Annotated in this window: 96 protein-coding genes, 1 tRNA gene and 1 riboswitch (1 of these 98 only partly in view); of the genes, 36 read left to right on the top strand and 61 right to left on the bottom strand. The window is 48.0% G+C overall.

The window, feature by feature from the left end; genetic code table 11:
* The 6 genes from BM607_RS22225 to BM607_RS19150 all read right to left on the bottom strand — a co-directional run.
* On the bottom strand, positions 1–4,349 hold a 4,349-nt coding region (locus tag BM607_RS22225; protein ID WP_249269616.1), incomplete at its 3' end, for a fibronectin type III domain-containing protein.
* Positions 4,350–4,443: 94 nt separating this feature from the next.
* Positions 4,444–5,043, bottom strand: a complete 600-nt coding sequence (locus tag BM607_RS19130) for a tail fiber protein (protein WP_071940516.1) — start codon at positions 5,041–5,043, stop codon at positions 4,444–4,446.
* Positions 5,044–5,286: 243 nt separating this feature from the next.
* Positions 5,287–5,775: a GNAT family N-acetyltransferase gene (locus BM607_RS19135; protein ID WP_071940517.1), complete on the bottom strand. Its 489-nt coding sequence runs from the start codon at positions 5,773–5,775 to the stop codon at positions 5,287–5,289.
* Positions 5,772–6,932 (bottom strand): hypothetical protein, encoded by a 1,161-nt coding sequence (locus tag BM607_RS19140; RefSeq protein ID WP_071940518.1) that lies wholly within the window; start codon positions 6,930–6,932, stop codon positions 5,772–5,774. The genes BM607_RS19135 and BM607_RS19140 overlap by 4 nt, the downstream gene beginning before the upstream one ends.
* A complete protein-coding gene (locus BM607_RS19145) occupies positions 6,932–8,977 on the bottom strand; it encodes a phytanoyl-CoA dioxygenase family protein (RefSeq protein ID WP_071940519.1) in 2,046 nt (681 codons plus the stop codon). The genes BM607_RS19140 and BM607_RS19145 overlap by 1 nt, the downstream gene beginning before the upstream one ends.
* Positions 8,955–9,554 (bottom strand): aspartyl/asparaginyl beta-hydroxylase domain-containing protein, encoded by a 600-nt coding sequence (locus tag BM607_RS19150; RefSeq protein ID WP_071940520.1) that lies wholly within the window; start codon positions 9,552–9,554, stop codon positions 8,955–8,957. Before BM607_RS19150 ends, BM607_RS19145 begins: the two co-directional genes overlap by 23 nt.
* Positions 9,555–9,721: 167 nt before the next feature.
* On the opposite strand from BM607_RS19150, the gene yrfG reads away from it, so the two are divergent.
* The gene (gene yrfG / locus BM607_RS19155) at positions 9,722–10,384 is read left to right on the top strand and encodes a GMP/IMP nucleotidase (protein WP_071940521.1); all 663 of its coding nucleotides are present in this window, start codon (positions 9,722–9,724) and stop codon (positions 10,382–10,384) included.
* Positions 10,385–10,462: 78 nt separating this feature from the next.
* Here yrfG and BM607_RS19160 read toward each other — a convergent pair whose 3' ends face one another.
* From BM607_RS19160 to gspC, 12 genes are all read right to left on the bottom strand, one after another.
* Positions 10,463–11,224: a type II secretion system protein N gene (locus tag BM607_RS19160; protein ID WP_071940522.1), complete on the bottom strand. Its 762-nt coding sequence runs from the start codon at positions 11,222–11,224 to the stop codon at positions 10,463–10,465.
* Between the two features lie 14 nt (positions 11,225–11,238).
* Complete coding sequence (locus tag BM607_RS19165) at positions 11,239–11,715, bottom strand: type II secretion system protein M (RefSeq protein ID WP_071940523.1); 477 nt, start codon at positions 11,713–11,715, stop codon at positions 11,239–11,241.
* Position 11,716: 1 nt separating this feature from the next.
* Positions 11,717–12,907 carry a type II secretion system protein GspL gene (gene gspL, locus BM607_RS19170; protein WP_012586434.1) on the bottom strand — a complete coding sequence of 397 codons (1,191 nt, stop codon included), beginning with the start codon at positions 12,905–12,907 and terminating at the stop codon, positions 11,717–11,719.
* 137 nt (positions 12,908–13,044) lie between these two features.
* A complete protein-coding gene (gene gspK, locus BM607_RS19175; protein WP_071940524.1) occupies positions 13,045–14,043 on the bottom strand; it encodes a type II secretion system minor pseudopilin GspK in 999 nt (332 codons plus the stop codon).
* A complete protein-coding gene (gspJ, locus tag BM607_RS19180) occupies positions 14,040–14,825 on the bottom strand; it encodes a type II secretion system minor pseudopilin GspJ (RefSeq protein WP_071940525.1) in 786 nt (261 codons plus the stop codon). Before gspJ ends, gspK begins: the two co-directional genes overlap by 4 nt.
* The gene (gene gspI, locus BM607_RS19185; RefSeq protein WP_006083643.1) at positions 14,806–15,174 is read right to left on the bottom strand and encodes a type II secretion system minor pseudopilin GspI; all 369 of its coding nucleotides are present in this window, start codon (positions 15,172–15,174) and stop codon (positions 14,806–14,808) included. The genes gspJ and gspI overlap by 20 nt, the downstream gene beginning before the upstream one ends.
* The gene (gspH, locus tag BM607_RS19190; protein ID WP_083548655.1) at positions 15,161–15,736 is read right to left on the bottom strand and encodes a type II secretion system minor pseudopilin GspH; all 576 of its coding nucleotides are present in this window, start codon (positions 15,734–15,736) and stop codon (positions 15,161–15,163) included. Before gspH ends, gspI begins: the two co-directional genes overlap by 14 nt.
* A 1-nt stretch (position 15,737) precedes the next feature.
* Positions 15,738–16,172 (bottom strand): type II secretion system major pseudopilin GspG, encoded by a 435-nt coding sequence (gene gspG, locus BM607_RS19195; protein WP_006083645.1) that lies wholly within the window; start codon positions 16,170–16,172, stop codon positions 15,738–15,740.
* 62 nt (positions 16,173–16,234) lie between these two features.
* Positions 16,235–17,458, bottom strand: coding sequence for a type II secretion system inner membrane protein GspF (gene gspF / locus BM607_RS19200; RefSeq protein WP_006084929.1), 1,224 nt, complete (start codon positions 17,456–17,458; stop codon positions 16,235–16,237).
* A 3-nt stretch (positions 17,459–17,461) separates the two neighbouring features.
* Positions 17,462–19,027 (bottom strand): type II secretion system ATPase GspE, encoded by a 1,566-nt coding sequence (gene gspE / locus BM607_RS19205; RefSeq protein WP_071940527.1) that lies wholly within the window; start codon positions 19,025–19,027, stop codon positions 17,462–17,464.
* Positions 19,020–21,137 (bottom strand): type II secretion system secretin GspD, encoded by a 2,118-nt coding sequence (gene gspD / locus BM607_RS19210; RefSeq protein WP_071940528.1) that lies wholly within the window; start codon positions 21,135–21,137, stop codon positions 19,020–19,022. The genes gspE and gspD overlap by 8 nt, the downstream gene beginning before the upstream one ends.
* Positions 21,138–21,161: 24 nt before the next feature.
* On the bottom strand, positions 21,162–22,091 hold the full coding sequence (gene gspC / locus BM607_RS19215; protein WP_006084927.1) for a type II secretion system protein GspC: 930 nt from the start codon (positions 22,089–22,091) through the stop codon (positions 21,162–21,164).
* A gap of 253 nt (positions 22,092–22,344) precedes the next feature.
* Between gspC and hslR the strand changes: the two genes are divergently transcribed.
* The 6 genes from hslR to BM607_RS19245 all read left to right on the top strand — a co-directional run bounded on the left by hslR (position 22,345) and on the right by BM607_RS19245 (position 30,859).
* Positions 22,345–22,743, top strand: coding sequence for a ribosome-associated heat shock protein Hsp15 (hslR, locus tag BM607_RS19220; RefSeq protein ID WP_006083650.1), 399 nt, complete (start codon positions 22,345–22,347; stop codon positions 22,741–22,743).
* 14 nt (positions 22,744–22,757) lie between these two features.
* On the top strand, positions 22,758–23,618 hold the full coding sequence (gene hslO / locus BM607_RS19225; protein ID WP_006084926.1) for an Hsp33 family molecular chaperone HslO: 861 nt from the start codon (positions 22,758–22,760) through the stop codon (positions 23,616–23,618).
* Between the two features lie 210 nt (positions 23,619–23,828).
* Positions 23,829–25,370, top strand: coding sequence for a phosphoenolpyruvate carboxykinase (locus BM607_RS19230; RefSeq protein WP_071940529.1), 1,542 nt, complete (start codon positions 23,829–23,831; stop codon positions 25,368–25,370).
* A gap of 579 nt (positions 25,371–25,949) precedes the next feature.
* A complete protein-coding gene (locus BM607_RS19235; RefSeq protein ID WP_071940530.1) occupies positions 25,950–27,200 on the top strand; it encodes a dicarboxylate/amino acid:cation symporter in 1,251 nt (416 codons plus the stop codon).
* Positions 27,201–27,493: 293 nt separating this feature from the next.
* On the top strand, positions 27,494–28,663 hold the full coding sequence (locus BM607_RS19240) for an FUSC family protein (protein WP_071940531.1): 1,170 nt from the start codon (positions 27,494–27,496) through the stop codon (positions 28,661–28,663).
* Between the two features lie 144 nt (positions 28,664–28,807).
* Positions 28,808–30,859: a M14 family metallopeptidase gene (locus BM607_RS19245; RefSeq protein WP_071940532.1), complete on the top strand. Its 2,052-nt coding sequence runs from the start codon at positions 28,808–28,810 to the stop codon at positions 30,857–30,859.
* Between the two features lie 25 nt (positions 30,860–30,884).
* Here the strand turns inward: BM607_RS19245 and BM607_RS19250 are convergent, their stop codons facing one another.
* Positions 30,885–31,652 (bottom strand): class I SAM-dependent methyltransferase, encoded by a 768-nt coding sequence (locus BM607_RS19250; protein WP_071940533.1) that lies wholly within the window; start codon positions 31,650–31,652, stop codon positions 30,885–30,887.
* Positions 31,653–31,937: 285 nt separating this feature from the next.
* Here BM607_RS19250 and BM607_RS19255 point away from each other — a divergent pair, with 285 nt between their 5' ends.
* Positions 31,938–32,723 carry a hypothetical protein gene (locus BM607_RS19255; RefSeq protein ID WP_071940534.1) on the top strand — a complete coding sequence of 262 codons (786 nt, stop codon included), beginning with the start codon at positions 31,938–31,940 and terminating at the stop codon, positions 32,721–32,723.
* 301 nt (positions 32,724–33,024) lie between these two features.
* Here BM607_RS19255 and BM607_RS19260 read toward each other — a convergent pair whose 3' ends face one another.
* From BM607_RS19260 to BM607_RS19275, 4 genes are all read right to left on the bottom strand, one after another.
* Positions 33,025–33,546: a phenylacetic acid degradation protein gene (locus BM607_RS19260; protein WP_071940535.1), complete on the bottom strand. Its 522-nt coding sequence runs from the start codon at positions 33,544–33,546 to the stop codon at positions 33,025–33,027.
* 234 nt (positions 33,547–33,780) lie between these two features.
* On the bottom strand, positions 33,781–34,296 hold the full coding sequence (locus BM607_RS19265; protein ID WP_249269617.1) for an SIMPL domain-containing protein: 516 nt from the start codon (positions 34,294–34,296) through the stop codon (positions 33,781–33,783).
* Between the two features lie 283 nt (positions 34,297–34,579).
* Complete coding sequence (locus BM607_RS19270; protein ID WP_071940536.1) at positions 34,580–35,023, bottom strand: GIY-YIG nuclease family protein; 444 nt, start codon at positions 35,021–35,023, stop codon at positions 34,580–34,582.
* 10 nt (positions 35,024–35,033) lie between these two features.
* Positions 35,034–37,169: a S9 family peptidase gene (locus BM607_RS19275; protein WP_071940537.1), complete on the bottom strand. Its 2,136-nt coding sequence runs from the start codon at positions 37,167–37,169 to the stop codon at positions 35,034–35,036.
* 167 nt (positions 37,170–37,336) lie between these two features.
* Positions 37,337–37,566, top strand: a riboswitch (FMN riboswitch).
* A 192-nt stretch (positions 37,567–37,758) separates the two neighbouring features.
* Here BM607_RS19275 and ribB point away from each other — a divergent pair.
* Positions 37,759–38,412: a 3,4-dihydroxy-2-butanone-4-phosphate synthase gene (ribB, locus tag BM607_RS19280; protein ID WP_071940538.1), complete on the top strand. Its 654-nt coding sequence runs from the start codon at positions 37,759–37,761 to the stop codon at positions 38,410–38,412.
* 442 nt (positions 38,413–38,854) lie between these two features.
* Positions 38,855–42,079 carry an EAL domain-containing protein gene (locus BM607_RS19285; protein WP_071940539.1) on the top strand — a complete coding sequence of 1,075 codons (3,225 nt, stop codon included), beginning with the start codon at positions 38,855–38,857 and terminating at the stop codon, positions 42,077–42,079.
* 94 nt (positions 42,080–42,173) lie between these two features.
* On the opposite strand, the gene ftnA is transcribed toward BM607_RS19285, so the two are convergent.
* Positions 42,174–42,710 (bottom strand): non-heme ferritin, encoded by a 537-nt coding sequence (ftnA, locus tag BM607_RS19290; protein ID WP_006083664.1) that lies wholly within the window; start codon positions 42,708–42,710, stop codon positions 42,174–42,176.
* 349 nt (positions 42,711–43,059) lie between these two features.
* Between ftnA and moeA the strand changes: the two genes are divergently transcribed.
* The 4 genes from moeA (at position 43,060) to BM607_RS19310 (ending at position 46,128) form a co-directional block, all read left to right on the top strand.
* The gene (moeA, locus tag BM607_RS19295; protein WP_071940540.1) at positions 43,060–44,313 is read left to right on the top strand and encodes a molybdopterin molybdotransferase MoeA; all 1,254 of its coding nucleotides are present in this window, start codon (positions 43,060–43,062) and stop codon (positions 44,311–44,313) included.
* Between the two features lie 10 nt (positions 44,314–44,323).
* Positions 44,324–45,091: a molybdopterin-synthase adenylyltransferase MoeB gene (moeB, locus tag BM607_RS19300; protein WP_071940541.1), complete on the top strand. Its 768-nt coding sequence runs from the start codon at positions 44,324–44,326 to the stop codon at positions 45,089–45,091.
* 99 nt (positions 45,092–45,190) lie between these two features.
* Entirely contained in the window at positions 45,191–45,853 is a 663-nt protein-coding gene (locus BM607_RS19305) for a Bax inhibitor-1 family protein (protein WP_006084906.1), read from the top strand.
* A gap of 17 nt (positions 45,854–45,870) precedes the next feature.
* Positions 45,871–46,128, top strand: coding sequence for a DUF333 domain-containing protein (locus tag BM607_RS19310; RefSeq protein WP_071940542.1), 258 nt, complete (start codon positions 45,871–45,873; stop codon positions 46,126–46,128).
* 74 nt (positions 46,129–46,202) lie between these two features.
* Here BM607_RS19310 and rlmF read toward each other — a convergent pair whose 3' ends face one another.
* Both rlmF and BM607_RS19320 read right to left on the bottom strand, forming a co-directional pair.
* The gene (gene rlmF / locus BM607_RS19315) at positions 46,203–47,300 is read right to left on the bottom strand and encodes a 23S rRNA (adenine(1618)-N(6))-methyltransferase RlmF (RefSeq protein ID WP_071940543.1); all 1,098 of its coding nucleotides are present in this window, start codon (positions 47,298–47,300) and stop codon (positions 46,203–46,205) included.
* Between the two features lie 58 nt (positions 47,301–47,358).
* Entirely contained in the window at positions 47,359–47,781 is a 423-nt protein-coding gene (locus BM607_RS19320; protein WP_011982074.1) for a flagellar basal body-associated protein FliL, read from the bottom strand.
* Positions 47,782–47,898: 117 nt separating this feature from the next.
* On the opposite strand from BM607_RS19320, the gene BM607_RS19325 reads away from it, so the two are divergent.
* Positions 47,899–48,462, top strand: a complete 564-nt coding sequence (locus BM607_RS19325) for a chorismate lyase (RefSeq protein WP_006084902.1) — start codon at positions 47,899–47,901, stop codon at positions 48,460–48,462.
* Between the two features lie 83 nt (positions 48,463–48,545).
* On the opposite strand, the gene BM607_RS19330 is transcribed toward BM607_RS19325, so the two are convergent.
* Entirely contained in the window at positions 48,546–51,143 is a 2,598-nt protein-coding gene (locus tag BM607_RS19330; protein ID WP_071940544.1) for an immune inhibitor A domain-containing protein, read from the bottom strand.
* A 315-nt stretch (positions 51,144–51,458) separates the two neighbouring features.
* The gene (locus tag BM607_RS19335; RefSeq protein WP_011848195.1) at positions 51,459–52,052 is read right to left on the bottom strand and encodes a YhgN family NAAT transporter; all 594 of its coding nucleotides are present in this window, start codon (positions 52,050–52,052) and stop codon (positions 51,459–51,461) included.
* Positions 52,053–52,272: 220 nt separating this feature from the next.
* On the opposite strand from BM607_RS19335, the gene BM607_RS19340 reads away from it, so the two are divergent.
* A complete protein-coding gene (locus BM607_RS19340) occupies positions 52,273–53,949 on the top strand; it encodes a metal transporter (protein WP_071940545.1) in 1,677 nt (558 codons plus the stop codon).
* Between the two features lie 61 nt (positions 53,950–54,010).
* The gene (locus BM607_RS19345) at positions 54,011–54,814 is read left to right on the top strand and encodes an NRDE family protein (protein ID WP_071940546.1); all 804 of its coding nucleotides are present in this window, start codon (positions 54,011–54,013) and stop codon (positions 54,812–54,814) included.
* A gap of 73 nt (positions 54,815–54,887) precedes the next feature.
* On the opposite strand, the gene BM607_RS19350 is transcribed toward BM607_RS19345, so the two are convergent.
* Entirely contained in the window at positions 54,888–55,340 is a 453-nt protein-coding gene (locus tag BM607_RS19350; RefSeq protein ID WP_006083706.1) for a nuclear transport factor 2 family protein, read from the bottom strand.
* Between the two features lie 455 nt (positions 55,341–55,795).
* On the opposite strand from BM607_RS19350, the gene BM607_RS19360 reads away from it, so the two are divergent.
* Positions 55,796–56,359: a lysophospholipid acyltransferase family protein gene (locus tag BM607_RS19360; protein ID WP_071940547.1), complete on the top strand. Its 564-nt coding sequence runs from the start codon at positions 55,796–55,798 to the stop codon at positions 56,357–56,359.
* A 26-nt stretch (positions 56,360–56,385) separates the two neighbouring features.
* Positions 56,386–57,009, top strand: a complete 624-nt coding sequence (locus BM607_RS19365) for a LysE family translocator (protein WP_071940548.1) — start codon at positions 56,386–56,388, stop codon at positions 57,007–57,009.
* A gap of 27 nt (positions 57,010–57,036) precedes the next feature.
* On the opposite strand, the gene BM607_RS19370 is transcribed toward BM607_RS19365, so the two are convergent.
* Positions 57,037–58,302: a mechanosensitive ion channel domain-containing protein gene (locus BM607_RS19370; RefSeq protein ID WP_006083709.1), complete on the bottom strand. Its 1,266-nt coding sequence runs from the start codon at positions 58,300–58,302 to the stop codon at positions 57,037–57,039.
* A gap of 208 nt (positions 58,303–58,510) precedes the next feature.
* Between BM607_RS19370 and BM607_RS19375 the strand changes: the two genes are divergently transcribed.
* Positions 58,511–59,089: a hypothetical protein gene (locus BM607_RS19375; protein ID WP_071940549.1), complete on the top strand. Its 579-nt coding sequence runs from the start codon at positions 58,511–58,513 to the stop codon at positions 59,087–59,089.
* 26 nt (positions 59,090–59,115) lie between these two features.
* On the opposite strand, the gene BM607_RS19380 is transcribed toward BM607_RS19375, so the two are convergent.
* On the bottom strand, positions 59,116–59,508 hold the full coding sequence (locus BM607_RS19380) for a DUF1090 domain-containing protein (RefSeq protein WP_071940550.1): 393 nt from the start codon (positions 59,506–59,508) through the stop codon (positions 59,116–59,118).
* A 233-nt stretch (positions 59,509–59,741) separates the two neighbouring features.
* Between BM607_RS19380 and BM607_RS19385 the strand changes: the two genes are divergently transcribed.
* On the top strand, positions 59,742–60,368 hold the full coding sequence (locus BM607_RS19385) for a DUF3157 family protein (protein ID WP_071940551.1): 627 nt from the start codon (positions 59,742–59,744) through the stop codon (positions 60,366–60,368).
* Positions 60,369–60,506: 138 nt separating this feature from the next.
* Positions 60,507–61,502: a DUF481 domain-containing protein gene (locus tag BM607_RS19390; protein ID WP_071940552.1), complete on the top strand. Its 996-nt coding sequence runs from the start codon at positions 60,507–60,509 to the stop codon at positions 61,500–61,502.
* A gap of 3 nt (positions 61,503–61,505) precedes the next feature.
* Here the strand turns inward: BM607_RS19390 and BM607_RS19395 are convergent, their stop codons facing one another.
* Both BM607_RS19395 and BM607_RS19400 read right to left on the bottom strand, forming a co-directional pair.
* Positions 61,506–61,937, bottom strand: coding sequence for a VOC family protein (locus BM607_RS19395; protein WP_011982063.1), 432 nt, complete (start codon positions 61,935–61,937; stop codon positions 61,506–61,508).
* Positions 61,938–61,955: 18 nt separating this feature from the next.
* On the bottom strand, positions 61,956–62,594 hold the full coding sequence (locus BM607_RS19400; protein WP_011982062.1) for an MliC family protein: 639 nt from the start codon (positions 62,592–62,594) through the stop codon (positions 61,956–61,958).
* 402 nt (positions 62,595–62,996) lie between these two features.
* Between BM607_RS19400 and BM607_RS19405 the strand changes: the two genes are divergently transcribed.
* Both BM607_RS19405 and BM607_RS19410 read left to right on the top strand, forming a co-directional pair.
* Positions 62,997–63,632, top strand: a complete 636-nt coding sequence (locus BM607_RS19405; protein ID WP_071940553.1) for a hypothetical protein — start codon at positions 62,997–62,999, stop codon at positions 63,630–63,632.
* Between the two features lie 207 nt (positions 63,633–63,839).
* A complete protein-coding gene (locus BM607_RS19410) occupies positions 63,840–65,174 on the top strand; it encodes a M48 family metallopeptidase (RefSeq protein WP_071940554.1) in 1,335 nt (444 codons plus the stop codon).
* Between the two features lie 139 nt (positions 65,175–65,313).
* Here BM607_RS19410 and yedF read toward each other — a convergent pair whose 3' ends face one another.
* The 3 genes from yedF to fdhD form a co-directional block, all read right to left on the bottom strand.
* Entirely contained in the window at positions 65,314–65,547 is a 234-nt protein-coding gene (yedF, locus tag BM607_RS19415) for a sulfurtransferase-like selenium metabolism protein YedF (RefSeq protein ID WP_006084883.1), read from the bottom strand.
* A complete protein-coding gene (yedE, locus tag BM607_RS19420; protein WP_011982059.1) occupies positions 65,547–66,761 on the bottom strand; it encodes a selenium metabolism membrane protein YedE/FdhT in 1,215 nt (404 codons plus the stop codon). The genes yedF and yedE overlap by 1 nt, the downstream gene beginning before the upstream one ends.
* Before the next feature lie 113 nt (positions 66,762–66,874).
* Positions 66,875–67,711 carry a formate dehydrogenase accessory sulfurtransferase FdhD gene (gene fdhD, locus BM607_RS19425; protein ID WP_006084880.1) on the bottom strand — a complete coding sequence of 279 codons (837 nt, stop codon included), beginning with the start codon at positions 67,709–67,711 and terminating at the stop codon, positions 66,875–66,877.
* A 141-nt stretch (positions 67,712–67,852) separates the two neighbouring features.
* Between fdhD and BM607_RS21955 the strand changes: the two genes are divergently transcribed.
* Positions 67,853–67,947 (top strand) — tRNA-Sec (locus tag BM607_RS21955).
* 1,913 nt (positions 67,948–69,860) lie between these two features.
* On the opposite strand, the gene selA is transcribed toward BM607_RS21955, so the two are convergent.
* The 8 genes from selA to hutC all read right to left on the bottom strand — a co-directional run bounded on the left by selA (position 69,861) and on the right by hutC (position 81,657).
* Positions 69,861–71,282: an L-seryl-tRNA(Sec) selenium transferase gene (gene selA / locus BM607_RS19435; RefSeq protein ID WP_071940556.1), complete on the bottom strand. Its 1,422-nt coding sequence runs from the start codon at positions 71,280–71,282 to the stop codon at positions 69,861–69,863.
* 97 nt (positions 71,283–71,379) lie between these two features.
* Positions 71,380–72,285, bottom strand: coding sequence for a formate dehydrogenase accessory protein FdhE (fdhE, locus tag BM607_RS19440; protein ID WP_071940557.1), 906 nt, complete (start codon positions 72,283–72,285; stop codon positions 71,380–71,382).
* Positions 72,285–72,926 (bottom strand): formate dehydrogenase subunit gamma, encoded by a 642-nt coding sequence (locus tag BM607_RS19445; protein WP_006084873.1) that lies wholly within the window; start codon positions 72,924–72,926, stop codon positions 72,285–72,287. Before BM607_RS19445 ends, fdhE begins: the two co-directional genes overlap by 1 nt.
* On the bottom strand, positions 72,923–73,834 hold the full coding sequence (gene fdxH, locus BM607_RS19450) for a formate dehydrogenase subunit beta (protein WP_011982053.1): 912 nt from the start codon (positions 73,832–73,834) through the stop codon (positions 72,923–72,925). Before fdxH ends, BM607_RS19445 begins: the two co-directional genes overlap by 4 nt.
* Positions 73,835–73,836: 2 nt before the next feature.
* Positions 73,837–76,851, bottom strand: a complete 3,015-nt coding sequence (gene fdnG, locus BM607_RS19455) for a formate dehydrogenase-N subunit alpha (RefSeq protein WP_087486586.1) — start codon at positions 76,849–76,851, stop codon at positions 73,837–73,839.
* 682 nt (positions 76,852–77,533) lie between these two features.
* The gene (gene hutH / locus BM607_RS19460; protein ID WP_083548662.1) at positions 77,534–79,075 is read right to left on the bottom strand and encodes a histidine ammonia-lyase; all 1,542 of its coding nucleotides are present in this window, start codon (positions 79,073–79,075) and stop codon (positions 77,534–77,536) included.
* Positions 79,076–79,127: 52 nt separating this feature from the next.
* The gene (gene hutU, locus BM607_RS19465) at positions 79,128–80,795 is read right to left on the bottom strand and encodes a urocanate hydratase (RefSeq protein WP_071940558.1); all 1,668 of its coding nucleotides are present in this window, start codon (positions 80,793–80,795) and stop codon (positions 79,128–79,130) included.
* Positions 80,796–80,949: 154 nt separating this feature from the next.
* Positions 80,950–81,657 (bottom strand): histidine utilization repressor, encoded by a 708-nt coding sequence (gene hutC, locus BM607_RS19470; RefSeq protein WP_071940559.1) that lies wholly within the window; start codon positions 81,655–81,657, stop codon positions 80,950–80,952.
* A 233-nt stretch (positions 81,658–81,890) separates the two neighbouring features.
* Here hutC and hutI point away from each other — a divergent pair, with 233 nt between their 5' ends.
* Positions 81,891–83,117: an imidazolonepropionase gene (gene hutI, locus BM607_RS19475; RefSeq protein WP_071940560.1), complete on the top strand. Its 1,227-nt coding sequence runs from the start codon at positions 81,891–81,893 to the stop codon at positions 83,115–83,117.
* 90 nt (positions 83,118–83,207) lie between these two features.
* Here the strand turns inward: hutI and BM607_RS19480 are convergent, their stop codons facing one another.
* Entirely contained in the window at positions 83,208–83,960 is a 753-nt protein-coding gene (locus BM607_RS19480; RefSeq protein WP_071940561.1) for a siderophore-interacting protein, read from the bottom strand.
* The gene (locus tag BM607_RS19485; RefSeq protein ID WP_071940562.1) at positions 83,953–84,513 is read right to left on the bottom strand and encodes a MarR family winged helix-turn-helix transcriptional regulator; all 561 of its coding nucleotides are present in this window, start codon (positions 84,511–84,513) and stop codon (positions 83,953–83,955) included. Before BM607_RS19485 ends, BM607_RS19480 begins: the two co-directional genes overlap by 8 nt.
* Before the next feature lie 673 nt (positions 84,514–85,186).
* Here BM607_RS19485 and BM607_RS19490 point away from each other — a divergent pair.
* The 3 genes from BM607_RS19490 (at position 85,187) to BM607_RS19500 (ending at position 89,861) form a co-directional block, all read left to right on the top strand.
* Positions 85,187–86,845, top strand: a complete 1,659-nt coding sequence (locus BM607_RS19490) for an endonuclease (protein WP_071940597.1) — start codon at positions 85,187–85,189, stop codon at positions 86,843–86,845.
* A 356-nt stretch (positions 86,846–87,201) separates the two neighbouring features.
* Positions 87,202–87,819 (top strand): FMN-binding negative transcriptional regulator, encoded by a 618-nt coding sequence (locus tag BM607_RS19495; protein ID WP_071940563.1) that lies wholly within the window; start codon positions 87,202–87,204, stop codon positions 87,817–87,819.
* Between the two features lie 218 nt (positions 87,820–88,037).
* Positions 88,038–89,861, top strand: coding sequence for a glycerophosphodiester phosphodiesterase (locus tag BM607_RS19500; RefSeq protein ID WP_071940564.1), 1,824 nt, complete (start codon positions 88,038–88,040; stop codon positions 89,859–89,861).
* A gap of 12 nt (positions 89,862–89,873) precedes the next feature.
* On the opposite strand, the gene BM607_RS19505 is transcribed toward BM607_RS19500, so the two are convergent.
* On the bottom strand, positions 89,874–90,302 hold the full coding sequence (locus BM607_RS19505; protein ID WP_071940565.1) for a hypothetical protein: 429 nt from the start codon (positions 90,300–90,302) through the stop codon (positions 89,874–89,876).
* 202 nt (positions 90,303–90,504) lie between these two features.
* Entirely contained in the window at positions 90,505–91,662 is a 1,158-nt protein-coding gene (locus tag BM607_RS19510; protein WP_071940566.1) for an alpha/beta hydrolase-fold protein, read from the bottom strand.
* A gap of 242 nt (positions 91,663–91,904) precedes the next feature.
* Between BM607_RS19510 and mtnC the strand changes: the two genes are divergently transcribed.
* Complete coding sequence (mtnC, locus tag BM607_RS19515) at positions 91,905–92,585, top strand: acireductone synthase (protein ID WP_071940598.1); 681 nt, start codon at positions 91,905–91,907, stop codon at positions 92,583–92,585.
* 95 nt (positions 92,586–92,680) lie between these two features.
* On the opposite strand, the gene BM607_RS19520 is transcribed toward mtnC, so the two are convergent.
* From BM607_RS19520 to BM607_RS19535, 4 genes are all read right to left on the bottom strand, one after another.
* Entirely contained in the window at positions 92,681–93,763 is a 1,083-nt protein-coding gene (locus tag BM607_RS19520; protein WP_071940567.1) for a hypothetical protein, read from the bottom strand.
* 295 nt (positions 93,764–94,058) lie between these two features.
* Positions 94,059–94,445, bottom strand: a complete 387-nt coding sequence (locus BM607_RS19525) for a carboxymuconolactone decarboxylase family protein (protein ID WP_071940568.1) — start codon at positions 94,443–94,445, stop codon at positions 94,059–94,061.
* A 193-nt stretch (positions 94,446–94,638) separates the two neighbouring features.
* Entirely contained in the window at positions 94,639–94,995 is a 357-nt protein-coding gene (locus BM607_RS19530) for a MerR family transcriptional regulator (protein WP_071940569.1), read from the bottom strand.
* Between the two features lie 3 nt (positions 94,996–94,998).
* Positions 94,999–95,394 carry a GFA family protein gene (locus BM607_RS19535; protein ID WP_071940570.1) on the bottom strand — a complete coding sequence of 132 codons (396 nt, stop codon included), beginning with the start codon at positions 95,392–95,394 and terminating at the stop codon, positions 94,999–95,001.
* Positions 95,395–95,550: 156 nt separating this feature from the next.
* Here BM607_RS19535 and BM607_RS19540 point away from each other — a divergent pair, with 156 nt between their 5' ends.
* Positions 95,551–95,979: a thioesterase family protein gene (locus BM607_RS19540; RefSeq protein WP_012586384.1), complete on the top strand. Its 429-nt coding sequence runs from the start codon at positions 95,551–95,553 to the stop codon at positions 95,977–95,979.
* A 62-nt stretch (positions 95,980–96,041) separates the two neighbouring features.
* Positions 96,042–96,305: a GNAT family N-acetyltransferase gene (locus BM607_RS19545; RefSeq protein WP_012586383.1), complete on the top strand. Its 264-nt coding sequence runs from the start codon at positions 96,042–96,044 to the stop codon at positions 96,303–96,305.
* Positions 96,306–96,325: 20 nt separating this feature from the next.
* On the opposite strand, the gene BM607_RS19550 is transcribed toward BM607_RS19545, so the two are convergent.
* From BM607_RS19550 to BM607_RS19580, 7 genes are all read right to left on the bottom strand, one after another.
* A complete protein-coding gene (locus tag BM607_RS19550; protein ID WP_071940571.1) occupies positions 96,326–96,874 on the bottom strand; it encodes an HPP family protein in 549 nt (182 codons plus the stop codon).
* A 123-nt stretch (positions 96,875–96,997) separates the two neighbouring features.
* Positions 96,998–97,408, bottom strand: a complete 411-nt coding sequence (locus tag BM607_RS19555) for a thioesterase family protein (RefSeq protein WP_012586381.1) — start codon at positions 97,406–97,408, stop codon at positions 96,998–97,000.
* Between the two features lie 128 nt (positions 97,409–97,536).
* Complete coding sequence (locus BM607_RS19560; protein ID WP_071940572.1) at positions 97,537–99,987, bottom strand: hypothetical protein; 2,451 nt, start codon at positions 99,985–99,987, stop codon at positions 97,537–97,539.
* A gap of 143 nt (positions 99,988–100,130) precedes the next feature.
* Complete coding sequence (locus tag BM607_RS19565; protein WP_071940573.1) at positions 100,131–101,936, bottom strand: long-chain fatty acid--CoA ligase; 1,806 nt, start codon at positions 101,934–101,936, stop codon at positions 100,131–100,133.
* Positions 101,937–102,064: 128 nt separating this feature from the next.
* Positions 102,065–103,375, bottom strand: coding sequence for an ABC transporter permease (locus BM607_RS19570; RefSeq protein ID WP_071940574.1), 1,311 nt, complete (start codon positions 103,373–103,375; stop codon positions 102,065–102,067).
* Positions 103,372–104,235, bottom strand: coding sequence for an ABC transporter ATP-binding protein (locus BM607_RS19575; protein WP_071940575.1), 864 nt, complete (start codon positions 104,233–104,235; stop codon positions 103,372–103,374). Before BM607_RS19575 ends, BM607_RS19570 begins: the two co-directional genes overlap by 4 nt.
* A 53-nt stretch (positions 104,236–104,288) precedes the next feature.
* Positions 104,289–104,660: a GntR family transcriptional regulator gene (locus BM607_RS19580; protein WP_071940576.1), complete on the bottom strand. Its 372-nt coding sequence runs from the start codon at positions 104,658–104,660 to the stop codon at positions 104,289–104,291.
* A 93-nt stretch (positions 104,661–104,753) separates the two neighbouring features.
* Between BM607_RS19580 and BM607_RS19585 the strand changes: the two genes are divergently transcribed.
* From BM607_RS19585 to BM607_RS19600, 4 genes are all read left to right on the top strand, one after another.
* A complete protein-coding gene (locus BM607_RS19585) occupies positions 104,754–106,415 on the top strand; it encodes an alpha/beta fold hydrolase (RefSeq protein ID WP_071940577.1) in 1,662 nt (553 codons plus the stop codon).
* A 3-nt stretch (positions 106,416–106,418) separates the two neighbouring features.
* Positions 106,419–107,153 carry an ATP-binding cassette domain-containing protein gene (locus BM607_RS19590; protein ID WP_071940578.1) on the top strand — a complete coding sequence of 245 codons (735 nt, stop codon included), beginning with the start codon at positions 106,419–106,421 and terminating at the stop codon, positions 107,151–107,153.
* Positions 107,154–107,247: 94 nt separating this feature from the next.
* On the top strand, positions 107,248–108,387 hold the full coding sequence (locus tag BM607_RS19595) for an ABC transporter permease (protein ID WP_071940579.1): 1,140 nt from the start codon (positions 107,248–107,250) through the stop codon (positions 108,385–108,387).
* Between the two features lie 107 nt (positions 108,388–108,494).
* Positions 108,495–108,746 carry a hypothetical protein gene (locus tag BM607_RS19600; RefSeq protein WP_006083751.1) on the top strand — a complete coding sequence of 84 codons (252 nt, stop codon included), beginning with the start codon at positions 108,495–108,497 and terminating at the stop codon, positions 108,744–108,746.
* A gap of 24 nt (positions 108,747–108,770) precedes the next feature.
* On the opposite strand, the gene pbpC is transcribed toward BM607_RS19600, so the two are convergent.
* Both pbpC and BM607_RS19610 read right to left on the bottom strand, forming a co-directional pair.
* On the bottom strand, positions 108,771–111,053 hold the full coding sequence (pbpC, locus tag BM607_RS19605) for a penicillin-binding protein 1C (protein WP_071940580.1): 2,283 nt from the start codon (positions 111,051–111,053) through the stop codon (positions 108,771–108,773).
* Positions 111,050–115,343, bottom strand: the 3' portion of a protein-coding gene (locus tag BM607_RS19610; RefSeq protein WP_071940581.1) for an alpha-2-macroglobulin. 1,325 nt of this gene lie beyond the right edge of the window; 4,294 of the gene's 5,619 nt are visible here — the last part of the coding sequence; its start codon lies beyond the right edge, outside the window; it ends in the stop codon at positions 111,050–111,052. The genes pbpC and BM607_RS19610 overlap by 4 nt, the downstream gene beginning before the upstream one ends.

Consider the following 115,343-nt stretch of genomic DNA (forward strand, 5'->3'; position numbering starts at 1 on the left):
CCCACATCGGTATCACTCGCCGCGAAGGTGTAGCTATAAGCCGCATCTTGAGTGGCGGCAGTGATGGCCGTTGAACTGATGGTCGGTGCGTCGTTGACGTTAGTGACCGTAATGCTGAAACTTTGGTCTGCCGTTAAGCCATCTGTATCCGTCACCCGCAGTAACACAGGGTGCGCGCCCACATCGGCATTGCCTGGCGTGCCACTTAACACGCCTGAAGTCATATTGAAGTTCAACCAGCTTGGTTTAGTCACCGCGCTGAATGTCAGTACATCGCCCACATCGGTATCCGCAGCCGCGAAGGTGTAGCTGTACGCCGCATCTTGAGTGGCGGCAGTGATGGCGGTTGAACTGATGGTCGGTGCATCGTTGATGTTCACTACACTTAAATTAAATGCGGGTAAACTCGCAGACAAAGCACCATCAGAAACACTGATAATAATCCCGTTAGTTACACCAACATCTTGATTAGAGGGAGTACCTGACAGCGTTCCTGTTGTTGTGTTAAATGTCGCCCATGCAGGTTTATTGGCAATACTAAAGCTAAGTACATCTCCCACAGAGTCAGACGCTGTAGGCGTAAACTGATACGACGCATCTTGATTAACACTTAAGGTCGGCGTACCACTTATGACTGGGGCGCCATTTGGCGTTACCGAGTTGCTCAAACCCGATGCACTACTGCTGCCAATCGCGTTCGTTGCTACGACACTGAAGGTATAAGGACTACCGTTTGCAAGCCCAGTTACTGTAATAGGGGAAGCTGCCCCCGAAGCGTGGAAACCACCTGGGCTTGAGGTCACTGTGTACCCCGTGATTGACGAACCACCATTGAATATCGGAGCGGTAAAACTCACACTCGCTTGGCTGTCACCTGCACTAGCCGCTCCTATGGTTGGCACGCCAGGAACGACAGCATTAACAGTGAATGAGCGACTCACCTGAGCCGCAGCTAAGTAACTGCCATCTCCCGCTTGATTCGCATCAATGTTACACGTGCCAGTGCTACCGAACGTTAAGGCACCACCAGCGGTAATAGTACAAACTCCTGTAGTAGATGATGTAAAAGTCACTGTTAAGCCTGAGCTTGCTGACGCAATGAGCGTCGGTGCGGTACCAAAACTTTGAGCACCAGGGTCTGCAAAAGTGATGGTTTGTATCGCTTTAGGCGTGGTAGAGCTCGTTGCAGCAGAAGCGGCTCCCGTCCCCACCGAGTTAGTAGCCGTGACGGTAAATGTATATGCTACACCATTAGTAAGACCAGTTACTGTCAGCGGTGAGCTAGCACTCGTCCCAGTAAAGCCACCGGGATTTGACGTTGCTGTATAACCAGTAATAGCTGCACCACCGGTAAAGATTGGCGCACTAAAGGTCACACTGGCTTGAGTATCGCCAGCAGTCGCACTCGCTGCAGTTGGCGCACCCGGTACAACCGCACTGATACTAAATGAGCGGCTGACAGTCGTCGCTGCCAAATAGCTGCTATCGCCCGCTTGATCGGCATTGATAGTGCAAGTACCCACAGAAACGAAGTTTAATAACCCGCCAGAAGAAATAGTACACACTCCTGTGGTTGATGAAGTAAAGGTCGGGGTTAATCCTGAGTCTGATGTCGCCGTCAAGGTTGGCGAGGTACCAAAATTCTGCGCCCCTGGGTCGGCGAAGGTAATTGTCTGCGGTGATGCCGGTGTGACGGAATTAGATGCTGCTGATGCAGCACCTGTACCCGTCGAGTTAGTCGCGGTAACAGTGAAGGTATAAGCCACTCCATTGGTTAATCCTATCACCGAAATGGGTGAACCCACGCCCGTACCGGTAAAACCACTGGGGTTGGACGTAACTGTATAGCTAGTAACTGTAGCACCACCATTACTTGCGGACGCAGTAAAGTTAACCGATGCCTGGGCATTCCCTGCCGTTGCGGTGCCAATCGTTGGGGCACTTGGCACTACGGCATTCACCATAAAGGTTTGACTTACAGTGCTTGCAGCATTGGTACTCGCGTTACCACTCTGATCTGTATCGATAGTACAGGAGCCCGTTGACAAAAAGGTCAGGGTTCCACTGCTCGTAATCGTACAAACTGCTGGTGTCGATGAACTGAAACTGACAATTAACGATGAATCTGATGTTGCAGTTAACGTCGGACTAGTGCCGAAATTTTGCGCCCCCGGATTAGTAAAAGTAATTGTCTGGTTAACTTTGGGTATCACTGAATTTGAAACACCTGATGCAGGGCTTGTTCCAATGGCGTTAGTTGCCGTCACAGTAAAGGTGTAAGCCGTACCATTTGTTAGGCCAGTTACGGTTATCGGAGAAGTTGTAAATCCATTACCACCAGCACTAATGCCATCAGGGTTAGATGTTACTGTATAACCCGTTATGGCAGCGCCACCATTATTTGCAGGTGCGCTAAAAGCCACAGAGGCTTGCCCAATACCTGCCGTTGCAGCGCCAATAGTAGGAGCATATGGGGCTGTCGGGATAGCCACAGTATGAGTTGAGCCGCTGGTATAGGCTGCAGGGCCAGCGTTACCCGCTGCATCGCTGATATTGGTCGATGCATTCAGGTTGAGTTTGATGGTGCCATTACCCGTAATACCGCTCACTATCACACTCACGCTGGAGCCTGAACTCGCGGAGACGCTGACTATAGTGCCAGTCGCGCCACCGGTTGTACCCAAGGCAAAATCATCGGTAGAAATGTTGCTGACTGATTCGCTGAAGTTAACGGTGAAATCAACACTGGTATCTGTTGATACTGCACCACCCGAAGGTGCGGTGCTCGTCACAGAGGGCACAATGCCGTCCACTACCAGCGCTTTATTATTGCCCAGTGAATTAGCTGCGCCAGGGGACGCCAATGTGAGGGTCGCATTGTTAGTAGCGGCATCGCGGATGGTTCCGCTATTCAATGCCAAGGAGTTAGTGGCGACATAATCTAGGTCACTGGACGTATCGCCGGACTGAATGGTGTAGTTGAATGTCAGCGCACTGGAACCACTACCACTTGCGTAGTCAATCGTTCTATCCGTTGTACCCGTATCCAGCGTTAGTTGAGGGGTACCAGTGACGCTCACCACTTCGCTAAAGTTAACTTGGATACTAATGATATCGCCCAGTTTGTAAGTGCCGTCCGCGGTGCTGGCATTAACAGATGAAACCGTCGGGGCGACGCCATCGATAATGATATTTCTATTCGCACCCAAAGAGTTTGCTGTACCGGGTGAAGGCAAGGTCAAGGTGGCGTTGTTACTTGCCGCGTCGCGAATAGTGCCACTATTTAGCATCAATGAATTGGTAGCAACATAATCTAAATCGGCCGAAGTATCGCCAGACTGAACGGTGTAATTGAATGTTAACGTACTGGAGTTACTACCGCTGGCGTAGTTAATGGTGCGATCAGTGGTGCCTGTTTCAAGTGTGAGTTGAGGTGTACCAGTCACCAATACTGCTTCATCAAAATTAACCTCTACACTAATAACATCCCCGACTTTGTAAGTACCGTTTGCAGTGCTGGCTGTGATAGAGCTTACTGTAGGGGCGACAGAATCGGTAACAAATGCACCCGTTGCGTTATACCCGATACCGCTGCTAGTACCTGTTAACATGGAGGAATTAGTCTGGCTATCGTTGACTGTCGTACCGCTGGCTTCATTCAGCTTCCAATACCCCAGCAGGCCGGATTCATTGCCTACCAACTCGATACTGCGGTTATTTTGAATCTGCACTTGCGTGCGCGCACTACTCCACATACGTATATCATCGATACTACCGACGAAATCATCTACCGCTCCGTGGTTCTGCAACCCAAACACAAGATTGGTCACTCCAAATCCCGTATAATTAGGAACGCTACTACGGGCGCCTTGATCTAAAACGTTTATTCCCTGTGCGACGCCATCAACATAAAAATCCCAAGTTCCATTATCAAATACAACTGCAATGTGATACCAGGTTCCTGTGCTTAACGACAACACATTACTTTCTGTCAGGCAACCAAAATCACACTCAAGATCGACAGTTAGTTTACTTGAGTTAAATATGAGGCCACCGGCATCGGCACCGCCACCGCCAGTGAAATCCACTAAATTGATGGTCCCACTGACGTTAGTAAATTTGGCCCAAAACTCCAGTGTAAATGTTGTTCGATTAGATAGCGCAGAGCCCGCATTTGTCAGCGTTACGGTATCACCAGTTGTAAAGTCAAAAGAACGGTTTTGTGCGCTAGCATAGAGGGAGGTCATCGCAAAAAAACTGCCTACAATGAACATTTTCAAATAAGAATGACAGAATCTAGTCATAATATGCTTAAAAGCATGAATCATTTTGTAAGCATGTTGCAGCATGACACATCCCCTAAATTAGCTTGTTTTAAATACAAGTAGCGCACAATCCTTGCGCGCATTTGCACTTACAGATTTAAACCATATTGTTTCAGATTTAATTACGAGAAGGGAAAAGCCCCTCAAGAGCAATAATGAAATTAACAACTTGGTAAGGTTGTACGATATGCACTGGCATATTATTACCGGCAATACCAGTATTTCCATTTACGTTAACCGTTGTGGTGGCAGTCGCAGGCGACAGTGTGGTGTCTGGTGCAGTAGTGCTAAAAGCATTAAGAGCAGTTAGCCCACTAACCACTTTGGCGGCTACCGTGGTTGGCCCTGGAATCGCGGTATTACCGTTAGCGGTGGAAGCTCCAAATGCAACGCTCGTATTTCCTGTTCCATTTAGTGCCACGGAATGAACATGCGCGGGTAATTCATTGGCAGTCAATGTCACATTTTCAGTCCCACCCGTTTGTCCTAGGTTATATTGACTCATGCCAGGGCTTTGGCCTTGATGCACAGGCACACGCCCTTGCAGGTTAGGCAGTGCAAAAGTCGTTTGGCCATTGCCACCATATGTGGTGCCTAGAATTGCAAAAAGCGCAGAGTTTTGCGAGACGGACAATAATTGCCCATCACAAAAGGCCCAACCACGAGGAGCGAAATTACCAGCGAACATAGAGATTTGACCGATAAATGGATCAGACATTGTTTTTCTCCTTAAAATCACGATTTTGTCTATTTAACGTTTTTCAACGAAATGATTACTCACGACATTTAATCGACAGCGAGTTCCTTTTGCTGATTACAACATCATCCACATCACACGATGAGAGGACTATCTAGATAACTTAAATCAAAAACAAAACAAATTGATTACAATTAAACATACATTAAAAATCAATAAACACAATTGTACAAAAATAAATCAGTGTAAATTATCACTCTCCACTTAACGCCATAGCATCGATTCATAGGCGCCAGAGTAACTTTCGGGCTTAAACCCATGCTGTAGATAAAGCTTTTTAGCTTGAGTATTTTCACTCTCCACAGATAAACCGACTGGTAACTGGCGTTTCATCGCTTCTTGCTTAATGGCCGCTAAAATGGCCGAACCAAAACCGCGTCCCCGCATACTTGGTATGATAATAAAATCAACAAGATGAATCCTATACTCACTGATATCGAGCATCACCTTCCCTACGGCTTGCCGGTGATAAAACAAGATATAAGTGTTGGCATTTGGATATTGTTCCCGATAAGAGGCTTGCTGTAGTCGGTATTGTTGCTCCAGCATGATTTCAACGACTTCACTGGGTAAACCAAGTTCATAAAAAAGCGTTTTTGTAGAATAAAAAAGCTGTGCCATAAATGGGTCGTCATTTGTAGTAGCTGCTTTAACACTCAAGCCTATTGGTAGATTTAACTCACCTCGCATCATGCCTTTTTATCCCAATATAAACGCTGCAAAAGTTGGTTATAGGTGATTAATAATTGCTGCCACGATGGGTTTTGACATTCACGGATTGGGACGGGCTCATTTGGCACAACAGGTGTAAATAGTTGCCCTTGCTGCTTCGCATCAAAACGCCAATGGTGTTGCCAGCGCTCAATCTCACCTTCAGATAGTGGCCATCCTAAGATGGTAGAGAATGTTGTGGGTTTAAAATCTTTTAATTGAAGATAATCCAGTAGAATAGCTCGAGAAGATTGATGTAAAGCGACAGATAATTGCGCTAAATACTGTAAAACGGTGGTACGAAATTCATCTAAGCTAGGCTCAGTATCCGTATTTTCCATCTGTTGAGTATGCAGTTCAGTTGGAAGTAAACTTTGCCCTCCAGCCATATGTCTCCCAGCAACTCTTTGATGAGACGCAATAATATCCTTAGGATTGCGTATCAAGCATAACACTCGGCTCTTAGGGTAAAGTTCGAGCAACATCGGCCAGCAGGCCAGATCCCATGCATTCCACTTGATCACTAACTTGCCCTCGCCTAACCTCAATCGCCCCTGTAGTCTTAAGCATAAATCGACGAGCTGAGGTTTTAGTGCGAAAGGCCAATGGTCATCATGCATAACATCGCTGCATAGCATTGATTCAGAGAGCACTCGACAAGTTTCGAGCAGGGCAAAGCTGCTCGACACTAGCGTCGAACCACAACGGGACCAGTGAAAAATCATCAAACTTGGATTTACGATAGGCAAACTTTCCCGTTGGGATAAAAGGGGTTCGAGCAAGGTTTTAGGTTGAATAAAACTGGCGAGTAAACAATGACGAGCATCACTGATATCGTCCTCTAGGAAAGGCTTAGATAACTTATGAAGTGCGGGAACCCAACTCACCGTTTTATGTTGTGACTGATAACGACAAGGGAACCAAGCTTGGCTGAAGCGATCTAAATCTGGAATAAAGGTTTCTTGCTGCAAAGCAATGAATGCGAGCATGTGTTCCAAACTAAGCTCAGGCCAAGCAAGAAAATCAGCCATCAGCGCGATAAAATGCTCCACATCATTCGCTCGATGAAGTAAAAACAATGACTCTGGTTGATGTAACAATTGCCAATAGCGTTGCTCCTGCTCTTTAAAATCAACCATTAGCAAGCCATAGGATAAAAGTTAATGTATTGCACCATTCGCGGTAACGTCCCACGATTAGGACTCGCACAATGGGGCAAAGCATGGTGCCAAATAATTAAATCACCTGCATTTGCGGCTATGGATTTAACAGGCCACTTGTTCCAATCCTGTTGCTGCAGCTCGATATCAGGCTTTTTTGAGCTACGGAGCCACTCCTCTATCTTGAGATGAAATCCTGGGACACAAGAAAATGCGCCTTGGTCAACACTGGTATCGGTTAAGTAAATTAACCCTTGAGTGCCAAACTCAACGGGTAGCCGTAGCGGCATATCCCAGTGCATATCCGGACCGGGGAAATGCCAAGTGGGTGTTTCAGGTGGATTAAAGCTGACTCTGTCGGTTGTCATGACTAAATCCGTTCGCTGCCACAACTGTTCAAACACTTGACGGATTTTGGGTGCTTGTCGATTTGCGTCCAGTTGCGGATGGCGAAACAGTTGCAGCATTATTTTCTGCATAAACTCATAAGCTCGATACCAAGTGGCGGGATCTTGTTCATTTGCCCCTAACTGCTGCCAAATAAAATCTCGAGTTGCGGCGCATTGCTCTGCCGTAAGCACATGCGGGATCACTAAGTAGCCTTCACTACGCCAAAAATTGAGTTGTGACTCGCTGAGTAATGCAGCCGGATTTAAGTCTTCAACCTCTATTGAATTTAAATCATCGACTTCTGGCATTGTGACCGATGACGTTAATCCATGGGAAATAGCGCTTAATTGCTGATTAATCCCAGCAATATCCGCGGCTGTCAGCTTGGCTATTTGCTGAATAAAAGCGACAAAAGCTGACTGATGATCGTTTTGATATAAAGCTCTTAGACCCGGCTCTAGCCCTATTCCACAAAGATCCAGCAAGGTTTTATCTAAGTGCCATTCATTTGCCCGTTCAGTGAATGGCACTCCCCGCTTACGTAGCTGTATTTTTTGCCAGAGTCGCTGCAAGTGATAAATGCCTAAGCAGCTCAGATCGTCACTCGACACCAGCACAGGTTTATGCTCTATAACATCAAATACAAAATCAGGATGAGCTCCCTGCTCATACCGAAAACTGAGAGTTGAAAGAGGCTTAAGCCAATGCTCGCGTCGATATCGAGGTAAGGCGAGTTGAGATTGGTTTTCGCTCAGCGTGGAATTACCATAGACTTGAATGGAAGTCGTGAACTTAAGCGTTACCGCACTCGGGCTGAAATCGGGGAGCAGTAAACTACCAGCCAAGAAGCTACGATCTCCATCGGCAAGTAAGCGCGCAGTTTGCAGGTTGAGTGCAAACAAAGGCCCTAAATAATGCGTCTCAGCTAAATCCTGCACAGTACGACACTCAAGCCAAGCGTCTAACTCAATATTTTGCGGAATCAGCACGCCATCATCCGCAAGATAGGCCTGTAAGTGGCTGAATATCTGGACTTGAGGCTCCTGTTGCAGCAGATGCTTCATGGTTTCAGAGACTATCATATCGAACTTTACTGCAGCTTCTGGTTGCCAAACTGTGGCATCGGCGCAGACATACGTTGCCACACGATCTGCTAAATCAAAGTGTTCAATAAGCTTGGTGACTTTATCTAACGAGACAGGGTGAATGTCGAGCAAGGTGACTTGAATCTGACTTGCAGAAAACAGCGGCAGTAATGGTAATAACAACCAGGCAAAAGGTCCTGTACCCGCATACAAAATCTGTATTGGCCGTTGCGGATTTAGCGCCAACTTATCCTGTATGGTCTGATAAATGCCCTGAATAAACACTCGCCCACGCTCAGGATCTTCAGCACACTGCGCCGCAGTAGTGAGCGAAACAGCCTTACCAAAAGGCGTAATACTCGCCTCAGTATCCAAAAAATACTCAGGGTGCAATTCCACCGCGGTTATTTGGCATAACTGCTCCAATATGGGATCGATTAACCGTTTAGACTCCCCTGCCGAGGTTGACAGCAATAGCACGTTAGCAAACTGAGTTAACGCGACGACATCCAAACTCTGTTCTAATTCACGTTCTGAACTTTGCAGCATCGATTAACTCCCTTAACCAAGTATTCACTTCGCAATCAATCACTAAGTTGATCCGCGCATCCTGCCCTTTATTTTCAACCCAATGGACTTGGTCGGCATTGATATACCAAAGATCGCCAGCCTGCATAGGTACACGTTTATCGTCCACGTAAAAATTGAGTTGTTCATTCGTTTGCAGTGGCAAATGCAGTCTGGCCTCACCTTGCTCTAGGCAGAGTCCTTGATCTCTATGGGGTTTGATTTCAGCACCCGCATGTAAGCGCATCAAACGCACGGATTTCACTGGGCAGCATAGGGATTGCAGAAAACGGCATAATGCAGGGCTCGATTTGAGACTAGGCAGATCATGCCAGTGATCCGGTGTAGCGATGGAGAAGGCTTGCAAGATAGGATGTGCTGTTTGATACTCAGCGGCGCAGCGCAAAGGCAACACATCCCAACCGCCCTGATCCCCTTGACGATAATCACGCTGATTTACGTGGGGTAGCCAGTCTTGCAGCAGCAAAGCATTCAGCTCTTGCTGTAAACTAAGGGAGTTTGGAACTTGAGCTAATAGGGCAAAAGAACAGATATCCATATCCAACAGCTTAATTTTCAGACTAAAAATAATTAGTCATCCAAGACTAGCACAAAGATGTAAGCATACAAGTTACGGGAATAATCATCATAGCGACCACTGAGAATTACCCTGCTCATGCGTCAATCGCAGGCGTTGTTCACCATGCAAAGAATAGGAATTACCCAATGTTTAACTGGAAGACTATCGATACGGTTCTGCTCGACATGGACGGCACACTATTGGATTTGCACTTCGATAATCAATTTTGGCTGAGTTTAGTGCCACAGGAGTTAAGCAAGCAACGGGGTCTGAGCACGGACGAAGCGCAGCAGTTAGTTGTCAACGCCTATGAGAAAGTCGTCGGCACACTCGATTGGTACTGCCTCGATTATTGGCAGGAGCAGTTACAACTCGACATTATGGGTTTGCATCGCACTTTGGTGGATCGCATTCAGCTGCGCCAAGACAGTATGCCGTTTTTAGCGGCCTTAGCCTCTGCGGGTAAACAGCGGATTTTGGTGACCAATGCCCACCCTAAGAGTCTCGCCCTAAAGCTTGAACATACCGAACTAGCAACAGGGCTCGATGCCATGATTTCCAGCCACGAGACAGGTTACCCCAAGGAGCATCCGCAATTTTGGCTCACCTTATTTGAAAAGTTTCAACTTGAGCCAAGTCGCTGTCTCTTTATCGACGATAGCGAAGCCATACTCAAGGCCGCTAAACTTGCCGGCGTAGGCCATCAATTGGGGATTGCTAACCCAGACAGTAAAAAGCCAGTCAAAGTCTTTCAAGATTTCCCCGCGATTACCGACTATCACTCGCTACTCAATGATCTAACACGATAAAAAGACAATAAAAAAGGCACCTAAGGTGCCTTCGTTTTCATTCATAATACAGATCTATCATCGCACGCTGAAACAGCACTATAACCCAGGAATACGCCCCTGATATACCACAGGGAAATAACCGTCGCTGCCGCGTTTGCCTAGCATACCCAGTGACTTACGCATATCTTCTGGTTGCTCAGCCGTTTCTTTAATCTTAGCTGCTACTTTCACCATATTGCCTTCGTCTAACTGCAAAGTGCCGACGATGCCGAGCTGATTTTTAGCTTCATCTGTGGCTAATTGCGCTTTGCCATCAACGCAACTCAGGCCAAGTTCAATATTGCCTAGTGGATAGTTGCCAAACTGGTTTTTAACATTGGTTTGATTCAAAAACAGCTTACCAGACAACTGCTCGCACCAAGGTTTACCTTGCTCTAACGTCTCGACTAATAGGCTGACTTCACCGGAGATTTCGGTTTTAAAGGGCAGTTTTACATTGCCGAGTAAAAAGCTATCTGGCGCTTCGAAACGCAAACCCTGCGCACTTAAGCCGCCCATAGACCAAGAGATTAATCCCTTAGCACTGACAGGCGTTGCACGGCTGCCCACTTGAAAATCAACTTTCACTTTACCTAACAACAAGGCCCAAGGGCTGAGATCCCAACGCACTTGTTCTAACTGGCGTTGCGGCATACTTAAGGTTTCTATACTGCCAGACCAAATACTGCCGCTCACACCCGAAACACTGATATTTGCAGGTAATGGCGCTAACGCTATCGCTATCTTAGCGGGAAATAGAACGACTAAAAATACTAAATAAATCAGTACGCCTATGATGACTTTTTTTATCAAACTCACAGCTACACCTTAATTTATTGCGACAGTTGGATACGTCTAACTTTGACATAGCCAGGGGTATCGGCCTCTGCCAAATCAACACTTTCGAGTGAAAGTCCTTTTTTCTGCACTAACTCACTCAAATAACCTAACAAGGCATCAAAAGGAACATCGTCCATCCACACTTGGATCTTATCGCCTTGGGGCTGCATACGAGTAATCACTAACCCATAACTGCCCGCAGTTTGGTTAACCACTGAGCTTAAACTGCCCGACATAGTCGGTTTAGCACCGTTCTGCTTCAAACCCGCAATTTTATTCGCCGTTTGTTTTACATGGTTCAACGTCTGTTGCTGCACAGTGAAGTTACGTAATGCATCGGCTTCGGCAGTGGCGATTGGCGTCCAAACACCCCAATAAAAAATACCTATGACTAAGAATACCGAACAAAAACCGACTAACTGCTGCTCGCGCGATGCGAGCCCTTGCCACCAAGTCCGCAAATTATCCATCTTATTTGCTCCTCAAGGTTAAGGTACTGGTGACTTGATCTTCACCGCTATTCATAGTGCCGCCGTCGAGTTGGAAACGACGACCAACGATCTCTTTAAACTTCTCGATTTGCGCGTAGTTTTTCGCACTTACTTGCATGCGGATCTCATTACGCGCGCTTTCGAATCTTAAGCTATTAGGTTTAAGTTCAGGTACTTGCTTAAAGGCATCCTGCAAACCATCGAGCATGGCAAAAAACTCGGCACCACTGCCCTGTCCCTGCAAAGATCGCAGTTCTATATCTATTTGCTGTCGTAAAATGCCACTTTGCGGCGTACTGCCTGGTATCACTTGCTTATAAATATCTGCACTCTGTGCCGTCAATTCCGCAGTTTGCGCATTGACTTGATGTATGGTCAGCCCTTTATTCACTAAAGCCAGCACACAAGCGATGGCGATAACGATGGCAGCACTCTTCCACATCATCAACTGTTTGCTGTATTCACGCTTAGGCGTGTAAACGCCGCCCAGTAAGTTCACTGGCGCATGCAGAATACCGCGGGCTAACACTAACATAGGCAGCTCGAGTGATTGTGGCTTAAGCTCAACCCCTTCGAGTTGCATGTCGGTATAACTGGCGACAGACACTTCGCCCTGTGCGGGCCTAAGTTGTTCCAGCGCAATCGGTAACCAAGGCAAAGGTAAACTCTGGCCCGTGGCTAATCCGGTACGCAGTAATAGTTCATTACCAAAATTCATTGCCGCCCATTGGCACTCTTGCAATGGTAAGGCTAAGCAGTCGGGTACGATGCGCTTCACTTTTAAACCCGCCTCGGTCAAACAACTCAGCCAAGTCTGCATTTGCTCATGGGCCACCGCGACCACGCTTAAGGCATCACCATCACGCGGGCCGACGGTAAAATGCATGGCATCTACATCATCAGCTAGAGCTTCTTCGAGCATAAAGGGCAAGGCTTTCAAGGCTTGGCGTTGGCCTTTTTCGGGCAAATGTACGCTAGTGAGTGTCATTGCCGCGGCGGGCACTAACACATCGACGGGACGATTACCCGCACGCTCAGTTAAGGTCGACAAACCTTGGGCATTGGCGAGCTCGCCAGAGGCGATAATTTCCTGTTCTTGCTCAGACCAAACGAGCCAAGAGCATGCTTGCTCTGCTGTTCTGCCTAAGCGAATAAATAGCCGTTCACTCACAGTTTTTCTCCACCAGTCCCAGTCAAGAAAGCGTGACTGAGCTCGTTGCTATTATTTTTGTCCACCAGATTCTGCCGGGTGAGCACTGCCATTATTTTTGGCCACCAACATCAAACCCTGACGGGTGAGCACTGCCATTATTTTTGGCCACCAAACTGACGGGTGAGCACTTCCATTTTGTTGCCGCCGCCCTTTTTGAGCACGCTTTCCATTCTAAACACGGCGTTATCGACTTTCGCCCCCGAGGCCAACAGAAAATATTGGCTATCGATGACAAAACTCGACTTCATGGCACCTTCCCACTTGATCGAGCCCATAGATGAGCTTTCATAAAAATCTTCGATTTTGGCAAAGCCATCGCCGGGGCGTTGGTTGATAATGCTTTCTGCTTCGCCGACCGAAATCTGATTATCGAGCATGCCAGCTAACAGCGCCGCTTGCTCAACTTCCACAGTATTCACGTTAAGCAATTGCGTGTCATTGCCAGGGATCACACAAACATAGGGCAAGAGTTTCAAATAGATATCTTGGGTGTATCCCATCACCGCACGTAACTCACTGCGATGATTCATCAGCGTATTGGCCGCACGGTAAGGCACATTACGCGATTCATATTCTGCATCTTCGGCGCCGTAGGGGCTGGCCGTCATGTCTTCGTCGATATAATCCTTTAAGGTCTGAGTCAGGCGATCCGCACTAAAGTCGTCCATCCCTAAACTCACCAACAAGGCCTTATATTGCTTCGCCGCCAAGGGCAGCTTAGGTTGACCGTTTTCCACCTCTTTCGTGGTCGCGGATAAGGCATTTAAGTTAAAACAGGCACGCATATCGGTGATCTTGCCCGCGATTTCACCGTATTCAGCAGGAAACACCACATCGGCCATGGCCCAATATTGTTGCCTGTGGACTCGACCTTCAGAGTCATCTAAATCTTGTTTTAAAATCTTCTTCGCCAATTCTTCGGCGGAAATCGCATACCAATAAGCTTGATCGTACTGGGCCAAGTTTAAGGTTCGGCGCATAGATAACTGATTACGGCCAGTGATGTTTGTCGCGATGATCACCACCATAGCCACAATCAAGAGCACGACGATCAGTGCAACACCGCGCTGTTTAGACCGAGATTGGGTTCTCATTCGCGGCCCTCTGCGTCTGGATCACCGTCTCCGGAATCGCCAGAATCTGGGTCACCGGAACCATTGCCGGTTCCATTGCCATTGCCTGAGCCTGAGCCGTTTTTATCTTTGTTGGCATCGTCTGGATTTTCGTCTTTATTGTCTTCATCCTTGGACTTGTCAGGTGCGGCAGCACCTAGCGGCAGCAAGAACTTACGTTGGATCTTGCCTAAGCCTTCAATCTCAATTTCCATGGCGATCGCTTTAGGCAACTTAGTCGCCTCGACTTTGCGCTCCCATTTGTCATCCATAAAGAAGGAATATTCCACCGACAATACTTTATCTATGACCACTGTCTTAATCGGCTCGGCACCAAATTCAGGCTCAGGATAAGGAAAATACCAACGCTCCAGGCGCCCTTCGTGCACCACATACGCCACAGACTGTAAGCTGCCCCGCGGTAATAAACCGTCGGGATTTAACCAACCTAAACGGTAAAACACTAAGGCTTCTGATTCCGAGTCTAAGATATCATTGCCCGTTTGGAAGACGGTCGAACCTCGGCCACCTTCGAGTAATCTGGGTGTACGCGCCACAATTTGGGCGAGATCACGCTCAATCGCACCAAAGCCTTGCTGCAGGGCCTTAAGCCGAGTAGAAAAAGCGCGCGTCACTTCATCGTTAGTCAGCACAGTGCTGAGCACGGCATTAGAAGCCAAACCTATCATGGCGAAAATCGCGATGGCGATCAGCATTTCTAGCAGGGTAAATCCCCGCTGCACACTAGTCAGTTTTAAGGACATAACTGCTCACTTGTGCTGCAATACGCTGATATCGTTCGTCTTCACTCACGCTTATGCGGATCATACGAAAATTATCGTCCGTAGTTTTCACCACTTCCTTACGCCAATACCAGTCCTTTCCTGCAAGTTCGACTTGGCCTTCTTTTTTACCGATTTCAGGAAACTGCGGCTCGAGTCTGGCATCGACCATCTGATTGTCGGCTACCCACTGTGCCAAAGTACGCGATTCCAGAATTGGCATGTTGGCCATCTGCTCGCCCAAACTTTTAGTGATCGACACGGCCGCAATCGAAAACACGGCGAGGGCCACAATCACTTCGAGTAACGTCATGCCCTTAGCGCGTTTCATCGGGACGCCCTATGGTTAATCTGCCCAGCGCATCGCCGACCACTAACGCTTCGGCCTGCTGACCTTTGTCAGTTTTGGTGATAAACGTCAGCTCAAAAGCGCTCATTTCACCGCTCGGGAATAGCATGACCTGTGGCTCAGGATGTTTCTTCTTGTCATCGGCAGAAGGCTCAATCAGTGGTTCTTCAAACCAAGAGTCGTCTTCTTCATCGTCTTGTACCAAAGGCAAACCATCAAGCACTAAGTTCATCACGACACCCGGCTCCATCTGCTTTTCAGACAAGAGTCTGTCTTTATCCAAAGGATCCCACTTACCGTCTTTATAAAAAACAAACTGATAACTAGTTTTCTCGATCACAATACCAATAAATTGGCCACTCAAAACGGTCTCATCGAGCACCATTTCAGTGGCAGCGATAAACTGCCGCGCCGTTCTATCTAAGGCCTGTTGTGGGCCAGAATTGCCGATAGACATAGTCACGGCCGCTGCCGTGAGTCCCATCAACAAGATCACTAGCATCACCTCCATTAAGGTGAAACCAGCGTGGCGCAGCTTTAGCATCTTATTGGAAATTCTGTAAATTCCAGTTACCGATGTCATCTTCGGTACCTGGTTGACCATCTGGGCCTGCAGTGAATATATCTAGCTTGCCGTTTTCGCCAGGGCTGAGCAGCAAGTACTTATTGCGCCATGGATCTTCTGGAAGACGTTTTACATAACCATCTTCACGGTAGTTACGTGGCTCAGGCGAAATCGTTGGCTTTTGCACTAAGGCTTCTAAACCTTGCTCGGTCGTTGGGTAGATGCCGTTATCTAACTTGTACATATCTAAGGCATTTTCGAGTGCGACTATGTCAGATACCGCTTTTTGTTGGTCAGCTTTATCTTTGTTACCCATTAAGTTAGGCACCACCATAGAGGCTAAAATCCCTAAAATAACAATAACTACCATCACTTCGAGTAAGGTAAAACCTTGATGTTTCTTGTTCATTTGCATCGACTACTTCTCCTAAAAAATCCTATGCCAATCGACTTGGTCATAATCCATAAATTCAAAAATTAACCGCTAATCAAGTTATTCAAGGCTAAGATTGGCTGCAGAATCGCCATCACGATAAACAGCACCACACACGCCATACTCACCACAAGCATAGGCTCAAACACCCCTAATGCTATGTTGACGTTACCCTCGAATTCCCTGTCTTGGTTATCGGCGGCGCGTTCTAACATTTGCTCAAGCTGACCACTCTTTTCGCCCGAGGCAATCATGTATAACATCATTGCCGGAAACAACTTAGTGTTAGTCAATGCCGCACCTAAGCTAGTTCCTTCGCGCACCCGCGCTGTCGCATCATCCACTGCGGCCCGCACACGCACATTCTGCAATACTTCACTGGCGATACGCATACCGTCGAGCAAAGGCACAGAGCTTGCGGATAAGATACTTAAGGTTCGCGCAAAACGTGCCGTATTTAAGCCCTTACTCACGCGGCCCACAACCGGCATGCTCAATAAAAAATTGTCGTACTTCATTCGAAACGCAGGCGACTTTAACATGCGGCGAAAGAGTGCGAATAGCATCACTAGGGCGATAACGACAAACACACCGTAGTTTTGTACAAAGTCAGAGGCCGAAATCAAGAAGCGTGTAGAAGCCGGTAACTCGGCGCCCATGTGTTCAAACTGTCCAACCACTTTTGGCACCACCGCCGCCAGCAGGATGGAAATCACCCCAATCGCCACTGTGGTCAATACCGCAGGATAAATCATGGCTTGAGTCAACTTAGATTTAAGCTGTTGGCGTCGCTCTGTGTAATCCGCCAGCCGATTAAGCACCACTTCTAAGTGACCGGATTTTTCACCCGAGGCCACCATGGCACGATATAAATCATCGAAAATGTGTGGAAATTCGGCCAAGGAGTCGGCCAGACTGTAACCTTCAACCACCCGCGAACGTACCGCCATGATCATACTCGCAAGGCGATCTTTTTCGCATTGCTGACCAACGGCTTTAAGGGATTCTTCAATCGGTAAACCCGCGGCCACTAAGGTCGCGATTTGACGGGTGATCAAGGCTAATTCAGCGACCGAGATACCCCGTTTGAAAAACGAAAAGCTGCTGCTCTTAGCTTTGGCTTCTTTTTCGGAAACAGGCAGAATTTCCAAGGGCATCATGCGCTGATCGCGCAACTGGCTGCGGGCGTGTCTGGCGGTATCCGCCTCGATTACGCCCTTAAGCTGCTTTCCCTTGGCATCCAGTGCCTTATATTCAAATGCTGGCATAAATTACTCCTCGCGAGTCACACGTAGCACTTCTTCGAGAGTGGTGATGCCCGCAAGCACTTTGCTCATGCCATCGTGACGAATGCTCGGCACAAACTGACGGATATACTTTTCGATAGCTAACTCACCGCGGCCGCCATGGATCAATTCGCGGACATTGTCGTCAACCAGCAATAACTCATGAATACCCGTTCGACCACGGTAGCCATTGTTACCACAGGATTTACAGCCATTGGCACGGAAAATATGTCTGTCGTCATCGGCTGCTATGCCCAGTAACTCACGCTCACGTGCATCGGGCACGTGCTCGATTTTACATTTCGGACAAAGGGTACGGATCAAACGTTGCGCCAACACACCGAGCAAACTCGATGATACGAGGAATGGCTCAACGCCCATATCTTGCAGACGCGTTATCGCGCCAGAGGCTGTGTTGGTATGTAGGGTTGAAATTACCATGTGACCAGTGAGTGATGCTTGCACCGCAATTTGCGCGGTTTCGAGGTCACGGATCTCACCTATCATCACCACATCGGGATCTTGACGCAAAATCGCGCGCAGACCTCGGGCGAAGGTCATGTCAGCCTTAGTGTTAACTTGAGTTTGACCGATACCGTCTAGCTCGTATTCGATTGGGTCTTCCACGGTAAGAATGTTGGTGTCTTTTGAGTTGATCTCAGTCAGACCCGCATACAAGGTGGTACTTTTACCCGAACCCGTTGGGCCAGTGACCAGAATGATGCCGTGGGGGCGACGAATAAGATCTTCAAACTTAACCCGAATTCCGTCGGTCATCCCTAATTGTTCTAAATCGAGGTTACCAGTATTTTTATCCAGCAGACGCAGCACGACGCGCTCGCCATGGCTAGATGGCATGGTCGATACCCGCACATCCACCGCACGACCTGCGATACGCAGTGAAATACGACCATCCTGTGGCACACGTTTTTCAGCGATATCGAGGCGCGCCATCACCTTAATCCGCGACACTAACAGCGACGACAGCTTACGGTTTGGCTTGAGGACTTCCTTGAGCACACCATCGATGCGGAAACGCACCACGAGCTGTTTCTCGTAGGTTTCGATGTGGATATCCGACGCTTCTTCTTTAATCGCTTCAGATAACAAGGCATTAATCAGTTTGATGATAGGCGCATCATCATCACCTTCGAGCAAGTCTTCGGTCTGCGGCAGCTCTTCAGCAAGGGTGAATAAATCCATCTCGTTGCCGATATCTTCCATCAACTGCTGCGCTTCAGACGAGTTCGCCTGATAGGCTTGAGTAAGTTTAGCCTCAAATTTCGCGACTTCGAGCTTAACCAAAGGCAAATCGACACCCGAATAACGCCGTGCTTCGAGCATGGCCGTTAACGGTGTTTTACTGGTATAAAACAAGCTCAACTCGCCCGTTTCACCCGGCGCAAGCACCACATCGTGGCGATGGGCAAAGGCAAAGGGTAAACGCTCTTTACTGCTCGAACGAAACACCTCATCACCTTCAGCTTCCAGACCTAGCTCATTGGAGACTTGGCTGAGGTCATCGACTTGGGATAATTGTATTTCACTCATTGGTTTTATCTTTATTCTTGTTTTCTTCCAGTGACTTTAAGGTCGGATCCGTTTTGCGCATCTGGGTATCTAAACCTTTACCTTCTTTATAACGCTCTAAAATCGCGTTAACTTCTGGCGGTAAATACTCTGATTGATTCCATTCCTCCAACACAGGCACTTTAGTATTTGGCATTAAGTTCACGCCACGCTCTTGTTGCTCAAGTTGTAATGCTCTGAAATAGTTATATTTGCGCCCAGCAATCCCTTCCATTGTGATGCCATCACGGATAATGGTTGGTTTGATGAAGATCATCAGGTTTTTCTTGGTTTTTTTGCTCGAAGAAGATTTAAATAAGTGGCCAATGATGGGGATATCACCCAAGAAAGGTACTTTTTGTATGCTTTCTTGCACTTCTTCGTTGATCAAGCCACCCAGAACCACGATTTGACCTGAGTCAGCCATAACTGTGGTCGTTAAACGGCGAGTAGCAAAGGAAATATCCACACCTGTGTTACCGTTAACCCCTGACACTTCCTGTTCAATCGTCAGCTTAACCGCATTACCTTCGTTGATCTGCGGCACCACTTTCAGCTTAACCCCAACCTCTTTACGTTCAACGGTTTGGAATGGGTTACTGTTGCTCGAACTGGCGGTAGAGCCCGTCAGAATAGGCACTTCATCACCGACGATGAAAGACGCTTCTTGGTTATCTAAAGTGGTAATTGACGGAGTCGCCAGTACATTTGAGTTTGTGTCACTCGACACGGCTTGAATTAAGGCACCAAAGTCGCCCATGGCCACGCCCCAAGCCATACCGTTCACTTTGCCTAAAGCTTGGGCAAGTAGTGTCACATCACCCCGCTTATCTGGGTTATCTGTACAGGTCTTATTATCACCTGAACCTGTACAGGTTTGAGAAGCTTTCTCAGTCTGAGCCGCCCAAACACCCGCACCAACTTCACCAATGGTTGGGCCTAAGTTATTAAACTGAGTCCCACCACCCGCTTTAGACGCCCATTGCACGCCGAAGCCAACGTTATCGCCTTCAGCAACTTCGACAATGATCGCTTCGACTAACACTTGAGCACGGCGAATATCGAGCTGATTAATCACGCTCTCGATAGTCCGCATTTGATCGGGCTCGGCACTGATCACTAAAGCGTTAGTCTCAGCATGGGCCATAATATTGATTTCATTACGGCGTTTACCACCTGCAGCTTGAGCGCTTGGATCTTTTTCGCCCTCTAATTTCTGGGCAAAACCTGTCAGCACTTCAACTAAATCTTCTGCTTTGGCATAACGTAAGTAACGCACCTTAGTGTTGCCTGTACTGGCTTGCTCGGCATCGAGACGATGAATAAGCTCGACCACACGTTGGCGGCTCTTTTCGTCGCCGCTAACAACCACAGCGTTGATACGTTCGTCAGCAACCACTTTCGGCGCTTGGCCTGGCATTTGAGATTGGTTAGCCGTGGCGCGATAAAGGGTATCGATAATTCGTACCATTTCACCGGCGGAAGCGAACTCTAACGGCACCACTTGTACTGAGGTGTCGCCCTGTTTATCTACGCGGCGGACAATTTCCACTAACTTGTTCACCACAGCAGCACGACCAGACAACATCAAGACGTTGGAGGGATCGTAGTTCACTACGTTACCGCCACCCGCGTTATCATTTAATTGGCGTAACAGCGGAGCTAATTGCTTGGCCTCAGTGTTATACAGCGCCACGATACGCGTGACCATCTCATCGCCTATCCCAGGTTCTGCATCGTTAGCCACTCGGATTGCTGCAGTTTTGGCGTCTTTGTCTTTGATGACTTTGATGACGTTATTTTCCATCTCGACGATGGCATAACCGTAGACTTGTAAGACGTTGAGGAAAAACTGGTAATACTGTTCATCGTTCAGCAGATCATAACTGCGAACGTTGATTTTGCCGCGGATCGTCGGGTCGACTATGATGGTCTTGTTCAAGTTTTTACCAACTATGTTGATAAACTCTTGAATATCCGTGCCCTTAAAGTTGGCCGCATACTGTTCAGACCAAGCGAATTGGGAGGAGAACATAGCTGCACCCGCAACAATCCCTGCAATCAGCTTGCGTCGAATCCTTTTGTTATTCATTCTTTTTCTTTCCTCTAACGCGTGTTATTGCGGCAAACTAAACATGATTTCAACCAATTGTCCTTCCCGTTCAACCATAATTGATACTTCGGTCAACTCGGATAATTGGCTCATCATTTCTAACGCCTGACTCATTACGGTCAAGTCGTATCCATTAATCGATTTAGCTAAATCATTGGCTTTAAAACCCGCCTGCTTGAACAAATTGGCGTCTTTACCCGGATTCAGACGATAACCCGCCACAGAATCACCCTGTCTCACGGGTGAAATGGCAATGTAATCGGTGATCTTACTGGGGTCGGCTAACAATTCGGTGCGGGATTCGGCGAGCTCTTGGGAAATATCGGCATTGTTACGTTGATCAACACGGCTCACTGCCGAGCCGGCCTTATTACTCTTAGCTTGTTGTAACTGCTGATTGGCTGGGCTTTGGCTGGTGTACACTAAGCCATCGAGCATTAAGGTCTCGTAACGGCCAGCGTTAGTGATGATGATACGGTCGGCATAGACTTCTTTGAGTGATGCAGATGTGCCCTTAATTTTATCGCCGAGGCTGTAAGTATCTTGGCTGCCGTTTGACTCAATAATTGCGAGGCCTTTTTGGTCCGCTGTCGATGCGACAACCCCAGTCAGCTGAATAGAGAGTGTGGTCTTAGGTGCGTCAGTCACAGTCTCGACTGCTTCGACTTTAGGTTTATCAGATGTAGCATCCGCCTTACCAAAGAGTCCAAGCTGCTGCAGACCTGCGAGATCAACCTGACCGGCACCTTTGCCATTCACGCTTACGGGCGTTGGTGACCAAGCACTGGCTGATGAGCTAGTAGGCACTAATTTCCATGTAATTTGCGCAGCTAACAACATGATCACAATAAAGCCCAACCAGAAGACGATCCGGCTTAGGGGTTTATGGGGCATGCCAATGGCTTTTGCGATAACTTTATCTAATAAATCCATATTTTATGTGGACCCTCGATACAGGTCTCTGTTCTGATTATAATAATTAGGCAATAACCGCCTCATGCTAACCTAGGCTGCATTTGGCAACAAGCCCTTAACAGCATTCAAATTGGCGAAAATAGGCCAATTATGCTAACTTTGCCCGCCACAAAAGGGTGTGAAGCACGCCACCCTTTAACATAATAGAAATGCACTTCACGCATTTTCTTGCTCGGCATGTGAACTCATCGATCTTTTAGCTGGAGACACTATGACTCAAGGTCAAAGCGACAAAACAGACATTCGACTCGATAAGTGGCTTTGGGCTGCACGTTTCTATAAAACCCGTGCCATCGCCAAAGAAATGATTAACGGCGGCAAAGTACATTACAACGGCCAGCGCGCCAAATCTAGTAGGAATGCCGAGATAGGCGCCGTCCTTAAGATACGCCAAGGATATGACGATAAAGAGATCGTCATAAAAAAATTATCGCAATTACGCCAAAGTGGTGCGATTGCACAAGAATTGTACGAAGAAACCGCTACTAGTCTGGCTAAACGTGCCATTAATGCTGAGCAACGACGTCTCAACATGCTCAATAACCCGATACCCGATCAGAAACCAGATAAAAAGCAACGACGCCAGCTCATGCGCTTTAAAGACCTTTAACAGTGAGATACACGATGAACCAAGATACTTTACACCGCTACTTGTTCGACAATGCCGATGTGCGTGGTGAACTGGTGCAGTTACAAGACAGCTATCAACAAGTGATCAGCGCCCAAGAATATCCAGCCGTACTGCAAGTATTACTGGGTGAATTAATGGCGGCCACTTCACTATTAACGGCGACATTGAAATTTAGCGGCGATATCAGCGTGCAGTTACAGGGCAATGGTCCTGTTTCTTTAGCGGTGATCAACGGTAACAATCTACAAGAGCTACGCGGCGTGGCTCGCTGGAATGCAGAACTCGCCGATGATGCCAGCCTTACCGATCTTTTCGGTCAGGGCTATATGGTCATCACCTTAACACCCGACGAAGGTGAACGCTACCAAGGTGTGGTCGCACTCGACAAGCCAACGCTAGCGGCCTGTGTTGAAGAATACTTCAATCAATCTGAACAGTTACCAACAGGCATTTGGTTATTTGCCGACGGCAAACAAGCGGCGGGCATGTTCCTACAAATTCTGCCAAGCAAAGAAGATCACAACCCAGACTTCGAGCACTTGAGCCAACTGACGTCGACTATCAAGGCCGAAGAGCTGTTCACACTCGACGCTGAAAGCGTGTTACATCGCCTATATCATCAGGAAGAAGTGCGCCTATTCGATCCTATCGATGTGAGCTTTAAGTGTACTTGCTCCCATGAACGCAGTGCCGGCGCGATCAAGACCTTAGATCAAGCGGAAATCGAAGCCATTCTCGCCGAAGACGGTAAGATCGAAATGGGCTGTGAGTATTGCCACGCAAAATACATTTTTGATGCCATAGACGTAGCCGCATTATTTGCGAACGGTCAGACGTCAACGACACAGCAATAATCGGTTAACCGGATCATCAAAGCTAAACAATATGGGCGCCCGATTCGGCGCCCATTTTTTATTCATCCCCACAATCCCCTCACACATTGCACTCGGCTTAGGCTACAATCGCCTCACTTTGTTACCTAGCAAAGCTTAGGTGATAAATAAAATAAAATCGGCAGACGATCGATAACAAAATAACCTTACAAATCAAATGGAGACCTCACTATGGCGGATGGATTAAACCGCGTTCACTTTAACCCCTCAACAGCACAACTTGTCGAATTTGCCCTGCTACGCGGCGAAGGTGAATTGACAGCCAATGGCGCATTAGTCGCTAAAACAGGCGCTCGCAGTGGTCGCTCACCCGGCGATCGTTTTATCGTAAGAGAACCCAGTTCAGAAGCAGAGATTGAATGGGGCCCTGTCAATCAAGCTTTCGACCCAGGTGCTTTTGAAGGTTTATGGGCACGGGTTGAAGCTTACCTAGCCGATAAAGAACTGTTTGTCTCGGATCTCGAAGTCGGTGCCGATACCGAACATTACCAACCAGTGCGTGTGACCACGCAATACGCTTGGCACCAACTGTTCGCCCGTAATCTATTTATCATTCCTGAAGAATTTAATCGTAAAGACAAACCTGTGTGGCAGATCATCAATGCCCCTGACTTTGTTTGCGATCCAGCGCGTGATGGCACTAACTCAGATGCGACCGTGATTTTAAACTTCGCCGAACGCAAAGTGCTGCTCGCGGGCCTGAAATACGCCGGCGAAATGAAAAAGTCTATGTTCTCAGTGCAGAACTTCCTACTGCCAGCCCAAGGCGTGCTACCTATGCACTGCTCGGCCAACGTAGGTAAAGATGGCGACACTACGCTATTTTTCGGTTTATCTGGCACAGGTAAAACCACACTCTCTGCCGATCCAAAACGCTTCCTGATCGGTGACGATGAACACGGCTGGGCACCTGGCGGCGTATTCAATATTGAAGGCGGTTGCTACGCCAAATGTATTGACTTAAGCCAAAAGAATGAACCAGTTATTTGGGATGCGATTCGTTTTGGTACTGTGCTTGAAAACGTCGTAATGGACGAACACCGCGTACCTAACTACAAAGACAGCAGCCTGACGGAAAACACCCGCGCGGCGTATCCGCTGGAGCACATCGCCCAACGTAAAGAAGACAACTGCGGCGCCGAGCCACATGCCGTTGTGTTCTTAACCTGCGACGTATCTGGCGTATTACCACCTGTGTCTATCCTGACCAAAGAACAAGCGGCATACCACTTCTTGTCTGGCTACACAGCTAAAGTGGGTTCGACTGAAATCGGCTCAACCTCAGCGATCCAATCGACCTTCTCAACCTGCTTCGGTGCACCTTTCTTCCCACGCCCTGCTGGCGTGTACGCAGAACTGTTAATGAAGCGCATTGAGTCCTTCGGTAGCCAAGTGTACTTAGTCAACACCGGCTGGACTGGCGGCCCACACGGTGTGGGTAAACGTTTTGACATCCCAACCACCCGCGCCATCGTCGATGCGATTGTCAGCGGTGAATTGAAAGATGTTGAAACCGTCCACTTAGACACATTGAACCTCGCTGTTCCTGTGGCAGTCACAGGCGTAGACAGCAATTTACTCAACCCAATCAACACTTGGGGCGATAAAGCGCTATACACCGAGTATGCCCAGAAGCTGGCCGAAGCTTTCACTAAAAACTTCGCTAAGTATCAAGTGTCAGACACTATCCGCAACGCTGGTCCAAAGGCATAAGCGCTTAAGCATTAAGCCATAGCCTTACTTGTAAAAAAGCGCCGACCCAGCAATGAGTCGGCGCTTTTTATTGTCGTGCCAAAGGCAAATACTTAGTCTTGATGCTATTAAGATCCCACAGAGTCAATGCTGCACGACCATTTAAAGCTCAGCGACTCCCTCATTAAAGATGGATGGACGCTTAATATCTCCCAACGGCATCATTGCGACGGCAACTATATTGGTGGGCATCCGAATTAAATTTATATAGCAGATGTTGCAACAGCCCCAAAAATCACAATTCATCAATCCGGCAGCTAAAATCGCACCATTAAATACACTTTATTCATTTTTAAACCAATAAATTTAAACATTCTTCATTTAACATTAACGTGATTTAGACTTTGGTTATTTTGAAACCAAGGTTGGTAATGTTTCACAATCCCCAGCTATGCAATTGTGGTACTTTAGCCGGACAAAAAAAGTGTTGGGCATTGGCTTTTAGCCTAGAGTAGGCCTTAATCACTAAGGTTTACGGCGTCTAGATTCAAATCGCCTACATCACACAAAATGCTGCGGCTACTGGGGAGTTTCGCAAGAATGAAGAGCAAGAGTTTATTAGGCAACATTGGTGTACAAGTGGTTATTGCCATGATTATCGGCGCACTAGTCGGTTTTATCATGGGCGAGAGTGCAAGCGTGTTTGCACCACTCGGAACCATTTTTATCCATTTAATCAAAATGCTAGTGATCCCACTAGTGTTAGTTTCTATCATCAGCGGTGCCGCGAGTTTAGGCGATAGCCCATCGGCGGGTAAGATTGGCATCGGCACTTTCGGCTTCTTTATCGTGACATCTGGGATCGCCGTGATGCTGGCGTTGGTGATGGGCAATCTGTTTCAACCGGGCGCGGGTGTGGATTTCACAGCCCACAGCAGCTCAGACTTGATGGAAGTAACCAAGGAACACGGCGCATTGCCTGGGGTGATGGATACCTTTATCGGTATGATCCCAACCAATGTGTTCGAATCGCTGAACGGCGGTAACATCTTACAAATCTTAGTCTTTAGTATCTTTTTCGGTATCGCGCTGACTAAGGTTAAAGGCGATGGCGCTAAGCCTATTTTGGCTGCACTCAACACTGTTGTTGATGCCTTTGTGTGGATGATCAACTGCGTGATGATCATTGCGCCTATCGGTGTATTTGGTTTGATGGCCGATTCCGTGGGCACCTTCGGTTTCGATGCGTTAGAAGTGGTATTTAAGTTATTCGCCGTGTTTGTGGCCGCGATTCTGATCTACGGTTTTATCTTCTTCCCATTGGTGGTGCAGCTCTTCTCAAGAGTGTCGGCGCGCCAGTTTATTTCGGCAATGAAGAAACCACAGGTGATGGCATTATCGACCGCCTCGTCAATGGCGACGCTGCCGGTGAATATGGAAACCTGCGAGGAAGATCTTAAAGTCTCTAAGGCAACCACAGCCTTCGTGCTGCCGTTAGGCGCCACGATCAATATGAGCGGCAACGCGATTTATTATGGTTTAGTGGCCATGTTCTTCGCTCAAATGTATAACGTCGACCTGTCGATGACGGCCTATGCAGCCATTATCTTCACTTCGACCTTAGGCGCAATTGGTCAAGCGGGTGTGCCCGGTCCGTCTTTCTTAGTGGTGGCAGTGCTGTTAGCGGCTGGCATCCCTATCGATGGTTTACCTTTACTGTTTGCCTTAGACCGAGTGTTTGACATGATCCGCACCGCACTTAATATCACTGGCGATGCGGCTTGTGCCTTGATCATGGATAAGTACACAGAAGTTGAAGTTAAAGCGGATAGCGAGCACAGCTTAAGCTAGCAAATACAGTACTCAACGCTTCAAATACCGGCTTGAATAGGCAAGGCTTATTCAAGCCTTTTTTATGCCTACTGCACGGCATAACACCCCGCTTCTGCACACGACTGTTCAGCCAATCCAATTCAAATATCTGAATTTAAATGTGATCTCTCCCGCGCTATCCACTAAGCTCAATTTGCTAGATTTCGCAATTTGCATTTCTTTCTGGCGCAATAGCCGCAAGTGACACGGTTTTTCTGCGATACTGGCTCTACGTAATGTCGCTTGGCTAACGCCCAAAGGAATTCTGCCCTATGTCTGTATTTGCCCCAGCCACACCCTTTGCCGACTTTATCTATCGTCATTTCCGTTCAGTCCACGCCTTAAAACTCGGTTTAGCCCTGCTCGTTGCTGTCACTATTAATGCTATTTGGGCGCCGCCGCATTTTATTTGGAGCATGGTGACGATTGTTGTCATCATGATGAGTCTGCCGCAGGTCGGCGGCGCGATTGAAAAGTCACTTCAAAGAGCGATAGGTACCTGTTTGGGCTCAGCTTATGGGGTGATGCTGGTTGCCACAGTTGACAGTTATTGGCTGATCATGAGCCTGCTGATCTTGGCCGTCAGTTTGATTTGTTTTATCTCGGCCGGACGCTACAGCTACGCCTATTTAGTGTCAGGATTTACCATCATCATAGTGGTCGGCGATGCAAATCACGACACCTCCGAGGCACTGTGGCGCACGGCCAATATACTTTCTGGCTGCGTGATCGCTATTTTGGTCTCGCTGTTTATTTTTCCCATCAAAGCCAAACAAGATTGGCGCTCTCAACTCACTCATGCCATAGACAATATGGCCGAAGTACTAGCCCAGCATCTTAAGGCGCCCGCTAATCACGACCTCGATTTTCGCGCCAAACTCGAAGCCGCGATGAAAGCCGTACTCACCCAGAAGAAGCTGTTTTTCTCCTTAGAATGGGAAAGTAAAACCCTCAAAAAACACAAAGTACTGTTGTCGCAACTTGCCAATAAACAAGTGCGGCTAATCACCTTGCTCGAACTCTTGCCCTTAACCCGCTGGCAGGAAGAAGACAAAGACGCCTATCTGCAGATTAATGCGGTTGCCTCTGAGCTCGCCTTTTATTTACAACAGCTTGCAGAGTTTGTGGCGGGTAAAGCTCAACAATTACCGACCTTGCCGGAATGCTTAGAACAAGAGTTACAACACAGACTCCAGCTTTCGCTAGCCTCAGCCCCTATAACATCGACAATCGAGACATCAACAACCACGGCATCAACAACCGATTTAGATGCCGCGGCAACCGACGGCGAAGTCCCGCAGGGATTTGCGCTCACAGGATATAGCTGGCTTATTTATCAGCTCGCCATTGCCGTCGAAGCACTTTACGAAGACATCGCCGTTATCGAGATTGCCTATAACAAGCAGCCCGCATCGCAGATAACGTCCGGCAAAGCGGATTAGACTATTCGGACTTCTCATTCAGGGCTTTATACCAATCGTATCCACCGCCTGAATGCCAGATAAACCCTTGACCGCCCTTGCGTTAACGGGGCGTTTAATGAAAAGATACCGTCCTAATAAAAATTCGATATATGGACTCTTTTCATGCGCTTATTTTCCCTCTCCGTTATCGCCATTGTCTGCCTTTCTGCGGGTAGTCTCTACACTGTCGATACTGTTGCCAACGAGGCAAAAACCTTAGCTCAAGCATCTACAGATTTGCCAACCTCAACGCCAGTCGCTGCGGCGCAAACCGTCACCGACAAAACGCCAGTTGAAACCCCAGTAGCAACAGCGCCACAGGATGTGAATCCGGCTGCGAATACCCAAGCAACCGAACCCGCTGCGACTGTCGCAACCGATGCCACTGCTGTAGCGCCAGAGGCTCAGCCCGCGCCGATTCCTGAGCGAGCCAACACCTTTGTCAACGATGCCATTTTACCGCCAAGTATCACTTGGCATGGCGCCAGCGAATCGCTCATGTTGAGTGTCGACAACGAGTGGGCGACGCCGTTTGAACAAAGTAGTGGTATTGAAAGCCCAAGCTACGAGGCCACTATCGCTTGGCTCGACACGCTTGCGGGCGAGACCGATAAATTACAAAAGGTGAGCCTAGGCAAGAGCCCACAGGGGCGCGATATTTGGATGTACATCGCCAGCAGTGAAGGCATTAATGAGTCGGCACGCCTCAAGCAAAACACTAAACCAACAGTTTTAGTGCAAGCGGGGATTCATGCCGGAGAAATTGACGGTAAAGATGCCGGTATGATGCTGCTACGCGACATCATCAAGGGCGATAAAAGCGCCCTGCTGGATAAAGCCAACCTCTTGTTTGTACCTATGTTTAGTGTCGATGCCCATGAGCGCAGCGGCGAATTTAATCGTGTGAACCAGCGTGGCCCTGTGAATATGGGCTGGCGCACTACCGCAAATAATCTCAACCTTAACCGCGATTATGCCAAGGCCGATACCTTAGAAATGCAGCACATGCTGCGCGCAATCAACGTGTGGCAGCCAGACTTGTATATCGACGTGCATGTCACCGACGGCATCGATTACCAATACGATGTCACCTTTGGCTATAACCTCGCCCAAGGATTAAGCCCAGCCAGTTACCGCTGGCTCGAAAACAGCTACAGACCCGCGGTTGAAGTAGCATTAACCGAGCAAGGCCACATTCCCGGCCCGCTGATTTTTGCCGTGGATAATGCCGATATTACCAAAGGCATGTCGCTGTGGAATCCAAGTCCGCGCTTCTCTAACGGTTATGGTGATGCGCGCCATTTACCCACTATTTTGATTGAAAACCACAGCTTAAAACCCTTTAAACAAAGAGTGCTCGGCACCTATGTGATGCTAGAGCAAACCCTCAAAACCGTGGGCGAACAGGCGACTAAACTGAAGAGTGCGATTCAGGAAGATAAATACCGCGCTTCGCCGTTGATCACCCTAACGTGGAAATCGGCACCGCTGGCAAAAGGTTGGGACTTTAAGGGCATCGACTATCAACTCGAAAAGAGCCCCATCAGTGGCACTGAGGTGGTGCGCTGGAACGGTCAACCTAAGCTGTACCCCAACTTGCCTGTGATCGCCGAGACTGTACCCGATATTAAAGTCACTCGTCCGAGCGCTTACTATATTCCGGCGCAATGGACGCAGGTGATTGATCGCCTGAACATACACGGCATTCGCATGACGCGCCTGACCAAACCGACAGAGCTTAAATTACAGCAATACAAACTCAGTAATCCCGTGTTTAACACTAAGGATTTTGAGGGCCATCAAACGGTTAAAGCCGAGTCAGAGTTGACGAAAGTCAGCACCACTCTGCCCGCTGGCACCATTAAAATCAGCACAGATCAACCGCTGGGCGATCTGGCGGTTTTACTGCTAGAGCCGCAATCACCAGATTCTTTGCTGCAATGGGGTTTCTTTAATCCTATCTTCACCCGCACTGAATACATTGAAGATTATGCGGTTGAGCCGCTGGCGGCCAAGATGCTAAAAGATGATCCTAAGCTGCAAGCTGAGTTCGACAAAGCACTGACCAATGCCGAATTTGCCGCCGATCCCGAGGCACGCCTGCACTGGTTCTATGAACGCAGCCCTTACTACGATAACCGTTACCTTAAGTATCCGGTTTACCGTAGTCGTTAATCCTCGCCATCACAAACAGCAAGCATTACGCAGGCTTACGAGCACTTATGCTATACACCAAGGGCACATTCTGCCCTTGGTGTGTTAACACATAACGACCATCGGCTTGCGCTTCGAGCCCTTCGAAACAGTTGTACGGGCTTAAATCGAATTCGTGGAAGAACTCCAACACTAAGCCCGCCTGCAATAACGCATTGATCACTTCGGATAGACTGTGTGACCAACACATTAAGGTTTGCTGATCATCACCGGCATTTTCGGTATAAGTGCCTTCCTGCTCTATGTCTGGCTCACCCCGATTAAAATAGCTATAACCATCGAACAGCTGTTGCGCCGGATGAAACTCAGCCATGTAAAACTGTCCGCCTGGCTTTAAACAAGCAGCAACCGTCTGCGCCCACAGGGTTAAATCCGGCAGCCACACAATGGCACCATAGGACGTAAACACAATATCTTGCGGCTCAACCTTGCTCGCCACACTGTAAACATCGCTACAGATAAACTCGGCGGACAATTGTGTCTGCTGCGCCAACTTTTGTGCTTCATCAATCGCCACCTCAGACAAATCGACACCCAGTACTTTAGCGCCCATGCGCGCCCACGACAGGGTATCTAAGCCAAAATGGCATTGCAGATGCAGCAAGCTTTTCCCTGCCACATCCAGCTCGCTAAGCTCGATTTCCCGTAATGAAGTATTCCCACGCAGGAAGCCCGCCACATCGTAAAAATCCGAGGTTAAATGTACCCGAGTGCGCGCATCCCAAGCCGTCTTGTTCGTCGTTAAATAATCCATCTGCATCCCTTCTTATGTTTTTTGTATTTTTTGTATTGTCTGTATGTTTGCCCGGCCAGACCTATGAGGCTCAAGCTAACTCAATAAATGAGCAATTTCACTAATCTGTGAGTAAATCCCTCATTAGGCGGACATGTCCACACAGCCAAGCGCGGACACCTTTATCTTAAATCATTGATTATAAATGAAACTTAAAATTGGCATGGGCTGTGCAATGTCTTATCCATCGCAAGACGACTCAGCACTCACACGAATAACGAGTGCCAGATAAACAAGGAAGCTAACATGTCACTACGCCCATTTATATTCACCCTCGCTTTTATATTGGTGTTTACCGCAGGGGTATCGCTCACTGGCTGCATTATTAATGTCAACGCCGCTGGCATGCCGGATTTAGACCACCAGCAACGCGAACTCACCCTCGATAGCCAAGACTTGCAAGGCCTGATTGCCGAGACTGGCGCAGGCAGCCTCGAAATTATCGGTGTCGAAGGCCTAACCCAAATTAAACTCGTCGCCGACATCTATAGTAATAAGGACGGTAACGACGACAGTAAAGTCATTCTCACCCTAGAGAAAAAGGCCAACAAGGCCAAGCTCAAAGCCGATTTTGAACAAAGCGGTTTTAATAATTACTCGCCCTACATCGATCTAAAACTGCAAGTGCCTGCGAATTTAGCACTGGATATAGATGACGGCTCAGGTGCCATTTTGATCAGCAAGATGACAGCAGATATCAATGTCAAAGACGGTTCAGGTGAACTCATTATCAACGGCGGTAACAATGTCAGCATTGATGATGGCTCTGGTGATATTGAAGTCAGCAAAATCAGCGGCAACCTCACGATTGACGATGGCTCTGGCGCAATCAAGGTAACTGATATTCGCGGCAATATCGCCATCGATGATGGTTCAGGCAACATCGAAGTCGCCAATGTGCAGAGTCCTGTGACCATCACAGACGGATCAGGCGACATTAATGTCTTTAACACTAAGGGATTAACGATTCTTGCGGCAGGTTCTGGTGATGTGAAATTTAACAAAATCGACGGCCCAGTAAGCATGGAATAACGCGCCGTTTTACCACCCTACACCCAAAGGTTTTACCTACTTCCCGGCGTAGAGACTGATGTTGCAACGGTTCCCAGCCAAGATGTCAGTCTTCTACCCACCCTTTTAAGCTTGTGCCCGACTTATGCATTTATGCCACTAACCCCTTGTAGTGGCATTTTTTTTCATCGTCTGAGACTTTCTCAGTCTCAATTCAGGCCAGTCGTTGGTAAAGTTTTACACATTTGTCTTTTCGGAGCAAAATTTGACTATGGATGTCTCGATATACTCGTATTTATTATTCAAGCCAAAGCTAAATTATCTACCACTCATTTCTACTAGCATTTGACGTCATGATTTTTTTGACTTTCTTGAAGAAAACTGTTTGAACCTCAGATGGTTGGCCGCCTACATTTATTATTTCTGAAATTAACTCTATTGAGGATGTTCTTTGTGCCTCAGAAAAGCGCTCTAGTGAAAGTTTTAATACTTTCTCAGGTGCTTGAAAAACATCTTCTCCTGATCCTAAAAGATAAACACTTGCACCAATCAGTTGTACAGCATCTTTTTCAGACTGATTGAACGTCTTTTGAAATATAACTTTTAGTTTTTCTTTTTCTTCAATTGAAAGATCACCGTCAATTTTCGCTGCTGCAGTTGCTATCAAAGCAATTGCATCAATTGGCTTATTAAGACCATAGGCGGGATGTCCAGTTGATTGCTTTAACCATGCGCGGCGACGCTGCCAAGCCCACGGGTTAAACCAGCCTATGTCAATCCCCAATCTATCCAATGCAAAAAGCACTGTTGCTAATGCCGTTAAAAATCCAATAATAATATGCACAATAATTCCTTTATTATTCGAATGCAGAACTAAAAGACATTACTTAAGTTCGAAATATACTTCGTTTGTAATTATCCAGTAACAAGAAAAGTGGTCATAAACAGGATCATTGCAGACATCCAATCTTGAAGTTCCATTTTCCACTTTTTAGCTAAGTTTATCGAGACACCTCTTGTGAAATTTTTGATGTTGCGATAACTATTTGTGTCAATCCGGACTTTTGTAGTAAAACTATCACTTAACATCGAGATCAAATACCACACTGATAGATGCTGAAAAAACCATATTCTCCTGCAGATATTGCCCTGTCACTTGAGGTTTCCCCATACGTGAACCAGTTACCTCTATTCGCTCGATTCCATTGTTGGCACCATAACGGCCAATGCTGTCATCTGTTGAAGAACCAATGCTGTAAATTTTGCCAATAGTAGCCCCAAAAGCGTTCGCCAATAGACTTCCTCTTTCTTTAGCATCAGCAACAGCCAAGGCTCTAGCCTCATTTTTAAGCTCAGCCTCTTTCGAGGATTTCAGCTCAACGCGTGTGATTTCATCAAGTTGTACACTTAGGGCAAAATCCATAAAAGCATTTAGCTGTTCTAAGTTATTGAGGGTCACTTTTAAATTGCGACTAGCTCGGTAACCATCAAGCACACGTTTTTCATTATCACCGAAGGAATACTCGGGCGCTGTCGAGATTGAGGACGCAGAAACATTCTTCTCATCGACATTAAATTTGCCAAGGCCTAACAAAAGCTTGTTAACCCTATCATCTACATCATTTTTAGCTTCGGCACTACTCGCTTTAAGCTTTCCACCTCAAGATAGACCACTGTATATACTGAGACACCCATTGTTAAATTTTGCAACGTAACGACAGAATGCAGGCTAACAGAATACTCAGTGGTTAACGGGATTAAGCACTGACATGGAAGTGACCGTTGACGGCATGGATGCCGTCGTCGAGCCTATAGGGATATATTCACGGCGTGTCACTGGAATGACAGTGCTTAATCATTTTAAGGTGTTAACTTTTTTATTGAGCACTATGCTCAAAAGCTGATTCAATCAACGTCAACTTCTGAGCGCGGCTTAACTTTTTAACCGCGATTTCACGCTTTAGGGCATCACTGCGGGTGCCGACTTGTTCTTGATACATCAGGGTTAATGGCCCTTTGCCGCGCAGATACTTTGCCGCCTTGGGGCTGCTTGATTGATGTTCATTAAATCGGCGGGCGACATCTGTGGTGATGCCAGTGTATAGGTGGCCATTGGCGCAGCGGATAAGGTACAGATACCACGTCGAGACTTGTTCTATCTCTGATGTTGCGCCTTGCTCCGAAGTCACAGCTTGCTCAGTTACTTGCGCTTCAGGCTTGCTCGAAAGCTGAGTTTGGTTAACAGCTGGCGCTTGGCTAGCCCCTTTTTGAGGGCTAGCCGAGGGAGTTGAATTAGCGGCTTCAATCACTAAATCGGTCACCCGTTGGCGCCTACTTAGTCATGCCTAACAGACTCAAGAAGAACGCATATTCTTGGGCTGTGTCTTGGTACTGGCGATAACGACCACTCTTACCACCGTGGCCGGCTTCCATATCCACGTTAAGTAACAAGACTTTATCGTCACTCTTGTACCATTGATTTTTAACATCGCGCAGTTTAGCGACCCACTTGGCGGGTTCAAAATACTGCACTTGTGAATCATGCAAACCCGTCGTCACTAACATGTGTGGGTATTCTTGCTCAGTGACATTGTCGTAGGGCGAGTAACTCAGCATGTAATCAAAGTAAGTTTTCTCGTTCGGGTTGCCCCACTCGTCGTACTCATTGGTGGTCAACGGAATCGACTCGTCCAGCATAGTGGTAACCACATCAACAAAAGGTACATGGGCTGCGATGGCAAAATACTTGTCCGGCGCTTGGTTAGCAATTGCGCCCATTAGTAAACCACCCGCACTGCCGCCAGAGGCGACAACCTTGTTTTTATCGCCATAACCTTGTGCCGTTAATGCCGTTGTTACATCGATAAAATCATTGAAGGTGTTTTGCTTATTCAACAGTTTACCGTCGTCATACCAAGGGCGGCCGAGCATTTCTGAACCACGCACGTGGGCGATGGCATACACAAAACCGCGATCGAGCAGACTGATAACGGATGAAGAAAAATCGGGTTCCACTGTGTAACCGTAAGATCCATAACCGTATTGATACAGAGGGTTAGTGCCATCTTTCTTGAATTTATCTTTACGATACACCAAAGAAACGGGCACTTTCACACCATCACGGGCGGTAATAAACACACGTTCGGCACGATATTGGCTGGCATCGAAGCCGCCTAAGACTTGATCTTGTTTCAATAAATCCCGTCTATCGGGATTCACCAGCGAATATTCGTATACGGCTTCTGGCGTTGTCAGGCTAGAGTAGAAAATGCGTAACTTATTGCTGTCTTGCTGAGAATTAACATCTAAACCCATCACATAGGCAGGTTCATCAAAGCTCAACTCGAAGGGCTTTTGACCATTGAACGGCATCACTTTAATTCGCGTCAGGCCGTTTTCGCGGGTCTGAATAATCAGATAATCCTTGAGTACTAACTCGTCTTCGATACGGGCATTGGGGTTATGCGCAACCACTTCTTGCCACTTAGATTTGTCCGCCGCATCTTTGATGGCGACTTTCATCAAACGGAAGTTAGTCGCCTGCCAGTTGGTGAGAATGTAATAAGTATCACCCAGCTTAGACACACTGTATTCGTGGCCTTCTTCCCGTGCTAACACTGGCTTGAATAAACCCAAAGGTTCGCTGGCATCGAGCACTGACACTTCGCTCGTCATGGTGCTCTCTTGGAACAACACAATTTGCGACTCATCTAAGGTTTTGCCGAGCGAGATATAAAAAGAATCGTCTTGTTCTTCATACACTAACACGTCGCTCGATTGCTTAGTGCCCAGCTCATGGCGATATACTTGGTAGCCAAGTAAGGTCTGCAAATCTTTGGCGATATAGAACACATGTTTGTTATCGTTCGCCCACACCACTCGACCTTCGGTGTTTTCAAGCACGTCGACGATCATGTCGCCCGAGGCCAAATCTTTAAAATAAATGTGGTACACACGGCGGCTGAGGACGTCTTCACCAAAGGCCAACATGGTTTCATCTGGGCTCACACTGGCGCCGCCTAAGCCATAAAACTCATGGCCCTTAGCTCGCTCGTTAACATCCAGCATCACTTGCTCAACACCATCGGCGCCCTTACGGCTGATTAGCGGATATTCGCCGCCTTCTTTATAACGACTGTAATAGCTGTGCTGGTGCCATTGGTACGGCACGCTCGACTCATCGGCGACTAAGCGCTCAGTTAACTCTTTAAAAAGACCATCTTGCAGCGGCTTTAAGGGTTTGAAATAAGCCGCAGTGTAGCGATTCTCAGCTTCGAGATGGGCCAACACTTTAGGATCTTTGCGTTCATCGTCACGCAGCCAATAGTAATCATCGGTGCGCGTTACGCCATGCAAGGTCATCACATGGGGAATTTTTTCAGCAACTGGGGCGGGTACTTGCCCTTTTGAGGTCGAACAACCGGATAACAACATGGCAATACCTAAAGTTAGCAGCAGAGATCGCATTTATACGTCCTTGTGACGTCCATAACGACCGTCGAAAAATGCGACGGCAAATAAATTAGTATGATAGTGGTCAGGTGTGCACTAGCGCAAACATTGAACGCGAGAAGTTGCCATTCGCAGTAAATAAGAGCAACATAACGGCGTTTTTGAGCGCAAACGGCTCAAAAGCAAATTCTCAGGGCGGGGTGAAACTCCCCACCGGCGGTAAATGGGTAACGCTAAGTGATTATTTAACTGAGCATCCCCAAAGCCCGCGAGCGCCCGAAATCACTTTCGGGGTCAGCAGATCTGGTGCCTTAGATTTTGCCTAGTGCAAAACTGACTATTCCAGAGCCGACGGTAATGGACTGTTTGCTTTAATGGCGACAGTACTGAGTCCGGATGGAAGAGAATGTAAGACAACACCTTGTGGTATTTAAGTGCAACGCGCTTATGTATCGCAGTGTTAGCCTCATGTTTTGCAATAACTTCACCCCAAAGTGAAGTGATATTGCTACAGCAAAATCGAGCCATTAGGTTTGATTAGGTTGTATTTCTACGCGCCCTGATTCTGGATATTCCAATGTCGTATTTTTTAAGGATATTAACCATGAATCAGTCTTTACTTGCTCCTTTTGGTACTGCTATCGAACGCGTTGAAGCGGGTCTTAATGCCCTGCGTCAAGGCCAAGGTGTGTTAGTTGTCGATGACGAAGATAGAGAAAACGAAGGCGATTTAATTTTCGCTGCCGAGACGTTGACGAACGCCCAAATGGCCATGCTCATCCGCGAATGTAGCGGTATTGTTTGCCTGTGTTTACCCGATGAAAAAATCAAAGCCCTCGAACTGCCTGCTATGGTCGAGCACAACTCGAGCCAATACGGCACGGCATTTACTGTGAGCATTGAAGCAACTGTCGGTGTAACGACTGGGGTTTCTGCCGCTGACCGCGTGACCACCATTAAAGCCGCGATTAGCGACAACGCTAAGCCAAGTGATCTCGCACGCCCAGGCCATGTGTATCCACTTCGCGCCCAACCGGGCGGCGTGCTAACCCGCCGCGGCCACACCGAAGGCACGATCGATTTAGTGCAACTCGCTGGCTTAAAACCTGCTGGTGTATTGTGTGAAGTCACCAATCCCGACGGCACTATGGCGCGTTTACCCGAAATTATCGCCTTCGGCGCACTGCACAATATGCCTGTGCTGACGATTGAAGATATAGTGGTCTACCGTAAATCGCTACTGGCGAAGGTCGGTTAAGTCAGACTTCAATGGCCTAAACTTAGGTCGTTGATTTAAGACGAAGGGACGTTTCGCTGCGGCAAACGTCCTTTTTATTGGGCTTTATTTGCAGTCCAACATCGCTTAACCCACCGGTTATACCATTCCCTGAATTACTGCCCATAAGGGCAATAAATAAAGCCATTCTTTCGAATGACAAAATACTGTGTCACATCACAGACAAATGAAATGTTTGTTTGATAGGCAAAAAATACACTAATAAAAATAGTTGCTTAGCTCGATATATAACAATCTGCTTAATTTCGTGACCTAGATTAGATATCCATAAACTAAAGGTCGCCGTGACTGGCCGCCTATGTTAAATATTCTCACCCTGTGCCTAGTTCCATTTTCAACTCAAGTTCAACGTGATGACGTTGAATTTCTTTTTTAGCTAGGCGAACGAGTGGAGTGATCTTTAATGCCGTCAGCGCTACACCACCTCAGTTTGAAGCAAAAGCTCATTCTGTTTTCGCTTGTCCCCTTGTTGATGATGAGTTTTTTTATTCTGACTCGCATGCATGGCTTAATAAATGAATCACACTCGGCCAAGCACAACCATCTTGCAGTGCAGACGACGGTACAAATCACTGAATTACTGTATCAGTTGCAGAACGAATATGGCCTTAGCACCAATCAACTGCCCGCCGATAACGCGCTAGTCGCGCAACAACAGGCGACCTCCAACGCATTCAATACGTTACTTAACAGCGAACCTTTAGCCCACCTCAATGAGGCGCTCGAGCCTAAGAGTATTGAAGCCAGTCAGATGAACGCATTATTAGATGCCATCACACTCACGGGCCACAGACTCGCCAACGCACGCCAAACCTTTGCGAGCGAAACACAAAGCCCGTTTACTGACCTCTATAGTCAACTGCACACTCAGCTGTTGCAGCTCATTCAACTATTGCAGTTACAGACCAACGAAATCAGCCAATCCCGCGCCTATACCGATTTATTGAACCTGCTAATGGTGCAGGAACTCGCCGTAAAAGAACGTAGCGCGATCAATCATTTGTTACTCAGCGACTCACTCAATCTGAATGATTACCGCACCATAGGCTCCTTCATGTATGAATATGGCCGAGCTGTGATGCACGCGAGCAATGCAGCGATTTCCGATAGAAAATCGTTACTGCAAAACCTGCAAGATTCGCCAGAGAATCAACGTATTCTGCAGATAAGCCAACAAATTGAGCAGCAAACCCGCATTAGCGCACTGGCACAGAATATTAATGCCAACTTAGGTTACGGTGGCTTAATGGGGAGTTTTCAGGACTATCTGCTGAAGGGCGATAACGTTTCACTGCAAAAATTTAATAGCGCGCTGGCGACGATTCATCTCAACTTAGATGAACTCAATCACGAGACCCGCTTTCTCCCCAAATTTAAGCCGGCGCTGAAAACCATTGAGGACAGCATAGATCAATACCAGTTCAGTATGGCCAAGCTGCTGCAATTGAAGCAGCAAGGCTTGCCGATGGCGGAGATCAACGCCATCGCGCAAGTCCCAGCCAGTGAGGACAAGTTAAGCCAAGCGATGACACAGCTGTTAATGCCGCCACATCCGATTGACAGCCAAAAATGGTGGGCGCTCACCACCCAGCGTATTGAACAACTGCATCAACTCGCCAAAGACATCACCCAGACCATGGCGCAACAGAGCGAGTATCAACAAAACCAAGCCCTGACCTTCCTCGGCCTGTACTTGTTATCAGCGCTGTTCACCGCAACCGTTACACTCTGGCTCGGACAGAAGATCATTCGCAACTTTATGGATAAAATCACTAAGATTGCCAATGACATGCAGCAAATGGCGGAAGATCCTAAGCTCAATATCAATATCCGCGTTTCAGGTACTGATGAACTTGCTCGCATGGCCCGTGCCATGAACCGGATGATCAGCGAACGGCAGAAGGCGAACCATGCGCTCACCCGCGCCGCTGCGGTATTTGACTATTCTGCCGAGGGCATAATGGTGACTGATGCCGACAACCATATCGAACTGGTCAATCCGGCTTTCTGCAATATTACTGGCTATACATTGGAAGACGTGAAAGGCCGCAGTCCATCCATCCTCAGTTCTAGCCGTCATTCGCAACACTTTTACACCACCATGTGGGAGTCGCTGCAAACAGAAGGAAAATGGGAGGGCGAGGTTTGGAATAAACGCAAAAATGGCCAAGTGTATCCCGAGTATTTAGCCATTACTGTGGTGCGAAATGAGCAAGGACAAATAATCCAACACATTGGTTTATTTATGGATATCAGTAAACGTAAGCAATATGAGCAAGATCTTTGGTATCAAGCCAACTTCGATGCGTTAACGGGGCTGCCTAATCGTAAGTTGTTTAATGAGCGCCTGCAGCACGAAATCCATGTGGCGCAGCATGACTCACGCAAACTGGCGATTCTGCTGATAGATTTAGACCAATTCAAATACATCAACGATGTGCAAGGCCATGCCACGGGCGACTTATTACTTAAAGATGTGGCCAAACGCTTAGAAGGCATTGCGGGTAAAACCGACTTTATCGCCCGCATCGGGGGTGATGAATTTGTACTTATTCTGCCACGACTGACCAACGAACTCGCCATCGAACACATGGCAACGCGTATTATCGAAACCTTAGGCATGCCGTTTGACTTAAATGACCGTGAGATCCAGATTTCAGCCAGCTTTGGTATCGGCGTCTATCCCGAAGATGGCCTCGATGTCAGCTCACTCACCCGCAATACCGAAACCGCCATGTATCAAGCTAAAGATGCGGGACGGAACAACTTCAAATACTTTACCGCGGGCATGAATGAAGCCATGTTCGCTCGGATGGAGTTAGAGCAACGCCTGCGCCGCGCCGTGGCACAAAATGAATTTGCCCTGCATTATCAACCCATAGTGGATATGCAAACTGGAGTCGTCTGCAGCGTCGAAGCCCTCATCCGCTGGCAAGACCCCGACTTTGGCCTGATCCCACCGGATCAATTTATCCCGCTGGCCGAAGAAACCGGACTGATAGAACCTATGGGCGAATGGGTGCTCAACCAAGCCATGCATGATCTCAGGCAGTGGCAGAAAAGTGGCTTAAAAATCAATGTTGCGATTAATGTTTCTGGCCGCCAATGTATCAACACCCGTGGCATGGGATTCGACCAAGTGCTGCAGGAATGCTTTAACCGCCACCATGTGAACCCGCGCAATGTGCATATTGAGATCACAGAAAGCATGCTGATGGGCGATGCCAGCCACTGCTTGAGCACACTCGAATCGATTCGCCATCTAGGCTCGCAAATCTATATCGATGACTTCGGTACGGGTTATTCTTCCCTGAGTTATTTGAAAAAATTCCCTATTTCAGTGATTAAAATCGATCGTAGCTTTGTGGAAAATGCCCTCGAAAGTAACGCTAATGCTAACTTAGTCAAAGCCATCGTCATGATGGGGCAAAGTCTCGAAATGGAGTTAGTGGCCGAAGGCATAGAAACCGAAGCCCAGTGGCACTTCCTGCGGGATTTAGGGTGCCACTTCGCCCAAGGATATTTGATCTCTAAACCGCTGCCCTTCGACGAGATCACCCCCTTGCTGCACATCAAGCACACAGCACTGCTCAACCACGATTACCAAGATAGATGCGTGAATATCTGAGATGCTGAAAGCTAGTAACTAATAGCAAAAAGAATTGAAGAATAAATAGCAAAAAAGCAGCCTAGGCTGCTTTTTTGTGGCGAATAAAATGCGCTTAAGCCTGTGGTTGGCCTTGACCGTTCATTATGCTTTCGCCGCCCTTAGAGGCTAACTTAGCTAAATCTTTATCAATAAAGAACAGCGCCTTACCATCTTCACCCACTAAACGTATCTTATCGACAATCGACTTGAACAGCTTTTCTTCTTCGTGCTGCTCGGCCACATACCATTGCAGGAAATTAAAGGTTGAGTAGTCTTGATTCGAAAAGGCGGCATGGGCCAAGGCATTGATCTGACTGGTGATCAACTGCTCATGCTCATAGGTAAGTTCGAACAGAGCCAGTAAAGAACTAAACTGTGACTGCGGCGCTTCGATCGCCCCTAACAAAGGTAAGCCACCGGTTTCACTCACATAAGTGAACAGACGACGCATATGGCCCATCTCTTCGTCCGCGTGCTCACGCATAAACTTAGCTGCACCTTCAAATCCCTGATCTTCACACCATGCGCTCATTTGCAGGTATAAATTTGAGGAGAAGAACTCCATATTAATTTGTTCATTCAACTTTTCGATCATAGTGGCTGACAGCATAGTAAATCCTCTTTTGCATTCGAACTGAATCATGGGGCACATTGTCATCAAGGGGGTCGACAAAAGCAACAAAATTTACCTTTAGATTTTTAGCTAAGTTAATGATTCATAGATAAAAATGATTTTCATTTGTCCAGCGACTCGCGTTCAGCCTTCGACTTAGCAGCGCAAATTGCGTTACTTCTTGCTAGGTTATCATCCAAAGTGGCAGGAAAAACTGACTGGCCTATCACAGAAACTCACATGCAAATCATAGCCATCGCCGATCACCGTGGCATAATAGCCAATCATAGTCAGGTGGAAATTCATTCAGCGTCATCACGACCCATTGCATATAAGGCAGACCCTCATGTCCGTAAAAGCCGATCCTTGTTCGCAACCTAGCTTAATGCATCCAGATCAAGCTATTCCCCTTTTGCTCGAACAAGTTAGCCCAGTGTCAGACACCGAAGTCGTATTGCTTCCCCATGCCCTTGGCCGCGTCCTTGCAGAAGATCTCGCTTCCTGCATCGACCTGCCACCCTTCGACAACTCCTCCATGGACGGTTACGCCTTCCGTTTTGTCGACTTGAATACGCAAACCAATCATACCTCATTGCGCCTTATCGGCAGTTCGTTCGCCGGCCATGGTTTTGAAGGTGAAGCCAAACCTAATACTTGCATACGGATCATGACGGGCGCGCCCGTGCCTGCGGGTTATGACACAGTACAAATGCAGGAAGAAGCCGAAGTTGAAGGTGAGATTATTCATATTCGCCATCCTAAGGCGCAAGGTGCCAATGTGCGTTGCCGTGGTGAAGAGCTGACCCAAGGCACTAAAGTACTTACTGCTGGTATTCAAATTGGCGCCGCCGAGCTCGGCGTGTTAGCCACTATTGGTATCAGCCAAGTGCGAGTCTATCGTCAACTTAAGGTGGCGTTTTTCTCCACGGGTGATGAACTGCGTCCTGTTGGCAGCGAACTCGCGCCGGGGCAAATTTACGATTCAAACCGTTACTCGATTCAAGGTTTACTCAGCCGCGCTAATGTTGAATGGCTCGATTTAGGCGTGATTGCCGATGATCCTGAAGCCATACGTCAGGCATTTCGCCAAGCCGCCAGCCAAGCAGACATGGTGCTGACCTCGGGCGGCGTGTCGGTCGGCGAAGCGGATTTCACGAAACAAATTCTCGATGAAGAAGGCAAAATCACCTTCTGGAAACTCGCCATCAAACCAGGCAAGCCTTTCGCCATGGGCAAAATTGGCAAGGCGGTATTCTGTGGTTTACCGGGGAATCCCGTGTCTTCTATGGTGACGTTTTACAAACTCGTTTGGCCAATACTGAACAAGATGCAGGGTTTAACCCCAGTCGCACCTTTGATGTTAGACGCCACTCTGACAACACCTGTGCGTAAACAACCGGGCCGCGTCGAATATCAACGGGGCATTTTAAGCCGTAATGCACAAGGTAAACTCGAGGTTGCCATTACTGGTAGCCAAGGTTCTGGCATGTTGACTTCAATGAGCCTAGCGAACTGTTTCGTTTTATTGGAACAATTCCAAGGGGATACACCCGCAGGCACCCAAGTGACGGTCGAGCCCTTTAACAGCGTGCTCTGCTAGGAAAATCTCAATGAATGTGCCTGACGATATTCTCAGCGACAGCGAACTCTTAAGATACAGCCGTCAGATCTCCATCAAAGCCATGGATATCGACGGCCAAGAACACCTAAAACAAGCGAAAGTGTTGATGATAGGTGCAGGCGGATTAGGCTGCGCCGCTAGCCAATACCTCACAGTTGCAGGGATTGGCGAGCTGACCTTGGTCGATTTTGATCACGTTGAACTTTCTAACCTGCAGCGCCAAGTGCTGCATCAAGATGCCAATGTCGGCCAGCCAAAAGTCGAATCGGCCAAACAGAGCCTGAGTCAGCTCAATCCCTTTATTAAGATCAACATTATCAATGCAGTATTAGATGATCATGAGATTGACGCCCTTGTCGCCAATCACAATCTAGTGCTCGACTGCACCGATAATGTCAGTGTGCGCGAACAACTCAATCTCAGCTGCTTTAAGCATAAAGTGCCCTTAGTGTCCGCGGCGGCAATTCGCATGGAAGGCATGGTCACAGTGTTCGATTATTACAGCGAAACACCTTGTTATCATTGCTTTAGCGCCCTATTTGGCGAGCAACAACTCAGCTGCGTCGAGTCGGGCATCCTAGCCCCTGTCGTCGGCATGATAGGTTGCTTGCAGGCGGTTGAAGCCATCAAGGTGATCACTGGTATGGGTAAAACCTTAGCGGGCCGCATTTTGATGATCGATGCGATGACGATGGAGTTTCGTGAGATGAAACTACCGAAACACAGCAACTGCAGTGTCTGTGGTACTCAGGCTTAAGATATTCTCGCTTGAAAAACGGCTTTACTTGCCTTAACTTAGCCCAACGCTGGTGATGCTGAACGACCAGTTAACATAAGGAAATCACAAGGAAAACATATGGATTCGGAAAACAGTGTATTTGATCGTATGACCACAGACGATCCCATCGTTGGCGCAGGTATGTACAACCTCGTTATCGGCCTCACGCTGATTTGGGGTTTTGCGGTTAACTATTGGATGGTCACCAATATCGACCCAGAAGCGATTGCCAGCGTGAATCCTTGGATTTTCTTTATTGGCTATTTTGCCTCCTGTTTTTTTGGGATTTATCTGTTTCAAAAATCGAGCAATCCCGTCGTCAGCTTTATTGGCTACAACTTTGTAGTCGTCCCCTTCGGCTTAATTATCAATATGGTAGTCAGTCAATACGACCCTGAGTTAGTGACGGAAGCCATTCGAATCACAGGCCTAGTGACCATTGCCATGATGTGTTTGGGCACACTCTTTCCCGCCTTTTTCCAAAAAATTTCCGGCGCACTCACGATTGCTTTGGTACTCGTCATCGTCGTCGAACTGATTGAAGTGTTTATCTTTAATACCCACCACGGGATTTTAGATTGGATCGTCGTGCTGATTTTCTGCGGGTATATTGGTTACGACTGGGGACGGGCGAATCAAATTCCAAAAACTATAGATAATGCCATCGATAGCGCAGCCGCTTTGTATATGGATATCATCAACTTATTCCTCCGCATTCTGCGGATTCTAGGGCGCAAATAAGTCACCAAGGAGTATCTATGAAAATCCTATTACCGCTTGCTGCAGCTTTACTGCTGGCAACTGTAGCACTCGTGGGTTGCGGCGAAGCTGAAAAGCCTGCTGCGCAAGTTAAAATTGCCAATCCAGCCTCAGAGTATTGCATCTCCCTCGGTGGTAGCTTGGCAATAGAGAAAACCGCCGAAGGTGAGCATGGCATCTGTACCTTGCCAAACGGTGATGCCATGGAAGAGTGGGCGTTATTCCGCCGTGATCATCAGGAAGAAAAGCCGCAGTAACAGTGGTTCTTTTTACCTTTAAAAAACAGGCGCCAATAATGGCGCCTGTTTTGTTATTAAGTAAACTGAAAATCTTAATTGGCTAAGTGCTCAGCGCGCCAGATTTTGCGCTTAGCGGCCGACTGAAAGCTCCACGCTAAGACCCGCGTAATTTTATTGCCTTGCTGCATTTCAATCGTCTTCACAGTATCGACGTTCAACTGTGCTAAGGCTTGATAACAAGGTTTCAGGTTTTCTTGCTTCGACACTAGGCTAGTGAACCACAGGCATTGGTCTGCAAACATCTGACTCTCACGGATCATGGTCGCCAAGAACTGTCGCTCTCCACCTTGGCACCAAAGCTCTGCCGCTTGGCCGCCGAAATTCAGCTTAGGTGCAGCCTTTACTGAGCTCCCCCGATTAAGCTGTAGATTATTCACCTTACGCTTTGTACCTTCGCTCGCCTCGGCCATAGAGGCATGAAACGGAGGATTACACAGGGTTAACTCAAAACGTTCTTCGGCTTGAATAATTCCCTTGAAGACCGCCTTGTCATCCGGCTGTAATCGTAAACTTATCCGCCCTTGCAGCACGGGGTTTTGCTCGATAATACTCTGCACATTGGCGAGTGAATGGGCATTGATATCCGAGGCAACATATTGCCAGCCGTACACTTGGCAGCCCAATATGGGATAAATGCCGTTCGCGCCCGTGCCAATATCCAGCACCCTCGCCTTATCCATGGCACATGACTTATCGCCTTCGGCTAACAGATCTGCCACGTAATGCACATAGTCGACGCGACCGGGAATAGGAGGACATAACGCTCCTTCAGGAATATTCCAAGAACCAATTCCATAGTGATGTTTGAGTAGCGCCGCATTGAGGGTTTTAACTGCCAAGGGGTCGGCAAAATCTACCGATAGCGCGCCATAGGGCGTGGGCCGCACAAAGGTTTTTAGCTGAGGGAATGCAGCGTATAGCGCTGGAAAATCATAGCCATTCAAGTGGGCATTACGCGGATGCAGGGCTTTTTTGATTTCAGCTCTGGGTTTGTCTTTGCTTGGCTTTGCTCTGCCTTTACCTTCAGGTTTAGCCTGCTTGGGTGCTTTAACTTTTTGGCGGGGGTTCGCTGCGCGGGTTACAGTTTTCGCAGTCGCTGATTGAACGGATTTCACGGCAGGTTTTGACATAGCAGCTCTTGTAACGCAATGGGCCGAAATAAGTCAGCCCATAGAATAAGACAATGAATTAATCGTACAGATAAGAGGTAAAGAGTAAGTTTACAATCAAGGCCTTGCCCGCTTCTTTGGTGAGCAGATTATTGACCATATCGAAGCACTCACGACGGATTTCTTCACGGCCAGTGAGTGACTTAATCTTTTCTTCCGATTGATTACCCAATACTTCAACAATCGCGGCGCGCAATAGCGGATCGTGACGCTCAACTGTGACCAAATCATCTGGGCTCTTAACCATTAACTCGACGCTGATCTTCACAAAACCTAATTTCTTGCGGTTAGAAATGTAGTTAGTGACGATTTCGGGCTCAAAACCATAGTAGGCGTACTCACCCGTAGGCGTCGCTGCAGGTGCCGCTTCTTTTTCATCGGCCGCATAAACACTGAAAACAGTGGTAAACAGGATCAGACAGACTGAGAGTAATTTTTTCATAGCAGCTTACAGCTCCCTAAAAACAATAATGGTAATGGAAGAAACTTTCCCAATCTATCTGCCCGCGTCGCGACATGCTAGACTGCCGACGTTTGCCTATATTGTAACGAGTATTTAATGAATGTGACTAGCTTAAGCTTCCCCTATGGTGAATCTATTCAGTGGTTTTGTGCCGAAAGCGCTAACAAACTCCCCAAATCGCCCTTGAAAGAATGGTTACTTGCCACTGGCAGCCTAACGCAAAAACTCAAAACTTGCTGCACTCAATTTGAAGTCAAAGTCCTTGGCGAAGGACTGCATGCGCCCTTAGATGGCGAATACCCCCAGCAAGGCTCAGTATGGATCCGCGAAGTGTTACTTTGCCTCGACTCAATCCCTTGGGTATTTGCCAGAACCTTGATCCCCGAAAAGTTAATGGCCGAGCGCCAAGCGGATTTCCTTGGTCTGGGCACCCGCCCCTTAGGTGAACTGCTGTTTAGCCAAGATCATTTTATCCCAGGCAGAATTGAAGTCGCCAGTTTTGAGACCTGTAGCCGCCTCGCGCATTTAGCCGAAAGTTTAGATCAGAGTGTCGAACATGAACTCTGGGGACGCCGCCGCTATTTTCATCACGGTGAACACGAAATGATCGTCAGTGAAATCTTTCTGCCTGCGGCCGAGCAAGCTATCCGTCAGTTGTGAATCCAAGCTTGCTCTAATGACTAATGACAAATAAAAATGCCTCTAAATTAGAGGCATTTTTGATCTGCTATCACGCGATTAACTTAACGAATATTTAACTGGCGACGCCAAGTCAATAAGCCAAGGAAAGCAAGGCTCAACCAACCTAGACTACCACCGCCAGAACTCTCATTCGCCGGCGGAGTCACAGGAGGTGTGACAGGGGGCGTAACTGGTGCGGTAACAGTCACTATCAAACTACTAATATCCTTAGTATTTTGCGCATCAGTTACTGTAAGCGTCACAGTATAAGTGCCCGCCTTCGCATAGGTATGGGTTGGCGAAGCCGCTGTACTTGTGGTGCCATCACCAAAATCCCAAGCGTAGGTTAATGCCCCCATACCACCATTAATATTACTGGTGAAGCTTACAACTAATTGATTGACCGTATTAGTAAAACTGACTTTTAACGGCGCTACAGCATCAGAATTTGCATTTGCTAACCGAATCACAGCTGTGCTGTTATTGCCGGCTTGCGATAGTACCTGCATCGTCAAACCTAACTGCTGCAATACTATGCCTGACTGGGGTTGTAGCGGCGCGCTGTAATCAAAACTATCATCGAACAGGCTAACAGCATCGAGATTATTGTCACCTGCATAGAAAGTTTGTTTTACTGTGCTAAAGGCTGCATCGCGGATTTGTACCTCGGTAGAGCGAGTGCCAATCAGGTTTTGGTCGGCATCAATCACGCCAATCAAGCCATGGCCAGCATGATCGGAGACATTATTGTCACTGTAACCAAAATCTTCTAACCAGACTAATACACCAGGATCAAAACTTGCCACGTTTAAGCCAGCATCGACACCGTTATGGCTACGCAGTTGGATAAGATAGCGAGATGCCGCCCCAGGACGTGAGTCCTTAATCCGGCTATAACCATAGAACGTCACTTTATCCGCGATTTCGGCGTTATCACCATATAACTCAGTGGTATTTTGTTTAATACTGATGTTATCGAGAGTGATCCCTGACCCTCCGGTATAGTCATCGGTGACATAATTGATCTCGACAGCAATAGTTTTTCCAGAATATGCAGATAAATCATATTCTAACGTTACCCAAGCATCATTCCCTTCCGCCTGAGCAATCGCAGACGATTCGCCAGTAATAATATGGCGAGCGCTATTTATCCAATTGTTAGACTTAGTGTAATTACCCGCAATAGCCTCACCATCCACTTTCACCTGCATGTAGTCATAGTCACGTTCAATACTCCAACTAGCCTTCATGCTCAGACTAAGTTTATCCGTCGTTACCGTAGGTAAATTGACATTAAAAATCATGCTGTTATTAAGCATATCCCCTTGACCAGAATAATACTGATAACTGCCCTGATAAGGTTTTTTAAAGGGGATTGGCGTTGGAGGAAGTGGAATAGAGACTTGGTTAACCGCCTGATGATTAACCGCTTCATTCAACGTTACTTCCATGCCTGATTTAGGAATGCTATCTAAGGTGATTTCACGCTCATTCAACCACTTACCTTTATATCTTTCCTGTAGGTAAGAACGCGCATAGGGACTAAAACCACTCGGCTGGGCACCAGCGATAGCGCCAGCCCAACTACCACCAGACATTAAAGACCATAATCCCACAGGAGAGCCATCTTTATTGGGGTTATCAGTAGTATCGTATTCATCTGGCAGACCTAAATCATGGCCAAATTCGTGGGTACATACGCCCGTTGCAGCATCGATAGGCTGAATAGTGTAACCGAATACTTTTTTGTCCGTACCAGGAAGCGCATAGCCATTGGTTGCTTGGTCAACAAAAAATCGATGCGACCAAATTGCACTCGCGCCTAAAGCTCCACCACCGGCTTCTTCACCTATGCTAGAGTGGAAAATCATCACATGGTCGATAATGCCATCGGGCTCGTTGTAATTACCGTTGTTGTTAAAATCATTTTGATCTTCAACATCATAGCTAGCCAACTCTGCTGCAGACATATTCGCGACAGCTTGAGATACGGCTTCTTTTACCAGTTGCATCACCTGCGCATCGCTGCCAGAGTCAGGATCATTAGCACCATAGTATTCGGCATTTTGATTAGCGGTATACCAACCCTTTACGTCCCCAGTGAAGGAGAAAGTTTGTCCAGAAACCGCTTGATAATATTGATAGCCCGAATCTAAAGTCTGCCCCTGTGGACCTTTAAATCCCGCAGGCGAAAAGAGTAATTCCTTGTAGTGGGACACAGGATAACTCGGGTAATACATGGCCGTATCGCCCGCTTTTAAGCCATTGTTATCATGTTTTAAATCAGGGAAATCCACTAATACTGTGAGTACTTTAACGGTTTTTTTTACATCCGCATCAACCAGTAAACGTTGTGCGGGTGAGCGCATCATTTGCGATGACTTAGCTCTTTGCAGTCGCGCATGTTCAGCTTCAACTTCGATGCGCGGCGCCTTAGGTTGAGTCAAAGTGGCACGATGAATATACGCTTCTATCGCTTCCTGCTTTACGCTATCACTGGCATCGGCGGCCACTTCGCCACGTTTAATCAACCAATATAAAATTCGATCTTTATTAATCACCCCCGCATCTGCAGGCGTATGATTCGGAGCAGCAATACTCGCGCCGCTAATCAATGCCAACATCAGTCCAAACGCTGTCACGCCTTTTGCACTTCGCATTTTTAACATCCTTACTGTAACAGCCAACGCCATTCTATTTATTAAGACTAGTGTCTCTTTGCATTAAGACAAATTTGCCTTAATGAGTCATCTACTCAGGGTTTATCTATCTCAAGATAGAGAGACAGAGTTTTTGACATTATCAGCACTGCGTTGAAGTAACAACTTGATACATTGCTTCGCTGGCACGATTTACACTTTTGTCAGCGTTTATTCAGCAAACCTCTATGCTGAGGGCATTCCAGCCAAATCCCAGCCATAAAAAACCGCATTAACAGCGTTAATGCGGTTTCGTTTTAAGCGAGCGAGATAAATTTAGCCGGCGGTTTTTAGATAATTTGAAATACCGTCGAGGAACATTTGTACTGAGATCATGACCAATACCATGCCCATCAAACGCTCAACCGCAGTGAGGCCTTTTTCACCCAGCACACGGGTGAAGAGTTTATAAAACATTAAGATCACTGCGCTTGCCCCCCAAGCAGACACTAATGCTATGGTCCAATCGCCCATGCGTGAGCTATCGGTATGCGCCAGTAAGATCAAAGCCGCAAGAATCGATGGACCTGCCATCAAGGGAATGGCCATAGGCACGATAAATGGCTCTTCTCCCGCGGCTAATCCAACGACACCGCCGGGTTGGGGGAAAATCATTTTAATCGCGATAAGAAACAGAATAATACCACCCGCGATACTCACAGACTCAGAGCGAAGATTTAAGAAACTTAAGATAGCCTCACCCGCGTAAAGGAAAGACAACATGATCACTAAGGCGAAGAGTAACTCGCGGATCAATACCTTACGACGTTTCTTGGGATCGATATGCCGTAGAATCGACGCAAAAATCGGCAAATTCCCCAGGGGGTCCATGATCAAAAACAACATTACCGCAGCAGAAAATATATCCATTTAACGTATCAACACCCAAGCCAACATAAGCCCATATTGTATAACCTTTTCTCGGCTTAGATCTGAAAATTTCTCCGCAAAATGGTCAAAGTGAATAAAATTCGCCCCCGAAAACCCCAGCGCAAAATGTCAGTTTGGTAAATTGCCAGCAAGTCACTGCTCACTTTGCCTTACAGCTGGTATACTATGGCGTTTTTTCAGCAAATTTTCCGTGGAATCCATGCTCTATCTTCTTGCTAGCTGTATCGCACTCTTAATTGGGCCACTGTTTTATCGCTACTTTTCATCGGGCAGCGGATTACAGAAGGGGCTCGATGGCTTTATATTCGTCTCATTAGGCGGATTAGTGCTGATCCACATCTTGCCAGAGCTACTGCAGCATGGCGGTTTGTTAGCCGTAGTCTTTGTATTCCTAGGTATCTGGGGACCGACCGCTAGCGAACGCCTTTTCCACCGTTATTCAGAAATCACCCATAATCTCACCTTGTCCCTAGGGATTGGCGGCTTGCTACTGCACACCATCACCGACGGTGGCGCTATGGTATTGGCGCAGCAAGACGGCAGTTCGATCTTACTTGCCCTCGGGGTCATTATGCATCGCCTCCCCGTCGGCCTCGCCATTTGGTGGTTACTCAAACCTCAAGTCGGCACCCGCTGGGCTAGCTTAGTGCTGGTCGCTATGATGCTGCTTACAGGTGTAGGTTACTTTGCAGGCGAGCAATTAATTACTCAGCTCAGTTTAGAAAATACCGTTTATTTGCAAGCCTTTGTTACTGGTTCTATTTTGCATGTGGTGCTACATCAACCCCACGGCCAGCACGATACCGACAAGCAAGGCAAATACGAATACCAAGCTGGCATCGGCAGTTTGCTCGGCATAGGCTTGCTCGTTATGCTGCTCTTGATGGATTCTGGCGGCCACGAACATGCCCACCATGATCACAGCACAGAACAATTAATGACTTGGCTACTGACACTCGCGCCCATATTACTGCTGAGCTATGGTGCGGCAGCGCTACGCTTTAAATTAGGTCTGACACCGCAGGATAGCAGCTTAGCCCGTCGCTGGTTCCAACGCTTAGCAGGGCCAGAAGCCTTAGTGATCACCGCCCTGTTGCTCGGTCCTTGGCTAGCGTTATTCCAGTTACTTGTGGTTTTTATTCTTAGCGCTTATTTAAGTCACGCTAACGTCACTATTACCGATCCGCATACTAAATTACCCAGTAATTCCCTACGTTTCGGCTTTGCACATTTAGTCGATCGCAGCGCACCGTGGATTTTACTCAGCCTAGTGCTAGTGAATTTAATCGGCCATCCTTCAGTGCCATTAAGCAATCCGCTGCTGCAGGTTATAGTGCTGTTACTCGTATTCTTACCTATGCGTTTCTGCAACTTAGGCGCAGCGGTGCTGGCTCTTGCACTGGCCTATAGTGGCTGGAGCCCTATCGCGATTATGATGCCGCTGATTGCCGCACCTGTGCTTAACATAGCGCAGCTTAAGTTAATGACATGGCCGCAAAGGGCGATATTACTGAGTATTATTGCGCTGAGTTTAGTCGCAGCACTGCGTTTGCCACTGTGGTTCTCCCTGTTCACTTTGCCGGAAGTGGTGAACTTAGTCGCGCTACTGATCCTGTCGGGATTATTTGCTGCCAGCTTACTGCGCTTAGGCCCACGTAAATTTCTACGCCGCTTAATGCTGAGTAAACCGGCAGCTCATGCGCATAGTCATTCGCACAGCCAAGCGCATGGCCATTCCCACGAACATGCACATAGCCATGAACCTAGCGCTTCACACACATCTGTGCAGAGCGCTGCTGAAACGCCTAGTGCCCATGATCATTCCGATGAACATACACACGATAAAGCAAAAGCAGATAAGCACTCGCACCACTAACACTGTTCATTTGTGAGCAGACAGGCTAAGTTAATCTACCTTTGGATTAATTTAGCCTGCTATGTGCATACTCTTTGTCGCCATTAATGCCCATCCTAAGTATCCCTTAATCATCTGTGCCAACCGCGATGAGTTTCACCATAGACCGACCGCGCCAGCGCACTTTTGGCCACCGGAAGAAAACATACTCGCAGGTAAAGATCTGCAGGCTGGCGGCACTTGGTTTGGGGTGAATAAACAGGGACAAGTCGCCGCAGTGACGAATCTGCGCGTACCGCAAAAGAACCCAGAAGCCATGCGTAGCCGTGGCGAACTCATCACTATGACGCTCAACTCTGGGTCGCTCGTGTGCCCGAATTGGCTCATTGAGCACAGTGACAATTATCAGCCATTCAATCTCGTCTTCGGCCAAGGTACTGACTTATATTGTTTTAACAGTATCAATAAAGACACAGTCAAACTCGCCGATGGGTTTCATGCCATTAGCAATGGTGCACTCGATGATATTTGGCCGAAAATGGCGAAGGGACAGCAAGCGCTAGAAGCCGTGATCAATCAGTCCGACAACCTAGAAGTGCAAGCGCTGTTACAGTTGATGAAAGACGACTCCCAACCACAAGATAATGAATTGCCTAACACGGGAGTGGGGATCGAGTGGGAACGGCGCTTAGCCGCGATTTATATTCGTCACCCCGACTATGGCACGCGCTCCACCAGCATTCTGCTTGAAGATGCTGAGGGCGGCATGCATTTCACCGAAGTGAGATACGACGGCAAAGGTCGACAGCTCGGACAGCAGGATTTCCATTTAACCCTACCCGCCGAGCCACCCACTAAGCCAGACTGTTTATTAACGCAAATCTAAACTGAACAACTGTGCAGACTTGTATTGAAACGGCGCACTTTAGTCAGCGCTATTGTTCAATTAAAGCCGTGGCTTAGTCCGAACTATGATCCATAGTGATCACCCAGCGATCGTCAATTTTCTCAATCAACAGGGTAAACACGCCCGTTGGGGCATCTTTTATCCGCCGTAAATCCCAGCGCCCAACGACCATAGCGGCGTAATTGCTGAGCATTTTGATTTCTTTGATCGTGAACTTCAGCTCACCAAGCGCTTCTTTATTGGGATAATTTTTCTTATAGGCGGCAAGTGTATCCTCCCAACCGAAACGGAACTTACCGTTAGAGACAAAGCGCAGTTGCTCGCTCTTCCAGTAGCCTTGCATATAAGCATCGAGATCGCCGCGATTCCAGGCGTCTTCTTGGCCTTTGAGCATCTGCGTAATTTCATCCGTCGGCACCGCACTCACATGGCAAGTCACTAAGAGTAAAAGTGCCGCAAAAACACGCTGCCAGCTAACCTTGTTTAATAGTCCATTTTTCAACATAGTATTGTTCCCCCATAATCAGGTTAAACTGTATTATACCCAAGCTACCTCAAGATACGAGTTTCAGAGCGTCTAGGGTACACCAATTCAAGGCGCTTCAATGAAAGAATGTCGACCACCTTTTGAATTGATGCAACACGGAAGTGGGGTGCCCTAGGCGCTCCGTCCCGGCGGCTGATGTTGATAATGTGGCAACGCATTTTATGCCGTGTTGGCTATTTTTAACTTAGTCCACTAGGTCCGCAAATAGCCGCAATCGCCATGGATGGCGTGAATGCCATTTATGCAGGAGCAATTAAGGGCCTTGCCTAAAATGCGTTCAATTCCCGCTGAATCCTGCATCTTGAGGTTGTTTGGGTATATCGCGAATTCAGCACAGACTATCTTGCTTAAGCCAATTTAAAATCTAAAAAAGCTGATGATATTATTAATTTTTCGACTCTGGGCACCGAACTATGTTTACACCACTTTGCCGTTGGTTACTTAAGCTTTCAGGCTGGCAGATAGAAGGCCAACTGCCCGACTGCGCTAAATACATCATCATAGTCGCACCGCATACCAGTAACTGGGACTTCATCGTGGGTATCTTAGCTCGTGGGGCGCTTGGCACTCGAATTCACTTTCTCGGTAAACACCAACTCTTTATCCCGCCTTGGGGCTGGTTCTTCCGCGCGATTGGCGGCAGCCCAGTGGATAGACGCAAAAACAACAACTTGGTCGATGCCGCAGTGCAGCTGTTTGAGTCGAAAACCGATTATAAGCTAGCGTTGGCGCCCGAAGGCACTCGCAGCCCAGTAACACGCTGGAAGTGCGGCTTCTACCATATCGCCTGCAAGGCTCACGTGCCTATCACTCCCGTTGGCTTAGACTTTAGCCGCCGCACTGTCGTTATCCGTACGCCACTGCAACCCAGTGGTGATATCGCGACCGACATGCACGAGATTTTAAGCTTTTATCGCACCATTAAAGGTCGTCATCCTAAGGTGATCCCTGATTTTGTGGCGAGTGCGGAGCATTAATATTTTCCCCATTTAGAGCGGCACACATGCAACCCGAAACTTGGTTACTCTATCTCTTCGCCATTGTATTGATTGGGATCTCACCAGGCCCCATCGCTATGTTGTCTATGTCCCACGGGATCCATTTCGGCAAGATGCGCAGCATGGCCACCGGTCTTGGCAGTGTGAGTGCCGCTTTAGTCTTGATGATGGCATCAGCGGCGGGATTAGGCGCCATTATCAGCGCCTCAGAATACGGTTTTACCCTGCTAAAATGGTGCGGTTCGGCCTATTTAGTGTTTTTAGGTATTAAGCTGTTGTTGACCAAAAACCAAGGGCAAACCCTTGAGGTTAGCCAATTAAAGGGCAAAGGCACGCCAAAGCAACTTTATCAGCAGGCGTTTCTGGTGGGGATCAGTAATCCCAAGGATTTACTGTTTTTTGCCGCGCTGTTTCCGCAATTTATCGATCTTGCCGCGCCGCAATTACCGCAACTTATGATACTAGCAGCCACTTGGGCCGTGGTGGATTTTAGCTTTGTGATGATTTACGCCAGCATGGCCAATGTGCTTGCGCCCAGCCTAAAGGCGAGCAACAAGCTGCATTGGTTTGACAGAACCAGCGGCGGTGTCTTTCTTACCTTAGCCGCGATTCTTATCTCTCGAAATTAAATCAATAATCGTCGACAGTCATTAACACTAGTCAACCTTAACCGACTTTAAGCTGCGAATATCGTTGCCCGTTGGCGCTTGGAATGCCTGCAGACCAAACTCAGGCAATATCGCAAAAATATGGTCGAAGATATCCGCTTGTATTGCTTCATAAAATGCCCAGCGGGTATCGTTGGTGAAGATATAAACCTCGATCGGCAATCCCTCAGTGGTCGGCGCTAATTGACGCACCATTAAGGTCATTTCCTTATGGATCTTATCGTGACGCTGTAGGTATTCCTGCAGGTAAGCACGGAAGGTGCCGACGTTGGTCAAATGGCGACCGTTCACTTTCATGTCGAGGTCAGACACTCTGGCATTCGACTCACGGATTTCGTTGATTTTGGCGGGAAAATATTCTTTTAAGCAATTGATCTTACTCAGACGCTCGCGCTCTTCCTCGCTCAAAAACTTAATGCTGTTGATATCGATATTGATGGCGCGTTTGATCCTACGACCACCCGACTCAGACATGCCCCGCCAGTTGCGAAACGCATCCGACACTAAGGCATAGGCTGGGATCATAGTGATGGTTTTGTCCCAGTTGCGCACTTTTACTGTGGTCAGCGAGACCTCTTCTACCGCACCGTCGGCGCCGTATTTGTCCATCTGGATCCAGTCGCCCTTGCTCACCATACGGTTAGCCGCTAACTGAATGCCCGCCACGAAACCTAAGATAGTGTCGCGGAACACTAACATTACAAAACCCGTCGCCACACCTAAGCCGCTGAGGAAGTACACAGGCGACTGATCGGCCAAGATGGAGATAGAAACGATAATACCGACAAAGAATAAAAACAGCTTAGTTAACTGCACAAAGCTTTTAACGGGTAAACGCCGGCTCACCAGATTCACATCTGAAATTTCATCGACCGCATCTAAACCCGCATAAATAGCGCGGATCATCAGCACCACCAGCCAAATACTCAGCAGCCGATCGACTAAATTACTTAAGATTTGATGTTCGGTTAAGGCGATGGGCACTAATAGATTGAGCACGATTGCAGGCACTAGCATGGCCAGCTTTTCGAGCACCTTGTAACGCATGAACACGTCGTCCCAGGTAACTTTTGAGCGCAGGATCACCATGTTGACCGCACGTATGACTACGCGTCGAACAATGAAATAAGCGATGCCCGCGAGCAGTAAGCAGGCAATGATCATGATGCTGGTTGATATGCCGTCCGAGGGTTGGCTATCAATCCCAAAGCCCGCTAACCATGCCGAAATTTCGAGCCTTATTTCCTGATCCACAATTCCACTCCAACGTAGGCGCTAGCGCAACAAACCCATACAAAGGTAACCGCCGAGTTGACCTCGGTTAATGTCACCCTAGAAAATACTGATATCCAAACACAATAAATTTACAAACACTTATTTTAAAAGAGATTTTAGCATTTTGAATTGACCGAGCACAAAGGAAAATGAACAATCTTCAACCTGTTCCCAAGGAAATTATCCCATGAGTCGTTATTCATCTATGCTAGCCTGTCTTAGCTTTGGACTATTGAGCCTAAGCCAACCACTTCAAGCTGCCGAATATAGCACTTCGAAGCCATTGGTAATGTCAGATAAATCAGAGAAAACCGCCAATCCTTCTTATATCGCCCTCATGCTGGATTATGTTCCCGCCGCAGACAATCTCTACGGCATTACATTAGCACCCTATCATTTCGATAATAATTACCAGCAATGGGGCTATTACCTAGGCTATGCCCGCAGCCGAGAAACCGATGTAATAGTGCCAGAACCCGCGCTGTCATATCGCCAAGAAAGCCTCTTTCGCTTAGGGTTAAGCTACAGCCTCACTGCCGACTTAAGCTTTTATGCGGGCGGCAGCGGCTATATCAGCACTGTGTCTTACACGAATAACATTTCACCCAAAATTGTCGATGGCAAACCCACATGGGAAGAAGATAAAACCACCCGTTGGGGCGCAGAAGCAGGGCTAAGATACCGCATTACAGAACATTTCATCCTGAGCGCGGGCTATAACTCCAGTACAGAATCCACAGTTTTGAGCATAGGTTACGCGGGCTAAGCTCCTAGCGACTGGGCTTGAGCGATTTATTGGGTTAGCTCGGCTCGTGCCTTAGCAAGCTCCAATTCCGCTTCGGCAACCTTATTGCGTTTCTTATTGATTTTATCCATAGAACGACCTTCTTCTATGGCTTTAGCCAACTCGTTTTGGCGCTCAGTCAGTTTTTCTTCTAAGGCCGAAACTTTGGCAACGCGCTCGGCATATAAGCTGTCGTCATCACAATGGGTTGAGACTTCGTAATAGGCCTTTTCGAGCCCGTCAACTTTATGCTTATTGCCCGCCGCTTTCGCTTGGGCAAGTTCGCCACTGATGGCTTCTAACTTCGCCGCGCAGCCCACTTTAGGGGTTTCATCGGCCCATGCTGTCGCGCTCAATGCCAAGCTAATAACGACGCCATAAATTCCATGTTTAATCTGCATATTAATCTCCTCACGCTTAATTCATTGATCATTGCCGCTATCTGACTGTGTCCTGTCACCGCGCTATCAATATAGTGCCACACTCAGTGAGCTCAATCTGTATTCGAGTCAGTATCTTCCAGCTAAATCCACTTTATTCATCAAAACACGACTTAGACAGTGACTAATATGCGGCAAATTGTTTATGTTAGGGCAGAATATTGACTCAGACGGATATCGGAGCCAGAAAATTAATGCAAACTTCATTACGCCTTAGCGCACTTAGCTCATTGTTATTGCTAACATCATCGGTTATGGCCGCCGACGTAGCTCAAATCACCCTAGAAAATGGCGCCCAAGTCAGACTCAAAGACGACTTTACCTGGGAATATGTGATCACAGAAACCAAAGCTGCGCCCAATGCCTTAGCAGCGACGGCAGTGAGCACCTCAAGCAATATTGCCAGCGTCCCAAGTGTTGCACTTGCCGCTCAAACTGTGGCTGCGCCTATTACCACCTTGACTGCCACTGCGATTGCCCAGCCTGAGCTATTAGGCTCGACCGCCAAAGACGGGATCAAAGTCAGCTTTGCCGAAGGTCAATGGAAAGGCGATAAACTCGGACTCAGTTTCGATCTTGCCAGTACCAGCAATGAACACGTGACCTTAGTCGAAGTGGAAGCCAGCTTCTTCGCCGATAATGGCACTTTGCTCAAAATCGAAAAACTCGAAGTATGGGAAGCCATTTTCCGCATGCCTGAAACCTATCTGCGTAAGGGCGAGCAGCGCAAAAGCAGCGTGATTTGGGTCGAAGGCATAGATAAAGCTCAATGGCAGAAGCAGTTAATTAACCTCAAGATCACTGAGATTAACTCCCGCTAACACGGCGAATAAGTAAGGGATTGCGAGCCCGTTTTCAATCCCTTATCAGTACTTTTAGCGAATGTTATTGCTTTGTAGTGCTAGAGTTCAGGTAGAATAACCACACACTAACGCCCTTATTTTGAGCTCACAAGCAAGATGCATAATCTGATATCCAATCCAGCATTGTACCTTGCTGCTACGCTCTGTAGTCTCAGCCCCTTGTGCTTAGCCGATACGGTTTTCTTGCTCAATGGCGATAAAATTAGCGGTGAAATCAAAGAATTCAACGATCAAGATTTAATCATCAAAACCAGCTATGCCCCTAAGATTGCCATTCAGCGCAGTGCTATTCTCAGTTTTGAAGTCTCAACGCCTAAACCTTGGAGTGTCGGCCGCTCAATACAGGACATCAGTATTCAGGCTTCTGAACAACATGGCATGGTATTGATTAATCACCAACAAACCCCAGTGGATGAGCTGAGATTTTCCCAACACTATGCGGACTCAGCTTGGAATTATAACGGCAACGTAGAAAGCTCACTCGATGTCACTAAAAACAAGAAAAATAGCCAGAAGCTGCATGTCAAAGGGGATATCACAGCCGAAACCCTGCAATGGCGACACAATCTCAAGACCGAAGTGCGCTACGAGACCGAAGATGACGTGACAAAGCGCAACACCTTCGAAGGACATTATTCATTAGACTATCTGATCAATGAACATTGGCTGTTACGTCAGGAAGATTTTTATCAACAAGATAAGCTCGGCATAGATAGCCATAGCTATTATGCAGCGCTCGGTCCTGGTTATCGTTTTTGGGGTGCTGGGCGCGATAAATTAGACTTCGTCGTAACCTACAACCATTTTTGGCTTGAACAACATTCCTTTAAACTAGAACTAAATGCTTGGGCTGCATCGCTTAACTATAAACAGTATTGGTTTGGTGGCATTTTAGAATCCTATGCCGATCTGCAAATTGCCTTTCCAGATATGCCTGCGATTAATTACATCTCAAACTCGACCGTTGGACTTAAATATCTGCTCACTCAGCGGATTTATTTGTCATTTAAATATGACTTCAACGACACTCAAACAGTGATAGGTAATACCAGAGATACCAGTTACACCTTAGGATTAGGGGTAAATTTCTAATCCTCACTCCTGATACGCTAACCTGTACGCCATAGGATGCCCATCATTCAATTGCAGTAAATCCCATAAATTACCGTAGAGATCTTTAAACACAGCGACTGTGCCGTAGTCTTGCTCTTGTGGCTCGCGCGCAAATTCGACGCCATCGGCGACCATGCGGCGATAATCACGCCAAAAGTCATCAGTATTCAAGAACAAGAACACCCGACCACCCGCCTGATTACCGATAAAATCGAACTGCTCTGGCTTAGAAGCCCGCGCTAACAAAATAGACGCGCCCTTAGAACCCGGCGGCGCAACGACGACCCAGCGCTTATCTTGCTCGGCTTGATAAGTGTCCTCGACTAATTCGAATTTTAATTTATTCACATAAAAATCAATCGCCTCATCGTAATCTCGTACGACCAAGGCGATATGCACAAGGGCTTGTTTCATGGCGACCTTCAATTAACGCTATTTGGTCACCAGTTTACACGTCATTTCTGGCGCTTCGAAGCCCCAAACCACTTTCGCTTCGCCTTGATGTTCCCAAAGACTTTCATTGCGGCCTTGATACTTAGCACCACTGCCGCTGGGTTGTACAAACATCAATGAAGTACTATCACCATGTTCAGCAATTAGAGTCGCGGGTTCGGTTTTAAAATAAGTCACCACGACTTCATTAGCAGGATTGCCGTTACAGGCATAAAACACTGGGCCGGTCATATCGACTAAACGGTACTGCGCCTGCAGTTCGGCAATACGGGTTTGATAGCTAGCTTCAATACACGCGTGTTTATCGTCGCTCTTCCAACACTCATTACGGCCTTTCACCCAACCACGCTGCATCGCTTTTAAAGTCGGTGGCTGTTCATTCTTTGCTTTTTCAAGCGCTTGGCTGTAAACCTCAGCTAAGTTATTATCGAGTTGGCTCAGTCCCGCATCCTTACAGACCATAGCTTCGATACTGCCCGCATCGACTTTTGTGCAGTCAAAGGACGGCACATCGGCCGCCATCGCTCCTGTACTTAACGAACTCACCATCACAACGGCGGCGCAATACCGAGTGAAGCCCAGCCGATTATTCAACATCTTATTGATTAATTTTGCCATCTCAATTCCTTTATTTTCTGTAGGTTACTTCAACGCTTGCCATAGCTAAGCCTATAGCGGCTTAACCTAACCTGACTCAAAGAGTCATGCCTTAAATTGCACTCAAAATAGTGTACAAATCGTGATTAAATTCACCTTTATCTCAACCTCACGAGCACTTCATTCTAGTGCTAACAATCAAACTCGGCGAAAGAAATACGTCGACTTAGCCACCCGTGTCCACCAGCCTGAACGGACACATTAGCGGACACTCTTACGCCTTCTCGGCAACAGTGCGCGGACACTTAAACAATTATTACATTGATAATTAAGATTAAATTTTTATGGCACAGATTCTGCTATGGCAGGTTAATGCAACTCTGGCATAACCCGCCGATCCACATAGCCATACAAGGAAGCACTATGAATACACGCACTCAACTTATGGGCGGTCTGTTTATTCTCGCTCTGATCCCAACCACCATTTGGGCGACTCAAACAAAGGGCCAAACAACGAGCAACAGTGCCGATGGAGGCATATCAGTCATCAGCCAATCAGTGCTCAGCCAAAGTCAGCCAGATTTCTCATGGATTTATGTTCAGCAAGATGGCGAAATGACTATCGGCGCTGGTCACAGTGACGATTGGGAGCAACTTGAACGCCAAGGCAATCCTTATCATGCCGATTATCTGTGGGTGAAAACCGCAGGAACGCCTTACGTGATCACAGATCCCGCCATAGTGGCGCAAATCAAAACCGCCATCATGCCTATGCAACAACAGGGAGAAAAAATGCAGGCAATAGGTGAACAGCTGCAGCAAAAAGGCGATGCGATCAACAGCCAAACTCAGCAACTTTTACTCAATGTTGCGACCGAGAATGAAGATCCTAAGATACAGGCGGAGATCGACAGCCTGAGCGCATCGATGGACTTGCTGGATCAACAAATGAATGAGCTAGGCAAAGTTCATGAAAGCCTTTCCAATACCGCAGAGAAGCAAATTGTCAGCCTCGCTCAAGCAGCCATTAAAGCGGGCACGGCGATAAAGGCACCTTAACCGTCTTTGGAAAACAGCCAGCGCATTTGCCAACAGGCAAAAAGCCGCAAGATCCTGACACAAGCTTCCTACGCCAGTCGCGCATAATGCTGATTTAACCGAATCACAGAACGGTTAATTTTGGCATTACGCGTGATAGTGGTTGAATTTTCGAGCGAAATTGACTATTTTCACGCCGCTTGTCACTTCACTAGGAAAAGGATCAACATGGAACAAGTTATTACCCCAACCGCAGGGAAAGATAATCCGATTCAAATGACAGAAATTGTCTATTCGAAGGAAAAATCGCTATTCACTCTGTTAGCGATTATCTCTGGAATCGTTTGGGCAGCATTGATCATAGGCACTTTGGGCATGGCCCTGCTCTATGTGTTGATGTTTTTCATTATTTATCTCTTCAGCCACTCCGCTTTTATCAGCTACCTAAAAGGTACGGCTGTCGAAATCAATGCAGAGCAATTCCCTGAATTACATAAACAATACTTAGCATGCTGCGAACGTTTAGAAATGAAAGAGCCACCACGGGCTTACTTGTTGGCCGCCGATGGCATGCTCAACGCGCTGGCAACCCGCTTCCTCGGCCGTAACTATATCGTGTTGTTTTCATCGATTGTGGATGCGCTTGAGTCCGATAAAGATGCACTTAACTTCTATATCGGCCACGAATTAGGCCATATTCGCCGCAATCATATTGGCAAAGCACCCTTTTTAGTCTTCGCCACTTGGTTGCCTTTAGTGGGCGCGGCTTATTCTCGCGCCTGCGAATATACCTGTGATCTCCACGGGTTACGTTGCTGCAACAGCTTACGTTCTGCCACCAATGCCGTCGCCGTATTAGCCGCTGGCGTAGAACAATGGAAACGTATGAATGTGGATCAATATATCCGCCAAACTCGCGAATCGAGTGGTTTTTGGATGTCACTGCACGAGCTTAACGGCAGCTATCCTTGGCTGACTAAGCGTATGGCAAGAGTCGACGCCAAAGCACAAGGAACTGAATACACGCCGCCATCGCGCAGTGCATGGGCGTTTATATTTAGCCTCTTTATGCCACGCATGGGCACGGCAGGCGGTGGACTCATTATTTTTGCTGCGATTATTGGAGTTGCCGCCGCAGTTGCGTTGCCAGCATACAAGCAATATCAAGAAAAGATGAGTGCAGCCAGCAGCTTTGAAGCCCCGGCAGCAACCGAAGCGACACCAGCAGCCATGACAGTGCCTGACGCGACACTCGCCATTGCCAGTATCGATCAGCAGCACCAAGCATTAACGCCGATCACCGACATCTTAGTTGGCTATTATCAAACCAACCAAGCATGGCCAACTGAATTAGATGCCCTAAAGCTGACGGACGAGCAGATAGCGACATTTAATCTGTACACAGATGGCATAGTCGGCTTTGTAGGAAGCGAAGCCCTCGGTGATTATCAAGGCTACGAAGTCTATCTATCGCCACAAGTTGATGAGCAAAGTAATATCACTTGGGTGTGCAGCAGTAGCGACATTCCCGACGAATATCTGCCGCTAGATTGCCAAGGCTAAACCTGAGTTAACTCAATTAGACATCGACTGAAGGCTGCTTCCACTGAGGAAATTAATTGTATTTCCAAAGGAAATAGTAAAAAGGCACAAACATAAGTTTGTGCCTTTTTCAGTTTTACGCCTTAGCGAAAATCAATCGCTAACGCTGGATCAGATAACGGATCGTTGGTCCATTCTGCTCAATTTCCAACACTTTATAACCATGATTTTTAGCGTCGAGGGGAATATTGTTGATGGACTGCGGACAGTCACTGATCACCTCGAGGATTTCACCGGGCTTTAACTTAGGCATAGCTTCAAGGGTGGCCACTGCAGGATAAGGGCAAGGTTCACCGACCATATCGAGTTGATAATCTGGAACATATTGATTCATTACGCCGCCTCCGCTAGCAATTGTTCATCACGCTTCGCCTTACGAGCAAAGAAACGTTTTTCCCATAGCAACATAGCGCCAAAGGAAAGTCCCAGCAGCACATAGGTCAGCAATAAGCCGCCCCTATCACCAAAGCTGGTTAATAAATTCACTTTGTCCCAGTTGGTCGCTAAGGGTTGAGCTAAGTCATCCCAGTAATACGCCAGTAAAGTCGAACCTAACACGTTGCCTAAACCGACCCACCAGAAATGCACTTGGCCTTCAACTGCACGGTACATCCAGCCCGTTTCACAACCACCAGCAAGCACAATACCAAAACCAAACAGCAAGCCGCCGATCACCGCATTAGGACCCGCCCACATAATTTTAGGTGGCACCCCCAGTTGCACATAGCTGTAAATGCCTATCGCACTGACCGCCATACCTAAGATAATGGCCTTCGCCATATGAGTACGACCAGTGATCCACATATCGCGGAACGCTGAGGTAAAGCAGATTTGTGCCCGTTCAATTAACAGACCAAATCCGACTCCGCAAAGCATAGCTATGCCGAGTTTAGGCGCATTGAACATAGTCAATAAGCCCCAACCGACGATGCCGACAAACACTAACATACCGATGCGGAAACGACGTCGAGCCTGATTTTCATCCTGCTTAATCGAAGTCGCTTTATTCACCTTCTTCAGCTTTACCGGAATACGGAACATAGGCAGTAAGGTAAACCTTGCGCCAAAGTAAGATCCGGCAGCAGTCGCCAGAGCAAAGAACCAAGCATGCAACGAGAACTGCGGAATACCCGTGAAGAAGGCAGCAAGGTTACAACCCATAGCCAAGCGGGCACCAAAGCCAGCAATAATGCCGCCGATCAGCGCCTGAGCAATACGAATACGGCTCTGTGGCATACGCAGTTTGACGTTATTGGCCCAGAGCGCAGCAGCAATACAACCACCAAACATACCGATAATCATCATGCCGTCGATACGATCTAAAGGAGACCCCTGCAGACCTATCACTTTGAAATATCCCCAGGTTTCAGGCTCTGCGCCAAAAAACTGCATCAAGTGCCCGCCCCAACGAGTGAATTCCCCAGTAACAGCCCAGAAGGTTCCAGTCAGACCAAAATAGTAAGTAGAAAGGATACCCGCAGCGATCACCGCTGGCATAGGAGCCCAAAAACGAACTAAGTATTCTTGTTTAAATTGTTGCCATGTCATGTCATTACCCTAATGAACGAGACTATAAAAAAATAAGCACAATGCGCTTATAACCTTTATGCCACAATGATTTAGGTTGTTATATACAACGCCAATCTTAAGTGGCCTCACGCTTAAATGGCTTTGGCTAAGCTAGCGCAGTGCTGTCCCAACAGTCGATAACCGTGGGTGTAGAGCGTTGCCCTGCCATTGCGGCAAAAACCGATAAGCGTGATATTGCTTTTCTCTGCTAATTCCAACGCCAGTGAAGTCACGGCGGACATAGCAAACAGAATTTGGATATTGGCACTGGCGGCCTTTTGCACCATTTCAAAACTCGCGCGACTGGTGAGCAATACGGCCACTGGACGTTCCACATTGTGAGCGGAAAAGGCGCCAATTAACTTGTCGAGTGCGATATGCCTGCCTATATCCTCATAGGCGGCGATGATCTGTCCTTGATGGTTAAGCCCCATGGCAGCATGCGTCGCGCCCGTCAGCTTAAAATGCTGTTGATTATCTTTAATTTGCCCAAGTGCGACTTGTAAGTGGCTGATGTCGAATCTGGCATCTGAGTCTACCCGCATAACAGGCTTGACGGCCTCTTCGAGCTGGGCGACGCCGCACAATCCACAACCTGTGCGTCCCGCCATATTGCGCCTTTGTTGTTTGAGTTCCATAAAGCATCGTTGGTTGATTTCCACTTGGATCAACACGCCTTCACGGGTGAATTCGAGTTCTACCCCTTTGATGTCATTGATATGGGAAACGATACGTTCTGACAGCGTAAAACCTATGGCAAAGGCTTCTAAATCTTGGGGGCTCGCCAACATAACGGTATGGGCGATGCCGTTATAGACCAGCGCAACCCGTACTTCATTGGCTAAGTAATCAGTCAGCTCAGATGCGTGTCCATGCTCTAACAGGACCACGTTTCTTTCAGTAACCACTTCATGTGAATGATATTCCATAGCGCCCCTCTAAAACTATAAAATCAAATAAAAACAATTAGTTTGATGACAATTTAAGACTTGTATCACAAACCCATAAACTAAATACGAATCGCCTTGAATCATCTTTACGCATTTTCTACTATCCCTAGGTCTTCTATTGGAAGAACGTCGTCTCCGGTGAGGCGTCCGGATTTCAAATCCGGGTAGGGCTGCCAGCAGTCCTGGGTAGGTTCGACTCCTATGTTCTTCCGCCAATTCTCATGGGAGAAAAAAAGCTCCGCGTCGCGAATTTCCCGGCTATTACTGCGATATTTCCTACGGGTAAAACCACTTCTGTCAAAAAACTCAAGCAGCTGAATGCTGACCTTGCGACCAAGCCCTATTAAGTCTTTAAATTCAGCAGTTTCGAGCTTGCCGTGTTCAGCGACGTGAGTACGCACTAAGCTGGCGTAATAGCAAAGTTGTTCACTGAGTAAATACCTATCTTTCACCACTGCAGTAATAAACCCCTGTTGCACCAGCTGGAAACACAGCAGCCTTAATTTGGCAGGTTCCAGCTCAAGGTATTCGCCCATTTCGGTAACCCACACAGGGGCAGTTTGCTCGGCAAGCCAAGGCGCAAGTGCCTGCCAACAATGCTGCGCCTCAGCATCGAGCACTATTCTGTGCTCGGCCAATTGCAACAGGGCGCCACGCAATACCATGCGCCCCTCTTGGCACAGCGTATCGAGCACTTTATTGGCTAATTCGGGCGGCAAAGCGCTGTGGCTCATGCGTTGCAGGCGATTACGTCCCAGTCCAAGTTGGTCGGGATGTTGTTGATGGAACTCGCTCAGTAAGGAAACAAACTGTTGTTTTTCATGCTCAAGTAAACGTGTGGCCACGGCAAACTCACCAAGACGGACTAAACCCGCTTGGGCTAAGAGCATAGCGAGCCCTTCGTCGGTTAATTGCCAACGCCACGCAATTTCAGCAAGTTCTAGTGCCTGAGTTTGACCGAGTAAAGCCACCACATGGGCTGGATTATCCAAGCGCGCTACTTGCTGTAACCTCGCAACTCGTTCAGGCGTGCGCTTCTTACGATTGGGTACTTTAAGTGCCAATACTCGCCCTGCACCTAAAGTCTGTTTACCGCCAATGTGGCGCAGGACGATGCGGTCGTCTTGACATAAAAGTAGCGGCTTTTCGAGTACCAACTCCGCCAGATAAAAACCTTCAGCATCAGCTTCATTTAACAGCGAAACTCGCCCTAAAGTATGATCAGCGCCATGGTGACAGTGAACATTTTGCCAATGCACCAAGGGCTCAATACCTAATAAATCGAAGACTCGAATATGCACCACAGGGCGGCTACAGAGCTCAGCTTGAGGCAAGCTGCTCAGCCAATCGCCGCGCTCGGGCGACCTATGGTTATCAACTCCGGTTAAATTGAGTGCTACACGTGTCCCCGTGACGGCCCTTTGGGCTTCTTGTCCCTGACAATGGATGCCTCGTACTCTCAGCTTGGCCTTTTGTCCTGAGCTAAAAAGACTATCACCCACGCACACATTGCCGCTGATCACTGTGCCCGTAACCACACAACCTGCGCCCTTCACACTAAAGGCGCGATCGAGGGTCATCCTAAAACTGCTGGCATCCTCAGCTCGCTTAGACTCCTGCTCAGCTAAGTCAAGAATATGCGCCTTCAGCGCGGCCACACCATTGGATGCTAAGTCAGCAGTTTCACTCGCTGACACCTGAAAAACACCACTGGACTCAATGCCATACTCGGCCAGCAAAGTGAGTCCATCGGCGACAAGCTGCTCAGCCATATCACTATCAACCAGATCTCGCTTAGTCAGCACTAAGGTCAAACTGTGAAGCGGTAAGAGCGCTAGGATTTGCAGATGTTCGCGGGTTTGCGGCATAACGCCATCATCACAGGCCAGCACGAGTAAGGCATGGCGAGCATGACTCACGCCCACCAGCATGTTGTTGATAAATTTTTCATGCCCAGGCACATCAATAAAAGCGAGGCGCGAACCATCCCTAAGCGGCATAAACGCATAGCCGAGATCGATCGTCATACCGCGGCGCTTCTCCTCCGGCAGACGATCGGTATTCATCCCAGTCAAGGCGCGAATAAGCGTACTCTTGCCATGATCGACATGACCCGCAGTTACAATGATCACAACTGCATACCTAATGTGCTCAGCTCGGCAAGTAGCTCGGCTTCGCTATCAAGACCGCGTAAATCTAATCTGAGTTGATCGTTACTCATTCGACCGATAACAGGGCGTGCCGCCTGCTTAAATTGTTGTTCTAACAAACTTAAACTGCCGCCATCGAGTGCAATAAAACACAGCGCCACTGAGGGTAAAAAAGTATCGGGCTGCGAGCCACTGCCGACCTGTGTTTGGCACTCGACTAACTCAATGCGATAGCAAGGTTCAAAGTGTGGAACCAAAGCTTGCTGTAAGCGACGACCAATCTGCCATAACGTCTCTTGGCTACGGGCAAATTTCGCCATAATGGGCAGCTCAGAGTCTAAGGTTTCAGGGTTAAGATAGTGGATCAATGTTGCCTCTAACGCCGCCAAAATCAGCTTATCGCAACGTAGGGCACGCTTTAGTGGATGACTCTGTAACTGCTTAATCAGCGACTGTTTACCGACAATTAAACCCGATTGAGGACCGCCCAATAATTTATCGCCAGAAAAACTCACTAAATCGACCCCATCGGCCAGCATGGCTTGGGGCGTAGGTTCTTGCTTTAGACCAAAGCGGCGCAGATCAGTCAGTGAACCGCTGCCAAGATCCGAAATGAGTGATATGCCACGCTCACGGCATAACTGACCCAGCCTTGCCTCCTCCACTGCGGCAGTAAAACCACTAATATGATAATTACTGGTGTGGACCTTCATTATCGCAGCGGTATTTTCAGTAATTGCCTGCTCATAATCCTTAAGGTGAGTCCGATTGGTGCTGCCGACCTCGACTAAGGTGCAGCCCGCTTGGCGCATAATGTCAGGGATGCGAAACGCGCCGCCAATTTCCACCAACTCACCACGGGAGACTATGACTTCTTTCCCCGCAGCCACAGCTGACAGCATCAACAACACAGCTGCGGCATTGTTATTCACGACACAACAAGCCTCGGCACCCGTTAAGCGCTGGATTAAAGCACTGATTGCATTATCCCTGTGACCACGTTCACCTGCCGCAAGCTCAAACTCCAGCGGTGTGGGGTAGCGCATAACAGAAGTCACGGCTCGAATCGCCGCCTCTGATTGCTGCGCTCGGCCAAGGTTGGTATGCAGTATGGTGCCAGTAAGATTCCACACAGGTATTAAGCTGTGGCTGTAGTCTTTAGACAGTTGATCAACCAAACATCCGTGCAATTGCGCAAGCTCGCCACACCATGTCGGCAACCGGCGCTCACTGCCAATTAAGCTTCGCGCCGCCTTTAACTGGCTATCCAGCGCCGTCTTTACTGCCACTTTGCCGTAAGACTGCTGCAATACGACAAAGCTAGGCTCCGCCAGTAAGCTGTCCATTGAGGGCAAAGCGCGGTACAAGGCTTGTGGCGTTTCGGGTGCTTGGGTCATCATCTGTGTCATCTTGTTTAAGTTATTGCCATCTGTTGGATAAAAAGCAGGAAGGGATCAGCAACCCGACTCCCTCCTGCATTGACTTAAGCTATTTGGCTTACGTGGTTTCGTGGGCCATTAGCAGTGGGTTCAATGTTGTCGCCCCAAAGCCTTTGGCATTTAGCTCACTGTCTAACATCAAGGTTGCGAGATCGTCAGCCGCCACATCCATAGAAGGTGACATTTCAACGAACATCATCTTGGTGTAGCCATGACATTCATCGCAGCTTTCGATCCGCACTTGAGCCTGAGCATCATCTAGCGACCAAATCGTCATCTCTTTGTCCTGACCGCAACTGGTGCAATGGGCGCGAATGTAATGCCACTCGCTTTCACACAAACTGCAATGCAGATAGCGCAAACCAGCACGGGGCTGATCGACAATCACACTCGCCACCGGATGACATCCACAAACGGGACACATACTCTGCTGCGCCACCTTACGTTGATCCATCCGCTTGATGACCATAGGTGCCCAATGCGACCAGTAGACGCTCATCGCCGCCCAGATGAATAAGCTAAAATGGGCCGGCACTTCACTGACATGTCCTTGGCGCAGTGAACGCCCCCACGAACTCAGCTGTTCTGGAGATTGCTGCATCAGCAAACGCACTACCCGAGCAATGGATTCATCCACTTGCGGCAACAAATCACTTAACAGTTGCTGTAGCAGTCCTTGCCAATAGCTATCTGCCTCTGAGCCCAACAGAGAAAGCGGAGTCGCCTCATCTTTCCCCCAAGCGAGAAGCTGACCGAAGTCAGCCTCCTCCGCCAATTTGGCCTGTATAGAGACCAGGCGGCGGCACAGCTCAAAGTAGTCAGCCAGCGGCGAGTCCTTGGCCAATGACAGCAAACGCTGCGCCCTTCTGTGATACACAGCTTGGGGATCTGCCGCTTTTAACGGTTTAAGTTCCAGCGGCGATTCGCTGCCGGGGACCAGAGGTATCTCGGCTGTATGACTCATTATTTTTTCTCCACGTCCGAATGTTCATCCAACATCACAGGATGATGCTTACGGCACCAAGCCTTAGAGACCTTGCCGTAAAGCATGCCCGTGACTGACCCTTCCACCCACGTCGCCATCCAGAAATGCACCATCACAAAAATCAACATGATGAGCGCACAAATGGCGTGCAACAGAATGGCCCAACCCACTACTGTGGCGGAGAAATAGGGCGCAAAATACGGTTGCCACATGATGATCCCCGTCACGGTTAAAGTGACAGACGTCAGCACGAAGGCGCGAAACAATACCTTTTGCCCTGGGTTGTAATGGCCGATAGGCGGGATTTTCTCCTCGTTCTCGAACATCACATCCTTGATGGCGAGCATCCAAGCGAGATCGTGTTTTTCCCATTTGTTGTGTTTGTAGTAACGCACCAACATCAACATCAGCGGTAAGCACATCATCAAGCCCGCAATAGGGTGAATAAACTTCGCCAATTGCGGTGTGCCCGCTATCGCCCCCAACCATTGAAACGACGGATAGAAGAAGGAGAAGCCAGTAAGAAAGGTCACTAGGCCAACCGCCACAATGAACCAATGACAGATGCGATCGAACAGCTTGTGACGCACTATCATTTCTTGCTTATCATGCTTGCTCATTTGTCGCCCTCCTCTTCCTGCTTAGCCTCTTCCTCTGGCGGTTGATAACCCGGCTGGTCCTCTTCCACTATGTTGCGACCGACGGTAATCTTATGCAGACAAGCGACAGCGGCAGTGGCAAGAATGCCCATAGTGCCTAAAGGTTTGACCCAGTCCTGCCACAAAGTGAGTGACAACGGGATCTGCGGGTTATCCGGCATGTTGTAGCTTTCGGGCTGATTGATATCGTGCAATATCATCATCATACCCGTACCACCTACGCCCTCAGGGTTATAGAGTCCTGCCTTAGCGAAGCCCCTTTCCTTCAGTTCTTCAACCCGTTTTTGCGAGTAAAACAACATGTCCTCACGGGTGCCAAAACGCAGCGCCCCTGTGGTACAGGACTTAACACAGGAAGGTTCCAATCCCACGGCCAAACGGTCAGAGCACATAGTGCACTTGTAGGCCTTGTTATCCTTGGGATCGATTTTGGGCACATCGAAGGGACAAGCACTGGCGCAATAACCGCAGCCGATACACTTGTCTGAATCGAAGTCCACCACACCATTGGCGTGCTGGATAATCGCGCCCGAGGTCGAACAGGCAGTTAAGCAGGCTGGGTCGGCACAGTGCATACAGGCCGAGTGGGTAAATTGCCAACGCAGCTTGTTGCTTTCCATCACCTCATGGAACTCCATCAGGGTCCAACATTGGCCCGATAGCGACATAGGGTTTTGGTAACTACCTTGGAACGTGCCCACTTCTTCCCGTAAATCATTCCACTCAGAACACGCCACTTGGCAGGCTTTACAGCCATTACACTTAGTGGCGTCGAACAGCTTGGCGACCTTTTCTGACGAATTACGCCCCTTTGCCGCAGGCGTCACCGCTGAAGTACCAGAGCGGCGGATAATGTCTTGTGATGCCATAATCAGAGCCCCTTAGCTTTAGTGATGTTAACCAAAAATGCTTTGAACTCAGGCACCTGTGTATTTGCATCCCCCACTTCCGTGGTGAGCACGTTACAGGAGTAACTCTTACGAGTGAGCGCATTATGGCTGCCGTGACGGGGTAACCCGACGGTATGAACTAACTGACCATTCACCTTTAACGGCTGCAGACGTTTAGTCACTAAGGCTTTGGTTTCAATGCTGCCACGTTTAGAGCTGACAGTGACCCAATCCCCATTGGCGATACCTTTTTCTGCCGCCAACATTTCATCGATTTCGACGAAGGTTTCCGGCATAGAAATCGCAGCCAAACGGGCATGAGTAGACCAAAAATTAAAGTGTTCAGTTACACAATAAGTGGTTGCCACATAAGGGAAGTCCTTATGGGAACCTAAGGTTTCCTTCACGCCCGGTAACATACGTACCGCAGGGTTACTGGTGACCTTGTGTAACGGGTTCACCCCAATAGGCGACTCCATCGGCTCGTAGTGCTCAGGGAACGGACCTTCGGCCAACAACTTAAGGGCAAAGAAGCGACCCACACCTTCAGGTTGCATGATGAAGGGACCTGCGGATTCCTGTGGGGTTAACTTCATATTGAAGTCGCCCACATCGATACCATTCCACTTACCATCAACCCACTCGACGATAGTACGTTTGGGATCCCATGGTTTGCCGTTGATATCGCAAGAAGCGCGGTTATACAGCACGCGACGGTTGGCTGGCCAAGCAAATGCCCAGCCCGGAGTGACACCTTTACCCGAAGGATCATGGTTGTCGCGGCGAGCCATCAGGTTGCCCTCTTCGGTCCAAGAACCTGCATAAATCCAACAGGCGCTAGCAGTACTACCATCAGCTTTGAGTTCAGAGAAGCTACTGAGCTGACGCTGAGTCACGAGATCCTTACCGTTAAGCTCGCGAGCAACTTCTTCGGCATGCGGCGAGTAAGGATTGTGGTAATCCCAACTTATCGCTTGCACTGGCTCAGGCAACTTACCGCCCTCTTGCTTGTACAGTTCACGCATGGCCATTAAGACACCAGAGAGAATCTCAGCATCTGGCTTGGCTTCACCCGGCGGGTTAGCGCCCTTCCAATGCCACTGCATCCAACGCCCAGAGTTGACGATGGAACCTTCTTCCTCAGCAAAACACGTCGTCGGTAAGCGGAACACTTCCGTCATGATTTCAGCGGGATTCACCTCGTTGAAGCCATCGGCATTTTGCCAGAAGGTTGCGGTTTCAGTTGCCAAGGCATCCAGCACCACCATGTACTTAAGATTACTCAAGGCTTTGAGTACCTTATTGCGGTTCGGCATAGAATTAATGGCGTTAACACCTTGGATAATGTAGCCATTCACTTCACCGTGGAAAGCCATATCTAAGTGCTTAGTAAAGTCGTACTGTTTATCCCACTTAGGCACCCAGTCATAACCAAAGTCATTTTCAACCGTGGCGTTATCGCCCCAAAAGCTCTTCATTTGCGAAATAAAGAATTTAGGGTAATTCTGCCAATAGTTGGTTTGACCTGGACGCAAGGCGACAGGCGTGTAACGATCGAGATAGGTCTTAAGATCAGTGTCTTTTTCACTCGGTAACTTCAAGTAACCAGGCAAGCTTTGGCACAATAAACCCATATCGGTCGCGCCTTGCACGTTAGAGTGACCACGCAGTGCGTTAACGCCACCGCCCAACACCCCAATGTTACCCAGCAGCAACTGCACCATAGCCATAGAGCGAATGTTCTGCGCCCCTTTAGTATGGTGAGTCCAACCTAAGGCATACATAAAAGTGGCGGCTCTATCGTGGGTATGAGTGCTGCCAATTTGCTGGCAAACCATCTCATAGTCCGGAATCGGCGTACCGGTAATATTGCTTACTGTTTCAAAGTCATAGCGATCTACATGTTGCTTCATTAAGTTCCACACGCAGCGTGGATGCTCGAAGCTAGGATCGACTTTCGCGTAACCCTGTTCGTCTAACTCGTAGTACCAAGACTCTTTATCGTAGCTATCTGTTTCTTCATCGAAACCACTGAACAGACCTTCACTAAAAGAGAAGTCTTCGCGCACTATGTAACTGGCATTGGTATAAGCCTTCACATAGTCGTAGTTCACTTGTTTGGTTTCAATAAGATAGCGGATCACCCCGAGCAGGAAGGCGATATCTGTGCCCGAACGGATCGGCGCATAATAATCGGCCACAGCGGCGCTACGGGTGAAGCGAGGATCGACCACCAAAAGTTTAGCGTTGTTATGTTGCATCGCTTCTGTAACCCAGCCAAATCCGACAGGGTGAGCCTCTGCAGCATTACCGCCCATGATAATGATCAAATTAGAATTTTTAATATCGATCCAGTGGTTGGTCATGGCACCACGTCCAAATGTCGGAGCAAGACTTGCTACCGTTGGAGAGTGTCAGTTACGCGCAATAGTATCGATTGCAACTAGGCCCAGTGCCCGTGCAAATTTCTGGGTGATATAGCCGCCTTCGTTCGGCATCGCCGACGAGGTCATCATCCCAGTGCTAAGCCAACGGTTAACCGTCGTCCCGGCAGAATTCTTTTCAATCAAGTTAGCATCACGATCATCTTTCATCAGGCGGGCGATGCGTTGGTAAGCTTCGCTCCAGCTGATACGTGTCCATTCATTGCTGCCTGGCGCACGGTACTCTGGGTATTTAAGCCGATTGGGACTATTGACATAATCCACTAAACCAGCGCCTTTAGGACACAAGGCCCCACGGTTAACTGGATGGTCTGCATCCCCTTCGATATGGAAAATACTCTGTTCGGCGTTCTTGCCATTACTTCCTTTGCTGTACATCAGCAATCCGCAACCCACTGAGCAATAGCAGCAGTTATTGCGGGTTTCTTTCGCGCTAATGAGTTTGAATTCCCGAACGGCCGCATAGGCCTTTTCGGACATCAATCCCAACGCAGAAATTGCTGAGGTGGCAGCTCCGGCAGCACACAGTCTAAAAAACTGGCGTCTGTTCATTGCGTCCTCTCACACTCTTGTCGTTATGAGTCTAGTGGTTGCTGTGGTGAAAATTGCAACCGATCGAGTGGGCCCACTTAAAGACCACACTTAATTTAAGATTATCCTTAAAGAGGAAATAGATAACAAATAATGACATGAGATCGAGATCGCAAATAACCAATCACAAAACTTAAATCCAAATAAATAAATAATATTGAAATTAAAAACTTTAAATAATGTAAAAAACACCTATTTAAAGAGTTAAAGCCCAAAAATACCAAAAGGACAATTTGTCCATCAAAGCAGGTCCATATTGTCTCACAACCTAACTATATGGTTATTAAAAATAGTTTTATATATTAAAATGTGTATAACGATGGCGGATAAAAACACAAAAGTGACGGTTTATTGAGGGGTAAGCTGCCACTGAATTTGACAATGTAAAGATCAGCGCAAAAAGTGCAGAGTCTGCGGTGTTAAACACACCAAAAGGGCAAAGATGAGGATCGAGCTAAAAAGGCAAAACACTCAAGAAAAAGGCATAAGCAATCCACTTATGCCTGCATTTAGTTTTATTTCAGCAGTTATGTTTAGCAAGTTGGGGAGTGAATCCTGAGTATTTCAGCAAAAGCGCCCCAATACACCCAACTCAACCGAGTCAACATCGGCTTAGTCGTTTACTCACTAAGAACTAAAGCGCTTAAAAGCTGGCTAGCGTTCCTGCTGGCAGGTAAGCGTTAAAACTCGCTGTATATAACAGGTCTGTCGCGGCTTCGATATCTGGCGCAAAATATCTGTCTTTATCGTAATAGGCGACGACTTCACGCAATTCAGTTTTGGCCTTAGCCACCGCAGTACTTGGCGCTAAAGGTGCGCGAAAATCTAAACCCTGCGCCGCCGCTAACAATTCAATCGCCAATACGCCACGGGTGTTTTCACTCATATCGCGCAAACGGCGCGCCGCAAAAGTCGCCATAGAGACGTGATCTTCTTGGTTAGCAGATGTCGGTAAACTGTCTACCGATGCTGGATGGGCGTAGGTTTTATTCTCAGACGCCAAAGCTGCCGCTGTTACTTGAGCGATCATAAAGCCTGAGTTCACGCCGCCGTTTTTCACCAGGAAAGGCGGCAGTTTCGACAGGCTAGAATCGATTAACAGTGCGATACGACGCTCAGCAATAGAGCCCAATTCGGCAATCGCAATCGCCAGATTATCCGCCGCCATCGCCACAGGTTCAGCGTGGAAGTTACCGCCCGAAATGATATCGCCAGTGTCTTGGAACACCAGTGGGTTATCGGTTACGCCGTTGGCTTCAGTGCCTAACACATCGGCCGCATGGCGAATTTGGGTCAAGCAAGCACCGAGTACCTGTGGCTGACAGCGCAGTGAGTAAGGATCTTGCACCTTTTCACAGTTTGCATGGCTCACGCTGATCTCAGACTCTTCGCCCAATAGATGACGGAAAATCATGGCCGAATCGATTTGACCTTTCTGACCACGGGCCGCATGGATGCGTGAATCGAACGGGCTACGGCTGCCCATCGCCGCTTCAACACTCATGGCGCCGATCACTGAACTTGCCGCAAACAAGTCTTCGGCGTGGAATAACCCTTCCAGCGCTAGCGCAGTCGAGGCTTGTGTGCCGTTAAGCAAAGCGAGCCCTTCTTTGGCCGCTAAATCGATTGGCTTAAGGCCGGCGATTTCTAAACCTTCGGCGGCAGAAATTAACTCACCTCGATAGCTCATCTCGCCTTCGCCCAGCATAGGCAAACACATGTGCGCCAGTGGCGCTAAATCGCCCGATGCGCCCACTGAGCCTTTTTCTGGCACACAGGGATACACTTCGGCGTTCACTAAACTGATTAAGAAGTTAATCACTTCTAAACGAATGCCCGAGAAGCCACGGCTTAATGAATTGATTTTTAACACCATCATCAAGCGCACTGTGGCGTCTTGCATGTATTGGCCCGTACCAGCGGCGTGTGACAACACGATTGAGCGTTGCAGCAATTGCAGATCTTCGGGCGCTATCTTGGTATTGGCCAACAAGCCAAAACCCGTGTTGATGCCGTAAACGGTGCGGCCTTCATCTAACACTTTTTGCACGATTTGCGCGCTGGTGTTGATGTCGGTAATGGCCTCTGGCGCGAGTTCGAGTGTTAGCTTATGACGACTGATTTCGCGTAATTGCGCTAGGCTCAAGCTGCCCGGCGTTAATACTAAGTGATTCACAGATTTCATATTTTTAGCTCCAAGCTTTTAGTTATTATTGTTATTGAGTCGTTAGCATCGGCTAGTCTTGCATAGGTAAGTCGAGCCCCTGCTCTTTGGCGCAGTTTTTCGCAATCTCGTAGCCCGCATCGGCATGGCGCATCACGCCTGTCGCTGGGTCGTTCCACAGCACGCGGCCAACACGCTTTGCCGCCGCATCGGTACCGTCGCACACAATCACCACACCCGAATGTTGGCTAAAGCCCATACCGACGCCGCCGCCGTGGTGCAAAGACACCCAAGTTGCACCGCTGGCGGTGTTGAGTAATGCGTTCAATAATGGCCAATCGGATACCGCATCTGAGCCGTCCAGCATAGATTCGGTTTCGCGGTTCGGGCTGGCAACAGAGCCAGAATCTAAGTGGTCACGACCAATTACCACGGGCGCCGACAACTCACCATTTTTGACCATTTCATTAAAGGCTAACGCTAAACGGGCGCGATCTTTCAAACCGACCCAGCAGATACGCGCGGGCAAACCTTGGAAGGCGATGCGCTCGCGTGCCATGTCTAACCAATTGTGCAGATGTGGATTATCCGGAATAAGCTCTTTCACTTTGGCGTCGGTTTTATAGATATCTTCTGGATCGCCAGAAAGCGCCACCCAGCGAAACGGGCCAATACCTTCGCAGAACAACGGGCGAATATAAGCAGGTACAAAACCTGGGAAATCAAAAGCGTTTTCAACGCCCATCTCAAACGCCATTTGGCGAATGTTGTTACCGTAATCTAAGGTAGCTGCGCCGGCAGTTTGCAAATCGAGCATGGCTTGTACTTGCACCGCCATCGAGGCTTTTGCCGCTTTCACTACGCCCGCTTCGTCGGTTTTACGCATAGCTGCGGCCTCTGCCATAGTCCAACCCTGCGGCAGATAACCGTTTAATGGATCGTGGGCCGAGGTTTGGTCGGTTACAACATCAGGTGTAACGCCGCGCTTAACCAGTTCGGCAAACACATCGGCGGCATTTGCCAGTAAGCCCACAGATACAGGCTTGCCAGCTTGGTTTGCCGCTTCAATCATCGCCAATGCTTCATCGAGCGAAGTGGCTTTTTTGTCAACATAGCGGGTGCGCAAACGGAAATCGATGCGAGTCTCGTCGACTTCACAGGCTAACACCGAGAAGCCCGCCATAGTGCCCGCCAGCGTTTGCGCGCCACCCATGCCGCCTAACCCGCCGGTGAGGATCCATTTACCTTTGGAGATACCCTCAAAGTGCTGTTTCGCTACAGACACAAAGGTCTCGTAGGTACCTTGAACTATGCCTTGTGTACCAATGTAGATCCAAGAACCTGCGGTCATCTGGCCGTACATGGCCAAACCTAGCTTATCTAACTCGTTGAAATGCTCCCAGTTCGCCCAATGTGGCACTAGGTTTGAGTTAGCGATTAACACGCGAGGTGCATCGGCGTGGGTGCGAAATACGCCCACAGGTTTGCCCGATTGCACTAATAAGGTTTCGTCATCTTCGAGGCGTTGTAAGACTTCGATGATTTTGTCGTAGCAATCCCAGTCGCGGGCGGCGCGGCCGATACCGCCATAAACGACTAAGTCTTCTGGGCGCTCGGCCACATCTGGGTGCAAGTTGTTCATTAACATGCGCATTGGCGCTTCGGTCAACCAGCTTTTGCAGCTTAATTGTGTGCCATGCGGTGCAATAATGCGGCGGCTTGGGTCGTGTCGCTTGTCCATTGAATTTTCCTCTTTCAACCTGTGGTGCTAACTCGTATTCGCTGAGTAGCTAATACGGGTTAGCACTATTGTTTTTATTGTGTTTTTATCTTTTAACTTATAAAAGTACAGCTATTGGAGTGACTGATTTACATAGGTAAATAACGCCACGGCGCTACTTGCTAAAAGTTAAGTGGCCGCCGAGTTTAAAGCGGCTACCGGGATGAACTAACCTTGCAAAACTCACGACGCCTTGGCGCGACCAAGTGCGGCGTAAAATCTGTAAACAGGGCTCAGTGGCGGGGATTTCAAGCCTTTGCTGTAATTCGGCGCTGGCGATAATCGCCTCAATCGTGTGATGCGCCTCGGTCAACGGTGCCACTTGGGACAAATATTCGTGGGGCGTCTGCAAGGTAAAATCCTGCAATAAATAGTCAGGCACCAACTCGGGGTTCACGAAACGCTCTTCGACTTGCAGCGGTAAACCTTGCTCGCAATGCACTAAGATCGAATGAAATACCTTTGCACCGCGCTCAAGCCCAAGGGAAATTGCAATAGTTGTACTGGCAACGGTTTGTTCTAGCACCCATTGCTGTACGCTATAGCCGTGGCCGCGGTCTTTAATCTCATCGGCAATATTGCGAATCGCCAACATAGATGACTGGGATTTACGCCCAGCCACAAAGGTGCCAAGCCCTTGGGAGCGTTCGAGGACGCCGTTATCCGTCAGCTCGGTTAACGCACGTCGCGCCGTCATTCGGCTGCAGGTAAACAAGTCAGCAAGTTGATTCTCGGAAGGCACGCGGGCGCTTCCTTCCCACTCGCCAGATTCGATAGAGGAAATAATGTATTGCTTAATTTCTGCAAACTTAGGAATAGCCAAAACACTTCCTCTTAAATTCAGCTTCTTGTTCCTGTGCCCTTGCGAAAGTCATGATTGCTAAAGTGGCACTGACGCAGGCGACAAAGACACGGGTCTGTAATGCCACTTTCAAACGGTGAAAATAGCGGCTACAATCCTAGCTTGTATATACAAGTAAATACAAGCTAGCTCACATAAATTTAATAAACCGTTAATCACTTGGTTAACATCTGCCAGCACAGCGAGGGGAATACATGTCTTGGGATCAGGTTTGGATTGACGTTAACTTAGCCACAATGGACCCTTCCATATCAGCACCTTATGGCGCGATCACCAATGCGGCCATCGCAGTTAAAGATGGCAAAATTGCTTGGCTTGGCCCCCGCAGTGAACTACCTGCCTTCGATGTTTTGTCCATTCCTGTTTACAGAGGCAAAGGCGGCTGGATCACTCCAGGATTGATTGATGCCCACACTCACTTAATCTTTGCCGGTAATCGCGCCAATGAATTTGAGTTACGCCTACAAGGCGCGAGTTACGAAGAAATTGCCCGCTCAGGTGGCGGCATTATTTCGACCGTTAAGGCCTGCCGCGAAGCGGATGAAGCAGAGTTATTTGAACTCGGCCGTCAACGCTTAAACGCGCTGGCCAAGGAAGGGGTGACTACGGTTGAGATCAAATCAGGGTACGGCTTAGATACTGAAACTGAATTGAAAATCCTGCGTGTCGCCCGCGAGCTCGGCAAACATCACCACGTAGATGTGAAGACCACATTCCTTGGCGCCCATGCGATTCCGCCAGAATATAAAGACAACAGCGACGGCTATGTCGACTTAATTATCAATAAGATGCTGCCCGCCGTGATCGCCGAAAACCTTGCCGATGCAGTGGATGTGTTCTGCGAGAATATTGCCTTTAACCTTGAGCAAACCGAACGGGTACTCAGCGCAGCCAAAGCCGCGGGCTTAGAGATTAAACTCCACGCCGAGCAGCTAACCAATATGGGCGGCAGCGCACTGGCCGCACGTCTTGGCGCTAAGTCTGTGGATCATATTGAATACTTAGATGAAGCAGGCGTTAAAGCCTTGAGTGAAAGTGGCACCTGCGCCGTACTGCTGCCGGGCGCGTTTTACTTTTTGCGGGAAACCCAAAAACCACCTATCGATTTACTGCGTCAATACGGCGTACCTATGGTGCTCGCCAGCGATTTTAATCCAGGTTCATCGCCGATTTGCTCGACCCTGTTGATGCTGAATATGGGCTGTACCTTGTTCCGCTTAACACCAGAGGAAGCCTTAAAAGGCCTCACCTTAAATGCCGCCAAAGCACTCGGGATTGAAGATAACGTCGGCAGTTTAGTCGTTGGCAAACAAGCCGATTTTTGTCTGTGGGATATAGCCACACCTGCGCAATTAGCCTATTCCTACGGCGTCAATCCCTGCAAAGATGTGGTGAAGAATGGCAAGTTAGTACACCAATAGAATGCGCGTACTCGCCGCAAATGCAGGATAAGCAGCACGCTAGGCTAGCTAGATAAGGTCGCTAAATCAAAGATGCGGCCTTATCTGGATTTAAACACTGGCCCCATTTTCTAACTGTTCATCTTCTTGTTTTACCAGCTTATGTTCACCCTCGTTACAGCCTATTTTCCAATAGCTCGACGTGTAAAAATGGCTCTTAGGCAATGAATGCACTTGCTTAAAGTGTCTTCTTAGCGCGCGCATGCTGTTAAATTCACAGGCAATCCACACGGCGGGTTCGCCAGCAAGCCAAGGTAATTGGGCAATCCGCTCAACCAAAGGGCGACCTTCGGGATCGGCCTCAGGATTAATCACCCAATGCAGCTCAACATTTTCGGGATGCACCAGAGACTGAATGTCGGCTTCGCTCAATACTTCAATCACAGCGTAACCCACGGCATTGTTTGGTAATTGTGCCAGATTCACGCTGATAGCGGGCAAGGCGGTCATATCACCTGCGAGTAAAAACCAATCCACCTCAAAGTTGATTAGTTTTTTAAGCCCGGGTCCGCCAATTTGAATGATATCGCCTACCTGCGCCGTTTTCGCCCAGCTCGATGCGGGGCCGTCGGTATCGTGCAGTACAAAATCCACATCAATTTCATCAGCACGTTGCTGGCGAATCGTGTAGGTTCGCATCAATGGACGTTCACCCGTTTGTGGAAATAACAACTTAATATAGGCACTCTCTTGATCGATAGGAAAACCAGCGAATCCCGCACCGCCTAAGGTCATGCGTAACATATGCGGGGTGATATAAGTGGAGCGGATCACTTCCAACTCACGTGGTGCAGGTTTATTCATTATGATTTTCTCCTATGGCGTGTTCTTCCATTAAGCGCGCCTCAACGGCTCCTTTGCCAATCGGGTCTTTTGGCTTACTAGATGGTCTTTTTTGAGCATGGCAATCCGCACCACTTTTAGCGGCAGCCGCCTCATCCACACTTTTGCTGATCCGATTGGCAAGTTTAATAAAGGTGTCGACTTCGGCTGAACTCAGCGCCTGCGTCATGCGCGCCACTGTTTTACGTTCTGAGGCACTGATCTGGGTCATGATCTTTTCCCCCTCTGCCGTGGGTCGCAGTAACTGGCTGCGGCCATCCTTAGGGTTATCGATTTTAGTGATCAACCCACCCTGCAGTAACTCATTAAGAACACGGGTAATTTGCGCTTTATCCCGCTGCATTCGCAGGGCGATAGACTGGGCTGTCGATTCAGGATTGCGACACACGCCCTTCAAGGCACGGATATGAGTGACAGGTAAATCAATCTCTTGTGCAGCAATATCGCTACGCAATTGCTTTTTGTAGGCATGCACTAATCTGTGCAAAGTTTCACTGAGTGACAATGAAGGCATAGAGGGCTCTCGATATAGTTGACTGTATCAACAATATCGAGATTAGTTGACTGTGTCAACCATTCAGGTTATCGACTATTATCACGACACTGAATACCAAGCATAGTGATGCTCTCGCTTGGTTTTTTACTCTAAAAACTCATTTTAAATAAACAGCGGCTTTGTGTTTCTCGCTTATTCCACTAATCAAACAAGACATAGAAAATGCATATTTACCCCTAAAAAAGCGCTTTATACTACGAACGAGTTATTTAGCTTATATCTTAGAAAATAGGACCAATTAAATAGTCAACATAACAAAATAATTAAACAACACTCCATGCAATTAATTGTTTTAATAGTTGTTACTCAAAATAAAAATATTCGTTATAGAACGCGAAACCGATTAATGACTGCATAAGCACTAAATATGTTCTAACTCGTGAAAAACGACTTATATCGAATTAAGACGCCAAATATGGATAGGATAAGTCATTAAAATAGCGTTTTAAAAACGAATCTAAACACAAAAAATTAACACAAAACACACTTTTCAGACATCTTAGTTGTGGCATACTGCTGCGGCTTTTCTCGATTATCACTCTTTAATCGATTCAAACGGATTTGTTCGGGGTCCCGTATTGGCCGATATAAGGCCAAACTGATAATAAAATAATAATGATGAGTAATGTTGATGATAAATAAATCCAAAATCGCGATATCTTTGATCATGGCGGGCTTGGCATTGAATGCCAATGCCGAATTATTAATTAGTGAAGTGCTATACGACACACCAAATAATGACAGTGTCGAAGAATATATCGAACTGTTTAATCCGGGCTGTGACACTATCGATTTAAGTCAATACCAATTAAAAGATAATGGTGCCAGCTTAAACCTCACTGGCACTTTAACGGCGGGGCACTATTTCACTGTTGCAATCAATGCAGCGGGCTTTAACAACCTCTTTGGCTCAACACCCGATATCGCCCCTATGCCACTTAGCTTAGGTAACTCGGGTGACTATGTCCGCCTCACTAAGGGTACTGATGAAGTTGATCTTGTCGCTTGGGAAGGCGGAATTGCAGGTTGGAGTCTCAATGTTCGTGATATTTCCCTTGTTCGTACAACCAGCATTAACAGTAAGTCACAAGCTGATTGGGCCGCCAGTAACAATGCCGGTACGCCAGGAAGCGGTAACTTAACGTCCCAATGTAATACCGGCGGTGATAATGGCAGCGGTTCCACGCCACCAGCAACGGCTGACAATGTGCTTGAACAGGGTGAGAGCCAGCTCAACCTAAGTGCAACCCAAGGCCAAGTACTCAAATTTGTTGCTGATATTCCTGAAAACGCTACGGATCTCAGTTTTACGATGAAAGGTGGTAGCGGGGATGCCGATTTGTATGTTCGTTTCGGTAACGAGCCGACGACAAACCAACACGACTGCGCCCCTTACCTTTCTGGAAACAATGAATCCTGCCCTATAGCAAATGCCTCTGCAGGACGTTATTACGTTAATATCTTCGCTTATCAGAGCTTTAGTGGCACTAGCTTAACGGCTAATTATACAATCACAACAGCACCCACAGCTCCAGATAACGGTACTGGCGGCACAACACCTAATCCTGATGGCTATAGCTTTGATAGTTATTATGCGAATGCGATAGGTAAAAGCGGAACCACACTGAAAACGAGTTTGAATCTGATTATTCAAGATCAAACCCACTTCAGCTATGCGCAAGTCTGGGATGGGTTGAACTACACAGATGAAGATCCAAATAACAGCAACAACGTAATTCTACTTTATACCGGCCGCTCAGAGCCGAAAACCAATCGTGCAGGTATGAGCAGCTCACTCGATGCTTGGAATCGAGAACACGTCTGGGCAAAAAGCCATGGCTTCCCCAATAGCAGTCAACACGCTTATACCGACCTTAACCATTTACGTCCTGCGGATGTGACAGTCAACAGTACACGCGGTAACAAGGATTTCGCCTTAGGAGGAACGCCTCTGAGTGAAGCACCGGCAAACAAAACTGATAGCGATAGTTTTGAACCTGCCGACATGGTCAAAGGCGATGTCGCACGTATGGTCTTCTACATGGATGTACGTTATCAAGGTGGGGATAACAGTGGAACTCCAGACTTGAGCATAGCCAAAGGTATGACGGGTGAAGGTGAACCGCTACTCGGCGATCTCTGTACCTTGTTAGGCTGGCATATCCAAGATCCTGTGAGTGACTGGGAACGTCGCCGCAATAATCGCGTTTATGAGCTACAACACAACCGCAACCCGTTTATTGATAACCCACAATGGGCAGCTGATATTTATAGTGCCTCATGTAACTAATCTTTAGATCTCGTCCTCACGTATAAGCCCGACCACGAGTTGGGCTTATTACTTACGACAAAAATACATTAAGCACTTAATTTGTAAAGATTAAACAGATTACACATATCATAACAACTCACTAACCATAGCTATCATCCATAAACGTTCAAATCCTAGATGACAATTCACCCAGTCGCTGGGATGCTAGGTCCTAATCTTTGGGTATAAAATATTTTAATAAGCATCAAATTAAATTTGATCGCAAAACATCCACAGCTGTCAGGCCACAAATTAACACCCTAAATCCCCTATCGACTCCCAACTTTTTCCTTGTAATATAACGCTTTCACTCATGTTGAAACCCAAGGATGACAATGTATACCCCTAAGAATATGGCGATGACAGATCAGCAGGCCATCACAGCTTTTATCACGCAAAACAGCTTTGGTTTACTGGTTTCGAGCTCACTTAATGCAACCCATATTCCCTTTGTACTCGATGCAACAGCGGGAGAGAATGGCGTGTTGTACGGCCATGTTTCGCGAGCGAACTCACATTGGCAAGAGCTTGAAAACCAGCGGGTATTGGTGGTTTTCAGCGGCGCACACGCTTACATTTCACCGACTTGGTATGACGCTAAACCTGCGGTGCCTACATGGAATTATGCGGCGGTGCATTGTTATGGCGTCGCAAGCCTGCTGAGTGATACCGAAACTCAAGACATGTTGGACAAGCTAGTCACAAAGTACGAACCCAAGCTATTGCAAGATAAACAAATTATGCCAGATGAGTATCAGCAGAAACTGCGCCAAGCTTTAGTCGGCTTTAAAATTGTGATTGATGAGATTCAAGCAAAGGAAAAGCTCGGCCAGCATAGATCCATTAGCGATCAACAGGGTGTGTTCAACGGCTTAAGTGTCAGCCCAAATGCCGATGCGGCGCAATTAGCCCACTATATGAATCAACGAGATATTGGCAAAGGTAATGGCTGAGCCCATGCCGCTAAGCCAATACTTTGATTAGCCACTCACAGTCGCGCAGCACTGTTAATCATTGTTGAATTTAATCAGGCACCCATAGGTCTTATGTAAAATCATTGAGAAGAAGACTTTAACAGCCTGCCCATATCTAAAACATTGCACCAATGACTAACCGCCAACCTGAAACACTGCTAAATTACAGTCCTAACTCGCACGAATAAGGAAGCTGCATGCTGAATCCTGAACACAGTTACTGGCATGACACGCTTAAAGCCATTCGTCGTTGCGGTAGAAAACTCATTGAATTTGAACTGCTATTTACCTTAGTGTCGGCGGGTATTATCGTCCCGTCTTTTGGCTGGCTACTGCGTCACCTGATTGCCAAAACTGGCAATGTCACCATAACCAATTACGACTTGATCGCTTTTGCCATGTCTCCCTATGGCTTGCTATTTATGATCATTACCCTATTCAGCAGCTTTACCGTGTTTTTTACCCAGCGCGCTGGGGTCACGATTCTCGCCGCATCAGGGTTATACGATATTCCCATTGGCCCAGTGCGGGCACTGATTTTCGCCACGGCGCGCTTACCCGTATTCATTCGCCTTGGTAGCATATATGCAGCTTGCTTACTGCTGCTCAGCGTACCTTTCATGGGATTAGGGTATCTCATTTTCAGCGTGTTTCTACAGGGACACGACATCAATTACTACCTGTATTTCAAGCCAGTAGAATGGTATTTAGCCTTATCGAGCATGGCCTTCTTAGCATTACTCTATTTACTTATTAGCTTATATCTGTGGGCCAAAGCGGCCTTTTCCCTGACGATAATTGTCAGTGAAACAACCGATGCATTAACGGCACTCAAACGCAGTTGGCAGTTAAGCGCGGGCAATGAACGCGCGATTATGTGGCACGCTGCTGGTTGGTGGTTAAGGATTGGTGCTTTGCTGTACCCCTTAATGCTGTTGATCTCATGGGGGGCCGATAGCTTACTCGACCGGGTTTCACTGACACTTTCGGCAGAATTAGCCATGTTGGCCCTCGTCTCTGCACTGATTTTTATGCTGAGTGCAACTTGGTCCTTACTCGGCATGTTTGGCGAAGCCTTTATCATCTTGTTGTTATACCGCCAACTGGGAGAGAAACCTGCAGGGTTAGAACGCCTTGGACGAGAGACAGTAAAAAAGACTTCAGAGCTGTCGATTTACACTCTAAGTGGCGTCTTGGTTACGACTTTTTTAATCATGCTGGGATTTGGAGTGTACGCCCTAAGCAGTGAGCCACAAAGGGATGAAATCCTCATTTCAGCCCACCGAGCGGGGGCCGCTAGGGCACCAGAAAATACCCTTGCGGCTTTGCGTTTAGCTATTGCAGAAAAGGCCGATTATGCTGAAATAGATGTGCAAACCGCCGCTGACGGCACCTTAATGGTGCTGCACGATGCGGATTTAATGCGTATCGCGGGCGATCCACGGCGAGTAGCCAATCTCAGCGCCAGTGAAATACAACAACTCGATGCGGGTCGCTGGCACAGTGCCGCCTTTGCAGGTGAATCCGTGCCGACGCTACTACAAATGCTCAATGAGGCGCGCAATAAAATAGGTTTGAATATTGAGCTCAAATATAATCAAGCCGATCCCACCTTAGCACAGGCTGTTGTTGCCCTGCTGCAACAACAAAAAATGACACAACAAGTGGTGATTACCTCGCTCGAAGCAAGAGCTATTGAAGAAGTGCAGCGACTAGACCCTTCAATCCAAACAGGGCTGATTGTCACCCAATCTATCGGCGACCCGATTAAGTCGAATGCACAATTCTTAGCGATAAATCAGTCGATTACTAATGAGAAGTTTATCGCCAGAGCACATAAGGGCGGCAAGCAAGTACATGTATGGACAGTGAATAATCCGCGACAAATGCTACGCATGTTAGCACTGGGAGCCGATGTGCTGATCACCGACTATCCACAGGAAGCGGTGGAAATACGAGAACAATGGCTATCACTGTCACCCGTTGAGCAGACGGCACTGCGTCTACGTTATGTGCTGTAAATGCCGCAACGATTAGCTGGGCATAGCCTCAAGGCGCTTAGCTCGACGCTGCAGTAACCAGAAGATAACTAATACCCCAAAGGAAGCGGCGAAGGTAGTCAGCGTCAGCGCAAAACCTTTGAATGACAATAGGTTTAAGCTAAAACCATCTAACGCCAGCACAGCTAAACCCAGTGGCATTTGGATGAACACAGCGGTGAACCAATCGAAGGGGAGTTTAGGAAAAATCCTGTGATAAGCGTAAAGCACTAAACCTGCTAGCAATATCAGCAAACTCGCATCGTGAGCCCCTAACAGCAGGTACTCCACACTGTTCGGCGTAATCTTGGGTACAGCACTTAACATATCCAGCATATAACCCGCGCTAGCAACTAATGAGAAACTGATAAAACTCAATAACGCTAATAAGATACCAAAGCCAAGAGCGGGTAAATATTTCATTGAAGGTCTCTCTATTTGCAGCTGAAAATAGGCAGTATCATTTCCCGAAAAACCACAGCAGCAAGCCACAGAATAGAAAAGGGACTTTAGCTACAATAGCAGGCTAAATTTCCCTTAGCTATTAAGACCATAGTCTTATGGTAACCACAAACTTATACATATGAGTACAGTTAACGACAGGCAAAAACGTGAGCGTTTACACTTAATGCTTCGCCTGAAACTCAGCTAACTGTTTACTGTATTTGTCTTGGAAGAATGGATGGTCAGTTAATTCAAGCGCTTGCTTTTCATACTTAATCGCTTCAACTAGCTGACCCTGGCTCGCATAGACGCTTGCCAATGCATGGCTGGCCTCGAATGCTGTTGGGATCGCTTTTAAGGTTTGCTGATAAATGTCGATAGCTTTGGTGGGATCAGTCGTCTCGACAGAACTTGCCAACGCGATAAGCGAATCGATAGCGGGCACGTCAAAACCATATTTGTCGTTCGACAGGGTTTTATAATGCGCCAAAATAGCGGCTACGCCTTGACGTGATATTGCCGAGTCAGGCTTAAGCACTTGGTGTACATCGTTAAAAATCGCTTCAATACCATATGCCGTAGCCAAAATAGGTTGCGTCATATAGTAAGTGCCATCGAAGCGCTTGATGCGATAATCGAGTAAATTAGTAGCGTTCGCTTTGATGATGGCTTCAAGCTTGGCAAAGTCAGCTAACTGATTTTGTTCGAAATCACTGTCGCTAGTGCTCATAAAAAGGAATCTTTGCTTCCCTTTCATCCCTGCGAGCTTCTTTGCAGCATCTGCCATTACAAAAGCGTAGTTATCATCCAGTACCGGACTTGCGGCGATGTAAGCATTAAATAGGCTTGGGCGATTCAAAAGCGTATAGAGGCTGAAAGTGGCATTGCCAGTGAAGCCATTGAGGATCCGAAAACCATTTGTGCGATATTGTTTATCGATGGCGGGCAGTAGATCTTGCTCCATAAAATCTAAAAATTGCTGATTTTCTTGCTGCTTAATGGCTAAGCTTTTTAACTCACCCAAGCCTGCATGACCATCTGGCGCCGTCACGATAATGGTTTCCAGCCAAGGCCAGCCACCGTTATGACTCATCCAATCTTCCATTCCAGCGAGATAGTCATGACTACGAGGATGTAAATCCACCAGTACCACGTAACGTTTATCAGTATTGGACTGGTAACTGGCCGGCAATGTCACCTTAAAGTCAGCAGGCTCAGTTAACAGGCTCGAACTGACCTTTAACATCAGTGGTTGAGCGGGAAAAGTATCATCGGCATTTGCTGACACATTGAAGAATGCAAAGCTGTAAATCACCAGCAGAATTAATAGCGTACGCATAAAATTCATTCCTTGAAAATCAACTATATAAGTATCAGCCGAAGTTAACACCCGTATTATTGAAAGTAAATCCGATCTCACGGCCTAATCCTTCTGCCAAGCATATCGCAAACCCTAAGTATTCCCATTTAGGCTGTGATAGCTGTGGTAAGACTCGCGAAATAGACTAGCCAATTTCGCCAATAACGCTTAGGATCGGAGTTGCATTTTTAAGCCAACATATTGTGGAGTATCAAAACATTATGGGTATCAGAGCCATAGTCGTAGACACAGCAGGCACCACGACAGACCTAAACTTTATCCAAGATGTACTATTCCCCTATTCTGTCAAAGCCTTGCCAGACTTTTTAGAACAGAACCAACACAATGTATTGGTTGAAAACTGTATTTGCGACACCCGAGATATCGCCCTAGAGCCAGATGCGGACTTAGCACGCGTGACTGAAATTTTGCAGCAGTGGGTCAGCGAAGATCGTAAAGCGACACCACTCAAAACCCTGCAAGGCTTGATCTGGAAGCAAGGCTACGCCCATGGCGAATTTAAGGGCCATATCTTCCCTGACTTTATTGAAGCGGTGAAACGTTTTAGCGCGCAAAATTTGCGTATTTACAGTTTTTCATCGGGCTCTGTTGATGCGCAAAAGCTGTTATTCAGCCACAGTGACGGCGGCGATTTAACCGAGATGTTCAACGGTCATTTTGATACCCGTACAGGCAACAAATTAGATAAACAGGCTTACTGCAATATCCTCAACACTATCAGCTTAAGCCCTAAGCAAGTGCTGTTTGTGTCTGATGTGATTGAAGAATTAAAGGCTGCCGAAGCTGCAGGCATGATGACCTGCCAAATGGTACGCGATAGCACACAGCGCACTGGTGAGTTCCGTATAATCAGCAGCTTTGATGAGTTGCTGATCGAATAACGTGATTGTTGAAGAACGCAATAGTCGACTAACTCAGCCAAGCTGATTTAGCCAAAAATGAAAGCGACCTTATGGTCGCTTTTTTATGGGTCGGCCTATTTGCCCTTTTCCGTCAGTGGAAACGCGGCCGAAATACACTTTTTCACTTCAAAACGATAACCATAATCCGCTTTCTTATCCGGCGTGATCTGCAAAATCTCATAGTCATTTAACTCGATCACATTCGATTCGGCGGGCTTTTCACAACGCGAACGGCTATTGGCTTCAAGCGCAAAGGCAAACGTCGCTAACCATTGCCGCACGAGATACTGATATTGCGCCCGCACCGACGCATAGGTTTGCTTGCGTTCCGCTTCTTCGCGCTCATCGGCGGTTTGTTTATCAGCCGGTTTGTCGGCTTCAAGCTCGGGCTTAATCTTAGCTAACTCAGCAATCGGTGCCGTCAGCACATCGGTCGTATGCGGCATAAGCCCTAATGCTGGCTCGACGGGATTATGTTCAGAGGCTTCTTGAGTTGTTGTAATAAAGTCTGCGAACGAGGTTTGAAGGCGGGTTTCTAAATCAATCAGTAAGCTCAAGTGATATAAGACCACAGCCGCCAACACGATACGGATCGTAAAGGTCGTTTTACGAAATGATGTATGTGAGGTGATCCGTAACGATTTGACACCCAAAGGTTTAAGCAAAAAAATTAAGACTAAATAGATGGGGATAATCAACTGCAATGCCAGCAGCACAATTGCGCTCACCATTAAAAACCAAGCGGGCATATAGAGTAAAATCGCTAAGTTATGGGTGTAATCCAGATGACTTGCCGACACCCCGACCACTTCGTTAACTATGGCGCCAGACCATCCTAAAGCAAAGTTGGCAATAATGGCATAAAACAGCAACAACACAGCCTTGCCTGCCAAACTGTGCCAGACCCGCTCGAACACGGGCCAAAACTCGATAGCCATAGCGATAACCGCAATCACGGCGACCACACCCATCAAGTCGGTACTAAAGGCCAATATCAAGGCAATAAGATACAGCTTTTGCGCAAAGGATAACTTAGCAAACCCTTGGCTTAAGTAGCGCCACAACTTGCTCAACCCTAGTTGGAGCTTGCTAGGCAAAGGCTTAGTGACTTGCCGTAAGTGCTGGCGGGCAGATTCAGTGTAACGACCTAAATTCATTATTATTTTAAATTCCGTTTACGATTAAGACGAACATGAGTTGCCAATGTAAACTGCAAAACCTATGGCGACACTCGCGTCACCTATGCCAGTGTAGCGGCTAACTTTGGCAATTCACTAGCAAAACTTGCCGAATCGTCCCTTAGCGGCGAAATGAATCTCCCGCGAGATTTTATGTCGATGATGCGGAACAAAAATACCGTTTAAATGGATTTGAAAATAATACCTATGAGTAAAATCAAAGCGACCTTAAGATCGCTTCACTGAAGTGCTATGAACCTAACTCAAAATAGACTCAAACGACATTTAACTCCCGCTCGGCAAAGACAGCTTTCGCGACGAACATGCCATTCAGTGCTGCGGGGAAGCCCGCATAAACCGACATTTGCAGTATCACTTCGACGATTTCCTGCGGTGCACAACCGACATTCAACGCGCCATTAATATGGACGTTAAGCTGCGGCTGACAATGCCCTAATGCAGTGAGCGCCGCGACAGTGACTAACTCCCGCGTCTTAAGATCGAGTCCTTCACGCTGATAAATATCCCCAAAAGGATATTCGATAATGTACTTGCCCAAGTCGGGGCAAATATTTGCCAGACTACTGATCACTTTCTCGCCCGCCTCGCCGTCGATTTCAGTCAGCTTAGCTAAGCCCTGCACATACCTTTGATTACTCATTTTGACTCCTTAGGATTTGACCACAGAAGTCAGCTTACGCCTTAGAGTTAACTCTAAGTCAACGGCTGATTGATGAATAATGCAGGTAGCCCTGTGATTGAAGCAGGAAGACAGCAGCTAAAGATAAAAGCGAAGAATATTAATCGATTAGGATTTAAATGCAGAACTTAGCGACTGAACCGAATCGCTAAGCTTAATCACTGAAATGCGTTTGGTAATAGCGGATTTTTTGCTCGAGGGCGATCAGGTGCGCCTGCTCTTGGCGAATACGCTCAGCCAATTGTGAGGCATGTTGCTCAAGTAATTGCTGTCGCTCACCTGCGGTTGTATCGCCTTGAGCACGCAGTTCGGCATAGGTCAAAATCTGCTTTAGTGGCATGCCCGTTTCTTTCAAGCGATTGATAAACCCAATCCATTCTGCTTCTTTCGCGGCATAGTCGCGGTGCCCGCTCGCATTTCGCACCACAGACCGTAGCAAACCGATTTTCTCGTAATACCTGAGCGTATGCGCCGACAATCCAGTAAGTGCAGCAAACTGACCTATGTTCATAATCTAACGATCCGCAGGATGGTTAACGCCATCATTCGTGGGCACATTGTCTAAATCGAATGGATTGACCCCTTCGAGGCAACCAATGTTGTAACCATATTCATGGGGATTGGAACGCCGCTGGTGATGAGTGTAAATACCGCAGTTGGCGCAAAAGTAATGCTTGGCAGTTTTGGTATTGAATTGATAGCATTTCAGTACATCTTCACCCTTGAGGATTTTGATCCCCGCCAGCGGTACAGAGCCGACAATCGCGCCCTTACGGCGGCAGATAGAACAATCGCAGCGGCGCGGATTTTCGATGCCATTGGGCAGCGATAATTGCAACACCACAGCGCCACAGTGGCAAGACGCTTGATGTTCAGCTTGAATATGGGTGTTTCCGACTCGTTTAATCATGCACTGCTCCTTGTTTCGCTTAATGTTATCGCTAAATGCCTATAACGCCATGGCTTGTCGCTTGTTCTTTATGCTGCTAGTCTGACCATCTTAAACGAGCGTTTCAACTCGCATTTTTAGATCGGCAATTCAATGCCAAACACACTGGAAAACATAATGGAAAAGTTTCTCGCACAGCACCCTATAGTGACCGAAATCCCTGTGGCTTGGGGCGAAATGGATGCGTTGCAACACGTCAACAACGTCGTCTATTTCCGCTATTTTGAGACAGCACGTATCGACTTTTTCAATCGCCTCTTCCCGCTAGATACCCTGTATAAATCAGGTATTGGCCCGGTGATCAGCGAAAATCAGGCCCGCTATAAACGCCCAGTGACCTTCCCCGATACTCTATTAGTGAGTGTCAGCATTAGCGATATTCACAGCGATAGATTCACCATGCATTATCAGGCTTTTAGTAAACAGCAGCAGGCAGTAACCACCTTAGGTACTTCAGTCGCCGTGATGTTTAACTTTAAAACCGGCAAAAAGGCCGACTTACCGGCAGAACTGCTGGCGATTCTCAAACAACACGAAGTCGCCTAAGCTAACCAAATCGATAGCTAAATTGCCAGCACACTTTAAGCCACTCCTTGAGGGAAGCATGTATGTCAGATAACGAAAATATTGAGATAGCCATTGAACATCAACAGGATAGACAGCGTTTTATTATCCCTGTCGATGGCTATGAAGCCGTGTTGGAATACCAATTATCAGGCAAGGATATCGATTTTAGCCGCACCTTTGTCCCCAACGAACTGCGCGGTAAAGGACTTGCCGAACGCTTAGTTCGCCACGGACTTAAATGGGCAAAAAACCAAGATTTGGCTATCCAAGCCAGCTGCTGGTATGTGCAGAAGTTTTTGAAATAGCCTATTTCACAACAAGTTAGCTAAATCCAATACACAGGGTAATGGCGCTTGGGATCGGTGGAGAGGTTATTGACCACCAGCGCGACCAATAAGAGTAATACTGAGCCGAGGAACACTGGCATTAACGCGTAGAGAAAGCCGAGTTGATGCACGTTTTCACCACCAATCACGGCTATCAATGCCGTTGCGCCGCCAGGTGGATGCAGAGTGCGGGTCAAGTACATTAATGCGATAGACAGGGATACCGCTAAGGCGCTGGCCAGCACCACATAATCGCCACACACTTGGTACACGGCGACCCCAATTAAGGCCGATAACACACTGCCACCAATCAAGTTGCGCGGTTGAGAAAACTCCGCCAGCGGTGCGCCGTATACCAGTACAGCCGAAGCGCCGAATGAGCCAATCACAAACATAGTACCGACGAGGTTTTCGCTCATATAATTTGCGAGACTCGCGACCAAGTAAATGCCACAGAAAGCCCCAATCCATGACCACACAATCTTTTTAAGTGGCTGTCTTGGTGGACAAATGTCCTTCGAGCGCATGCGGGTAAAATAGAATCTCATGATTAATCCGAACCGATAAAAATTAGGCGATACAGAGAAGTGATCTGCATCACAGTTAGCGGGCCGACAAATTAACGCTTCAGCAGCGCAATTGCAATTGCGCTGACCGAGAGACAGGGCAGATTAAGCGCTTTCACCATTCAGCTTGGCGAGCATTTCGCGGATATCTTCAGGAATAGGGCGGCTTTTTTCGCAGCTGTAGTCGTAATGCACCAGTGTAGTTTTCACTTCGGCGGTTTTATTGCCCGCTTGCCAACAGGTTTGAGTCAGTTCGAAGCTGCTATTACCGATGCGACTCACAAAGGTTTTCACTGTCACGCTTTTGCCGTAATAGGTTGGCGCGATAAACGCCACGGTAAAGCCCGCGACAATTAAGTTCCATTGCTGCAAATCCAACTCTGGATTAAAAATCTCGAAAATTGGCGTGCGCGCTGCTTCGCACCATACGGGGATCACTGTGTTGTTGATATGGCCTAGACCATCGGTTTCTGTGAATCTTGGGTGTATTTCGAGGCTGTATTCGGTAACTGACATTCGGACTTCCCTTTTATTGTTATTCTATAAGCTGATGAATTTAATGATTATCGCGATTGAGCTACCCGCACCAAATTCATCCTTTATCCCAAGCCTACCAGACCCTAAAGGCTAAACAAACCTAGATCTTAGAATTGGCAACTGGCGGTTTCTGCCGCTTGCTTGCCATTGGCATCATACTTTTTAAAGCATCCTGCCTTACCCATATCATAAATTTTTTCATATTCTAACTTACCACTACGGTAGGACTTAAACACACCATGGCTTTTAGGGTTTTCTAAGTGATAAATTTTGCGCCCTTTGGTCACATGCGAATAATCGGAAAAACCCGGCTCTTCCTGATAAATCACCCCATTGATATAGCGCTTATGGACCACATGTTGTTCATCGATGCGCAGCATTTCACTCGATAACTTACCATTGATGTCGTAACACACTTTATCTACGGCATAATTGCTATCTAACTCTTCGATGCAATTCACAGCACCATTATCAAAGTACTCCCGCTGTATACCACAGCGCGCAATAGCGTTATCCCAGTAGTATGGCGCACCATTCCAGGTTTCCCCTTCTTGCTGGCAATAGTTCCACAGCTTATCTAATTGGCCGTTAGCATAGAAACTGTAACGTGGGCCTGAGAGGCGATTATTGACATTGTGAGCATAAATACGAAGAGCATAACCGCCCGTGGTCGAATAACGCAGACTTGGACCGTATTCCTTACCCGCTTGGTAACTTGTCATCTCTAACAAACGGCCATTGGCATCAAACTGGTATGTTTTATCTAACAGGCCATTGCTGTAGTAAGCTAATTTGTACAAGCTGCCGTTGCTATGATACTCACGCTGTTCACCGTGCTTTATCGATGAGGTCTCGGTATTTTTTTGATTGATTATCCCTGCACAATCCGCTGCGTAGGGATTTTTACGCATAATGCATTCGTCTTGCGAGGGCTTAAGTGTCACTGTTTCATTTAATTTAAAACTCATTAACCCTGTCAGTTCACCCTTAGTATCAAAATGCATTTGCGGGCCATCTAGCTCACCTTGGCGATAGTTTGAGATACTACTCACTACATTAGGGCTTGAGTACCAAATACTCTGACCATCGAGCCTACCCTGTTCATAATGGCTGGTAACAAGCAGCACATTATCTTTATTGAATGACTTAGCCTCGCCTTGGCGCAAGCCATTAAGATAACTCACCTCGGCTTTACTACCCCCAGCAAAAGTAAACAGCCAAGGGCCAGTGCGTTTCCCCCCAAGGTAACTCCCTTGACCTAGACTATCGCGGTAATGGCCAACCGATATCTTTTCAGTCCAAGGCCCTTGTTTTACACCTTGTTCATAGCGGCCTTTCGTCCCATCTTGCTCTAACCATTCACCGTCTTTGACTCCGTTGCGATAAATGCCTTTTTCCATTAATTGCTTAGCGCCTTCGGTGCTGGAGCCATAATCTAGTGCATAAATTTCGTAGGGGCCGTCGAGCACATCCTGATTGTAGTGGGCAAAACCGAAGTTATCGGCCTCATCGAATATCGACTGTGCAATCCATTTACCTTGTTTTTTACCGTCAAGGTATTCGCCTTCCCAATAGGTTTCTCGGCTATCGGCTTCCATCCACTTACCGACTTTTTTACCCTGCTTGTAATCGCCCGAATACATCACATTGCCATTGCGGCCATCGTAAGCAACATAGGCACCATCGAGCAGACCTTGGGCATAATGACTTTCACTCGCAAGCCCTGCCCAAGTGCTCCCCATGCCCATGCTCATAAAATTGTAGAATGGGCCTGTGCGGGGGATTTCAGCGCCGCCGCTTTTAAGCCAGTCGAAGTGATCGGCCTCAAAGGCCACACTCACCAATACAAAACTACCGTCTTCTTCGCTATAACCACTGCGATCAAAGGTGGTCACTAAGCTGTATTGGCGCTCAATGCCTTGAGCATCTTTATCTTTGCGAGTCAGTGGATAACGTAATTTATACTCGACGGCGGTTTTTACATCGACGGGTGAACCTTCGGAATTTCGATAACCCACTAAGGTTGGCCTGAGCTTAGTTGAGCCATCGACAATCGCTTTAATGGCAGGATCTTCAATTGCTTCAACATCATAGGTCATACGGTATTGCTGTGGCGGAATTTGGCTTAGTACTTTACGGACGCCGCCCACGGTAAACGTGGTTAAGGTTGGGGCCACTTCATCGAGCACAACTTGTAGGCGCGGTAGTTTAGTCAGCTCTTCCCCATCAAAACCATAGCCGCGCAGGTGCTGACCATCGGTATCCTTGAGCATGACGATCACTTCTTTAGTGCCGCCTTTATCAAAGTCATAGTAAAAAACCGCCACTATTTCGGCTCGGCCATAATCGTCAATACGCACGCCGGGCGCATCGCCGTAGAGCATTTCGCCCCACACTTGCTGATCTTTTTGATAGAAATTAAGCCATTGGCCATGGGGTAAATCCACAGGTCCGTGGACGATTTTGTCGTAATCCGCAGCGACAGCAGCAGGAGTGACAGAAAAAGCAGACAACAACACCGCAGTGGCTGCGAAAAGACTACGAATCGAAAGTTCCATTTAAACTACGCCCTTTATACCGATAACTTGCGCCTCATGCGCACCAGTAAACGGAGCGAATTTTAAGCTAAGTTAAGCGCTGCAGGAAGTAGCAGAAACAAAAAAGGCCGCAACAGCGGCCTTTAGTAACAACGACTTAACAATCAGCTGTTGTACATAGCATTAATTTCGTGGGCGTATTTATGATAAATCATCTTACGGCGCAACTTGAGCGTTGGGGTGATTAAACCCGCTTCCATCGAGAAGGCTTCTGGCAACAGTGTGAACTTTTTAATCTGTTCAAAGCCCGCCAGCTCATGCTGCAACTGCTTGAGACGTTGTTCAAAATGCTCAACCACATGACTATGGCGTAGCAATTCTAAAGGCGACTCATACTTCAGCCCTTTGTCCTTCGCCCACACTTCCAGTGATTCAAACGCTGGCACAATCAAGGCGGTCACATAGTTACGCGCATCGGCAATAATCGCCACTTGTTCGATAAAAGGACAACAGCCCACAGCACCCTCAACCCGTTGCGGCGCGATATATTTGCCGTTAGAGGTTTTCATTAACTCTTTGATACGGTCGGTAATAAATAAGTTACCGTTCGCATCGAAACGTCCCGCATCACCGGTTTTTAACCAACCGTCTTCGAAGGCGGCGGCGGTATCTTCTGGTCGATTGTAATAGCCACGCATCACAGTCGCACCGCGGACTAAAATCTCATCGTCCTTGCCTAGCTTGATTTCGGTTTCCAACAGAGGTTGACCATTAGAACCTGGCACTCGATTACCTAAGGTATTGCAGGTCACGGTTGCGTTGGTTTCCGTCATGCCGTAACCACACAGCACAGGAATATTAATCGCATGGAAGAAGCTGCCGACATTCACATCTAATGCCGCGCCACCGCAGGGCATAAACTTCAAACGCCCGCCAAGCACGGCTTGCAGCTTGCTATACACAAGTTTGTGGGCCAAACGCCATTGCAGTGACAACCATAATCCGCCCTTAGCACGACCTTGGCCGACTTCGAACTGACGTTGACCAACGCGCATAGCCCAAGCAAACAACTTCTTACGACCATCGGCTGACTTGGCGACTTTATCTTGTACAGCGCTGTACACTTTTTCGAGGAAACGCGGCACCACACACAAGGTATGCGGACGCACGGCGCTAATCGCCTCTTTCACTCTTTGGGTATTTTGCAAATAGACGTTATGACCGCCACGGCACAAGACGTAAAAACTCCAACTGCGCTCAAATACATGACTCAAGGGCAAGAATGCCAAAGACACATCGCCAGAATGGAAAGCCAGTTTTTGATCGTGTTGACGTATGGTCGAGGCCATATTGCGGTAATCCAGCATCACGCCTTTAGGATCGCCAGTCGTGCCAGAGGTATAAATTAAGGTCAGTAAATCATCTAGATTGGCCGCTTGTAAACGCTGGTTAAGCTCAACTTCTTGCTTAATCGCTTTCGCATCGCCCGCTAGCAGCGCATCTAAATGCCAATGTTGCTCAGCTTTGTCAGCGGCAAGTGCCACGCTGGCATCAAAAACAATCACATGCTCTAGGCTTGGGCATAAGCTTTGAAGCTCGCAGGCCATAGCGTATTGTTTAGCATCGTCGACAAAAATGACTTTCGCTGCCGCATCGTTAACGATAAAGCTCGCCTGCTCGACGGTACTGGTGGGGTAAATCGGCACCACAACGGCGCGACTTTTAAGTGTACCGACATCGGCACAGGTCCACTGTGGGCAGTTTTGCGCCAAAATAACGCAACGGTCTTGCACTTGTACGCCAAGTTCGATCAACACTTGTGCAATTTTACTGCTAATTTGGTCAAAGGCTTGCCAGCTCACCTGATACCAAGGAGCGGCCATTTCAAAACCTTCCAGCGCTATCGCGTCTTTTAAAGACTCGCTCTGCTGCTGTAATAGTCGAATAACATGATATTGATCGAGAGACATAAGAGACTCACCTTTTAGCTTACAAGTGTACCGCTTTTGCGCCATTCTACCTGAAGGCCAGTCAAAAACTAAGAGTTTTTGCTCTAATCTTGTGCAAGCTGAGTCCCAATATCGCAATCTATATCCGTTTAGCCGCTAATGACATCTCCCTTCCAGAGGGTTTTCTTGCCCCAAATCAGTACTATGCTCCCAAGTATCATTAAGAGCATATCCCAGATAAACCAATCGCCTAGATTGCCGCCATCGCGTAACAATGCGAGGCTGATGGACACCCACAGGGAATGCCCCGCAACAACCATCATAGTGAGCGTGACATGCAACACTCGGCGACACATGCAGCCAAAACCTAAGGTCAAAGCGCAGGCCCAGTAAGTGCTGAGCACCAGATGACCTACTAACTGCATATTCAGATCACCACTGAGCCAACCCAGCAGCAGACTACACGCCAGCATAATGCCGACGACCACATTCAGCAGTCGTTGCTGGCCACGGCAAAAAGCCGCTATGAGTCCTTTTCGACCATCAAATCCTGGCATCAGCAATAAGGTTTCTGTCGAGCGCGAACGCTGCACTCGGCTCCAATGCACCAGCGAACACATAATCACGCTGAACTGTGCCAACAGCAGTAACACGGGGAAATTCTGATGGAATTGGTGCGATAACACCCCAAGCACTAAGCAGACTGCCGGTATAAGCAGCAGTAAAATCGTCAGCATAGGGCCGATAAAAAAATTGGTGGGATGCAGATAACGCTCAAAGCGGCTCAAGATACGCATCGATTGCAAATTGGGCAGCCAGAACCAGCCCATTTCGAGGCCATTGAGGTACACAGTTCTCGCCTCAGCACGCCAAGGTAAAGCCCGGCAGATACGGATAATGAAAGCACCTAACGCCACCAGTGCAATCGCGCTTAACCATAGGGGGATATAACCTGTAATCAAGGAGATAAACGGCACTAAAACAAACAATAAAAAGGAGGCGTAAAACCACTGAGTGCTGAGTAAACACAGGCAAATAAAGGCAAAACTCATCACCAAGGCCAACACTAAGGTGGGTAGACTAGACGTTGAACCCAAAGCTAAACAAAACAATACGCTTATGCCCAATACGCTGGTTAACACCACTGCGCTTTGGATATAAATATGGCGGCGATAATGGGGAATTAACTGGGCGCACTCGCTCGCCATCAAACGTATGAGTTGCCATGCCACCGCCGCCGAGCTTGAAACGATTCCCATAGAAAACAACAGTTCAGCACTGTCACTTTTGCCCTGCAACGCTGTAATGCAACCTAAGATCATTCCCAGTAAGCCGGTACCTAAAAAGCTCACACTGCCGACGTCAAAACACCAAAGACGCAGCATGCCATTAAATGGATTCATCAACCGCGCGCCTTTCATCTTAGCCGTCGGCGTGATGTTTAGTTCTGGCGCACTCATCTGTGTAGCTCCATAAAAAGCTGTTCCAGATTAAGGGCTTCGTTCTTTAACACGCCCGAGATTAGCGCGCTGTGTTCGCCCAAATCCACCAGCACTGAATCACCGACACGACTCAACACAGTGACCGACTCAGGCAAAACCGTTTCGGGTGCAAGTGTGAGTAGACGCACCTGTTCCCGTAGGGCATCGATTTCTTTAAATAGCACTAATTCGCCGTGTTTAATCAGCGCCACATGACTGGCAACCCGCTCGATATCTGAGGTGATATGGGATGAAAACAGTACAGCGGAACCCGATTCGAGGGCGAGATCGAACAAATCGACCATAAATTTGCGCCGCACAATCGGATCGAGACTGGCGACCGGTTCATCGAGGATCAATAGCTCAGGGCGATAGGCCATCGCCATAATCAAGGCCAATGATTGCCTTTGCCCCACAGATAAACGTTGCACCTGTTGGGTTACATCTAACTCGAACCGTACTAGCCAATCTTGCTCTAATTGCATGTCCCAATTGGGATAAAAACTGCGGTGTAAATCGAGGGCGCGTTCAATGGTAAAACCTTCATAACCAAAAGGTTGCTGCGGCACATAGCCTAAAAGCTCCTTTGCCCTGGAGGTTAAATTCTCAGGCGTTTCGCCTAAGGTAACAATACTGCCAGAATCCGGCGTGAGCACACCCAAAGCGCAGCGCATTAGAGTCGATTTACCAGCCCCATTTTGCCCTAATAACCCGACCACCATGCCCGCCGACAAGGTTAACGATAAATTCTTAAGCGCCCACTTTTCACCTGCGCCTTTACCGCGAAAGACTTTATTCACTTGGCTAAATTCAAGTATTGGTGTGCACGCTTGGTCCATCGAATATCATCCTTTTTTATTCTATTTTATCGATAAGTGACAGTAGGTTAACGCTAGTCTTGCCAGCGTTCATTTATCAATTGCATTAACTCGGGCAGGCTGACGCCTAGCTGTTTAGCCTGCGACAACAAAGCATCGAGTTGGGGTTCGAGCATGCTCACCCCCGATGCCATAGTCTCAGTGCGCAACGCGACTTTTGTCGCTTGGCCACGGCGGCGTTCAAGCCACCCCTGATCGACAAGCTGCTGAATCGCGCGGGAGACAGTCATAGGATTCACCGCAAGATACTCGGCAATCTGGCGCACAGAGGGCAAGACATCATCCACTTGCAGCTGACCGCCCACAATTAAACGCACGACTTGTTCGTGTAATTGCTTGTAAATTGGTTCACCACTGCTGGGGTTGACATTTAAAAGTTCTAACATTAGCCTCTACACACTGTATTAATACATTGATACACCGATACACTGGTAGTTAAATTAACACACTCGTCCTGAAATGCAAAAAGGAAAGCGCGCATGATAGATAGCATGACACACAGGAAGTTAAGCAAAACCGCTCAACGCCTTACGCCAACTCGGCCACGGCATGGCGCAACTAATGCCACAGTTGCCACATGGCGCACGCGTATTTTAAGCACACGCATGTTAAGCATGAGCGCACTTATGCTGGCGATGGCAAGTACGGCGACGTGGGCGAGTGATGTAAAAAGCCAACAGACACAAGCGACGGCTGATATCGCGAGGAACATGGCGAATAACACCGACACTTGTTATGTGGAAGGCGTATCCGATCGCCTAAACTGCGGTTTTGTGACTGCGCCAGAAAATCCTAACAAACCCGATGGCAAACAGATCCAAGTGCATTACGTCGTTTTGCCCGCGGTGAAAAACGTCAACCATGAAGAAGCCTTACTCGCCATTGCTGGCGGCCCAGGACAATCGGCCATAGACAATGCGGCGGGTTTCGATGCCATGCTGAGCAAAGTCCGCCAACAGCGAGATATCTTGCTGATCGACCAAAGGGGCACAGGCCGCTCGAATCTGCTGACTTGTGATGAAGGCGCGCAATCTCCACTGTCATTCGATGATGACAATGCCGACACCAAAGCCGAAACCCAAAAATGCTTAGCCAAAATCGATGCCGACGTCACCCAATACGGTAGCCTCAACGCGATTAAAGACTTTGAAGCCGTGCGCCAGCATTTAGGCTACAAAAAACTGCATATTTACGGCATCTCCTACGGCACGCGTATGGCGCAGCTTTACATGCGTTTATACCCGGCACACTTAGCCACAGTGACCTTAGACGGCATAGTGCCGATGCAACAAAGCGTATTAGAAATCGGCGCATCGATTGATCGAGGCTTTGATTTACTCTTTAAAGATTGCCAAGAAACCACCGCTTGTCATGCCCAGTTCCCAGAGCTGAAAGCCGAATTCGACCAAGTCGCGGCCTCACTCGCCAAAGCGCCCGTGATGGAAAACGTCTACGATCCTGTCACAGGTGAAAAGACCATGCTGACTATGACGCGCGGTAAGTTCTACGGCTCCATCCGCATGGCGCTGTATCAAGCCAATGTGCGCGCCTTAGTGCCCCATGCGATTCACCAAGCCGCGAAACACAACTTCCAACCCATACTCGGTTTGTATTCCCTCACTATCGACAATGCTGGCATGGCGATGGGTATGCACGCATCCGTGGTCTGTGGCGAAGATATGCACCGTATTACGCCCGCCATGCGCGAACAGGCTCAGCACTCCTTTATGGGCAAAACAATGCTCGAAGGCTTAGAAGCCACGTGTGAAGTATGGAAAGTCCCCGCGGTCGATAAAAGCTTTAGCGAGCCCATCAGCAGCGATATTCCGACCTTGTTGTTATCCGGCGAAATCGACCCTGCGACACCACCGAGTTGGGGCGAGTTAGCGATGGAAAAACTCACCAATGCCAAGCACTTTGTCGCCCCCTATGCGACCCACGGCGTGGCCTATCAATCCTGCGCTAATAACCTTATCGCCGATCTCGTTCGCTCGGGTTCCGTGAACGATCTCGACGGCGAATGTTTAAAGAAAGATGTGCGCCGCAGCTTTTATTTAAATGCCAGCTCGGTAGAACCGCTTGATGCGACCAGCACAAAAACCACCGCAGATGATAACGCCAGCACTGGGGCCAAGGAGTAAGCCATGATCAAAGTATCCAATCTTTCCAAGCGCATCGGTGACGTACAGGCGCTCAATGACTTAAGCTTCGTCGCACAAAACGGCCAAATAACAGGATTACTCGGCCCCAACGGCGCAGGTAAAACCACCTGTTTACGCACGATTTTTGGCTTGTTGAAACCCGATAACGGCAAAGCAGAAATCGAAGGCATAGATGTCGCCATCGACCCTATCGGCGCGAAGCAGCAACTCGGGTTATTCCCCGATCCTTTTGGTCTGTACGAACGTTTAACGCCACGGGAATACATTCGCTATTTTGCCGAGCTAAGCGGCTTATCATCCAAGGAAGCCAAGGAAGCCACCAGCCAAGTGATTGCGAAATTGCGCTTGGAAGATATTAGCGATCGCCGCTGCAAGGGCTTCTCCCAAGGGCAAAGGATGAAAACTGCCCTCGCACAGGCCATAGTCCACAGCCCGAGCAATATCATCCTCGACGAACCAACCCGTGGGCTCGATGTGATGAGCACTCGCCTGCTGCGTGACATTCTTATCGACCTTAAGAATCAAGGGCATTGCGTGTTGTTCTCTAGCCATGTGATGCAAGAAGTCGCCGCACTGTGTGACCAAGTGATCGTTATGGCCCAGGGCAGAGTCGTCGCCATTGGCAGCCCAACCGAACTGTGCACCCAAACGGGCAAAGACACACTCGAAGAAGCCTTTATTCAACTTATCGGCACAGATGAAGGGATAGCGGCATGATGACTCAGCAAAGATTACGCCCGCTGGTTTTAACCTTTAAGAGCTTGATATGTAAAAGCGTGGCATTTAAGAACATGGTTAAAGGAATGACAGCATGAATAAAATAATGGCTATGGTTCGTAAAGAACTCATCGATGCCGCCCGCGATAAGCGCTCTGTGATGGCGGGGCTTTATTACGCGATCGGCACGCCGCTGATCATGTGCGGCCTGTTTATGGTGTTAATTGGTCAGCTGACGAGTCCAGATGATCTAAAAATCACAATTACCAATCCCGATAAAGCACCGGATTTAGTGCGCTTTTTATCGAATAAAGGCATCAGCAGCGGTGAAGTGAAGGACAGTGAGCTTAAAGCCATAGAGCTTATCATCAGCCCCGACTATGCCGCGCAGATGAATCAAGGCAAAGGCGCCGAGATCACGATTGTTGCCGATAATTCCGATGAAAAACTGCAAAACTCGATTCGCAGACTCGAGAAGCAACTGCAGTCCTACAGCACAGAAATGGGCAGCCTACGGTTGATTGCCCGCGGTATCGATCCCCGCGTGATGCAGCCACTGAAGGTCAGTGTCCACGACCAAGCGACTACAGACTCTAAGGGCGGGATGATCTTAGGTATCGCGATTTTCACTATAATTTACTCAGTGTTTATCTCGGGCATGAACCTCGCCATAGACACCAGCGCGGGTGAGCGCGAACGTAACTCGCTAGCTCTGTTACTCAGTCATCCATTGACCACACGCCAGTTAGTGCTGTCGAAAATCATCGCTGTGAGTCTGTTTGCCCTCTTAGGCTTAGTGCTGATTTTGCTGGTATCTAAAGTCGCCTACACCTTTGTACCTTGGCAAGAGCTGGGCTTTAGCGTCAACATCACCACAGAATTTATGGCGCTGATGTTAGTGGTCGGTATCCCGGTTGCGTTAATGGCCGCTTGCCTGCAACTGTTTGTGTCTTTCATGGCGAAAACCTTTAAGGAAGCCCAGTCCTACCTAACCATGGTGCTGTTTGTGCCCTTAGCCTTGTCGATGGCCGCCAGCTACAACATAGCGCCAGATATGCTGCAGTGGCTGCCGGTCTCGGGTCAGCAACAGGCATTAATGGACTTTATCAAAGGTAAAGACTTGCCCATGTTGCAGTTACTGGTTTCGACCTTAGGCACGCTCGCCATCGCGGTACTACTCGCCTTTGGCATGGAAAGGTCGCTCAAGAGTGAAAAAGTGATCTTCGGTTTGTAGGATGCTTCGATTGATAAACTTGGGGCAATAAACTTTAACCGACAAACTTGGGAACGACTATCCTGTCGTTCCCAAGTTGAAAACCTCAACAGTAATGGGAGTTTGTTATGGAAAACGAATATGTCTTAATGGTGATTATGGTCACCTTCATCATAGGAATCAGTGCCACTGAAATGTTTAAGCATTATCTAAAGGCGCGCCAACTTGGAGTAGGCGCCACAGACGATAGCCACCTTAAGGATAAAGTGACTCAACTCAGCCTACAAAACCAAGCGCTAATCGAGCGAGTGCAAGTGCTTGAAAAAATAGTGACAGAGCCAGAGTACGAGCTAAAGCAACAGATTAGCGCGTTAAAATAAGAGTCAGGCCTAAAACCATTAGGGTTACTGCAAGATGCTGACATTAAGATTCAAACTCGCACTACGCCCCTTGTCGTCAGTGACAGATAACTTATAGTCACCCGCCGTCAAGGGCCGCCACTCTAAGGTCTGTTTCGGTAAGCTTTGGCCGATGAGATCCCGCCCAACAAACCAGTACAACATACTCGCGTCGGATGCGGCATCGGCCTTCAATGCAATATGTTCATTTAAATGACTTTGCCTCAAGCTATAAGTGACATTTCTCAGGGGGGAGCGAATAACAGGATCTATGCTAGTGAGCTGAATAGTGTTACGACACGATTCGGGCAACTGTGGCGCCAACTTGCGCGGTAGCCCCGCCTGCTCAAATAAACTCGCCATGTCCGAAGGCCAGAACGCGAAGACTTCTTGGTGCTGGGTTTGAGTATCATAGGGTGGGCACACAGCCATACCCGTTTGATTATCAACCCAAACAGGACGATGTAGCGTAGACACTTTGACGGGAGAGACGCCGGGAATAAACCAACCCTCAACCACTTTAGGGCACCACAGGTTAGGCAACTCACCTGATTCGGCGCAAATGTTCACTTTTTTCACTGTACTGGGTTGAGCTAAGGCTTTATCGGCGGTACTCGGCAGACTTGCCTGCAAAGCATCACTGATGCTAAAAAATAATGGCCCAGCAATTTCAGCACCAATAAAAGCGGCATTCGGCGTTGCATCGAAATTCCCTACCCAGACCACCAATACATAGGGGCCAGCGACGCCAGCGCTCCAAGCATCATGGAATCCCCAAGAGGTGCCCGTCTTCCAAGCCACACGCCAGCCCTGCTTAGGTAAACCATCGGCGCGCGGATTGTCTTTAAGCATATCCAACACAAGAAAGCTCGCAGCTTGACTCAATAACTGAGTGCTCGGCGGATTAATGGGCTGATCTGTCCTCTCCCGTAAGGGATAATAACGTCCCTCACTCGCTAGCATTAGGTAGAGTCTGCCAAGTTCCATCATAGTCAGCTCGCCCCCCCCTAAGGCAAGTGCTAGCCCATAATGGCTTTCTCCCCTTAGACCAAGTATCTGGGCTTGTCGTAAAAAGCCGTACAAATTAGGACGAGTCAACTGCCCTGCCAGCCACACTGCAGGCAGATTGCGGCTCTTGATCAAAGCATCATGGGCACTAATAGGGCCCGTGAAGCGATGGTCGAAATTCTCCGGTTCAAAACTCCCAAAAGCGGTAGGCGCATCTTTAATGATACTTTGGGGATGAATAATCCCTTGATCTAACCCTAAGGCATACAGAAAGGGTTTCAGAGTCGAACCAGGAGATCTACGGGCGACGACACCATCAACTTGACCATAAATCATGGGATTGAAAAAATCAGCTGACCCTACCCAAGCCTTAATCGCCTGATCACGGGTATCGATCAATAGCGCTGTGGCATTATTCACGCCTAAATGGCGCTTACCCGCAACATACTGACGAATTCGCAGTTCCAGCAGCGTTTGTAACTTAGGCTCTATTGTCGTGTGAATAACCGTCGCGTCTTGGCGTAGTTGTCGACGCGTAAAATGGGGCGCCTTAAAAGGCAGCTCGTTGCGTTCAGCCCCTAGAGCCGTCAACACCAGCAAGCCTTGATTGCGAGGATCATCTGGATAGGTCTGCTGCCAAAATAGCGCCAGCCTATCCCTTGCCGCTTGAAAGTCTGCCTGAAATCGAGCCCGACGCGCCGGACTCTGAGGCATAACCGCTAGGCTCAAGGCTTCGCTCAAAGACAACTCACCCGCGATTTTATGGAAATAAATCTGACTTGCAGCACCAACCCCTTCAATATTGCCCCCCATGGGAGCGAGGTTAAGATAAGCCTCTAATAGCTCATGCTTGCTATAACGAGCCTCTAACCAGAATGCCGCCAAGATCTGCTCTAATTTGCCCGACACAGTGCGACTGTTAATGGCATAGACTCGACGAACTAACTGCATAGTCAGAGTCGAGGCACCTTGACGATCACCGCCAACATAAGTGGCTAATATGGCACGTACTAATGCGACTAGATTAACACCTGGGTGATAATAGAAATAGCGATCTTCCTTTAACAGCATGACCTTAATCATGATGGGGGAGATATCCTCTAAATCTTGCCAGAGTCGATATTGGCCATCAGTGGCTAAGGTCAGGCGCATTAAAGAGCCATCGGCAGCCAACACCTCACGTGAACTAGGCATCAGTTGACTCAATGGCTGCGCAGGCCAAAGTCTAAGCCCTAGCAATATAACGGCTAGGGCGACTAAGGCTAGATAAACGGATCTCATGGAGCAGAGATCACTAATTCACTGCCCGCCCCCAGTGCTTGTTGCAGAGGATCATACAGCCCTTCAGCATAGGCAGCTGGCACTTGGAAATGGCCAACATTGGTTGCGCGTGCTTTGTAAGTAAAGGTGCCCACATCACGGCTAGCCGTACCATACAATACGACTCTATCCTCACGGACATTGAGCCAAGAAGGTGACCAATCACTCCGTTCGCCAACGCCTATTGGTGGCTGCCAACCACTGAATTCTTCACCTTTGTCTCTATATACTGGCTCAACACCACCTGGGAGCAGATCGATAACAACGACTTGTTCCAGCTGCTCGAGCGACGTCGCCCGCAGTCGCAATCGAACTAAGAACTCCTCTCCGACTTTCAATCCCTTAAGCGGCTCGCCCTTAAGATCGAGATAATCGCGACTCACTTCTAAACCGTGACTGAAAGCGGCAACGGGCTGCTTATCAAACCCCGCTTCCATCAACATGTAGAAAGCATCGGCAGCACCCGTCTTTTGGACTTTGACCTTATCAGTAGTAAACGGCAACTCAGTCTTGGGCAAGGTTTGCAGCAGCCACTTGTCCGCCACTTGAGCGGTTAACGTCAACTCACCACTGCTTGCTTGCTGATCATAAGCCGCCAGTGCTCGTACTAAGGTTCCTGCAGATAGAGAAGTATAACGTTGTGCCGATAGCCAGTTACCCACACGTTCTAACAATCCCTCGGGTAGCTTCTCAAGGCGTTCTGGTGCGTGGCGGGCTACTAGGGTTAGCAATTGAGCATCATGAACCAAAGGATCTAAATATAGATCGAAACGCTTCGGCGTTTTCTGCATTAATTCCCATGTTTGTGCTTCCCATAACGGCTTCGCCAGCGACTGTTGCTGCATGAGTGTAAAACTCGCCGCTAGCCAAGCACTCGCAATATCAGACTGCCAACCTTTAGGATAATAACGCTGTAATCGATCGCGAATATCAGCCAGAGCACCGCTGACCTGCACACCTTGGCGAGCCAAGAGATAAGTGCCGTAGGCGCGCTGACGCAACTCGCTCAAACCACTACTCGGGCCACTGCTCAGCACAGATAAATAGCCATTAGCTCTCTCTAGCATGTCCTGCGGCACAGCATAGCCATTACCTTTGGCGTCCAATAGCATATCCACGACATACAGGGATACCATAGGTTCGACAACGGGATTTGCCGCCCATAGACCGAAGGCACCTTCACTGTTCTGGCGGCTACGGAGCTGAGCAATCAGTTGATTAAAGGCGGGTAAATTCTCCTGCGGTTTTACCAATATCAGGGCCGGAACAGATTTAGATACCAGTTGTTCGGTACAGGCATGGGGATAACTATCGAGATAAGCACTTAATCCCTGCGCCCAGACCAAGGGGCTACTTTGAAGTCCCGCCTCTTTGCGGCTAAAAGGCTCAAATAGCTTACGTTCCAGCGATAATTGCTTCTCTGCACTCTCTAACACTGCCGTCTGCAACTGCACGCGATTCGTGGTTAGAGGCCGGATTGAAATACTCTCTCCAATCTGGAAATCTCCTTGTTCACCTTTGAGCGTCCAATGCAACTTCGCCTCTCCCAGAGGCTCAATCGCCTTGAGTTTGAAACGCGCCGTCGCCTCTTGTCCCGGTAGAATATCAAACGATTGCTCAGCACCCTCTAGCTGGGTCAATCCACCCTCCAAAGATAAAGCCACTTGGACATGGGTAGATGTAGGCTCAGTGTTGTAGAGTCCAAGCGTGATTTCGGCCTCATCACCTGGAGCCAAAAACGCGGGCACATTTGGACTCATCACCACTGGCGCCTTCACGTGAACAGAAGCTTCGGCAACACCCATATTGCTGTCAGTTACACTGACGGCAAAGAAATGAATCTTTCCATTAAACGTATCGGGAACACTGTAATTAAACTGCTGTTCACCGGCGCTGAGCTCCTGTAGTCCAGACCAATATACGACTGGCGATGCACGTTTACGCTTAAACGGATTCAAATTTGCAGCGAGCAAAGCTTCGGCATCGCCACCGGGTGCGGCATAACGCATTAACACGTTAAGATCTGGTAATAACAAGTCTAAGATTTGGCTCGAGTTTACCGTCAACGCCTTTTTAGCAAAGAAGTGTCCTAACGGATCGGGAGTTTGATAACGGGCGACTTGTAATATGCCTTCATCCACCCCAAAGACCACGACTTTTGAGGCTGTAGACAAGTTCAAGCCAATCTTTAGATCATTACCCGGCTTCATCTGCTCTGGCAGGCTTAACGATAAGGGCTGACGACGCTCGCCTAAATCTATCTTAAAGGGTTTCACCGCATAGGATAAAGGACTCATAAAAATCTCATCTGAGTCTGGCGCGCGCAAGAACTGCACATTCACATAGGCATTGCCTTCTATCCCCTTTGGCAATTGGATCGATTGCACCGAGCGACTGCTATCTGCTTTAAACCATTTAAATGCATAAACTTTATCTCGCTCAATGGTGATCAAACCCGCACCAGTGTAAGGCGCTTGAATCGCGAGTTTGATCGTCTCGCCGGGTTGGTACTCATCTTTGTCTAACTTGAGTTGAAGTTCAGCATTACGCTCTAAGGCACGACTCGCATTTCCCTGACCCGCAACACTATAGTCAATTTGGTTAAGCTGGCGCCCTTCGGCATCGATGATCCTTAATCGGTAATCACCAGACTCACGCGTATCGAGAGACAAATCGAGTTGACCCTGCTCAAGCTGTAAATCAGTGCTTTCCAATAGCGTATCTTTACGACGTGACTCATAACGATACGTGCCATCATTTTGCTTCACCAACACAGAGACCCAACGTCGAGCAATGCGTTCAGCCTTAAGTTGTACGGCTCGAGGTTGTAAATCTTGACCCACAGTCACTAGCTTAAGATGCCGCTCTCCCCCTTTGCTAATAAAGCCCAAATCACCATCGGCTTTATAACCCAGTAGCATATCGGCGCTCGAGACCAGTGCCTGATCTTGAGCACTCACACCTCTACCGGATCCTGCCTCATACACTTTTGCAAGCAGATGCAACTTGAACGTCGTCTGTCCGAAACGATCTAAGGCGAGATTCAGCCCTGCAACGCCTTCTTCATTGGTGTTCACTTCCGCTAAGGTCTCACGGAAGGATTCTTTCAACTCACCTAACACACCAAAGTAATAACCTGGCCATTGCTTAAAACTAATATCCGTGGGCGACAGTACAATTTCACCCGTCACGCGTCGATCACCCGCAGGTCCACCAAACAGCTGCTCGGCCTGAACCTTAGCCGACACGTCCGCAGGTTTTAACCACCCTAAACCAGTGCCGCCATCCGTCGCCCCTAGGGTTACTCTGACCTTGATACGATCAGGTTCAAAATCGCGAACTTTAAAGCTCACCTCACCCAAACGAGTCAAACGATGTTTATCGCGGATTAAAGATAAGCTGGCAGTGTACTCACCAGCCACTGCGGCCTCGGTACTGCTAAAGTCCAAACTATTAAAACCGCTCGTGTCTAAATTAAATGTGCGATCTAATACATTAATGCCACGCGGATCTGTCACCACCATTTTGACCGGCAAGCCCTTAAAAGAGGCTGCCCAACTCTGGCTCCTGACTAAACTCGCCACATGGGCCGTTTCACCTGGGCGATATAACCCGCGGTCAGTAAAGAGATACGCACTTAGCGTATTAGGATCTTCACTCTCGTAGCTACCGCCAATATCAAAACGGGACATATCGAGCTGACGGTGCCAATCGCCTATCGGCAAGAAAGACACATCTCCGGCTTTTTCTACCCGATAGAAAAGCGGCGTCTTTTCACGACGCAATTCACCCAACTGAGGTAAATGCACATGGCCTTGTGGATCAGTAAGTCCTTGCGCCACTGGCAGACCGTTACGTCCAACCACTTCCACCTTGGCATCGGTAATCGCTAAGCCCTTGGATAATGACTGCACAAATATATCCAAACTGCCGTCGACACTGCGCTTAGCCAAAATCCCCAGATCAGTGACTACCACAAAACGTAAATCATGGGCCTCACGTGGATAATCGTCGAAGGTACCGTAATTATTCTCTTCGGCTGGCGTTAACTTAAGCACAAAAATGCCGCGCTTATCCGCGAAGTAGGATTTAAGGTCCACCTGACCATAGGAGGTTTTAGCGGGATCCGTCGATGCAAAGCTTTGGGTTATTTCAGTGCGCGTCACCAGTCGATCGAAGGCGGCATTGTTAAAGTACTGGGCCGTGAAAATACCCGAATTCTGGTCCACCAGCTGATGAAGTTGATCGGGC

Source organism: Shewanella sp. SACH, from assembly GCF_001887095.2.
GTDB classification, from domain to species: Bacteria; Pseudomonadota; Gammaproteobacteria; order Enterobacterales; family Shewanellaceae; genus Shewanella; species Shewanella baltica.

Bases quoted from the DNA above. Each gene is read 5' to 3' on its own strand.
- BM607_RS19130 (WP_071940516.1), bottom strand. From the start codon at position 5,043: ATGTCTGATCCATTTATCGGTCAAATCTCTATGTTCGCTGGTAATTTC.
- BM607_RS19135 (WP_071940517.1), bottom strand. From the start codon at position 5,775: ATGATGCGAGGTGAGTTAAATCTACCAATAGGCTTGAGTGTTAAAGCA.
- BM607_RS19140 (WP_071940518.1), bottom strand. From the start codon at position 6,932: ATGGTTGATTTTAAAGAGCAGGAGCAACGCTATTGGCAATTGTTACAT.
- BM607_RS19145 (WP_071940519.1), bottom strand. From the start codon at position 8,977: ATGCTGCAAAGTTCAGAACGTGAATTAGAACAGAGTTTGGATGTCGTC.
- BM607_RS19150 (WP_071940520.1), bottom strand. From the start codon at position 9,554: ATGGATATCTGTTCTTTTGCCCTATTAGCTCAAGTTCCAAACTCCCTT.
- yrfG (WP_071940521.1), top strand. From the start codon at position 9,722: ATGTTTAACTGGAAGACTATCGATACGGTTCTGCTCGACATGGACGGC.
- BM607_RS19165 (WP_071940523.1), bottom strand. From the start codon at position 11,715: ATGGATAATTTGCGGACTTGGTGGCAAGGGCTCGCATCGCGCGAGCAG.
- gspK (WP_071940524.1), bottom strand. From the start codon at position 14,043: ATGAGAACCCAATCTCGGTCTAAACAGCGCGGTGTTGCACTGATCGTC.
- gspJ (WP_071940525.1), bottom strand. From the start codon at position 14,825: ATGTCCTTAAAACTGACTAGTGTGCAGCGGGGATTTACCCTGCTAGAA.
- gspI (WP_006083643.1), bottom strand. From the start codon at position 15,174: ATGAAACGCGCTAAGGGCATGACGTTACTCGAAGTGATTGTGGCCCTC.
- gspH (WP_083548655.1), bottom strand. From the start codon at position 15,736: ATGCTAAAGCTGCGCCACGCTGGTTTCACCTTAATGGAGGTGATGCTA.
- gspG (WP_006083645.1), bottom strand. From the start codon at position 16,172: ATGCAAATGAACAAGAAACATCAAGGTTTTACCTTACTCGAAGTGATG.
- gspF (WP_006084929.1), bottom strand. From the start codon at position 17,458: ATGCCAGCATTTGAATATAAGGCACTGGATGCCAAGGGAAAGCAGCTT.
- gspE (WP_071940527.1), bottom strand. From the start codon at position 19,027: ATGAGTGAAATACAATTATCCCAAGTCGATGACCTCAGCCAAGTCTCC.
- gspD (WP_071940528.1), bottom strand. From the start codon at position 21,137: ATGAATAACAAAAGGATTCGACGCAAGCTGATTGCAGGGATTGTTGCG.
- gspC (WP_006084927.1), bottom strand. From the start codon at position 22,091: ATGGATTTATTAGATAAAGTTATCGCAAAAGCCATTGGCATGCCCCAT.
- hslR (WP_006083650.1), top strand. From the start codon at position 22,345: ATGACTCAAGGTCAAAGCGACAAAACAGACATTCGACTCGATAAGTGG.
- hslO (WP_006084926.1), top strand. From the start codon at position 22,758: ATGAACCAAGATACTTTACACCGCTACTTGTTCGACAATGCCGATGTG.
- BM607_RS19230 (WP_071940529.1), top strand. From the start codon at position 23,829: ATGGCGGATGGATTAAACCGCGTTCACTTTAACCCCTCAACAGCACAA.
- BM607_RS19235 (WP_071940530.1), top strand. From the start codon at position 25,950: ATGAAGAGCAAGAGTTTATTAGGCAACATTGGTGTACAAGTGGTTATT.
- BM607_RS19240 (WP_071940531.1), top strand. From the start codon at position 27,494: ATGTCTGTATTTGCCCCAGCCACACCCTTTGCCGACTTTATCTATCGT.
- BM607_RS19245 (WP_071940532.1), top strand. From the start codon at position 28,808: ATGCGCTTATTTTCCCTCTCCGTTATCGCCATTGTCTGCCTTTCTGCG.
- BM607_RS19250 (WP_071940533.1), bottom strand. From the start codon at position 31,652: ATGGATTATTTAACGACGAACAAGACGGCTTGGGATGCGCGCACTCGG.
- BM607_RS19255 (WP_071940534.1), top strand. From the start codon at position 31,938: ATGTCACTACGCCCATTTATATTCACCCTCGCTTTTATATTGGTGTTT.
- BM607_RS19275 (WP_071940537.1), bottom strand. From the start codon at position 37,169: ATGCGATCTCTGCTGCTAACTTTAGGTATTGCCATGTTGTTATCCGGT.
- ribB (WP_071940538.1), top strand. From the start codon at position 37,759: ATGAATCAGTCTTTACTTGCTCCTTTTGGTACTGCTATCGAACGCGTT.
- BM607_RS19285 (WP_071940539.1), top strand. From the start codon at position 38,855: ATGCCGTCAGCGCTACACCACCTCAGTTTGAAGCAAAAGCTCATTCTG.
- ftnA (WP_006083664.1), bottom strand. From the start codon at position 42,710: ATGCTGTCAGCCACTATGATCGAAAAGTTGAATGAACAAATTAATATG.
- moeA (WP_071940540.1), top strand. From the start codon at position 43,060: ATGTCCGTAAAAGCCGATCCTTGTTCGCAACCTAGCTTAATGCATCCA.
- moeB (WP_071940541.1), top strand. From the start codon at position 44,324: ATGAATGTGCCTGACGATATTCTCAGCGACAGCGAACTCTTAAGATAC.
- BM607_RS19305 (WP_006084906.1), top strand. From the start codon at position 45,191: ATGGATTCGGAAAACAGTGTATTTGATCGTATGACCACAGACGATCCC.
- BM607_RS19310 (WP_071940542.1), top strand. From the start codon at position 45,871: ATGAAAATCCTATTACCGCTTGCTGCAGCTTTACTGCTGGCAACTGTA.
- rlmF (WP_071940543.1), bottom strand. From the start codon at position 47,300: ATGTCAAAACCTGCCGTGAAATCCGTTCAATCAGCGACTGCGAAAACT.
- BM607_RS19320 (WP_011982074.1), bottom strand. From the start codon at position 47,781: ATGAAAAAATTACTCTCAGTCTGTCTGATCCTGTTTACCACTGTTTTC.
- BM607_RS19325 (WP_006084902.1), top strand. From the start codon at position 47,899: ATGAATGTGACTAGCTTAAGCTTCCCCTATGGTGAATCTATTCAGTGG.
- BM607_RS19330 (WP_071940544.1), bottom strand. From the start codon at position 51,143: ATGCGAAGTGCAAAAGGCGTGACAGCGTTTGGACTGATGTTGGCATTG.
- BM607_RS19335 (WP_011848195.1), bottom strand. From the start codon at position 52,052: ATGGATATATTTTCTGCTGCGGTAATGTTGTTTTTGATCATGGACCCC.
- BM607_RS19340 (WP_071940545.1), top strand. From the start codon at position 52,273: ATGCTCTATCTTCTTGCTAGCTGTATCGCACTCTTAATTGGGCCACTG.
- BM607_RS19345 (WP_071940546.1), top strand. From the start codon at position 54,011: ATGTGCATACTCTTTGTCGCCATTAATGCCCATCCTAAGTATCCCTTA.
- BM607_RS19350 (WP_006083706.1), bottom strand. From the start codon at position 55,340: ATGTTGAAAAATGGACTATTAAACAAGGTTAGCTGGCAGCGTGTTTTT.
- BM607_RS19360 (WP_071940547.1), top strand. From the start codon at position 55,796: ATGTTTACACCACTTTGCCGTTGGTTACTTAAGCTTTCAGGCTGGCAG.
- BM607_RS19365 (WP_071940548.1), top strand. From the start codon at position 56,386: ATGCAACCCGAAACTTGGTTACTCTATCTCTTCGCCATTGTATTGATT.
- BM607_RS19375 (WP_071940549.1), top strand. From the start codon at position 58,511: ATGAGTCGTTATTCATCTATGCTAGCCTGTCTTAGCTTTGGACTATTG.
- BM607_RS19380 (WP_071940550.1), bottom strand. From the start codon at position 59,508: ATGCAGATTAAACATGGAATTTATGGCGTCGTTATTAGCTTGGCATTG.
- BM607_RS19385 (WP_071940551.1), top strand. From the start codon at position 59,742: ATGCAAACTTCATTACGCCTTAGCGCACTTAGCTCATTGTTATTGCTA.
- BM607_RS19390 (WP_071940552.1), top strand. From the start codon at position 60,507: ATGCATAATCTGATATCCAATCCAGCATTGTACCTTGCTGCTACGCTC.
- BM607_RS19395 (WP_011982063.1), bottom strand. From the start codon at position 61,937: ATGAAACAAGCCCTTGTGCATATCGCCTTGGTCGTACGAGATTACGAT.
- BM607_RS19400 (WP_011982062.1), bottom strand. From the start codon at position 62,594: ATGGCAAAATTAATCAATAAGATGTTGAATAATCGGCTGGGCTTCACT.
- BM607_RS19405 (WP_071940553.1), top strand. From the start codon at position 62,997: ATGAATACACGCACTCAACTTATGGGCGGTCTGTTTATTCTCGCTCTG.
- BM607_RS19410 (WP_071940554.1), top strand. From the start codon at position 63,840: ATGGAACAAGTTATTACCCCAACCGCAGGGAAAGATAATCCGATTCAA.
- yedF (WP_006084883.1), bottom strand. From the start codon at position 65,547: ATGAATCAATATGTTCCAGATTATCAACTCGATATGGTCGGTGAACCT.
- yedE (WP_011982059.1), bottom strand. From the start codon at position 66,761: ATGACATGGCAACAATTTAAACAAGAATACTTAGTTCGTTTTTGGGCT.
- fdhD (WP_006084880.1), bottom strand. From the start codon at position 67,711: ATGGAATATCATTCACATGAAGTGGTTACTGAAAGAAACGTGGTCCTG.
- selA (WP_071940556.1), bottom strand. From the start codon at position 71,282: ATGATGACCCAAGCACCCGAAACGCCACAAGCCTTGTACCGCGCTTTG.
- fdhE (WP_071940557.1), bottom strand. From the start codon at position 72,285: ATGAGTCATACAGCCGAGATACCTCTGGTCCCCGGCAGCGAATCGCCG.
- BM607_RS19445 (WP_006084873.1), bottom strand. From the start codon at position 72,926: ATGAGCAAGCATGATAAGCAAGAAATGATAGTGCGTCACAAGCTGTTC.
- fdxH (WP_011982053.1), bottom strand. From the start codon at position 73,834: ATGGCATCACAAGACATTATCCGCCGCTCTGGTACTTCAGCGGTGACG.
- hutH (WP_083548662.1), bottom strand. From the start codon at position 79,075: ATGAAATCTGTGAATCACTTAGTATTAACGCCGGGCAGCTTGAGCCTA.
- hutU (WP_071940558.1), bottom strand. From the start codon at position 80,795: ATGGACAAGCGACACGACCCAAGCCGCCGCATTATTGCACCGCATGGC.
- hutI (WP_071940560.1), top strand. From the start codon at position 81,891: ATGTCTTGGGATCAGGTTTGGATTGACGTTAACTTAGCCACAATGGAC.
- BM607_RS19480 (WP_071940561.1), bottom strand. From the start codon at position 83,960: ATGAATAAACCTGCACCACGTGAGTTGGAAGTGATCCGCTCCACTTAT.
- BM607_RS19485 (WP_071940562.1), bottom strand. From the start codon at position 84,513: ATGCCTTCATTGTCACTCAGTGAAACTTTGCACAGATTAGTGCATGCC.
- BM607_RS19490 (WP_071940597.1), top strand. From the start codon at position 85,187: ATGATAAATAAATCCAAAATCGCGATATCTTTGATCATGGCGGGCTTG.
- BM607_RS19495 (WP_071940563.1), top strand. From the start codon at position 87,202: ATGTATACCCCTAAGAATATGGCGATGACAGATCAGCAGGCCATCACA.
- BM607_RS19500 (WP_071940564.1), top strand. From the start codon at position 88,038: ATGCTGAATCCTGAACACAGTTACTGGCATGACACGCTTAAAGCCATT.
- BM607_RS19505 (WP_071940565.1), bottom strand. From the start codon at position 90,302: ATGAAATATTTACCCGCTCTTGGCTTTGGTATCTTATTAGCGTTATTG.
- BM607_RS19510 (WP_071940566.1), bottom strand. From the start codon at position 91,662: ATGCGTACGCTATTAATTCTGCTGGTGATTTACAGCTTTGCATTCTTC.
- mtnC (WP_071940598.1), top strand. From the start codon at position 91,905: ATGGGTATCAGAGCCATAGTCGTAGACACAGCAGGCACCACGACAGAC.
- BM607_RS19520 (WP_071940567.1), bottom strand. From the start codon at position 93,763: ATGAATTTAGGTCGTTACACTGAATCTGCCCGCCAGCACTTACGGCAA.
- BM607_RS19525 (WP_071940568.1), bottom strand. From the start codon at position 94,445: ATGAGTAATCAAAGGTATGTGCAGGGCTTAGCTAAGCTGACTGAAATC.
- BM607_RS19530 (WP_071940569.1), bottom strand. From the start codon at position 94,995: ATGAACATAGGTCAGTTTGCTGCACTTACTGGATTGTCGGCGCATACG.
- BM607_RS19535 (WP_071940570.1), bottom strand. From the start codon at position 95,394: ATGATTAAACGAGTCGGAAACACCCATATTCAAGCTGAACATCAAGCG.
- BM607_RS19540 (WP_012586384.1), top strand. From the start codon at position 95,551: ATGGAAAAGTTTCTCGCACAGCACCCTATAGTGACCGAAATCCCTGTG.
- BM607_RS19545 (WP_012586383.1), top strand. From the start codon at position 96,042: ATGTCAGATAACGAAAATATTGAGATAGCCATTGAACATCAACAGGAT.
- BM607_RS19550 (WP_071940571.1), bottom strand. From the start codon at position 96,874: ATGAGATTCTATTTTACCCGCATGCGCTCGAAGGACATTTGTCCACCA.
- BM607_RS19555 (WP_012586381.1), bottom strand. From the start codon at position 97,408: ATGTCAGTTACCGAATACAGCCTCGAAATACACCCAAGATTCACAGAA.
- BM607_RS19560 (WP_071940572.1), bottom strand. From the start codon at position 99,987: ATGGAACTTTCGATTCGTAGTCTTTTCGCAGCCACTGCGGTGTTGTTG.
- BM607_RS19565 (WP_071940573.1), bottom strand. From the start codon at position 101,936: ATGTCTCTCGATCAATATCATGTTATTCGACTATTACAGCAGCAGAGC.
- BM607_RS19570 (WP_071940574.1), bottom strand. From the start codon at position 103,375: ATGAGTGCGCCAGAACTAAACATCACGCCGACGGCTAAGATGAAAGGC.
- BM607_RS19575 (WP_071940575.1), bottom strand. From the start codon at position 104,235: ATGGACCAAGCGTGCACACCAATACTTGAATTTAGCCAAGTGAATAAA.
- BM607_RS19580 (WP_071940576.1), bottom strand. From the start codon at position 104,660: ATGTTAGAACTTTTAAATGTCAACCCCAGCAGTGGTGAACCAATTTAC.
- BM607_RS19585 (WP_071940577.1), top strand. From the start codon at position 104,754: ATGATAGATAGCATGACACACAGGAAGTTAAGCAAAACCGCTCAACGC.
- BM607_RS19590 (WP_071940578.1), top strand. From the start codon at position 106,419: ATGATCAAAGTATCCAATCTTTCCAAGCGCATCGGTGACGTACAGGCG.
- BM607_RS19595 (WP_071940579.1), top strand. From the start codon at position 107,248: ATGAATAAAATAATGGCTATGGTTCGTAAAGAACTCATCGATGCCGCC.
- BM607_RS19600 (WP_006083751.1), top strand. From the start codon at position 108,495: ATGGAAAACGAATATGTCTTAATGGTGATTATGGTCACCTTCATCATA.
- pbpC (WP_071940580.1), bottom strand. From the start codon at position 111,053: ATGAGATCCGTTTATCTAGCCTTAGTCGCCCTAGCCGTTATATTGCTA.